This is a genomic window from Synechococcus sp. N32, assembly GCF_900473895.1.
Taxonomy (GTDB): Bacteria; Cyanobacteriota; Cyanobacteriia; order PCC-6307; family Cyanobiaceae; genus Parasynechococcus.
Genome location: NZ_UCND01000015.1, coordinates 327,106 through 437,790, shown reverse-complemented (window position 1 = coordinate 437,790; position 110,685 = coordinate 327,106). Strand labels below are relative to the sequence as shown.

At 59.9% G+C, this 110,685-nt stretch carries 121 protein-coding genes and 2 tRNA genes (2 of these 123 cut by a window edge); 66 read left to right on the top strand and 57 right to left on the bottom strand.

Features of this window, described 5'->3' with window-relative positions; translation table 11 throughout:
- The 3 genes in view from hemJ to DXY35_RS10860 are tightly spaced (at most 27 nt apart) and all read left to right on the top strand, a layout consistent with a single transcriptional unit that may run on beyond the window.
- Positions 1-149, top strand: the 3' end of a protein-coding gene (hemJ, locus tag DXY35_RS10870) for a protoporphyrinogen oxidase HemJ (RefSeq protein WP_115082295.1). It extends 424 nt beyond the left edge of the window; the window shows 149 of its 573 coding nt (coding positions 425-573); its start codon lies beyond the left edge, outside the window; the stop codon is at positions 147-149.
- A gap of 13 nt (positions 150-162) precedes the next feature.
- Positions 163-810 carry a PHP domain-containing protein gene (locus DXY35_RS10865; protein WP_115082294.1) on the top strand — a complete coding sequence of 216 codons (648 nt, stop codon included), beginning with the start codon at positions 163-165 and terminating at the stop codon, positions 808-810.
- Positions 811-837: 27 nt separating this feature from the next.
- On the top strand, positions 838-1,392 hold the full coding sequence (locus DXY35_RS10860; protein WP_115009061.1) for a hypothetical protein: 555 nt from the start codon (positions 838-840) through the stop codon (positions 1,390-1,392).
- Here the strand turns inward: DXY35_RS10860 and cobN are convergent.
- Positions 1,382-5,110 carry a cobaltochelatase subunit CobN gene (gene cobN, locus DXY35_RS10855; protein WP_115082293.1) on the bottom strand — a complete coding sequence of 1,243 codons (3,729 nt, stop codon included), beginning with the start codon at positions 5,108-5,110 and terminating at the stop codon, positions 1,382-1,384. The genes DXY35_RS10860 and cobN overlap by 11 nt on opposite strands.
- A gap of 65 nt (positions 5,111-5,175) precedes the next feature.
- Here cobN and DXY35_RS10850 point away from each other — a divergent pair, with 65 nt between their 5' ends.
- The 3 genes from DXY35_RS10850 (at position 5,176) to DXY35_RS10840 (ending at position 10,100) form a co-directional block, all read left to right on the top strand.
- Positions 5,176-6,090 (top strand): branched-chain amino acid transaminase, encoded by a 915-nt coding sequence (locus tag DXY35_RS10850; RefSeq protein WP_115082292.1) that lies wholly within the window; start codon positions 5,176-5,178, stop codon positions 6,088-6,090.
- 63 nt (positions 6,091-6,153) lie between these two features.
- Entirely contained in the window at positions 6,154-9,780 is a 3,627-nt protein-coding gene (metH, locus tag DXY35_RS10845) for a methionine synthase (protein WP_115082291.1), read from the top strand.
- Positions 9,781-9,827: 47 nt separating this feature from the next.
- Positions 9,828-10,100 carry a DUF4090 family protein gene (locus tag DXY35_RS10840; RefSeq protein WP_114989215.1) on the top strand — a complete coding sequence of 91 codons (273 nt, stop codon included), beginning with the start codon at positions 9,828-9,830 and terminating at the stop codon, positions 10,098-10,100.
- A 34-nt stretch (positions 10,101-10,134) separates the two neighbouring features.
- On the opposite strand, the gene DXY35_RS10835 is transcribed toward DXY35_RS10840, so the two are convergent.
- Positions 10,135-10,365: a hypothetical protein gene (locus tag DXY35_RS10835; RefSeq protein WP_006851429.1), complete on the bottom strand. Its 231-nt coding sequence runs from the start codon at positions 10,363-10,365 to the stop codon at positions 10,135-10,137.
- Positions 10,366-10,476: 111 nt separating this feature from the next.
- Between DXY35_RS10835 and DXY35_RS10830 the strand changes: the two genes are divergently transcribed.
- Positions 10,477-10,872: a DUF2237 family protein gene (locus tag DXY35_RS10830; RefSeq protein ID WP_115082290.1), complete on the top strand. Its 396-nt coding sequence runs from the start codon at positions 10,477-10,479 to the stop codon at positions 10,870-10,872.
- Here the strand turns inward: DXY35_RS10830 and DXY35_RS10825 are convergent.
- On the bottom strand, positions 10,854-11,582 hold the full coding sequence (locus DXY35_RS10825) for an SDR family NAD(P)-dependent oxidoreductase (protein WP_115082289.1): 729 nt from the start codon (positions 11,580-11,582) through the stop codon (positions 10,854-10,856). The genes DXY35_RS10830 and DXY35_RS10825 overlap by 19 nt on opposite strands.
- 54 nt (positions 11,583-11,636) lie before the next feature.
- Here DXY35_RS10825 and DXY35_RS10820 point away from each other — a divergent pair, with 54 nt between their 5' ends.
- The 4 genes from DXY35_RS10820 (at position 11,637) to DXY35_RS10805 (ending at position 14,057) form a co-directional block, all read left to right on the top strand.
- Positions 11,637-12,536 carry a SpoIID/LytB domain-containing protein gene (locus DXY35_RS10820; protein ID WP_244273116.1) on the top strand — a complete coding sequence of 300 codons (900 nt, stop codon included), beginning with the start codon at positions 11,637-11,639 and terminating at the stop codon, positions 12,534-12,536.
- Positions 12,526-13,371: a DUF4922 domain-containing protein gene (locus DXY35_RS10815; RefSeq protein WP_170950606.1), complete on the top strand. Its 846-nt coding sequence runs from the start codon at positions 12,526-12,528 to the stop codon at positions 13,369-13,371. The genes DXY35_RS10820 and DXY35_RS10815 overlap by 11 nt, the downstream gene beginning before the upstream one ends.
- Before the next feature lie 75 nt (positions 13,372-13,446).
- Complete coding sequence (locus DXY35_RS10810; protein WP_170950605.1) at positions 13,447-13,941, top strand: sigma factor; 495 nt, start codon at positions 13,447-13,449, stop codon at positions 13,939-13,941.
- Complete coding sequence (locus DXY35_RS10805; RefSeq protein WP_115082286.1) at positions 13,920-14,057, top strand: sigma factor-like helix-turn-helix DNA-binding protein; 138 nt, start codon at positions 13,920-13,922, stop codon at positions 14,055-14,057. Before DXY35_RS10810 ends, DXY35_RS10805 begins: the two co-directional genes overlap by 22 nt.
- Here the strand turns inward: DXY35_RS10805 and DXY35_RS10800 are convergent.
- Positions 14,054-14,266, bottom strand: coding sequence for a hypothetical protein (locus tag DXY35_RS10800; RefSeq protein WP_115082285.1), 213 nt, complete (start codon positions 14,264-14,266; stop codon positions 14,054-14,056). The genes DXY35_RS10805 and DXY35_RS10800 overlap by 4 nt on opposite strands.
- 115 nt (positions 14,267-14,381) lie before the next feature.
- On the opposite strand from DXY35_RS10800, the gene DXY35_RS10795 reads away from it, so the two are divergent.
- Both DXY35_RS10795 and DXY35_RS10790 read left to right on the top strand, forming a co-directional pair.
- Positions 14,382-15,923, top strand: coding sequence for a DUF3370 family protein (locus tag DXY35_RS10795; RefSeq protein ID WP_115082284.1), 1,542 nt, complete (start codon positions 14,382-14,384; stop codon positions 15,921-15,923).
- Positions 15,924-16,001: 78 nt separating this feature from the next.
- On the top strand, positions 16,002-16,949 hold the full coding sequence (locus tag DXY35_RS10790; RefSeq protein ID WP_170950603.1) for a molecular chaperone DnaJ: 948 nt from the start codon (positions 16,002-16,004) through the stop codon (positions 16,947-16,949).
- Positions 16,950-16,981: 32 nt separating this feature from the next.
- Here DXY35_RS10790 and DXY35_RS10785 read toward each other — a convergent pair whose 3' ends face one another.
- Both DXY35_RS10785 and DXY35_RS10780 read right to left on the bottom strand, forming a co-directional pair.
- Positions 16,982-17,545: a YqhA family protein gene (locus tag DXY35_RS10785; protein WP_115082282.1), complete on the bottom strand. Its 564-nt coding sequence runs from the start codon at positions 17,543-17,545 to the stop codon at positions 16,982-16,984.
- A gap of 756 nt (positions 17,546-18,301) precedes the next feature.
- Positions 18,302-18,796: an allophycocyanin subunit alpha-B gene (locus DXY35_RS10780; protein ID WP_114989152.1), complete on the bottom strand. Its 495-nt coding sequence runs from the start codon at positions 18,794-18,796 to the stop codon at positions 18,302-18,304.
- A gap of 100 nt (positions 18,797-18,896) precedes the next feature.
- Here DXY35_RS10780 and rlmD point away from each other — a divergent pair, with 100 nt between their 5' ends.
- The gene (gene rlmD, locus DXY35_RS10775; protein WP_115082496.1) at positions 18,897-20,294 is read left to right on the top strand and encodes a 23S rRNA (uracil(1939)-C(5))-methyltransferase RlmD; all 1,398 of its coding nucleotides are present in this window, start codon (positions 18,897-18,899) and stop codon (positions 20,292-20,294) included.
- Here the strand turns inward: rlmD and pheT are convergent.
- Positions 20,284-22,707, bottom strand: a complete 2,424-nt coding sequence (gene pheT / locus DXY35_RS10770) for a phenylalanine--tRNA ligase subunit beta (RefSeq protein WP_115082281.1) — start codon at positions 22,705-22,707, stop codon at positions 20,284-20,286. The two genes, rlmD and pheT, sit on opposite strands and share 11 nt — an antisense overlap.
- Positions 22,708-22,834: 127 nt before the next feature.
- On the opposite strand from pheT, the gene rpmG reads away from it, so the two are divergent.
- From rpmG to DXY35_RS10755, 3 genes are read left to right on the top strand one after another with little or no spacing between them, the layout of a single operon-like run.
- Positions 22,835-23,029 (top strand): 50S ribosomal protein L33, encoded by a 195-nt coding sequence (rpmG, locus tag DXY35_RS10765; protein ID WP_006851071.1) that lies wholly within the window; start codon positions 22,835-22,837, stop codon positions 23,027-23,029.
- A gap of 38 nt (positions 23,030-23,067) precedes the next feature.
- On the top strand, positions 23,068-23,289 hold the full coding sequence (gene rpsR / locus DXY35_RS10760) for a 30S ribosomal protein S18 (RefSeq protein ID WP_006041316.1): 222 nt from the start codon (positions 23,068-23,070) through the stop codon (positions 23,287-23,289).
- 10 nt (positions 23,290-23,299) lie between these two features.
- Positions 23,300-25,330, top strand: a complete 2,031-nt coding sequence (locus tag DXY35_RS10755; RefSeq protein ID WP_115082280.1) for a ribonuclease catalytic domain-containing protein — start codon at positions 23,300-23,302, stop codon at positions 25,328-25,330.
- On the opposite strand, the gene DXY35_RS10750 is transcribed toward DXY35_RS10755, so the two are convergent.
- Positions 25,318-27,105 carry an FAD-dependent oxidoreductase gene (locus DXY35_RS10750; RefSeq protein ID WP_115082279.1) on the bottom strand — a complete coding sequence of 596 codons (1,788 nt, stop codon included), beginning with the start codon at positions 27,103-27,105 and terminating at the stop codon, positions 25,318-25,320. The two genes, DXY35_RS10755 and DXY35_RS10750, sit on opposite strands and share 13 nt — an antisense overlap.
- A gap of 86 nt (positions 27,106-27,191) precedes the next feature.
- Here DXY35_RS10750 and metG point away from each other — a divergent pair, with 86 nt between their 5' ends.
- Both metG and lptC read left to right on the top strand, forming a co-directional pair.
- Entirely contained in the window at positions 27,192-28,736 is a 1,545-nt protein-coding gene (gene metG / locus DXY35_RS10745; RefSeq protein WP_115082278.1) for a methionine--tRNA ligase, read from the top strand.
- Positions 28,723-29,889, top strand: a complete 1,167-nt coding sequence (lptC, locus tag DXY35_RS10740; protein WP_115082277.1) for an LPS export ABC transporter periplasmic protein LptC — start codon at positions 28,723-28,725, stop codon at positions 29,887-29,889. Before metG ends, lptC begins: the two co-directional genes overlap by 14 nt.
- Here the strand turns inward: lptC and DXY35_RS10735 are convergent.
- Positions 29,834-30,484 (bottom strand): cofactor assembly of complex C subunit B, encoded by a 651-nt coding sequence (locus DXY35_RS10735; RefSeq protein WP_115082276.1) that lies wholly within the window; start codon positions 30,482-30,484, stop codon positions 29,834-29,836. The genes lptC and DXY35_RS10735 overlap by 56 nt on opposite strands.
- A 62-nt stretch (positions 30,485-30,546) precedes the next feature.
- Between DXY35_RS10735 and DXY35_RS10730 the strand changes: the two genes are divergently transcribed.
- From DXY35_RS10730 to DXY35_RS10705, 6 genes are all read left to right on the top strand, one after another.
- Positions 30,547-30,954: a tellurite resistance TerB family protein gene (locus DXY35_RS10730; protein ID WP_115082275.1), complete on the top strand. Its 408-nt coding sequence runs from the start codon at positions 30,547-30,549 to the stop codon at positions 30,952-30,954.
- Between the two features lie 33 nt (positions 30,955-30,987).
- Complete coding sequence (gene psb32 / locus DXY35_RS10725; protein ID WP_115082274.1) at positions 30,988-31,659, top strand: photosystem II repair protein Psb32; 672 nt, start codon at positions 30,988-30,990, stop codon at positions 31,657-31,659.
- 27 nt (positions 31,660-31,686) lie between these two features.
- Positions 31,687-32,835, top strand: a complete 1,149-nt coding sequence (gene pxcA, locus DXY35_RS10720; protein WP_115082273.1) for a proton extrusion protein PcxA — start codon at positions 31,687-31,689, stop codon at positions 32,833-32,835.
- Complete coding sequence (gene cobU / locus DXY35_RS10715) at positions 32,822-33,406, top strand: bifunctional adenosylcobinamide kinase/adenosylcobinamide-phosphate guanylyltransferase (protein WP_115082272.1); 585 nt, start codon at positions 32,822-32,824, stop codon at positions 33,404-33,406. The genes pxcA and cobU overlap by 14 nt, the downstream gene beginning before the upstream one ends.
- A complete protein-coding gene (locus DXY35_RS10710; RefSeq protein ID WP_115082271.1) occupies positions 33,403-33,894 on the top strand; it encodes a tRNA (cytidine(34)-2'-O)-methyltransferase in 492 nt (163 codons plus the stop codon). Before cobU ends, DXY35_RS10710 begins: the two co-directional genes overlap by 4 nt.
- 72 nt (positions 33,895-33,966) lie before the next feature.
- Entirely contained in the window at positions 33,967-35,016 is a 1,050-nt protein-coding gene (locus DXY35_RS10705; RefSeq protein ID WP_170950602.1) for a M23 family metallopeptidase, read from the top strand.
- A gap of 61 nt (positions 35,017-35,077) precedes the next feature.
- On the opposite strand, the gene DXY35_RS10700 is transcribed toward DXY35_RS10705, so the two are convergent.
- Positions 35,078-35,151: transfer RNA gene (locus DXY35_RS10700), tRNA-Met, on the bottom strand.
- A 47-nt stretch (positions 35,152-35,198) separates the two neighbouring features.
- Positions 35,199-35,507 (bottom strand): hypothetical protein, encoded by a 309-nt coding sequence (locus DXY35_RS10695; protein WP_115082269.1) that lies wholly within the window; start codon positions 35,505-35,507, stop codon positions 35,199-35,201.
- 121 nt (positions 35,508-35,628) lie between these two features.
- On the opposite strand from DXY35_RS10695, the gene DXY35_RS10690 reads away from it, so the two are divergent.
- Complete coding sequence (locus DXY35_RS10690) at positions 35,629-36,231, top strand: peroxiredoxin (RefSeq protein ID WP_114989138.1); 603 nt, start codon at positions 35,629-35,631, stop codon at positions 36,229-36,231.
- 43 nt (positions 36,232-36,274) lie between these two features.
- Here the strand turns inward: DXY35_RS10690 and DXY35_RS10685 are convergent, their stop codons facing one another.
- Positions 36,275-39,019, bottom strand: coding sequence for a UPF0182 family protein (locus tag DXY35_RS10685; protein WP_115082268.1), 2,745 nt, complete (start codon positions 39,017-39,019; stop codon positions 36,275-36,277).
- Complete coding sequence (ftsH, locus tag DXY35_RS10680; RefSeq protein WP_115082495.1) at positions 39,016-40,815, bottom strand: ATP-dependent zinc metalloprotease FtsH; 1,800 nt, start codon at positions 40,813-40,815, stop codon at positions 39,016-39,018. Before ftsH ends, DXY35_RS10685 begins: the two co-directional genes overlap by 4 nt.
- 87 nt (positions 40,816-40,902) lie before the next feature.
- Here ftsH and rpmF point away from each other — a divergent pair, with 87 nt between their 5' ends.
- Positions 40,903-41,079: a 50S ribosomal protein L32 gene (gene rpmF, locus DXY35_RS10675; RefSeq protein WP_006851068.1), complete on the top strand. Its 177-nt coding sequence runs from the start codon at positions 40,903-40,905 to the stop codon at positions 41,077-41,079.
- Here rpmF and DXY35_RS10670 read toward each other — a convergent pair.
- Genes DXY35_RS10670 through DXY35_RS10660 form a run of 3 tightly spaced genes read right to left on the bottom strand, consistent with a single transcriptional unit; the run spans position 41,043 to position 43,097 of the window.
- Complete coding sequence (locus DXY35_RS10670; RefSeq protein WP_115082267.1) at positions 41,043-42,020, bottom strand: phosphoribulokinase; 978 nt, start codon at positions 42,018-42,020, stop codon at positions 41,043-41,045. The genes rpmF and DXY35_RS10670 overlap by 37 nt on opposite strands.
- Complete coding sequence (locus tag DXY35_RS10665; RefSeq protein ID WP_115082266.1) at positions 42,010-42,321, bottom strand: DUF565 domain-containing protein; 312 nt, start codon at positions 42,319-42,321, stop codon at positions 42,010-42,012. Before DXY35_RS10665 ends, DXY35_RS10670 begins: the two co-directional genes overlap by 11 nt.
- A complete protein-coding gene (locus tag DXY35_RS10660) occupies positions 42,318-43,097 on the bottom strand; it encodes an HAD-IA family hydrolase (RefSeq protein WP_115082265.1) in 780 nt (259 codons plus the stop codon). Before DXY35_RS10660 ends, DXY35_RS10665 begins: the two co-directional genes overlap by 4 nt.
- Positions 43,098-43,129: 32 nt before the next feature.
- Here DXY35_RS10660 and recJ point away from each other — a divergent pair, with 32 nt between their 5' ends.
- Positions 43,130-45,028 carry a single-stranded-DNA-specific exonuclease RecJ gene (recJ, locus tag DXY35_RS10655; RefSeq protein WP_115082264.1) on the top strand — a complete coding sequence of 633 codons (1,899 nt, stop codon included), beginning with the start codon at positions 43,130-43,132 and terminating at the stop codon, positions 45,026-45,028.
- A 10-nt stretch (positions 45,029-45,038) separates the two neighbouring features.
- Here recJ and psb30 read toward each other — a convergent pair whose 3' ends face one another.
- Positions 45,039-45,146, bottom strand: coding sequence for a photosystem II reaction center protein Ycf12/Psb30 (gene psb30, locus DXY35_RS10650; RefSeq protein WP_025362280.1), 108 nt, complete (start codon positions 45,144-45,146; stop codon positions 45,039-45,041).
- A gap of 108 nt (positions 45,147-45,254) precedes the next feature.
- On the opposite strand from psb30, the gene DXY35_RS10645 reads away from it, so the two are divergent.
- The 11 genes from DXY35_RS10645 (at position 45,255) to fmt (ending at position 55,253) form a co-directional block, all read left to right on the top strand.
- The gene (locus tag DXY35_RS10645; RefSeq protein ID WP_115082263.1) at positions 45,255-45,629 is read left to right on the top strand and encodes a YkgJ family cysteine cluster protein; all 375 of its coding nucleotides are present in this window, start codon (positions 45,255-45,257) and stop codon (positions 45,627-45,629) included.
- Positions 45,619-45,951, top strand: a complete 333-nt coding sequence (locus DXY35_RS10640; RefSeq protein ID WP_244273113.1) for a TMEM165/GDT1 family protein — start codon at positions 45,619-45,621, stop codon at positions 45,949-45,951. The genes DXY35_RS10645 and DXY35_RS10640 overlap by 11 nt, the downstream gene beginning before the upstream one ends.
- Before the next feature lie 2 nt (positions 45,952-45,953).
- Positions 45,954-46,271, top strand: coding sequence for a TMEM165/GDT1 family protein (locus DXY35_RS10635; RefSeq protein WP_115082262.1), 318 nt, complete (start codon positions 45,954-45,956; stop codon positions 46,269-46,271).
- Between the two features lie 100 nt (positions 46,272-46,371).
- Positions 46,372-48,708: an RNB domain-containing ribonuclease gene (locus DXY35_RS10630; RefSeq protein ID WP_115082261.1), complete on the top strand. Its 2,337-nt coding sequence runs from the start codon at positions 46,372-46,374 to the stop codon at positions 48,706-48,708.
- Positions 48,709-48,711: 3 nt separating this feature from the next.
- Complete coding sequence (locus DXY35_RS10625) at positions 48,712-49,320, top strand: flavin prenyltransferase UbiX (protein WP_115082260.1); 609 nt, start codon at positions 48,712-48,714, stop codon at positions 49,318-49,320.
- Complete coding sequence (locus tag DXY35_RS10620; protein WP_115082259.1) at positions 49,317-49,802, top strand: hypothetical protein; 486 nt, start codon at positions 49,317-49,319, stop codon at positions 49,800-49,802. The genes DXY35_RS10625 and DXY35_RS10620 overlap by 4 nt, the downstream gene beginning before the upstream one ends.
- A 45-nt stretch (positions 49,803-49,847) precedes the next feature.
- The gene (locus DXY35_RS10615; RefSeq protein WP_115082258.1) at positions 49,848-50,285 is read left to right on the top strand and encodes a DUF2996 domain-containing protein; all 438 of its coding nucleotides are present in this window, start codon (positions 49,848-49,850) and stop codon (positions 50,283-50,285) included.
- 66 nt (positions 50,286-50,351) lie between these two features.
- On the top strand, positions 50,352-51,422 hold the full coding sequence (gene acsF, locus DXY35_RS10610; RefSeq protein WP_115082257.1) for a magnesium-protoporphyrin IX monomethyl ester (oxidative) cyclase: 1,071 nt from the start codon (positions 50,352-50,354) through the stop codon (positions 51,420-51,422).
- Between the two features lie 32 nt (positions 51,423-51,454).
- A complete protein-coding gene (locus DXY35_RS10605) occupies positions 51,455-52,864 on the top strand; it encodes a TldD/PmbA family protein (RefSeq protein WP_115082256.1) in 1,410 nt (469 codons plus the stop codon).
- Entirely contained in the window at positions 52,864-54,234 is a 1,371-nt protein-coding gene (locus DXY35_RS10600; RefSeq protein ID WP_115082255.1) for a TldD/PmbA family protein, read from the top strand. The genes DXY35_RS10605 and DXY35_RS10600 overlap by 1 nt, the downstream gene beginning before the upstream one ends.
- A gap of 2 nt (positions 54,235-54,236) precedes the next feature.
- Entirely contained in the window at positions 54,237-55,253 is a 1,017-nt protein-coding gene (gene fmt, locus DXY35_RS10595) for a methionyl-tRNA formyltransferase (RefSeq protein ID WP_115082254.1), read from the top strand.
- A 1-nt stretch (position 55,254) separates the two neighbouring features.
- Here fmt and DXY35_RS10590 read toward each other — a convergent pair whose 3' ends face one another.
- Genes DXY35_RS10590 through DXY35_RS10580 form a run of 3 tightly spaced genes read right to left on the bottom strand, consistent with a single transcriptional unit; the run spans position 55,255 to position 56,974 of the window.
- The gene (locus DXY35_RS10590) at positions 55,255-55,905 is read right to left on the bottom strand and encodes a hypothetical protein (protein ID WP_115082493.1); all 651 of its coding nucleotides are present in this window, start codon (positions 55,903-55,905) and stop codon (positions 55,255-55,257) included.
- Positions 55,906-55,908: 3 nt separating this feature from the next.
- Positions 55,909-56,247 (bottom strand): DUF6464 family protein, encoded by a 339-nt coding sequence (locus DXY35_RS10585; RefSeq protein WP_115082253.1) that lies wholly within the window; start codon positions 56,245-56,247, stop codon positions 55,909-55,911.
- Entirely contained in the window at positions 56,237-56,974 is a 738-nt protein-coding gene (locus tag DXY35_RS10580; protein ID WP_115082252.1) for a DUF475 domain-containing protein, read from the bottom strand. The genes DXY35_RS10585 and DXY35_RS10580 overlap by 11 nt, the downstream gene beginning before the upstream one ends.
- A 38-nt stretch (positions 56,975-57,012) precedes the next feature.
- On the opposite strand from DXY35_RS10580, the gene DXY35_RS10575 reads away from it, so the two are divergent.
- Positions 57,013-57,768: a hypothetical protein gene (locus DXY35_RS10575; protein ID WP_115082251.1), complete on the top strand. Its 756-nt coding sequence runs from the start codon at positions 57,013-57,015 to the stop codon at positions 57,766-57,768.
- A gap of 214 nt (positions 57,769-57,982) precedes the next feature.
- Here the strand turns inward: DXY35_RS10575 and DXY35_RS10570 are convergent, their stop codons facing one another.
- Entirely contained in the window at positions 57,983-58,177 is a 195-nt protein-coding gene (locus tag DXY35_RS10570) for a hypothetical protein (RefSeq protein WP_114989119.1), read from the bottom strand.
- 117 nt (positions 58,178-58,294) lie between these two features.
- Entirely contained in the window at positions 58,295-58,564 is a 270-nt protein-coding gene (locus DXY35_RS10565; RefSeq protein WP_115082250.1) for a hypothetical protein, read from the bottom strand.
- Positions 58,565-58,768: 204 nt separating this feature from the next.
- On the opposite strand from DXY35_RS10565, the gene DXY35_RS10560 reads away from it, so the two are divergent.
- Positions 58,769-59,275, top strand: coding sequence for a hypothetical protein (locus DXY35_RS10560; RefSeq protein ID WP_115082249.1), 507 nt, complete (start codon positions 58,769-58,771; stop codon positions 59,273-59,275).
- A 30-nt stretch (positions 59,276-59,305) separates the two neighbouring features.
- On the opposite strand, the gene DXY35_RS13215 is transcribed toward DXY35_RS10560, so the two are convergent.
- Together DXY35_RS13215 and DXY35_RS10555 are read right to left on the bottom strand one after the other, a co-directional pair.
- On the bottom strand, positions 59,306-59,440 hold the full coding sequence (locus DXY35_RS13215; protein ID WP_006851938.1) for a hypothetical protein: 135 nt from the start codon (positions 59,438-59,440) through the stop codon (positions 59,306-59,308).
- A 40-nt stretch (positions 59,441-59,480) separates the two neighbouring features.
- Entirely contained in the window at positions 59,481-59,717 is a 237-nt protein-coding gene (locus DXY35_RS10555; RefSeq protein ID WP_115082492.1) for a hypothetical protein, read from the bottom strand.
- Between the two features lie 64 nt (positions 59,718-59,781).
- Here DXY35_RS10555 and mfd point away from each other — a divergent pair, with 64 nt between their 5' ends.
- The gene (gene mfd / locus DXY35_RS10550; RefSeq protein ID WP_115082248.1) at positions 59,782-63,360 is read left to right on the top strand and encodes a transcription-repair coupling factor; all 3,579 of its coding nucleotides are present in this window, start codon (positions 59,782-59,784) and stop codon (positions 63,358-63,360) included.
- A 79-nt stretch (positions 63,361-63,439) separates the two neighbouring features.
- Positions 63,440-63,607, top strand: coding sequence for a hypothetical protein (locus DXY35_RS12835; protein WP_170950601.1), 168 nt, complete (start codon positions 63,440-63,442; stop codon positions 63,605-63,607).
- Between the two features lies 1 nt (position 63,608).
- Here the strand turns inward: DXY35_RS12835 and DXY35_RS10545 are convergent, their stop codons facing one another.
- The 4 genes from DXY35_RS10545 to DXY35_RS10530 are packed head-to-tail and all read right to left on the bottom strand — an operon-like array spanning position 63,609 to position 67,171.
- Entirely contained in the window at positions 63,609-64,958 is a 1,350-nt protein-coding gene (locus DXY35_RS10545; RefSeq protein WP_115082247.1) for a S41 family peptidase, read from the bottom strand.
- A 34-nt stretch (positions 64,959-64,992) separates the two neighbouring features.
- Positions 64,993-66,189 carry a (E)-4-hydroxy-3-methylbut-2-enyl-diphosphate synthase gene (ispG, locus tag DXY35_RS10540; protein ID WP_115082246.1) on the bottom strand — a complete coding sequence of 399 codons (1,197 nt, stop codon included), beginning with the start codon at positions 66,187-66,189 and terminating at the stop codon, positions 64,993-64,995.
- A gap of 5 nt (positions 66,190-66,194) precedes the next feature.
- Complete coding sequence (locus tag DXY35_RS10535) at positions 66,195-66,773, bottom strand: uracil-DNA glycosylase (RefSeq protein ID WP_115082245.1); 579 nt, start codon at positions 66,771-66,773, stop codon at positions 66,195-66,197.
- On the bottom strand, positions 66,770-67,171 hold the full coding sequence (locus tag DXY35_RS10530; RefSeq protein ID WP_115082244.1) for a VOC family protein: 402 nt from the start codon (positions 67,169-67,171) through the stop codon (positions 66,770-66,772). The genes DXY35_RS10535 and DXY35_RS10530 overlap by 4 nt, the downstream gene beginning before the upstream one ends.
- An 86-nt stretch (positions 67,172-67,257) precedes the next feature.
- Here DXY35_RS10530 and DXY35_RS10525 point away from each other — a divergent pair, with 86 nt between their 5' ends.
- The 6 genes from DXY35_RS10525 to DXY35_RS12830 are packed head-to-tail and all read left to right on the top strand — an operon-like array spanning position 67,258 to position 72,504.
- Positions 67,258-68,436, top strand: a complete 1,179-nt coding sequence (locus tag DXY35_RS10525) for a pyridoxal phosphate-dependent aminotransferase (RefSeq protein ID WP_115082243.1) — start codon at positions 67,258-67,260, stop codon at positions 68,434-68,436.
- Between the two features lie 27 nt (positions 68,437-68,463).
- The gene (locus DXY35_RS10520) at positions 68,464-69,387 is read left to right on the top strand and encodes a putative selenate ABC transporter substrate-binding protein (protein ID WP_115082242.1); all 924 of its coding nucleotides are present in this window, start codon (positions 68,464-68,466) and stop codon (positions 69,385-69,387) included.
- The gene (locus DXY35_RS10515) at positions 69,384-70,088 is read left to right on the top strand and encodes an ATP-binding cassette domain-containing protein (RefSeq protein ID WP_115082241.1); all 705 of its coding nucleotides are present in this window, start codon (positions 69,384-69,386) and stop codon (positions 70,086-70,088) included. Before DXY35_RS10520 ends, DXY35_RS10515 begins: the two co-directional genes overlap by 4 nt.
- Entirely contained in the window at positions 70,067-71,599 is a 1,533-nt protein-coding gene (locus DXY35_RS10510) for a phosphonate ABC transporter (RefSeq protein ID WP_115082240.1), read from the top strand. Before DXY35_RS10515 ends, DXY35_RS10510 begins: the two co-directional genes overlap by 22 nt.
- Positions 71,596-72,282, top strand: a complete 687-nt coding sequence (locus DXY35_RS10505) for a GDSL-type esterase/lipase family protein (protein ID WP_115082239.1) — start codon at positions 71,596-71,598, stop codon at positions 72,280-72,282. Before DXY35_RS10510 ends, DXY35_RS10505 begins: the two co-directional genes overlap by 4 nt.
- Before the next feature lie 54 nt (positions 72,283-72,336).
- Positions 72,337-72,504 (top strand): hypothetical protein, encoded by a 168-nt coding sequence (locus DXY35_RS12830; RefSeq protein ID WP_011364263.1) that lies wholly within the window; start codon positions 72,337-72,339, stop codon positions 72,502-72,504.
- Between the two features lie 3 nt (positions 72,505-72,507).
- On the opposite strand, the gene DXY35_RS10500 is transcribed toward DXY35_RS12830, so the two are convergent.
- Positions 72,508-72,672 (bottom strand): PCP reductase family protein, encoded by a 165-nt coding sequence (locus DXY35_RS10500; RefSeq protein ID WP_115082491.1) that lies wholly within the window; start codon positions 72,670-72,672, stop codon positions 72,508-72,510.
- Positions 72,673-72,785: 113 nt separating this feature from the next.
- Between DXY35_RS10500 and DXY35_RS10495 the strand changes: the two genes are divergently transcribed.
- Positions 72,786-73,511, top strand: a complete 726-nt coding sequence (locus DXY35_RS10495) for a sigma-70 family RNA polymerase sigma factor (RefSeq protein WP_170950600.1) — start codon at positions 72,786-72,788, stop codon at positions 73,509-73,511.
- Here the strand turns inward: DXY35_RS10495 and DXY35_RS10490 are convergent, their stop codons facing one another.
- The gene (locus DXY35_RS10490) at positions 73,512-74,231 is read right to left on the bottom strand and encodes a TIGR00297 family protein (RefSeq protein ID WP_244273111.1); all 720 of its coding nucleotides are present in this window, start codon (positions 74,229-74,231) and stop codon (positions 73,512-73,514) included.
- Positions 74,232-74,317: 86 nt separating this feature from the next.
- On the opposite strand from DXY35_RS10490, the gene DXY35_RS10485 reads away from it, so the two are divergent.
- Entirely contained in the window at positions 74,318-74,734 is a 417-nt protein-coding gene (locus DXY35_RS10485) for a hypothetical protein (protein WP_115082236.1), read from the top strand.
- On the opposite strand, the gene DXY35_RS10480 is transcribed toward DXY35_RS10485, so the two are convergent.
- Together DXY35_RS10480 and DXY35_RS10475 are read right to left on the bottom strand one after the other, a co-directional pair.
- On the bottom strand, positions 74,724-75,488 hold the full coding sequence (locus tag DXY35_RS10480) for a 16S rRNA (uracil(1498)-N(3))-methyltransferase (protein WP_244273109.1): 765 nt from the start codon (positions 75,486-75,488) through the stop codon (positions 74,724-74,726). The genes DXY35_RS10485 and DXY35_RS10480 overlap by 11 nt on opposite strands.
- Entirely contained in the window at positions 75,448-75,897 is a 450-nt protein-coding gene (locus DXY35_RS10475) for a DUF3531 family protein (RefSeq protein WP_115082235.1), read from the bottom strand. Before DXY35_RS10475 ends, DXY35_RS10480 begins: the two co-directional genes overlap by 41 nt.
- A gap of 41 nt (positions 75,898-75,938) precedes the next feature.
- On the opposite strand from DXY35_RS10475, the gene DXY35_RS10470 reads away from it, so the two are divergent.
- The gene (locus tag DXY35_RS10470; RefSeq protein WP_115082234.1) at positions 75,939-76,577 is read left to right on the top strand and encodes an ABC transporter ATP-binding protein; all 639 of its coding nucleotides are present in this window, start codon (positions 75,939-75,941) and stop codon (positions 76,575-76,577) included.
- 14 nt (positions 76,578-76,591) lie between these two features.
- Positions 76,592-77,509, top strand: coding sequence for an Hsp33 family molecular chaperone HslO (gene hslO / locus DXY35_RS10465; RefSeq protein ID WP_115082233.1), 918 nt, complete (start codon positions 76,592-76,594; stop codon positions 77,507-77,509).
- Between the two features lie 3 nt (positions 77,510-77,512).
- On the opposite strand, the gene DXY35_RS10460 is transcribed toward hslO, so the two are convergent.
- The 4 genes from DXY35_RS10460 to DXY35_RS10445 form a co-directional block, all read right to left on the bottom strand.
- Positions 77,513-78,208 carry a CPP1-like family protein gene (locus DXY35_RS10460; protein WP_115082232.1) on the bottom strand — a complete coding sequence of 232 codons (696 nt, stop codon included), beginning with the start codon at positions 78,206-78,208 and terminating at the stop codon, positions 77,513-77,515.
- Between the two features lie 42 nt (positions 78,209-78,250).
- Positions 78,251-78,472 (bottom strand): hypothetical protein, encoded by a 222-nt coding sequence (locus tag DXY35_RS10455; protein WP_025362298.1) that lies wholly within the window; start codon positions 78,470-78,472, stop codon positions 78,251-78,253.
- A gap of 69 nt (positions 78,473-78,541) precedes the next feature.
- Positions 78,542-80,188: a peptide chain release factor 3 gene (locus DXY35_RS10450; RefSeq protein WP_115008995.1), complete on the bottom strand. Its 1,647-nt coding sequence runs from the start codon at positions 80,186-80,188 to the stop codon at positions 78,542-78,544.
- Between the two features lie 6 nt (positions 80,189-80,194).
- Complete coding sequence (locus tag DXY35_RS10445) at positions 80,195-80,845, bottom strand: trans-aconitate 2-methyltransferase (protein WP_371681773.1); 651 nt, start codon at positions 80,843-80,845, stop codon at positions 80,195-80,197.
- A gap of 148 nt (positions 80,846-80,993) precedes the next feature.
- On the opposite strand from DXY35_RS10445, the gene nrdJ reads away from it, so the two are divergent.
- Positions 80,994-83,324, top strand: a complete 2,331-nt coding sequence (gene nrdJ, locus DXY35_RS10440; RefSeq protein WP_115082230.1) for a ribonucleoside-triphosphate reductase, adenosylcobalamin-dependent — start codon at positions 80,994-80,996, stop codon at positions 83,322-83,324.
- 58 nt (positions 83,325-83,382) lie between these two features.
- Positions 83,383-83,469, top strand: a tRNA-Ser gene (locus DXY35_RS10435).
- A gap of 430 nt (positions 83,470-83,899) precedes the next feature.
- Here DXY35_RS10435 and DXY35_RS10430 read toward each other — a convergent pair.
- Positions 83,900-84,349: a hypothetical protein gene (locus tag DXY35_RS10430; protein WP_115082229.1), complete on the bottom strand. Its 450-nt coding sequence runs from the start codon at positions 84,347-84,349 to the stop codon at positions 83,900-83,902.
- A 311-nt stretch (positions 84,350-84,660) separates the two neighbouring features.
- Here DXY35_RS10430 and DXY35_RS10425 point away from each other — a divergent pair, with 311 nt between their 5' ends.
- Positions 84,661-84,897, top strand: coding sequence for a hypothetical protein (locus tag DXY35_RS10425; protein WP_006850194.1), 237 nt, complete (start codon positions 84,661-84,663; stop codon positions 84,895-84,897).
- 2 nt (positions 84,898-84,899) lie between these two features.
- Complete coding sequence (locus DXY35_RS10420; RefSeq protein WP_370586287.1) at positions 84,900-85,316, top strand: hypothetical protein; 417 nt, start codon at positions 84,900-84,902, stop codon at positions 85,314-85,316.
- Here the strand turns inward: DXY35_RS10420 and DXY35_RS13305 are convergent.
- The 4 genes from DXY35_RS13305 to DXY35_RS10400 all read right to left on the bottom strand — a co-directional run bounded on the left by DXY35_RS13305 (position 85,300) and on the right by DXY35_RS10400 (position 87,358).
- Positions 85,300-85,593 carry a hypothetical protein gene (locus tag DXY35_RS13305; RefSeq protein ID WP_370586288.1) on the bottom strand — a complete coding sequence of 98 codons (294 nt, stop codon included), beginning with the start codon at positions 85,591-85,593 and terminating at the stop codon, positions 85,300-85,302. The two genes, DXY35_RS10420 and DXY35_RS13305, sit on opposite strands and share 17 nt — an antisense overlap.
- Positions 85,594-85,763: 170 nt before the next feature.
- Positions 85,764-86,051, bottom strand: a complete 288-nt coding sequence (locus tag DXY35_RS10410; protein WP_115082227.1) for a hypothetical protein — start codon at positions 86,049-86,051, stop codon at positions 85,764-85,766.
- A gap of 69 nt (positions 86,052-86,120) precedes the next feature.
- Complete coding sequence (locus DXY35_RS10405) at positions 86,121-86,816, bottom strand: SDR family NAD(P)-dependent oxidoreductase (protein ID WP_115082226.1); 696 nt, start codon at positions 86,814-86,816, stop codon at positions 86,121-86,123.
- A complete protein-coding gene (locus DXY35_RS10400; RefSeq protein WP_244273107.1) occupies positions 86,816-87,358 on the bottom strand; it encodes a TIGR00730 family Rossman fold protein in 543 nt (180 codons plus the stop codon). The genes DXY35_RS10405 and DXY35_RS10400 overlap by 1 nt, the downstream gene beginning before the upstream one ends.
- A gap of 92 nt (positions 87,359-87,450) precedes the next feature.
- Between DXY35_RS10400 and DXY35_RS10395 the strand changes: the two genes are divergently transcribed.
- Together DXY35_RS10395 and DXY35_RS10390 are read left to right on the top strand one after the other, a co-directional pair.
- Positions 87,451-88,257, top strand: a complete 807-nt coding sequence (locus DXY35_RS10395) for an SdiA-regulated domain-containing protein (protein ID WP_115082489.1) — start codon at positions 87,451-87,453, stop codon at positions 88,255-88,257.
- A complete protein-coding gene (locus tag DXY35_RS10390; protein WP_170950598.1) occupies positions 88,244-89,197 on the top strand; it encodes an SDR family NAD(P)-dependent oxidoreductase in 954 nt (317 codons plus the stop codon). The genes DXY35_RS10395 and DXY35_RS10390 overlap by 14 nt, the downstream gene beginning before the upstream one ends.
- Positions 89,198-89,225: 28 nt before the next feature.
- Here DXY35_RS10390 and DXY35_RS10385 read toward each other — a convergent pair whose 3' ends face one another.
- Complete coding sequence (locus DXY35_RS10385) at positions 89,226-90,326, bottom strand: DUF389 domain-containing protein (RefSeq protein ID WP_244273105.1); 1,101 nt, start codon at positions 90,324-90,326, stop codon at positions 89,226-89,228.
- A gap of 71 nt (positions 90,327-90,397) precedes the next feature.
- Between DXY35_RS10385 and DXY35_RS10380 the strand changes: the two genes are divergently transcribed.
- Positions 90,398-91,264, top strand: coding sequence for a DMT family transporter (locus DXY35_RS10380; protein ID WP_115082223.1), 867 nt, complete (start codon positions 90,398-90,400; stop codon positions 91,262-91,264).
- Here DXY35_RS10380 and cobW read toward each other — a convergent pair.
- Complete coding sequence (gene cobW, locus DXY35_RS10375; RefSeq protein ID WP_115082222.1) at positions 91,201-92,343, bottom strand: cobalamin biosynthesis protein CobW; 1,143 nt, start codon at positions 92,341-92,343, stop codon at positions 91,201-91,203. The genes DXY35_RS10380 and cobW overlap by 64 nt on opposite strands.
- Before the next feature lie 5 nt (positions 92,344-92,348).
- Positions 92,349-92,840, bottom strand: a complete 492-nt coding sequence (locus tag DXY35_RS10370; protein ID WP_244273103.1) for a pentapeptide repeat-containing protein — start codon at positions 92,838-92,840, stop codon at positions 92,349-92,351.
- A 73-nt stretch (positions 92,841-92,913) separates the two neighbouring features.
- Between DXY35_RS10370 and DXY35_RS10365 the strand changes: the two genes are divergently transcribed.
- Genes DXY35_RS10365 through ilvD form a run of 3 tightly spaced genes read left to right on the top strand, consistent with a single transcriptional unit; the run spans position 92,914 to position 95,552 of the window.
- Positions 92,914-93,519: a uracil phosphoribosyltransferase gene (locus tag DXY35_RS10365; protein ID WP_115082220.1), complete on the top strand. Its 606-nt coding sequence runs from the start codon at positions 92,914-92,916 to the stop codon at positions 93,517-93,519.
- Positions 93,520-93,555: 36 nt separating this feature from the next.
- The gene (locus tag DXY35_RS10360; RefSeq protein ID WP_114989086.1) at positions 93,556-93,834 is read left to right on the top strand and encodes a hypothetical protein; all 279 of its coding nucleotides are present in this window, start codon (positions 93,556-93,558) and stop codon (positions 93,832-93,834) included.
- A 44-nt stretch (positions 93,835-93,878) separates the two neighbouring features.
- Positions 93,879-95,552, top strand: coding sequence for a dihydroxy-acid dehydratase (gene ilvD, locus DXY35_RS10355; RefSeq protein ID WP_115082219.1), 1,674 nt, complete (start codon positions 93,879-93,881; stop codon positions 95,550-95,552).
- A gap of 11 nt (positions 95,553-95,563) precedes the next feature.
- Here the strand turns inward: ilvD and DXY35_RS10350 are convergent, their stop codons facing one another.
- From DXY35_RS10350 to glpX, 7 genes are all read right to left on the bottom strand, one after another.
- Positions 95,564-95,932 (bottom strand): hypothetical protein, encoded by a 369-nt coding sequence (locus tag DXY35_RS10350; RefSeq protein WP_115082218.1) that lies wholly within the window; start codon positions 95,930-95,932, stop codon positions 95,564-95,566.
- A gap of 4 nt (positions 95,933-95,936) precedes the next feature.
- A complete protein-coding gene (locus DXY35_RS10345) occupies positions 95,937-96,497 on the bottom strand; it encodes a CIA30 family protein (protein ID WP_115082217.1) in 561 nt (186 codons plus the stop codon).
- Positions 96,478-97,191, bottom strand: coding sequence for a 6-phosphogluconolactonase (gene pgl, locus DXY35_RS10340; protein ID WP_115082216.1), 714 nt, complete (start codon positions 97,189-97,191; stop codon positions 96,478-96,480). Before pgl ends, DXY35_RS10345 begins: the two co-directional genes overlap by 20 nt.
- A 10-nt stretch (positions 97,192-97,201) precedes the next feature.
- On the bottom strand, positions 97,202-98,620 hold the full coding sequence (gene gndA / locus DXY35_RS10335; protein ID WP_115082487.1) for an NADP-dependent phosphogluconate dehydrogenase: 1,419 nt from the start codon (positions 98,618-98,620) through the stop codon (positions 97,202-97,204).
- A 136-nt stretch (positions 98,621-98,756) separates the two neighbouring features.
- Positions 98,757-100,052, bottom strand: coding sequence for a glucose-1-phosphate adenylyltransferase (locus DXY35_RS10330; RefSeq protein ID WP_114989080.1), 1,296 nt, complete (start codon positions 100,050-100,052; stop codon positions 98,757-98,759).
- A 121-nt stretch (positions 100,053-100,173) separates the two neighbouring features.
- A complete protein-coding gene (locus DXY35_RS10325; protein WP_115082215.1) occupies positions 100,174-101,472 on the bottom strand; it encodes a glutamyl-tRNA reductase in 1,299 nt (432 codons plus the stop codon).
- Positions 101,473-101,503: 31 nt separating this feature from the next.
- Positions 101,504-102,508 carry a class II fructose-bisphosphatase gene (gene glpX / locus DXY35_RS10320; protein WP_006851350.1) on the bottom strand — a complete coding sequence of 335 codons (1,005 nt, stop codon included), beginning with the start codon at positions 102,506-102,508 and terminating at the stop codon, positions 101,504-101,506.
- 150 nt (positions 102,509-102,658) lie between these two features.
- Here glpX and rpe point away from each other — a divergent pair, with 150 nt between their 5' ends.
- The 3 genes from rpe (at position 102,659) to DXY35_RS13300 (ending at position 105,193) form a co-directional block, all read left to right on the top strand.
- On the top strand, positions 102,659-103,342 hold the full coding sequence (gene rpe, locus DXY35_RS10315; RefSeq protein WP_115082214.1) for a ribulose-phosphate 3-epimerase: 684 nt from the start codon (positions 102,659-102,661) through the stop codon (positions 103,340-103,342).
- A 154-nt stretch (positions 103,343-103,496) separates the two neighbouring features.
- A complete protein-coding gene (locus tag DXY35_RS13210; protein WP_256359521.1) occupies positions 103,497-103,625 on the top strand; it encodes a hypothetical protein in 129 nt (42 codons plus the stop codon).
- A gap of 1,133 nt (positions 103,626-104,758) precedes the next feature.
- Positions 104,759-105,193: a glycine zipper 2TM domain-containing protein gene (locus DXY35_RS13300; protein WP_115082212.1), complete on the top strand. Its 435-nt coding sequence runs from the start codon at positions 104,759-104,761 to the stop codon at positions 105,191-105,193.
- Positions 105,194-105,222: 29 nt separating this feature from the next.
- Here DXY35_RS13300 and ccsB read toward each other — a convergent pair whose 3' ends face one another.
- The 6 genes in view from ccsB to typA are tightly spaced (at most 50 nt apart) and all read right to left on the bottom strand, a layout consistent with a single transcriptional unit that may run on beyond the window.
- Complete coding sequence (ccsB, locus tag DXY35_RS10300) at positions 105,223-106,137, bottom strand: c-type cytochrome biogenesis protein CcsB (protein ID WP_115082211.1); 915 nt, start codon at positions 106,135-106,137, stop codon at positions 105,223-105,225.
- A gap of 38 nt (positions 106,138-106,175) precedes the next feature.
- A complete protein-coding gene (locus tag DXY35_RS10295; RefSeq protein ID WP_115082486.1) occupies positions 106,176-107,336 on the bottom strand; it encodes an LptF/LptG family permease in 1,161 nt (386 codons plus the stop codon).
- Positions 107,336-108,064, bottom strand: a complete 729-nt coding sequence (gene lptB, locus DXY35_RS10290) for an LPS export ABC transporter ATP-binding protein (RefSeq protein ID WP_115082210.1) — start codon at positions 108,062-108,064, stop codon at positions 107,336-107,338. Before lptB ends, DXY35_RS10295 begins: the two co-directional genes overlap by 1 nt.
- A complete protein-coding gene (locus DXY35_RS10285) occupies positions 108,061-108,498 on the bottom strand; it encodes an LptA/OstA family protein (RefSeq protein ID WP_115082209.1) in 438 nt (145 codons plus the stop codon). The genes lptB and DXY35_RS10285 overlap by 4 nt, the downstream gene beginning before the upstream one ends.
- Before the next feature lie 50 nt (positions 108,499-108,548).
- Entirely contained in the window at positions 108,549-108,905 is a 357-nt protein-coding gene (locus DXY35_RS10280; RefSeq protein ID WP_115082208.1) for a DUF309 domain-containing protein, read from the bottom strand.
- A protein-coding gene (typA, locus tag DXY35_RS10275) for a translational GTPase TypA (protein WP_114989070.1) crosses the window boundary here: on the bottom strand, positions 108,905-110,685 show its 3' portion. It continues 28 nt past the right edge of the window; only the last 1,781 of its 1,809 coding nucleotides appear in the window; the start codon falls outside the window, past its right edge; the stop codon is at positions 108,905-108,907. The genes DXY35_RS10280 and typA overlap by 1 nt, the downstream gene beginning before the upstream one ends.

The window sequence follows — 110,685 nt, the reverse complement described above, 5'->3', positions numbered from 1 at the left end:
TCGTGGTGATGCTGGTGGTGTTCAAAACGCAGTTCCCCACCAGCGCAGCGACCTGGTTCATCGTCGCCCTGGTGGTGTTCATGGCAGCGTCGATTCAGTTCTATGCCCGTTGGCGCCGCCTGCGGGCCGAAGCCTCCGCCAAAGCCTGAGATGAGGGTTGAGATGACCCACCCCCTCCAAGCCGTGCTCGAACAGGTGGGACCGTCGAGTTGTCCCACCACGCACAACTTCCACTGCCACACCATCTGCAGTGACGGCAGCCTCGAACCGCTCGAGCTCATCCAGCAGGCCACCGAGCGGGGGCTCAAGCACCTGGCGGTGACGGATCACCACAGCAGCCATGCCCACCGGGAGATTCAGGTCTGGCTGGATCAACAGCGTGCCAGCGGTGTTGAGGTCCCCACGGTGTGGAGCGGCATGGAAATCAGTGCACTGCTGAAGGGGTGCCTCGTTCATGTGCTCGCCCTTGGGTTCGAGCTCAACCACCCTGCGCTCCAGCCCTACAACCGTGGTGATGCCGTCGTCGGTGAACCGCTAAGGGCTGAGGCGGTGGTGAAAGCCATCCATGAAGCCGGTGGATTGGCAGTGTTGGCCCATCCCGCCCGTTACCGCCTGGGCCATGACGTGCTGATCGATGAGGCGGCCCGGCTTGGTTTCGATGGTGGTGAGGCCTGGTACGACTACGAGATGCAACCAACCTGGTCCGCCAGCCCGTTGATCTGCGAGGCCATCGATCGTCAGCTGAGCAACCTTGGCCTTTTGCGTACGTGTGGCACCGATACCCATGGAATTGACCTTTGCGGCCGCTAAGTTCATTCCATCTCAGTTCCGGTCGACATGGGCTTCTTGGATCGTCTGCTGAAAAAGGATTCCGCAGATTCCGACTCCACGATTCAGCCGCGCAAGCCGGCAAAGGAGAAGCCGGCCGAGTTCTTCCTTGATGCCGACGCTTCCTCCTCCCTCGGGGATGTGAACTACATGCGCGAGTCGAAGACGATTCGCCGCACCTTCCCCGGCACCGTCGACAGTCCCGGCACCAAGGAGCAGATCATGGAGGTGGCTGCCGAAACCGAGAAGCTTGAGAAGCGCAGCGAAGGCCTCGGTGGCGTCGTCAAGAAGGAAGAATCAATCAGTCTCAACGCGGGCATTCCCACGCCAGTGAAGAAAACCTTCGCTGAACAGGTGAGCACCGAGGAGATGAGCAAGCGCCTCAAGGGCACGGCCATCACGGGTGTGAACACCCCTGCTCCCGCCGGTGCTGCTCCCCTCGGCCGTAAGGAAGAGCTGAATCCCAAGGAGGAACCGGTGGCCAAGGCGGGTTCCGCTGCGCCGTCCTCCAAGCCTGGGTCGATCGATCCGTTCCGTCAGATGGTTCGCGACCTCAACAAATAGGGCTTCCCCGTTCAATCTGGGCTTCACTGCTGATCACCAGCTGTTGCAGGTGAAGCAGCTGGTCTTTTGTTGCTGACGTCCAAAGGCCTCGATTCGAGGCCTCCAACAGCCTCTCGGCCATGTCCCTCAACACCCAGGGGTTGCTCCCCTTGAGGAAGTCGAGGATTTTCTTCTGGCTCAGCCACTGTTCACACAGCGCGCCGTAACACCAATCGGGAACGCGATCGGTAGAGGCGTCGTAGGCAAAGAGGTAGTCAAGGCTGGCCCCCATCTCGAAGGCACCCTTGTAGCCGTGCTGCATCATTCCCTCGATCCAGCGGGGGTTGAGCATCCGGCTGCGCATCACCTTGTCCAGTTCCTTTTCAAGGCGGTGCAGACGAGGGCGTTCGGGGCGTGAATGGTCTCCGAACCACAGTTGCGGCCGTGCTCCTGACACCTCTTCCACCGCTGCACTGAGGCCCCCCTGGAACTGGTAGTAGTCGTCGGAATCGAGCAGGTCGTGCTCGCGGTTGTCCTGGTTATGGAGCACCACCTGCACCCTGCCCAGGGCTTGCTCGAGGCCGGAACGATCAAGGCTGGGGGCAGCGGCACCGTCGTACGACCATTGGCTCCAACTGAGAAAGGCCTGGCCCAGGTCGGCTCGGGAATCCCAGGCGCCACTGTCGATCAGGGCTTGCAGACCGGCTCCGTAGGCACCGGGGGCGGACCCATAAATGCGGCCCTGGGGTCCGCCTTGACGGGTGAGCTCAGCCAGAGGATTCAGTTCATTCGGTTCATCAAGGGCCGCCACCATCGACTGGGCCTGATGCACCCAGCCAACCAACTGGGGGAAGGCGTCGCGAAACAGTCCGGAGATGCGCAGCACCACATCCACCCGCGGTCGACCCAGCAAACGGGCTGGGATCACCTCCAGGTCCACCAACCTTCGGGTGGGGCCGTCCCAAACCGGTCGAACACCGATCAGGGCCAGCAGCTGAGCGATGTCTTCTCCGCCATTGCGCATTGTTGCTGTTCCCCAGACCGATAACGCCAGATGGCGCAGCGGTTCCCCCTGCTCCAGCAGATGGAGATCCAGCAACTGCTCCGCCGAGCGTCGCCCCAGATCCCAGGCGGCTTCCGTGGGCAAGCCCCGCAGATCGACGGAATAAAAATTGCGGCCGGTGGGCAAAACATCGGGGCGACCACGACTCGGTGCTCCTGAGGGTCCCGCAGCGATGCGCTGCCCCTGAATGCCCCGCAGGAAGGCCTCTTTTTCCGCTGAGGCACAACCGTTCAAGCGGGGCCAGAGGTCGTGGTGCAGGTTCTGCAGGCAGGGATCCTTTCGGCTCCAGGTCCGGAACGGTTCCGCCAGTCCGTAGCCCTGTTCCCCATGGATGATCCATCGGATCAACAACTGGGCCTGCTGTTCCAGCCAGGCGCAACCATCCCCCACCCGTCGGCAGTTCGCGCCACCCAGCAAGCTCAGTCGGGCCTGATCCGCCTCCGAGAGCTTGTCGCCTTCGTCCTGCTGCCAGGGGTCAAAGCCCAGTTCTGCCTGCAGGGCCATGGCCTGCAGCAAGCCGGGCTGACCCTGCCGGGGGGGACGAGCCAGGGCGACCAGCAGCTCATCGGCGGTTTCTGACGATGGCGCCACACCAAACCGATGCAAGCCGGTGCGGATCTGCGATTCCTTGAGCTCGCAGAGATAGGTCTCGGCCTGGTCCAGACATGTTTCCAGCAGCTCCGGTTGGCGGCGAATCTCCGCTTGGCTGGGGATTCCGGGCCAGTTGAGGGACAGCAGGCTGGAATGAACTGCCTGTTCCAGCATCCGGGCCCGCTGGCCGCCCAGTTGCCGCACTTCCACCAGTTCATCCAGCAGGCCCTCCAACCTTTGCAGTGGTCCGTGCAATCCTGCACGCCCCAAGGGAGGTGTGAGGTGGTCCAGCACCACGGCATGACCCCGTCGCTTGGCCTGAGATCCTTCGCCGGGGTCGTTGACGATGAAGGGGTAGAGGTGAGGGATCGGTCCCAGGGCCAGCTCGGGGCCGCAGGCATCGCTCAACCCCACCGACTTGCCCGGCAGCCATTCCGCACTGCCGTGCTTGCCCACATGCAGCATCACCTGGGCCTGATGCACGCAGCGCAGCCAGAGGTACTGAGCCAGATACCGGTGCGGTGGAGGCAGATCCGGTGAGTGGAGATCGGCGATCTGATCGGCGTCATAGCCGCGATCCGGCTGGATCAGCACCACCACATGGCCGAAGCGCAGGCCATGAATGGCAAACCCCTTGTTTGGATCCAGATCGCAGGCGGCTTCTGGAGGTCCCCAACGGGATTCGATCAAGCGTCGAGCCAATTCCGGAACGCTGGTCCACCACTTCTGATAGGTGGTGAGGGGCAGATGATCCAGCGCTGGGCGGTGCTGTCCTTCCGGTGCATTGGTGCGACCGGACAACAGCTGTTGCATCAGGCCATCGCCTGAATCCGGCAAGGCTCCCGAACCGAGGTCATGGCCGGCGTCAGCCAGCCAGCGGAGCATCCGCGCCGTGCTGTCTGGCGTATCAAGGCCCACACCATTGGCCACACGACCGTCGCGAACGGGATAGTTGGCCAGCACCATCGCGATGCGTCTCTGGGCACAGGGGGTCTGTCGCAGCTCCACCCAGCGACGGCTGTGCTCTGCCAGCCACGCGAGTCCAGATGGATCCGGCTGCAGGCAGGGAATGGCCGTGGCCAGGGGGCCGGTGGTCTGCAGGTGGTCACGAAAACCGCAGGGCCGCGTGGTGATCCGCGCATCCAGCTCCGGCATCACCACCTGCAACGACAGATCCATCGGATTCAGCCCCTGGCTGCTCTCCAGCCACTGGGCCCGGCTGCGGCTGCTGCTGAGCAGTTGCAACACCGGTCGATCGAGACGATCCCAGAGAGGGCTGCCAAGGCCGGCCTGTTCGGTCTGCACCGAAGCAAATGACGTGCCCGCAATCACCAGCTCAGCATTTTGCTGATTCAACAGGTCGTGGACGCCGGCCTGCACCGCCGGGTTTCTCAGGCTGCTGACCCAGAGCAGACAGGGCCGCAGTCCCTCTTTTCGTAGTGCGGCCGTGAGGGCATCCGCCAAGGCAAGGTCTCCGGCTTGAAACTGAGCCCGATAGAGAACAACTCCCACCGCAGCCCCGGCTTCGTCGCGCCAATCCCAGGGCATCGGATCTGGGCAAGGCACCACCGCAACGTTGCCGGGTGATGGGGGGGTGCCCTCCAGCAGAGCCTCGAGAGCTCTGAGGAACCGCCCCATATTGTCGATGCCCCCTTCCCGCAGCAGTGCCGACAGCTGATCGGCCAGTTCAACACTGCAGGAACCCAGCCCATGCAGCTCGTTGCTCTGATCAGCCGTTCCGGCAAGGACGATCAGTTGTCGCTGTTTCGCTTCGCTGCACCAGCGCTGCAGTTGCTCCAGGCCGTAGCTCCAGTGCCCACGGCTGCCGAGCAGGCGCACCACAATCAAGTGCGCCGCCTGGGCGGTGGTGTTGAGGTAATGGTCCAGCTGCGCTGGGTGGTCCAGGCAGCTCAGGGGCAATGCCCGAATCCGCTCGTTCCAGGCCGGGTTGCTCGGCAGGCTGGCGTCCAGGCAGCTGATGTCAGTGCCTGCGCTGGTGAGGAACAGCACATCCGCGCCCGGCTGCTCCACGAGCACCACATCTTCCGGTGGGTCCAGACCCGGACAGGTGGCAAGGCGATGCATGCCCCCATTCTCCGTGTCGCGGTGCGCGGTGGTGAGAAGATTCAGCGATCGGATCCATCACGGTGATGCATCAGTTCCTGCCCTATGCCTGGTTCCAGGGCCAGTGCGTCCCCTTCGAGGAGGCCAGGATCTCCATTGCCACCCATGCCTTGCACTACGGCACCGGTGCCTTCGGCGGCATGCGCGCAATTCCCGATCCTCAGAACAGCAACACCATGCTGCTGTTTCGTGCTGATCGGCACGCCCGGCGTCTCAGCCAGAGCGCCCGGTTGCTGCTCACGGATCTGAGTGAGGACACGATACTCTCGGCGCTCACGGCGATGCTGCAGGCCAACAAGCCTGATCAGCCGATCTATCTGCGGCCCTTTGTGTACACCAGCGATCTGGGCATCGCCCCGCGCCTGCACAACATCGAGACCGACTTCCTGATTTACGGACTCCCCCTGGGGGATTACCTGTCTCCGGAGGGGGTGAGCTGCAGGATCAGCAGCTGGACCCGCCAGGAGGACCGCTCCCTGCCGCTGCGCGGCAAGATCTCCGGCGCCTACATCACCAGTTCCCTGGCCAAGACGGAAGCCGTGCAGAGTGGTTTCGACGAAGCCTTGCTGTTGAACAGTCGCGGCAAGATCAGTGAAGCCAGCGGCATGAACCTGTTCCTGGTACGTGATGGCCAACTGATCACGCCTGGAGTTGATCAGGACATCCTTGAGGGCATCACCCGCGCCAGCGTGATTGAGCTGGCCAAAGCGATGGACATCCCTGTGATTGAACGTCCGGTGGACAAAACCGAGTTGTTCATCGCCGATGAAGTGTTCCTGTCCGGCACGGCCGCCAAGGTGACGCCGATCCGTCAGATCGAATCAACGGTGCTGAACGCCAAGCGTCCTGTGATGGATGCCCTGAAGGCCAAGCTCGTGGCAATCACCGAAGGACGGGATCCCGCCTATAAGCACTGGGTGACCCGTATTCCGATCTCCTAAATCAACAGCCTGAAGTTCGCCCTGAGCTTTTCTTAAGATCGGAGCTTCCCCAAGGGTGCATGGATGGTGGTGACGCAGGCAGATCGGCAAGCCACCACCTCTGCATTCCTTGAGTACCTGCATGGGCCACAGCGTCCTGTGCTCGTGTTCGACGGTGCCACTGGAACCAGCCTTCAGGGGCTTGGGCTTACGGCGGATGATTTCGGTGGTCCGGACCTGGAGGGTTGCAACGAGAACCTGGCGGTCACCAAACCGGATGCAGTCAAGGCAGTGCATCGCCAGTTCCTCGAGGTGGGCTGCGATGTCATCGAAACCGATACCTTCGGCGCTGCATCGATTGTGCTGGCGGAATACGGCCTGGAAGACAAGGCCTTTGAGCTGAACAAGCGGGCAGCCGAGCTGGCCAGGGAAATGGCTGATGAATTCAGCACCCCTGAGAAGCCACGTTTCGTGGCGGGCTCCATGGGGCCCACCACCAAGCTGCCCACCCTTGGCCACATCGATTTCGACACGATGCGGGATTCGTTCCGCGATCAGGCTGAGGGACTGATCGCCGGCAACGTCGACCTGTTCATCGTCGAGACCTGTCAGGACGTGCTGCAGATCAAGGCAGCACTCCAGGGCATCGAAGAGGCCTTTGCCGCCACCGGTGAGCGGCGGGCCCTGATGGTCTCCGTCACGATGGAAACCACGGGCACCATGCTCGTCGGCACCGATATCGCCGCTGTGGTGTCCATCCTTGAGCCATTCCCGATCGACATCCTCGGCCTGAACTGCGCCACCGGTCCGGAGCAGATGAAGGAGCACATTCGCTACCTCTCTGAGCATTCTCCCTTCACCGTCAGCTGCATTCCCAACGCCGGACTGCCGGAAAACGTTGGCGGGGTGGCCCATTACCGCCTCACGCCGGTGGAGCTGAAGATGCAGCTGATGCACTTCGTTGAAGACCTCGGCGTGCAGGTGATCGGTGGATGCTGCGGCACCACTCCCGCCCATATCGGCAGCCTTGCGGAACTGGCGCAGGAGCTCAAGCCGGCTGAACGCCCCTCCCGCTGGGATCGCGCCAGCGCGGAGGATGTGCGCCCCAGCCTCAATTACGAGCCCGCAGCCTCATCGATCTATGGCATCACGCCCTATCACCAGGACAACTCTTTCCTGATCATTGGTGAGCGGCTCAATGCCAGTGGCAGTCGCAAGGTGCGCGAACTTCTGGCGGAGGAAGACTGGGACGGGCTGGTGTCGGTGGCCCGCGGCCAGGTGAAGGAAAACGCCCACGTGCTCGACGTCAACGTCGACTACGTCGGTCGCGATGGCGAACGGGACATGCACGAGCTTGTCAGCCGTCTGGTCACCAACGTCAACCTGCCCCTGATGCTCGATTCCACCGAGTGGCAAAAGATGGAGGCGGGCCTGAAGGTGGCTGGGGGCAAATGCATTCTCAACTCCACCAACTACGAAGACGGTGACGAGCGCTTCTTCAAGGTTCTGGAGCTGGCACGTCGCTACGGCGCCGCTGTGGTGGTCGGCACGATCGATGAAGACGGGATGGCCAGAACAGCCGAGAAGAAGTTCGCCATCGCCCAGCGGGCCTATCGCGATGCCCTCGAGTTCGGCATCCCCGCCCACGAGATCTTCTACGACCCCCTGGCCCTTCCCATCTCCACTGGCATTGAGGAAGACCGGCTGAATGGTCGCGCCACCGTGGATGCCATCCGGATGATCCGGGAGAACCTCCCCGGCGTGCACGTGGTGCTCGGGGTCAGCAATGTGAGTTTCGGCCTGTCACCGGCGGCCCGGATCACCCTCAATTCGGTCTTCCTTCACGACTGCTGTGAAGCCGGCATGGATTCGGCCATCGTCAGCCCCGCCAAGATCCTCCCGCTGATCAAGATCAGCGATGACCACCAGAAGGTGTGTCGTGATCTGATCAATGACAACCGCCGTTTCGAGGACGGCATCTGCGTCTACGACCCGCTCACCGAACTCACCAAGCTGTTTGAGGGAGTGAGCACCAAGGAAGCCCGTGCTTCAGGCCCCTCGCTGGCGGATCTTCCGATTGAGGAACGGCTCAAGCAGCACATCATTGATGGTGAGCGCATCGGCCTGGAGCCCTCCCTGGATGAGGCGTTACAGACTTACCCCCCTCTGCAGATCATCAACACCTTCCTTCTGGACGGCATGAAGGTGGTGGGTGAATTGTTCGGCAGTGGCCAGATGCAGCTCCCCTTCGTGCTGCAAAGCGCCGAAACGATGAAATCCGCCGTGGCTCACCTCGAGCCGCATATGGAGAAAAGCGAGGGCGAGAGCACAAGCAAGGGCAAGTTCCTGATCGCCACGGTGAAGGGCGATGTCCACGACATCGGCAAGAACCTGGTGGACATCATCCTCACCAACAACGGTTATGAGGTGATCAATCTGGGCATCAAGCAGAGCTGTGAAGCCATCGTTGAGGCCCAACGTGAACATCAGGCCGATTGCATCGCCATGAGCGGTCTGCTGGTGAAGTCCACGGCCTTCATGAAGGACAACCTTCAGGCCTTCAACGATGCGGGCATTGATGTTCCTGTGATCCTCGGCGGTGCGGCACTGACCCCACGCTTCGTGCAGAAGGACTGCCGTGAGGTTTACGACGGCAAGGTGATCTACGGCCGTGATGCCTTCGCTGATCTGCGCTTCATGGATGCGTTGATGGATGCGAAGCGCAGCGACAACTGGACCAATACCAAGGGCTTTCTGGCTGATGCTCCCCAGGGGGTTGGTCTGGATGAAGAGTCGACAACCTCCGAGAGCGCTGAGGAGACATCCACCTCCGCATCGGATGCTCTGACTGCGGATCTGCCGCCGGTGAGCTCAGATCGATCCGACGCCGTCCCCGCTGAAACCGCACCGGTGCCGCCCTTCCTCGGCTCTGCGGTGATCACTGAGGCCGACATCGACATCGCCGAGGTCTTCCACTACCTCGATCGCAATGCCCTCTTCGCTGGCCAGTGGATGCTCCGCAAAACCAAGGAGCAGAGTCGGGACGACTACGAGGCGATGCTTCAGGAGAAGGCAGAGCCGGTGTTGCAGGAGTGGATGCAGCGCTGCATCAACGAGTCACTGTTGACCCCCCGGGCGGTGTACGGCTACTTCCCTGCGGGACGCGATGGCAATACCCTTCGGGTGTTCGATGCCGATGGCACGCTGGAACTCGGCTCTTTTGAGCTTCCCCGTCAACGGTCTGGCAACCGCTACTGCATTGCCGATTTCTTTAACGATCTGGACGCTGAGGGACGCCCAACCGACGTGCTACCGATGCAGGCCGTGACCATGGGCCAGAAGGCCTCTGTGGTGGCCCAGGAGCTGTTCAAGGGCGATCGCTACAGCGATTACCTGTACTTCCATGGCCTGGCGGTTCAGATGGCCGAAGCGATGGCCGAATGGGTGCACGCACGGATTCGCTCGGAACTCGGTTTCGCAGATCCAGCTGGGATGCCCCTGCGGGATGTGCTGGCGCAGCGGTACCGCGGCAGCCGTTACTCTTTCGGCTACCCCGCCTGCCCGAATGTGGCCGACTCCAGGCAGCAGCTGGACTGGCTCGGAGCTGAGCGGATCGGCTTGAGCATGGACGCCAGCGACCAGCTCGAACCGGAGCAGAGCACCACAGCATTGGTTGCGCTGCACTCCCAGGCCCGTTACTTCAGCGCCTGAGCCCTGAGGGGCGTCCCATAGCCTGAGGCGCCCTGTTTCTGTTCACCATGGCCATTGCAGGACCGGATGGTGTTGATGCCGCCATCAAAGCTGGTGTGGATCTTGATGGAAGTCCAATCCCTGAAGCGATGCTCGCCCTTTACAACCAGGTGATGGATCTGGAAAGTCAGCGCGCCCGCAGTGGTGTTCTGAAATCGATGCGCAACCGGGTGGTCAAGACCGGAGCCAAGCATTTCGACCAGGAAACGCTCAATCAAAGGCTCCTTGAGGCCGGATGGGACGGTCTGAAGGACAAGGAGATCGCTTTCTTCTACGGATGATCTCCTGCTGACGGAGAAGCACCCTCTGCCGGGCTCAGTCCTGGCAGAGCTTCTCCATCGTGTCGATCACCTCTTGCTGGAACGATTCCAGGGCACTGGACTCGCTCAGATCAAGGCCTTCGCCAGCGGCGTTCTGGGCCAGGTCCTGGAAATGAAAGGCTCCCTCTCCATTGGCAAGGAACTCGATCGCCGAGCTTTCACCGCTCTCGCGAAACGCATCGCAGAGCGCCAGAAAAGCAGCGTCTTCAGTGAACTCCCAATCCATCGAGTGGACATGACTGAATGACCTTTAACCCGCTCCCCCAGGGGTTCGTCAACCGTCTGAAGTCAAAATGTGCCAGTCCTTGGGCAGACTCCCCCTCAAACGAGCGCTCAGATGTCCAGCAGCAGCCCCGAATTTCCGCCGGCCAGGAACGTTCTTGGCGACCCACTGGAGAGTTGCAGTTGTGAACCAATGACGGGTTGGTATCGCAATGGTCTCTGCCAAACCGATCCATCAGATCTCGGCCAGCACAGCATCTGCTGCGTGATGACCGAGCAATTTCTCAGTTACAGCAAGGCCCAGGGCAATGACCTGAGCACACCGATGCCCGCGTTTCAGTTCCCGGGCTTGAAACCAGGGGATCACTGGTGCGTCTGTGCACCGCGCTGGAAACAGGCCTACGACGATGGCGTCGCACCGCTGGTGCGCTTGGAGGCCACGGAAGACACAGCCCTGACGGTTGTCAGCCTTGACCAGCTGAAGCAGCATGCTCACCAATCGATCGACTGACCGTCCCAGGCGAGAAAAGCTCCTGATTGTTCCGGGGTCTGTTGCACCAACACTTCAACCAACTGATGCGCAGCCCGTTCTGGAGTGAAAAGTTTGTCCGGAGCCACGAAGCTCTGGAACGGACGAGACAGGGCTGTGTCGGTCGTACCGGGATGCAACAGGCTCACGGTGGCCAGCGGCCAGCGGCGGGCCCATTCAATGCTCAGGCAGCGCAGCAGCTGGTTCTGAGCCGCCTTGGCCGCCCTGTAGCCGTACCACCCCCCAGTGCGGTTGTCGCCGATGCTTCCCACGCGAGCACTGAGGCTGGCGAAATGAAAGGGTTGATCCCTCTGCAGCAAGGGCTCGATCGCCTTGGCCAGCAGGATCGGTGCCATGGCGTTGATGCCGAATTGCTGCTCCAACTGAGATCGATCGATCTGTTGAAGACGTTTTTCCGGTTGAAGCCCAGGACCATGCAGACGGCCGCTGCAGTTGAACACCAAACGCAGGGGGAGCCCCTGGGCTCGCAGGCTTGAGCTCAGACCATCCAGATCACTGTCGTTTTGGAGGTCCAGTTGCAGTGAGGAGGCCGGAGGTCCATGACGTCCAGCGGTGAGCACCTTCAGATCAGGGCAGGTGCGCTTCAGTTCTGCTGCCACCGCCGCTCCGATGCCGCCGGGGCCAACCACCAGAGCCAAGCCAGCCCAAGTGGTCGGAGCTTCTTCGACCATGTGAACTTGCTGCGAAGAGAAGACCGTCTAGCGGAAATCAGGCATCATCGGCTGGTGGCTCTGACAGCAGTTCTGGTGCCGATGCGCTGTCATTTCTGGCTCCCGGCCGCGATCGGAAGTCTTTTTATGGCCGCTTTGATCGGCTGGTTGGCTCGGCCGCTCTCACAGCGGCCTGATCAGCTCAGATCAAGCTTGGCTGATCTGCTCGATCACGATTCAACCGTTGGTTCGAGTTTGGTTCCAAAGGTGCCGCCTGGTGCTGACCATGTGCCCCTGGAGATCCGCGTCGGTTTGGTCAGCCAGAGCCCTATCACCGCCTTCCGACCCGGACCCAACGTGCTCTGTCGCTACCAGCACGGCGATGTGATCCCTGCCCAAGAGCTGATGAAGAGGATCGCTTCCTCACCTCAGCATGAGATTCATTGCTCCGGTGGACCTGTTCAGATCAACCAGCAGCATTATCAAGGCGATGTATCACTGCTGAAAGGCCAAGGTGATTGGCTGCCGGTGGTCTCGCTTGATCTGGAGACCTACGTGGCCTCAGTGGTTGGCGCCGAAATGCCCAGCAGTTGGCATAGGGAAGCCCTCAAGGCGCAAGCCGTTGCAGCCCGCTCCTATGCGATGGCCCATCTCGCCCGACCGGCAACGACGGCGTATCACCTGGGGGATACAACCCGTTGGCAGGTATTTGCAGGGGAGCAAAGCACCACCCCGACCAGTCGTTCAGCAACACGGGAAACCCGCGGGATCATCCTGAGTTACAGCGGCGGCATTGTGGAAAGCCTTTATGCGTCAAATGCGCAGGTGATTGCTGAAGCCCATGGCCATCTCGGCGCCAGCATGAGTCAATCAGGGGCACAGAAACTTGCCCATCAGGGACTCCCCTTCAATGCCATTCTCGGCAGGTACTACGCAGGAGCCTCGCTGGCACGGTTGACATGGCATGACCAGTGAACTGCTTCGAACAGCGATGGAGGTCACGGTTGCATCGACCGTATCCGGAGCTCTTGTTCCGCTCGACACCTCATTGAGCCATCTTGTCGGGGAAAGAGGCTGTCGCTTTGAGTTGCGCCACCTCCTCAGCGCCACACCAAAACACCTTCGAGCATCGGGTCCAAAGCCAAATCCGTTTCTTCCCTGGGACCAACGTCTGGAGGTTGACCGGATCGGTGAATCCCACGTCGTAATCCTGAACAAATATCCCGTTCAGACCTCCCACATGTTGCTCATCACCCAGGACTGGCAACCCCAGACCGGTTGGTTATCCTTGGAGGATTGGCACTCCCTTGCCAGGATTGATGCCACGACGACGGGGCTGTGGTTCTTCAACAGCGGGCCTGATGCCGGCGCCAGTCAGCCCCATCGACATTTGCAGTTGTTACCGCGGTTAGAAGGGGAGCGGATCTGTGCACGGGACGATTGGTTCCGTTGCTGTGCGGCTGGCACAATCACGTCTGCTCAGGATCCTCTGTTGCGCAGTGCACGGGTCGCAGCGATCAGTTCAACCCTGACGGGTGAAATGCTTCAATCGTTGTATCTCGCCCTAGCTGAAGACCTCTATCTGGGGCACCCCAGCACCGATGAATGTCCTCGAGGGGCTTACAACCTGCTGATCACACGGCAGTGGATGGCCATGGTTCGCCGCAGCAGGGAGGGAATTCGCGGCTTCAGTGTCAACGCCCTCGGCTTCGCCGGATCCTTGTTGAGCACCGAAGTCTCCGATCGAGAGTGGATTCATCGTTCTGGACCGGAGGCCCTGCTTCAAGCTGTTGTTGACACGCAGGACTGAAAAGTTCGGTGATGGCACGGACGTCTTGACTTGCTTCTCTCTGCCAAAGCTGGAGATGCAACTCACAACCATCCATTGGACAAGACCTGTCTCAAGAGTCGAAACCGTGAAATTCAGGACAACCTGCATCTGGTTCAACCCATTGCCCGTCATTACGCCCAACAGACAGGCCTAGAAAGCGACGATCTCCTGCAAGTGGGATGTCTTGGCCTGATCAAGGCCTACAACCGCTACGACGGACAGTGGGGGGCTCCCTTTCCAAGCTTCGCCAAACCGCACATTCGGGGAGCGATTCTCCACTTCCTTCGCGACAGAGTCGGATTGATACGACTCCCCAGGGCCGTTGAAGAACGGGCCATGCAGATGATGCGCAGTTCGGAGGGCTCTGCTCTGAGCCCAGCCGATGCCCTCGTGGTTGACCACTACCGCAGCAAGCAGCCCTGGGTGGAATTCAACGACGAGGTTCTCGACGACACAGCGCAAGGGATGGATCTGGTCGAACGCTCAGAGGCCTGGAGCAGGGTGAACAAGCTCTATGTGCGCTGCAGATGGTCGTCATTGATGGGATGAGTCTGAGGCAGACAGCGCGACTGCTTGGGGTTTCAGCGATGACAGTTCAGAGGCGCGTGAAACGCGGCCTCAACACCATCGCGAAGCAGTTGAACGCCGCTCAGCCGGACGCCTAAGCATCGCGATCCATCTGTTCCTGAAGAGTTTTGATGGCGGCATTCAGGGCGGACAGCTGCCGTTCAGCACCATCACGCCAGAACCGCAGCATCGACAACTTCCGTTCCTGATGCTGGCGACGCAGGCTTGTGTGATCGGTGCTGGGGCTACAGCAGAACGGAGGAAGCATTTCAGCGTCGACGCTTAGCCCATGCTGACCGATTTTCATGCTTGGTGTGACTCATCAATCTGTTGGCTGTCTCAGAAGGTGGAACTACGGTGTGAATTGAGAGTATCCACATCGTGGTGTCGACGTTGCTCTGAGCACCACAACCGCAAGCCGCATGAGTCTCAGGCAAATTCCAATCTTGGTCTTGATCTGCGTCTCGCTTGCGGGTTTTGAGTGCGCGCCTCAGCGCAACGCTGAGGCCTACGTCGCGCTCATGGCAGGCCAAAAGGCACGACCTCTCAACGGCACCTTCAACAACGTTCCGGTTCTTCATTCCAATCAACCGGAAATCGTCACCGGGCCGGGAATCCTGGTGAACACGGTTGCGGGCTCAGCAATCGCTGCGGAGTCGAACCAGCCGCTTCGCAATGCCGCCCACACCTTCAACGGTGAGTTCGGCGTTCATATGCATCACAAGTACTACCCCAAAGACCAAGCCAAGTTGGGGGGCCGTCGATCCAGGGGCTTGATGACCCTGGCTCTGATCGCGACGAATCCCGGATCAAGCCCGATCACGCTCAATTTCGATCGAGGCTCCGTCAAAAACAGTTTTGAAGCGCCTTATCACCCGAATCGTTTGATGGGGGTCAAACCTCTTGGGAAGCGTCCTTGGAACACAGGACCTGGCGATGCCACCGCCGTTCAACTGCTGCGCGGTGAACTGGACCGGAAATTACCCGAACAAGTCGTGATTCCGGCAGGAGGGCAGAGGGTTGTTGTGCGCACTGTGCTCCCTGCCCGTGGCATTGCCAACGGGCTGCTGAGAGGACGCAGCAACGGTCCTTTCACGATGGCTGTCGTTGCCGCTGAGCAATCCGCACAGGATGCCGATCTGTTCGCAGTGCTGCAGTCGGGGCGACTGGCACCGGGAAGGATTTATCTCAACCGGATTCGCGAGATCCAGCTGGGTCGTGTTTTCTCCCGGGTGGCCGGCGTTGCACTGGGCGATGCCTACAAGGCTGAGATCAGCCATAACCTCAACCAGGGGCCACTGCACGTTCCCCTGACCAGCACGAAGCGGCATCACTTCGGCACGGGCGATGTTCAGGTCAATCCGTTGACCACACGGATGATTGATTCCGCTGTGAACAACGTTGGCACCTATGGGGTTCGCTACGACGTGACCCTCAATATTTCTGGTGCAGGGCCCCATCAACTTGTACTGAGTCACCCAGTCGTGTCGGGCAAGAAGACGTTCACAGCCTTCCGTGGATCGCTGCAGATTGTTCAGGATCGAACCCTGCAAGAGGTTCACGTGGGCATGCGCTCAGGGGAGAGCCTGGCTCTGGCTGATCTCAACCTGGTGCCTGGCACGCGCAAGGCGGTGAAGGTGAGCTTGGTTTATCCGGCTGATGCCACCCCAGGCCATCTCCTCAGTGTGGTTCCCGTTCACCAGTTGGCCATGCTTCATCGCCGCAAGGAACAACAGCGAGATGCCCAGGTCAAAATCGCGGACAGTAAATCCCGCATGGTGGGGCCGAAGACCGCTCCTCCGCCGCCTGAAGCCAAGCCTGTTGTTGTGAACCCTGCATCTGCGAGGCCAGCATCTGTGAGGCCGGCTCCTGTGATTCCTGCTGTGGTGCCTGTCGCCCGACCCGGTTACGGCGATGTGATTCGATCTCAGCAGCAGTGGTTGCTCCAGCTCCAGGGTCGATAACCTGCCCAAAGGTGGATTGAACTTTTGAGCGGCGAGGACTCAAAACGTCAACGCATCTCTGTGGAGATGTCAGAGCCCATGGTCGCGTTGATTGACCAGCTCAAGGGTGAATACGGAGCCCGTTCCCGGGGCCGGGTGCTCGAAATGCTCCTCCAGGATCTGCTCGACCCTGGGGATGCAGCATCGGATCCTGAGGTCGATCCTCTCAAGGACGATGCAGAACCAGAGGTCGCCACTGGGCCCGATGAGGTCACCAGTCTCGTTCTGATCTCAACGGGGAACCAACAGCAAGGGGGTGAAGACGCTCCACCCTCAGCCACTGGGCTTCCCTCTGGGGGTGGCTCCTCTGGCATCGACCTGCCGGGGTTCGTCAGCAAGCGCACCAGTCAGCTGAAAGCGACGCTTCGCTCTCCGCAGCAACGCGATTCCCCTCAGAACGACCCCCTTGTCTCAACGGTGGACCTCGCCGATCTAAGAGAGGCCAGTGCTGCCGCAGAAGAACACTGGAGGTCTCTCTATGGCCAACCACCGGGCCCAACAGTGATTGAAGCGGCCATGACCTGGCTGGCCCGAGATGTCTGGTCCAGCACCGATGCCAGTGATGGACGTCCATTCACGTGGTCGGCTGCGAATGCAGCCGTTGAGACACTCTGTGCCAGCTGGGAGTCAAGCGATCCATCGCTGGGTCGGGTGATGGTCGTGGCTGGCGCTCTTGAGGACCCCTTTGCCACGTCTTCGTTGGCGGAACGCATGCCGACCCTGATCCGCCGCTTTGTGAACCGTTTCCGCCGCAGCAGACAGGTCACCTCCTTTGAAACCCTTGAGTCGACCATGACGGTGCATGGGGCTCTCAAGCTGTTGGGTTTATCAACTCAAGCAGGGACTTCGGTCACTCTCAGCTCCATCCGGGAGGCTTACAAGCAACGGGCGCTTGAAGAACATCCTGATGCGGGTGGGTCCACCGATGCGATGCGCCGACTCAATGAGGCCTATCGGCTGCTGCGTGAGCTGTACAGAAACCGTTGACCGCTTATCTCTGCTGAGACGCAAGACAAGTCCTATCGCATGTCTTGACTGAGACGGCTGCGTTGTAAATCATGACCAGCTCCATGGCTTCGAACAATCAACCAAGCACTGGGGGCCAACATGCCCACGGAACCACACAGCCCCAATAGATCAGTGGCGTCGTTCACCTCGAAGCCGATGATCTTTTTGAACGCCGCAACAATCAGGCCCACAACAATCACATTGCACAGATTGTTCTTCAGGCTTTGGAGGCTGTTCACCGAGAGAATGTTGGTGTGCTGCTCTTCGCCACCCTCCAGGCCTGGATCAAGGTCTGAAATCACCAGTTCGTAGATGCCACAGCCAAAGATCAGCAGGGCGATGCCGATCACGAAGTAATCAACCCCTCCCACCATCTGGGCGATTGTTTTGGCCGCAATGCTCTTGGCCGTGAAGTGCAGGCGCATGATCACAAAGAAGGCGTTGAAGACCTCAACCGCACCAATGACGAAGCAGCCAACGCTTCCGAGCAGGCTCAGTACCACCGGAACGATGCTGATCAGCCGGAATTTCCAGATCAGGCGTTCAACCCGACGTTCAATCCATCGCGCCGCCATGGTCCATTCCGATAATGCGTTCGCAGCCTGATCAACAGAATCTCAGGTCTTGGATGCGACACGGTTCAGGACCCAATTAAAGTCTTATCTGCAACGAGCACTAATTCTCAAGATTCAAAAAATACTGGTTTTTATTTGCCGCGCAGCCGAGATTGTCGCAGCGCCTTTCCTTCTGCAAAAACCAATGTTTTTGATGGCTTTGCCTGTAGTCCACGGCCAGTCCAGAGGTGGACTGCTATCGGCAAAACCATTTGAAAGCCTGGGTTTTCAGACTTGCGTACCTGCTGTAGACACAGGTACGCAATAAAGGCTCACTATTTTGGACCTTGAAACCTCGAATCCGGGCCAGTGTCCGGCTGTTGATGCGGGGATCGCTCCACAGCATCAATCACGCATCTCCCATCATCATGAAGCCAGAGACAAGTATCAAGCGGCGCAGTATGGACTTGACATGAGTCTTGGTTGATGTCTCACCCGGGACGAATTGACATTACGAGGCCTCGGCCAAGGCTGTTCAAGAATGTCCACCTAGGGACTAGGCAGAGGCCTGACGCCCTCGAGCAGCTGATCGAATCATCGAGAGGATGCATTACACGACTTCAGCAGATGATTGGCAGAAAATAAAAAGCAGATTTTCATCTCTTAGGTCTCAACTGAGGCGCATTTCAGGTCTTGAAAACTGTCTCAGTTAAGACAAGTGGACAATAAAAAACCGGGCTCGAGGGCCCGGCTCTTTTGAAAACGTTCAACGTTGAATCAGGTGGACGTCTGCATGCCCTGAATCAAGAAGTCGAAATAAGGAGACGTGAGCTTCACCTGCTGTTCGGACAACAACGACAGTGACGCTTCCTTCATGCACTTCATGGCTTCAACCATTCCGGGCATCGGAACACCAAGGCTGTTGTACATCTCGCGAGCACCCACCAGGCCGATCTCCTGAATCATTTCGGTGCTGCCGGCCAGAACTCCGTAGGTGATCAGACGGAGGTACCAGCTGTAGTCGCGAAGGCACTGGGCCCGCTGGCGCTGACCGTATGCATTGCCGCCAGGGGCGACGTACTCAGGTTTGCGACCAAACAATTGCTTGGCCGATTCGTCGACGATCTTTTTTTCGTTCTCGGTCAGAACCTTGACCACAGAAACGCGCATGGCGCCTTGGTCGAGGAAATCCACCATGGTGCGGAGTTCTCCGCTGGTGGGATACCGCAGATCGTCATCGGCCTGGAGGATGAGATCCCGGACAACGCTCATGGAACTGGGCAGGCTTCGTGGAGTTTAGTGGTCTCGACCCGTTCACCTGACCCATCACCGCCCGGGTGTTACGCCATTGCAATGGCAGGGAATCGAGAGCATGACCAAAGTCGACAGCCCGAACAGCAGTGAACCGCGGCCCGGGCTCACAATCGAGCTCGAGGCTGTTGACCTGGATCGCGACGGCAAGGGTCTTGCCCGTTGGAACAACTGGGTGATCGTCGTTCCTGATCTCTTGCCGGGGGAGCGCGCCACGGTCCAGCTGCAGCAACGCCAGAAGTCGCGCTGGTTGAGCCGCCGGGTGGATCAGATCACGTTTTCCGCAGATCGGCGCCGCCCTCCCTGCATCCTTGCGGATGACTGCGGTGGTTGCACCTTGCAACGCCTGGATGACCCCGCCCAAACCCGTTGGAAAGCCCAGCAGATTCAACAGACCATGCAGCGCATCGGGGGGATTGACGTTGCCCCTGCGCCCACGCTTGTTGATGCCGAACGTTGCTTCGGTTACCGCAACAGGGCCTTGATCCCGCTGAAGCGAGACCAGAGCGGACGCTTGAAGGCCGGCTACTTCCGACCGAAGACCCACAAGATCGTCAACCTGAACCACTGCCCGGTGCTCGATCCGCGCCTGGACGCGTTGGTGGAGCCTCTCAAGCAGGACTTGGATGCAGGGGGGTGGCCGGCCGACCATGACCTGCTCGAAGCCCAGGGGTTGCGCCATCTCGGGCTTCGTCTGGCCAGTGCCACCGGAGACGTGTTGATCACGCTGATCAGCAGCCATGCGCAGCTTCGAGGCCTTGAGGCCCTCGCACAGAGCTGGGTGGAGCGTTGGCCCGTGGTGAAAGGGGTTTGCCTCAACCTTCAACCCAAGGCCAACAACCTGGTGCTCGGTCGCACCACCCATTGCCTCGCCGGTGTTCCCACCATTGAGGAACAGTTCTGCGGAATCAAGCTAGCCCTCAGCAGCACCACCTTTGTTCAGGTGAATACGCCGCAGGCGGAACGGATCGTTCAACGCCTCACAGACTGGCTTTTGACTCAGTGCGCCGGCGCACGGGTGGTTGACGCCTATTGCGGCGTCGGAACCATTGCCCTGCCCCTGGCCAAGGCCGGTTTTGATGTTCAAGGTCTGGAACTCAACCCCGACTCGGTGGAGCAGGCCCGGCTGAATGCCATGCACAACGGCCTTTCCTCCCGCTGTGCCTTTGATGCCGGCGATGTAGCCGACCTTCTCGCTGCTCAGCTGGACGACTGTCAGGCGCTGGTGTTGGATCCCCCGCGCCGGGGGCTCGATCGACGCGTGGTGGACAGCATCCTTGAGCGGCCACCTGCCGTGCTGGCTTACCTCAGCTGTGACCCCGCCACGCAAGCAAGGGATCTCAAAGCACTGCTCCCCCCATCAGGCCCCTACGAGCTGGAGATGCTCCAGCCCGTGGACTTCTTCCCCCAGACAACGCACCTCGAATCGTTGGCGCTGCTGAAACGGATCAGCTCCTGAGCTCAGCCTGAAACTGCTTGCTCAAAGCGGCACGCACCTTGTCGTGAACAGGCTGAATTTTGTCGTCTGTGAGGGTTTCGTTCTTGCCGCGGTAGCGCAGACGGAATGCCTGGCTCACTTTGTTGTCGCCCAGCTGTTCGCCCTCAAAGCGATCCACAAGTTCCACCTGCTCCAGAAGGGGTTTGCCCGCCTTGCGGATGGCTTGGATCAGATCAGCAGCTGCACTGGATCGGTCGACGATGACGGCAAGATCCCGCTCGCTGAAGGGCACGGTTGGGTAGGGCTTGAAGGCCGGCGTCCAGCGGTTGCTGCGGGTAGCGGCATCCAGCAGTCGCGCAAGGTCGAGTTCGAACAGATACGTGGCTTCTGGGAGATCCAGCTCCTCAGCCATGGCTGGATGAAGCTGACCGAAACAACCCAAGGGGCGTCCTTCCAACACCAGGGTGGCGGCACGACCCGGATGCAGTCGTGCGTCGTCCGTGAGGCGACGGTCAGACAGCTCCAGCTGCAAGGCCTCCATCACCCTGGTGAGAACGCCACGGGCCTGGAAATAGTCGGGCGCCTGCGGCTTGCCGCTGGTGGCCCAGGTGGAGAGGCGTCGATCTCCGCAGATCACGCCACCCAAAATGCCGGTCTGGCTGACGGCTTCCGGTGAACCGCTGTAAGTGTTGCCGATCTCGAAAACAGAGCAACCGCGCTGTGATGCCTTCAGATTGCGAACACAGATCTGCAGGTGCTCTTCCCAGAGGTTCGTGCGCAGATGGCTTGTATCGGCCAACAACGGATTGCTGATGGCGATGCGCTGTTCCTGCTCCGAAGCCGGGACGAGGGACAGGGTGGTGACCTCCTGCAACCCTGTGGAACAGAACAGCTGCCGCAGGCGCCGTTCCGCCTGCTGGCGCGGGGTGAGGGCACCGGGCTCCAGCGGATCCGGCAGGTGAGCCTCAAACCGATCGAAGCCCACAAGACGCGCCACCTCCTCGATCAGATCAACTTCACGCTGAAGGTCTTGCCGTCTTGAGGGCGGTGCAATCACCTGCCATCCCTGCTCATGGGCTGAGAGCTGGCAACCGAGGGCTGTCAGGCAGGTTTCGATGCTGGTGTCATCGAGATTCTCCGGGCCATCGGCAGCATCGAGGGGGCCAAGCAGTTGATGGAGGGCACTGCGCCTCAACAGCACCGGTTCCGCTTCTGCGGGACCGTTACCGCCCACCCAACGGCCGCTCTCAGAGCAGGAAAACTCCTGACTCAACAAGGCCGAGGCACGGGCCGAACAGGGCAGGGTCATTTCCACAGGCAACCCTTTTTCGAAACGGCTGCTGGCATCCGTGCGCAAGCCCAGGGATCGGGCCGACTGACGAACCCGCGGCGGAGCAAACAGAGCGGATTCGAGCCAAATGTTCCGGGTACCGGCAGTCACCCCACTCTCGAGACTCCCCATCACACCAGCAACGGCGACAGGCCGGTCATGGCAGGTGACGACCTGCACACGGCTGTCGAGGGTGCGCTTCTGGTCATCCAGACCCACGAAAATTTCCCCATCGCGAGCGGAACGGACGGCAAAACTCTTGGCGTCTACCGGTTGCCCGGTCAGTCGTTCCAGCGCATCGGCATCAAAGGCGTGGAGGGGCTGCCCCTGCTCCAGCATCACCAGATTGGTGACGTCAACCACCGCATTGACGCTGTTCACGCCACCACGCTCAAGGCGCTGCTGCAACCAGGTGGGTGAGGGCTTGGAGCCGTCCACACCCTCGATCCTGGTGATCGAGTAGAAGCAGCCATCCAGTTCTGCGTTCAGCGGAGTGGTGCTGGGATCCAGATCCAGTTCGGGCAGGCTCAAACTGCCACCGGTTAGGGCCGCCACCTCGCGGGCAATACCCACCATCGAGAGGCCGTCGGGGCGATTAGCGGTGATGGCCAGCTCCAGAACGGTGTCGTCGAGTCCCAGCAGGGGCGCCACGGGCGTCCCGTTGGCCGGCAGCGACTCTCCAAGCTCATCCAGGATGGCGATGCCGTCGGACTGCTCCGTCAGGCCCAGCTCCGTCAGGGAGCAGATCATTCCGTTGCTGGCCACACCCCGCAATTCACCGGCTTTGATCGTCAAGCCAACGGCGGGGAGGGTGGCTCCGACCATGGCCACCGGAACATGGATCCCTGCACGCACGTTGCTGGCACCACACACGATCTGGATGGGGTCCTGAGCTCCCACATCCACCGTGCAGACGCTGAGCTTGTCGGCATTGGGGTGTTTCTCCCGTTCCAGCACATGGCCAACCACCACGCCCTGGGCCCGGGCGCTGAGGTCATCAACGTCGTCCACCTCAAAGCCCGCCATCGAGAGGCGCTCGGAGAGATCGTCCACGGACTCATTCACCTGGACCAGCTGCTTCAGCCAGGAGATGGATACCCGCATCGGATCTAAGCCAGACAGCGCGCGATCTTAGGAAGTCCCCTCTGGGTGAGCTGCTCTGAACCTGTCGGGTCAGGGGGTAAGCTCGATGTTTGTCAATTCGCTTCGCACCTGCGGCGCAACGTCCTTTATGGCCAAGAACAAGGGCGTCCGGATCGTGATCACTCTCGAGTGCACCGAATGCCGGTCCAATCCCGCCAAGCGTTCACCCGGCGTGTCTCGCTACACGACGGAAAAGAACCGCCGGAACACCACCGAACGGCTGGAGATCAAAAAGTTCTGTCCCCACTGCAACAAGTCCACGCTCCACAAGGAGATCAAGTGACCTTGCAGGTCCGTCTTTCCTCCATCCGTTCCTGAGTCATGTCCAGCTCCTTCTTCAAGAAGCGTCTTTCGCCGATCAAGCCCGGTGATCCCATCGATTACAAGGATGTGGATCTTCTCAAGAAGTTCATCACCGAACGCGGCAAGATTCTTCCCCGTCGCCTCACCGGCCTCACCGCCAAGCAGCAGCGCGATCTCACCAACGCCGTCAAGCGTGCCCGCATCGTTGCCCTTCTGCCGTTTGTGAACCCCGAAGGTTGATCCTCGGGCGTTGAACAATTCAATCCAACCCGGAGACACCGTCGCGGTTGTTCTCAAGGGTTCTCCTCTCTTCGGCCGTCTTCTGTCCATCAAGGGCAGCAAGGCGGTTCTTTCTTTTGGTGGTCAACGTCGTGACCAGGGCCTGCCCCTGCGCGATCTGATTGCCATCGATCCCGAGCATCTGTTCGATGGCAGTGAACTACCTGCCCCTGAGCAGGTGCAGGACAGTGCTCCATCAGCGCGGGCCGTTGTGGAGGCCTGGCAGCTGTTGGAAACGGATCAACCGGGGGGATTGGCTCGGCTGAGCCTCTGCGAGCTGGGGGAGTTGGTGTTGACCCCGCTCAACCTCGCTGGTCTGGCAGCGCTGTGGACCTGGCTGCATGGAAACCAACAGTTGTTCCGCTGGCGTCGTGACCGTTTGATCCAGCCACTCTCCCGCGAAGAGAGGGCCAGCCTGCGCCGCCAACGCCGAGCTGAGCGGCAGGCGCAACAACATGAACAACGGCAGCTCGCATTGCTGCGGGCAGAGCGAAGCCTCAGCGACGCTGAACGCCTGGAGCTGGACCCGGTTTGGGACGAGCGCTTCAGCCACTGGATTCAGTTGCTGAAAGACAATCCCGTTGCGGTGGGTTCCGACCTAGATCTCCAGCAATGGTCGTCAGCGTTGGCGATTGGATCAGATGCCGCCGATCTTCGGCAGTGGTTGATCGTGCGTGGGCTGCTCGATCCCAATGAGCCCATTGGCCTGAGGGGCAGCGTCTGGTCCCGCTGTTTTCCCTCTGATCTGGTGGAGGAAGCGAATCGTCTTGTTGCTCTTTCGAATGAAGAGCGACCTGGGGATGAGCAACGCATCGACCTCACTCACCTGGCCACCTACAGCCTGGACGATGCGGGCACTCGAGAAATTGATGACGCGCTCTCGCTGGAGCGTCGTGATGGCGTCGGTTGGATCTGGATCCACATCGCTGATCCCAGCCGTCTGATCGACATTGACTCCCCCCTTGATCAGGAAGCCAGACGTCGAGCCACCAGTTTGTATCTGGCGGAGGGTGTGATGCCCATGCTGCCTCTGGAGCTGGCGGCCGGTCCCCTCAGTCTTCTGGCTGGACAGCGCTGTGCAGCCCTCAGTGTGGCCGTTCGCCTCGATGAGGATGGTGCTGTGGCGGAGCAACGGATTGCGCGCAGCTGGATCCGACCCCGCTATGGCCTCACCTACACCGATGGTGATGAGCTGATCGAGTTGGCACCCCCAGGGGATGAAGCCCTCTCGGATCTCTCGGGACTTCTGATGTTGCGCATGCGCTGGCGCCGTTCCAAAGGAGCCGTGATGTTTGACCGGCCTGAAGGACGCTTCCGCCGCAGCGATGGAGCCTTGACGCTGCAGGTGATTGACCCTTCACCCGCCCGCCTGATGGTGAGTGAAGCGATGCTGCTGATGGGAGCTGTTGTGGCCGGCTTTGGGCAAGAGCACAGCTTGCCGTTGCCCTTCCGCAGTCAGCCTGCGGCGGAGCTGCCCTCCAGCGATGAACTCGATCGAATCCCCGAGGGACCAGCCCGTGATGCGGCGATCAAGCGCTGCTTGAGCCGAGGCGTGCAGGGCACGCGAGCCATGCCCCATTTCAGCCTCGGGCTTGAGGCCTATGTGCAGGCAACCTCACCGATCCGACGCTACGCCGATCTCGTCGCCCACCGGCAGATCATTGCCCAGCTCTCGGCGCTTGCACCGATGGATGAAGAGCGTCTGCGGGAAGTGATCGATGACCTCGATGATCCATTGCGCCAATCCATTCAGATCAGCCGTGAGGATCAGCGCCACTGGCAGCAGGTGTGGTTCGCCGAGCATCAGAACACCGTTTGGTCGGCCGTGTTCCTGCGCTGGCTGCGCCCGCAGGATCGCTTGGCCCTGGTTCATGTGAGCGAGCTGGCCATGGATCTGGTCGGTTGTGTGTCTGCAGCAGACCCTGCTCCTGGTGATGCTCTTGAACTCAGGGTGGGGCGGGCTGACCCGGTACGCGGTGAGCTGCAGCTTCAGTTGGCTTGATTCAGAACCCCAGTGATCCGCACCCAGGGCCCCCAGGGATTCTTAATGCCGCGGAGGTTCAGGGTTCGGCCCGAATGATCCTCGTTGGATAGCCAGCGATGGATTGCCGGTTCCAGGGTGATCAGAGGCCAGATCCTCTCAGCGGTTTCCAAGTGGTAGCCCTCATGGAGGTTGCCGGTGAGCACGCCACTGAGGCCAACCTCATGGGGCTGATTTGGCGCCTGGTTCACGCCAGGGGGAAGCAGCATGCTGGCCCTTGGGCCTGAAAGGCGGCCCATGGCGTCCAGGTGTTCAGCCTGAGCCAAGCCCTGCTCCTGTGCCTTAACCCAGTGCGGATGCCAGAGCGGCCAGTCCCAGATCGGGAGAACTGCTGCAGGGGCCTGCGGCTCGTGGATCAGGGCTGACTGGATGGCCTCAACTTGCAGATCAGCAGGGTTACAGCCCTGACGAACCGCCATGGCCGCCGCCAGACCCGCCACCTGGCCCAGATTGAGGATCAAAGGCTGCAGGCGCGTGGCCCCATTGGCCATGTGGCTGACGCTGAAGCCTTTCTCGGCCATCACAAGGTTGGGGATTGAGTCTGTGATCAGGGCATCGAAGGGGATGCAGAAGGGCGTACCGCTCCAACGTCCTCCCCAACGAACACTTTTCGGGGCGAGGGGCCAGTCGTCGCCGGGGTAGTGATGGTCATTGGCATAGGTGCCCACAGCGATGCTGGTGCAGCGTCCCTGGGCATCGATGGGGAGCGGTCCCCGCAAGGCTTGTGTGGAGATCGGCAAGAGGTCGCGTTCCGTGACCGTTGTGCGACCCATCAGCCGCCGGCTTTCTCGCCAGTACGGCATCAACGCCAGGCTGGGATCGGCTCCCGGGAAGGCGTTACCGGCAGTGATCCAACCACCGCTGCATTCCTCCAGGGCCGCCAGGAAATCCTTGCTGTGCCATTGCATCTCCTGGGCCAGCTCCGCACGAACCTCGCCATCAGCACTGAGGGCTCGATCGAGGCTGTGGTGCCAGTCGTTGCCCTCAAGGGGCCAATTGAGCATGACCAGGCCGCTTGGCAGACGGCCATAGGTGATGGTTTTCTCGAGGCCGAAGCTGGCGGTGCTCCGATCGAACGGAATCCGCGGGATCGCTGCGGCCTGGCGCGGAGCGAGTTCCCCATGCAATTGGCCCATCACCACCCAGGTGGGTGACTGAATCGGTTGCTCTTGAAAGAATGCGTCGCTCTCAAGCCGGGACTGCTCGGGGGCGCTGGGTTCATCCCAGATCTCCTTGGCTTCCCACCCCCAGCGGTAGGGGGCGGACGACAGGGCAAGCAGGTCACCCAGATCGCTGCCATCCACAAACACGTCGGCGGAAAAGATTTCGACGCCATTGGCGCTGTGGATCTCCACAGACTGGAGGCGACCCTGCTGGCCGTGAACCTGTTCCAGCCTGCAGTGGGGACGCCAGTCCAGCCTGGGCTCAGCCGCCACCCAGCGTTGCAGGATCCGTTCGGCTGTTTGCGGCCTGTATCCGAAACAACTCACCCAGTTGTGGTCGAGCCCGCTCGGCTCCTCCAACTCCAACTGCCGCAGAAAGGCGCCCCAGATTCCGGTTTGCCAACAGGTGAGTTCATGGCCATCCGGGGCACAGACTCCTGCTGAACTCACCATGCCCCCCAGCCAGGGGCCGGGGGTGAACAGTGTCGTGTCTGCTCCTGATCTTGCGCTCTGCAGTGCAGCAGCAACCCCGCCGCAGCCACCACCCCAGACCACCACGTCGCGGTGCGTCATGAGGAGGGCTGTTTGGCGTGGAGCGAGATGGGCATGCTCGTTAGAGTCTGTCGTCGCTGCGGTGCAGCGGAGTTCGAACTTTTCTGATGCCTTACACCCTTACGACTCCGCTCTATTACGTCAACGATCGTCCCCATCTGGGCAGCACTTACACGACCCTGGCCTGTGATGCCTTGGCTCGCTTTGAGCGGCTGCAGCTGGAGAAGGTGACCTTCGTGACCGGTGTTGATGAGCACGGCCAGAAGATTCAGCGCACGGCAGAACGTCAGCAGCTGAGCCCCCAGGACCACTGCGACAAGGTCAGCAGCCGGTACCGCGATCTCTGGAATCAGTGGGGGATTTCTGACGATCGCTTTGTGCGCACCACCAACCCGCGCCACCTGGAATTGGTGGAACAGTTCTACGAACGGGTCAAGGCATCCGGCGACATCGTTGTCGGCAAGCAGACCGGCTGGTACTGCGTCGATTGCGAGGAATACAAGGATGATCCGGCCGAAGCGGAGTCGCCCTCCTGTTCGATCCACCGCAAGCCTCTCGAATGGCGCGATGAGGAGAACCTGTTCTTTCGGCTCTCCCGCTATCAATCCGCCATTGAGGAGTTGGTTGCGCGCGATGACTTCATCGCCCCAGCCAGCCGACGACAGGAAGTGCGCAACTTCGTCGCTCAAGGTCTGCGCGACTTCTCCATTTCGCGGGTGAATGTGTCCTGGGGACTTCCGGTCCCCGACCATCCAGGCCACACCTTCTACGTCTGGTTTGATGCCCTGCTGGGTTATCTCACAGCGCTTCTTGATGATGGAGAAGCGGTATCGCTCGATCGGCTCGCCTCCTGCGGTTGGCCCGCCTCCGTGCACGTGATCGGCAAGGACATCCTTCGCTTCCACGCTGTGTTCTGGCCTGCCATGTGCATGTCTGCAGGACTGCCGGTGCCGCAAAAGGTGTTCGGCCATGGCTTCCTCACCCGTGAGGGCCAGAAGATGGGCAAATCCCTCGGCAATGTGCTGGACCCCGAACTGTTGCTGGAGCGATGCGGCAGTGATGCCGTTCGTTGGTACCTCCTGCGCGACATCCAATTCGGAGACGACGGCGATTTCCAACAGCAACGCTTTGTTGATCTAGTCAACAACGATCTGGCCAACACCATCGGCAACCTGCTGAATCGCACCTCGTCGATGGCGCGCAAATGGTTCGATGACGGCGTGCCCCCGGCAGGAGCAGCCTCAAGTGCTGACCATCCCCTGGCCCTCAAGGCTGCGGAAACCGTCAGCACGGTGATGGAGGCGATGCCGCAGCTCGCGTTCAAGACCGCGTCCGAGTCGATCCTTCAGTTGGCCATTGCCGCGAACGGTCATCTCAATGACACGGCTCCCTGGAGTCGCATGAAGGAGCCCGGTCAAGAGCAGAGCGTGGCCGAGGATTTGTTTGCTGTGCTGGAAACCACCCGCATCGTTGGACTCCTGCTTGCCCCGCTCTTGCCCGACCTCAGCGAGCGGATCCTGTCTCAACTTGGAGAACGCTTGGATCCAGACAACTGGTCGAAACAGCTGAATTGGGGCAGGCTGTGCAGCGGTTCCGCGCTGCCGAAGCCAACACCGGTGATGCAGCGGTTGGAACTGGATGAACCGCTCTGAACAAAGCATGCTGGGTCGCTTGTCACGTTGTGGTCTGGCAGCAGCCCTTGTGGCGAGTGCATGGCTCACCGGGTGCACAACGCGGCGACCGATTGCGCTTGAACCAACGCCGTCCTTTGTCTTCCGGTCGCTGGATTTGAGCCAGCGGGCCGACGATGGCAATCGTGGCTGGGATCTCACCAGCCCCGAGGCGCGTTACGACCTGAGCAGTCGAACCATCCGTGCACGACGTCCCGAGGGCGTTCTCTATAGGAATGATCAACCGCACTACAGGATCACCGCCGATCTCGCCACGGTGTTGCGGGATGGAGAGCTCGTCGTTCTTGAAGGATCGGTGCAGCTGCAGCAGTTGAACCAACGGGGGCTGACGATTGAGGGAGACAATCTGATTTGGACGCCATCGCAGTCGCGAATGGTGATCAATCAACGGCCCAAGGCCAATGATGGCAAAGCGCAAATCCGCTCACGCGAGCTGGTGTTCCAGCAGGACACCGAGGTGCTGGAGTTCAAGGGCCCAACCCAGCTGAACCGTGTTGATGGCACCAATGCTGCTTCCACAGTGGTGCGGGGTGGACATGGAACCTGGAATCTGAAGAGTGGTTTGTTCCAGGCGCCTGGACCGGTGCAGGCCATCCGCAGCGATGGCCGCACGCTCAGTGCTTCAGGACTGGATGGCAACACCCGCCAGGGTTACCTCGACCTACAACAACCGGTCACGCTGGTGCTGGAAAGCGATCGCGGTCGGATCACTGCCGGCCGGACGCGTTGGCTGTTTTCGGCGGAGCAACTTGAATCCGATCAACCCATTCAGGCTGAGTTGAAAAACAGCAAGGTGCAGGGGAGGGGGTTCAAGCTTGATCAGCGCACTGGCACCGTGATCATTTCCAACTCATGTCGCGTTGAGCAGACGTTGGAAACATTGACGGCCCAACGATGCGCTTGGAACTGGCGGAGTGAACGGGTTGTCGCTGATGGCGATGTGGTTCTGCAGCGGACCGAACCGGAGCAGATCACGCGTGCTTCGCGCATGGAGGCCAAGATTTCGGACGATGGTGCGATCCGCTTCGGCCAAGCCGGAGCGAGGGTTGAATCGACGATCAAGCTGAGTCCGGCTGCACAGGAGAAGCCTCGCCGGCCGCAAGTGTCGTTCTGAGCCGCTGGGTCCAGCCCTCAATCCATCGCTCATCGGAGCGGGTGAAACAGCGGGGCGACCATCCCCCCACGATCACAGCCCCCTCCTTCCCCATCGGGCAAACAACGATGGCGGGAAGTGATGGCAGCATCGCGTCGAATTCCGCTCGGCCTGGAAAGAGCGTTGTGTTGACCAAGGAGATGGTTTGCTCACGCTCCATGGCCCGTTGGGTGATCGCTCCTGGTTCGAAAGCCCCCTGACTGATCAGGCCCCGACGCAGCACAACCTGATGGCGCCAGAACACGAGCACGGATGCCGCTGGCGTCGCCGTCAACAGCATGTGGCTGCCCCAGGCCAGCTCCTGTTGTTGGTTTTCGCTGAACTGATCCGCCATCAAAAGTCCCTGTTCCCCCTGCAACGGCACTTTCTCTGCTGACTTGGGGTTCGCCCGTGTCCACAGCACAGCCACCAGCATCAGGCCCACCGCTGCCATCCCCGCCAGAACTTCGGCCCGTTGAAAGTCCGGTGTCACGGTCTGCGCTACCCCTGCATTGGTCACGGTCAGACCCAGCAACAGAAGAGCACAGATCAGAACAGCTCGGGCGGGACCTGGCATCAAGAGAGGGTGCTGTCAGAACGCAATCATCCTGCTCAAATACGGACATGTGCGTCTCTGCCATGACGACCCCCGAGGCTTTTGCTGCTGTTGCCCTTGCCGCTGTTGCCTGTGATGGAAGGCTGGGGCGGGATGAGGCCCATGCCCTGCGCCGTCAGCTGGAGAACCGATCGCTGTACAGCGACAGCTCTGAAGCGGCCATGGGTGAATTGTTTGACCGCCTGCTGTTGCTGTTGCGGGAGCAGGGCGTTCAGGGCTTGATCACGTCCGCCTTGCCTCAGCTCAATCGAATTCAGCAGCAGTCCGCCCTGGCTGTGGCAGCGCATCTGGTGCATGCCGACCGCAAGATCACAGCGGAGGAAACCGATCTCCTCGACCAGCTCACCCGTCAGATGACTCTGCCCGACAACGAAGCCCGCATGATTGTTGACGCAATTGCAGCTTTGAACCGCGACATGCTGGACAGCTAACGGCAGACTGAGGCAGTAATGACGCTTGAAGGGATGCCCCGTTCCGCCCGACGCCTGTTGGCCAGCCTGCTCAGTTTCGGGGTCTGTCTTCTCCTCTGGGCCCCAGCCAGCCTGGCGATCTCACCTGCTGCCCTGGGTGAAAGCCTGCCTGATGCATTGGTGATCGACGATGCCGATGTGTTCAGCCGCGCCAGCCGTGGTGAATTGGAAACGAAATTACGCAGCTTTGAAGATCAACGGGTCGATGCCCGCCTGATCACGCTGCGGCGTTTGGATTACGGGATCACCTTGAACAGCTTCGGTGAGAAACTCCTCGAGACGTGGAGCTCACCCAGCGGCAATCCCCTGCTGCTGATGTTGATCGAAGCCTCGAACAAGCGTTCCGCTGTGGTGGCCAATCAGGAGCTTGAGGCACAGCTTCCTCCCAGCCTGCTGAAGAGCACCGCCCGTACAACGATGACTGTGCCCCTGCGAGAGGGCGATCGTTATCGCCAGGCATCCGTTGATGGACTCACCCGACTTTCAACCGTTCTCTCGGGTGGCGAGGATCCAGGCCCTCCGAAGGAGATCGAACGGGTCACCCTTCCCACCAACATTCCCACCAAGGCGGAAACCGCCGAAAGCGATGCCACCAAGTGGGTGATCATCCTATTGGTGCTTGGAACCATTATTCCGATGGCCACCTGGTGGGTGTTTTCGCGCTGATGACCCGACTGCGATGAGCTGACTGCAATGAGCCGCCGTAACTGGATCAACCTCTTCAGCAACAGCCAAGCGATCGAGCTCTCCAGTGATCTTGAGCGTGGCTACGAGGCGGCTCTGCTCATCCAAAGCCTGGAGTTGGAGTACTACGGCGATCGGCAGATTCGGCCGGAGCTCAAGCTCTCCGTGCCGCGCTCTGTTCAGGCCACGATTCTTCGCCGCTTCAAAACCGCGCTGGCCATCTGCCGCAATACAGCAGCAACTCTCTCGAAACAACGGGGCCATCTGGATTCCCAGGAGTTGCGTCAACTTCAACTGATTGAATCCGTCGTGAGCCGCTATGGATCGCGACGATCCAGCAGTTCGCCGTCGATCAGCCGCTCACCGGATGCCCTCCCCCGATCGCTTCTGGGTGTCTTCGACAGCATTCGCCTGCAGTTGGATCCCTCCACGGAAGACAGCGTCGTGGCGGGGTATCGACGCCGGCGGGACAGCACGCTGATTTCCCTGAGGGTTCTGCTTCTGCTCATTCTGGTTCCCCTACTTGTTCAGCAGATTGCTGGTACCTATCTGATCTCGCCTGCGGTCAATCAGTTTTCCCCCGAACTCCCTTTCCTGAGCTACCCCAAGCCTCAGCTGGAAGAGAAGGCGGCTGAAAAACTTCGGCTCTACAAGCAAGAACTGGAATTCGATGCCTTCCTCAAGGGCGTGCAGCCCCTTGATGATGGTGCGCTGCGCGACAAGCTCACCGAAAAGGCGACTGAGCTCAAGCACGATGCCGATGAGGAAAGTCTCAAGGCGATCAAGAATGTGTTTGCGGATCTGGCGGGCCTGATCGCTTTCGCCGTGGTGTGTTTTCTGAGCCGTGATGAACTGCGTGTTCTGCGTGGATTTGTTGATGAGGCGGTTTACGGGCTGAGTGATTCCGCCAAGGCCTTCGCCATCATCCTGTTCACCGACATTTTCGTCGGATACCACAGCCCGGAAGGTTGGCAGGTCTTGCTGGAAGGGATTGCCGAGCATTTCGGTCTTCCCTCCAGCCAAAGTTTCGTCAACCTCTTCATCGCGACATTCCCGGTGGTGTTGGCGACGATCTTCAAGTATTGGATTTTCAGGTACCTCAACCGTGTGTCTCCGTCTTCCGTCGCGACGCTGAAGGGAATGAATGGCAGTGGTTGACCCCTCCTCCACAGTGGAGCCCCCCGTTGCCGGCCCGACTAGCCGGCTGATCCTGGTGAGTGGGCCAACCCGCAGTGGGAAGAGCCGTTGGGCTGAGCACCTGTTGAAACACCACCCCGTTGTCACCTACATCGCCACGGCGGCCGCCCGGCCGGATGACCGTGATTGGCAAAAGCGTTTGGAGGCCCACCGGCAGCGTCGGCCCGACCATTGGAGCGTTTCTGAATGTGGGGCAGAGCTGGTGAGCGTGATCAACGGTCTGGCTCCCGGGCAATCTGTTCTGATTGATGCCCTCGGTGGCTTTGTTGCCCACCACCTGGACCTCACTGCCCAGGAGTGGGATCACCTCTGTGCACAGCTGATCGCCTCGATTAGGGCATCGCACTGCACGTTTGTTCTGGTGATCGAAGAGACAGGCTGGGGCGTCGTTCCCCCAACACGCATCGGAGGATTGTTCCGTGATCGTCTCGGAACCCTCGCGCAGGCACTTGACCCCGTTGCTGACGCTGCCTGGCTCGTTCTCCAGGGTCGTGCACTTGATCTTCATGCCCTTGGCCAGGTGGTGCCATGACTGAGATCGCCCCCCTGCGAATTGCCCTGTTCGAACCTCAGATCCCTCCGAACACCGGCAACATCGCCCGCACCTCGGCGGCCTTCAGGGTGCCGTTGACCCTGATTGAACCCCTCGGCTTCAATGTGGATGATCGGAGCGTTCGTCGTGCCGGACTTGATTATTGGCCCCACGTTCAGCTTTTCATCGCTTCGAACTTTGCCGAGTTTCAAGCTGAGCTTCGTCCTGAGCAGAGGTTGATCGGCTGCAGTCGTCGTGGTGGTTCGTCGCTCTCTTCGTTCACGTTTCAACGGGGAGATGTTCTGCTCTTCGGCCGGGAAGATACGGGGCTACCGGAACCGGTTCGCGAAGCCTGCGACAGCATCCTCACGATCCCCATGCCTGGAGCTGCTGATGACGCAGGCCAGGGAGGTGTTCGCAGCCTCAATCTTTCCGTGGCCTGCGCCCTGGTGACCTACATGGCTGGACAACAGTTGCGGTTGTGGTAATCCCACCACTGCTCCAAACCCCCTTGCGCGGGGATGTTCGGCTCGTTACCTTCAACGCGTCTCAGTGGTTTCATGCGCGCAACGCTTGCTCTGGCAGCTGCTGTAACCCCTGTTCTGTCCCTGGGTCTGTGGAGTTCTCTGCCCGGGATTGCCGATAACGCCACTTTTGATCTTGCCGAGCTGCCCCCTCTGCCAGCTCTCTCCCCGAACAATCCCGTTGCTGTTGTCAGCAAAGTCGATTCCAGCAGTCAGGTCTGGTTCCAAGTTGTTCGTGCCACGTCCCTGCGGCGTTATGCCGAGCTGTTGAAGCTTGATCGTGAGCAGCTGGCCTCGTTGAACAACGTGCCAAGCTCCCACGTTTTTGAAAAAGAGAGTTGGCTTTCCCTGCCGGACTCTGCACGGGTTGTTGCCGTGACGTTGTCGTCACTCAACCGCTCCAGTGAACGTGAGACGCTTCCGTTGGTTGCCCCACCTCCGCTTCGCGCAACGGCCGAAATCAAGACCGGAGATTCTCTGGCGTCATTCCTCAAACGCCACGGCGTGACGCAACAGCAGCTGTTGAGTTGGAATCCAGGCCTTCAGCTCACTGCTTTGACGATTGGCCAGGAACTGCAGATCGCTGAAGCCACTTCGGGTCAGTCGCTCCTGGCTGTACGCCCCCTCAGCAGTGGAGGTGCTGCATGGCCTGATAGCCCCCTGTCGTCTTCAGCCGATCAGCCCGACAGCCTCAAGCCGCCGATTGTTGGTTACCAGTGGCCCACCAAGGGGGTTTTCACCTCCGGTTATGGGTGGCGCTGGGGACGCATGCACAAAGGCATTGATATCGCCAACAACACTGGCACGCCCGTTGTTGCGGCCCGTGATGGGATCGTTTCATTTTCCGGCTGGAGAGGCGCCTACGGCTATCTGGTTGAAATCGCCCACAGTGATGGCGAATTCACGCGTTATGCCCACAACAGCCGTCTCCTGGTCAAAAAAGGGCAGATTGTTCCCCGTGGGTCTCGCATTTCACTGATGGGAAGCACCGGACGTAGCACCGGACCTCACCTTCACTTCGAAATCCGTCAGGCCGGTGGGGCTGCTCTCAATCCCCTGGTGAAACTACCGGCACGCAAAGCCTGAATCAGGCATGTTCGAACCCAACGAGGGTTCGAACATGCTGGTCAACAGCAAAATCAATGAATGTCAGAGGGGAGACTTGAACTCCCGACCTCAGGGTTATGAATCCTGTGCTCTAACCAGCTGAGCTACTCTGACGCAGGCCCTTCAGGCCAGTGCCCATCATACATCTCAGGGGTTCACCCTCAGCGCATGTCGATGGCATTGAGGCGATCGCGGAAGGATTTCGGTTGATCGTCCTTGGTGAGTGGGCCTGCCGTCTCAACAACAGGTGTTGGCGCTGGAGCCGGGGCCGGCTCGATGCTCCGCGGTGCCGTTGAACGTCGGATTGCGCCGCGATTCCCACCCAGACTCTTCAGCTGACCAGTGCGCTGGTCTCGATCCAGGGGTTTCTTGCGCAGATCGCCCTTCAGCTGGTTCAACAGACGGAAATGTCCGGTGGAACTGAACTTGCGCAGGAGCGCAGGATCCCAGCTCGTGAGTTGGTCAGTCATCAACTGAGTTTATGGCGACGGATGGCTAGGGTCGTGATAGGTTCAATCCTGAAACTGGAAGTCGGATCGACTACGTGTTAAGTCGTTTGCGGCCTTCAGCTCACTCATTCACCTCCCGAACATGACCGACACCGGTTGCTTGCGTGTGGGCCAGCAGGCCCCTGATTTCACAGCCACCGCTGTGGTGGACCAGGAGTTCAAGGAAGTCACCCTGTCCCAGTACCGGGGCAAGTACGTGGTGCTGTTCTTCTATCCGCTGGACTTCACCTTCGTTTGTCCTACTGAGATCACGGCCTTCAGCGACCGCTACGCCGATTTCTCCAGCAAGAACACCGAGGTTCTCGGCGTTTCCGTGGACAGCCAGTTCAGCCACCTGGCCTGGATCCAGACCCCTCGCAATCAGGGTGGCCTGGGCGATATCAACTATCCCCTCGTTGCCGACCTGAAGAAGGAAATCTCCACGGCCTACAACGTTCTCGACGAGGCTGAGGGTGTTGCCCTGCGTGGTCTGTTCATCATCGACCCCGACGGTGTGATCATGCACGCCACCATCAACAACCTGCCTGTGGGACGGAACGTTGATGAAACCCTGCGCGTTCTGCAGGCCTTCCAGTACGTGCAGTCCAACCCCGACGAGGTTTGCCCTGCCAACTGGACTCCTGGCGAAAAGACCATGAAGCCTGACCCCAAGGGTTCCAAGGAGTACTTCTCCGCCATCGGCTGATCGTTCGATCAACCCGATCCGTCATTTCGTTTTGCCCTGCCCGTCAAACGGGTGGGGCTTTTTTCATGAGTTGATCCAAAGCAAGATTGAGGTCGCGGTCCATGGCAACCAATCGGCCGTCACTCACAACAATCCTGGCCAGAGAAGGCAGCCCTACCTTCTTGGTGCGCAGATACACCGGTTCCACATAGAGAAGTCCGGAGCCCACGGGAAGCACAAGAAGATTTCCCTGCAGGAGTTCCAGATCCTCCTGATCCCATAGACCAAACTGCTCGCTCACATCTGGATCCTGATGGATCAGAGCCTGAACCTGTTCCGGCCCGGGAATATATTTGTCTTTGGGAAAGTCGATCAGTTTCAACTCACCGTAGTGATCCCCATCGTTCCGAGCCACCAACCACGCCGTGAGATTTGGCCTTGATAAGGGGGTCAGGGGTTGGAGCAGCAGAAATTCAGAGTTGTCGTTGCTTTGAAGCTGAGCCGTGATGTGATACGGAGCAACATCAACTTTGCGGCCGCCGTAGATCTCGCTTGGCACCTGCCAAACATCATCACCGTTGTAGAAAATTCTGGGATTCGAAACGTGGTATCGCTTCAATTGGTTGACCTGGGCATTGAAGAAGTCCTCAGGAACTCTGCGGTGATCAAGAAAAGGCTTTGGCATTGCCTCCATCGGCTCCATTAAGCCTGGAAAAGCGTGAGCCCAGGCCATCACGATTGGATCCTCAGGCTCCGAGATGAAAAACCGAATGCTGCCGTTATAAGCATCAACGATGGCCTTCACTGAGTTTCTTAAATAGCGATCGGGATCATCTGCTGATACCGCTGCGCTGTAGGGCAGGGTTGAACTGTGGGTGTAACCCTCGACAACCCAATACTGATGTTGGCTGCGTTGTTCTGAAGTTGCCTTGGTGGTGTTGGAGCTGTCTTGCTCAGGGTTTGGAATGGAGATCAGGTAGGGCTCACCACGAAAATCAATGAAGGGAGCGATGGCCTTAACCCGACTGCGCACATCACGCCGGATCAAAAGTTTGGAATCAGCATTGATCGTTGTGGTGATCAGCAGTCGAGGGTCACGCAGATAAACAGCCGCTGCGAATCGTTGCAGCCAGGATCCAATCGGTACTCCGCCAGAACCCTGATAGTGCGTCATCACGTTGATGTCGCCTTCGGGGTAGTCGAATTCTTCAATCTGCGTTGGAGCGATGGCATAGGGCGACGGAAGCATCCCGTAATAGATCGCTGCATCACCAACGGGGATGGCCTTCCGTACCTCCGATCGTTTAATACCCAGTTCTGGATTTCCCTCAATGACTGTTTCTGGACCAAGACCTTTAATGAAATACGAGGGAAGGCCATCACTGCTTCTGTCATTCACCGGACTGACGGTGAATCCATAGCCGTGAGTGAAGATGAAGTGACGGTTCTGCCAGGTTTTGGATTGACGCGGTAAAGCGGATTGATCCAATTCGCGGGCCGAGAGGATCACTTGCTGCGATGAATCGCTGTTTTCGTTCAGCGGGTAGCGATCAACAGCTGCATTGGAAAAGCGGTAGTACACCCTCAGTTGCTGCAGTTGCCGGTTGGCTTCCAGCAGAGGGCTGCTATCCCAGAGACGAACATTTTCGAGCGTGCTAACACCTTGCTCGCGATCAGCGGCGCTGAACCTTGTCGGGTCGACGACCTGACTCTTGATCTGATCCAACTGGAAGCCCCATTGCGTGGCCTCAATGGCATTGTTCAGATAGCGCTCTTGCAGTGCAAATTCCCTTGGCCGCACCACCAGCCAGCGCGTTAACGGAGTTGCCACCGTTTCCAACACCACAAGAGACACCAACACCAGTGCAAGGCCCTGACGGAGGCGTCGCCGGCACGGGACAAGCAGTGCACATGCGATCAGCACCAGTAGCAGTGTTGCGAAGCCGCGCAACGGAAGGGTCATGTGGGCCTGGAGCCAGCCCGCCCCTGCCACAAGGCCGTTTTGGGTCCACAGCAGCTGATGCCTCGATAACCACACCTGCCCCGCCACTCCGACCAGCAGAAGCGCCGAAAGCAACCTGAACAGTTGGATCTGTCGCGCAGAGAAGGCTGGACTGGCCCAGTCAGAAATCGATTTTGAGCTCGCCAGCACCCGCCAGAGCTCAAAGGCGAGGGTGAACGCGGCAGCCAAGAGCAGCAGGTCCAGGGCCAGATGCAATCCGGCAAAACGCCCCAAGCCGAAGCTCAGATCCGCTCCCAGCAAGGGGTCTCTCGTGGATTCATCGGGAATCCATAGCGCCAGCGACCAGATGCCCCACGTCCGGCTGACGACAGCCACCAGCGAACCCGCCATGATCCGTGCCAGCCACAGCCTCAACCGCGGCCAGGCCATCGCAAGCCCTATCGCCCCTGCCTGAACGAGTCCCACAGCTGAGCTGATGCGGTGCTGGAGCCCCGCAACTGGCTGCCATTCCCCAAGCTGAAACGGATCGCGGCTGGCCAACGCCAACAGATCCAGCGTGAGCAAGGCACTGATCAGCACAGCACCACCACTGATCAACAGCGTGAATCCAAAGGACCATCCGGTCAGGCTCATCGCCTTGGATGAACTCGAGCTGTGTTGCCTGAATTGCCTTGACCAGGCCTGGGCTGCCAGCAGCGGCAGCATCGCCACACCCGCGAAGAGAAGCTGCAGAAGCCAGCGCTTGAGGAGAACGTCGCTCCAGGCGAACTGATCGAACCAGAGCCACTCGATCTGCATCCGGGCTGCAACAACAACCAGCGGCAGCAGAAGGAGGAGGCGTCTCATGGGAGGCCAGCGATGTCTCTGAATCGATCACCGTTGATCGTTTCCTCGGCAATCAAAACGTCCACCAGTTGATCCATCAACTCACGGCGGGGCTCCAGCAGGGCGATGGCCTGCGCCAGAGCACTCTTGGCGAGCTGGCGGATTTGAGCGTCAATGGCCTGGCCAGTGGATTCGGCGTATCCCGGCCGTTGGTTGAACCAATCGCGCCCCAGAAAAACCTCCGTACCCGGGCCCTCGAGGGCCATCGGTCCGAGGCTGGAAAAGCCAAAGCGCGTCACCATCTCCCGTGCGAGTTGCGCCACCATCTGGAGATCTCCACTGGCTCCCTGGGTGATCTCGAGCGATCCGAAAACCACTTGCTCAGCTGCTCGACCCCCCAGGGCCACCACCAGATCAGCGAGGCAGGAGGAGCGGGTGATCAACCCGGAATCAAGCACCTCCTCGTCAGGCATGAAGCGGGTGTAACCACCGGCCCCTCCCCGGGGAAGAATCGTGACCTTGTCCACCGCGTTGGCCGCTGGAAGAAGACTGGCCACCAGGGCATGACCCACCTCGTGATAGGCGATGAGCCGTTTTTTGGCGCTGTCCTGCAAGGGACGGTTGCTCAGCCCCATGGTGATCCGCTCCAAGGCCCCCTCCAGCTGGAACTGACCGATGCGGAGCATGTTCTGGCGGGCCGTGAGGATGGCCGCTTCGTTGAGCAGATTGGCGAGGTCAGCCCCGGAAAAACCCGGCGTGCGGCTCGCCCAATCCGACAGCGAGACCGCGTCGTCGAGGGGGCGAGTTCTCGCATGAACGGCGAGAATTGCCTCGCGGCCTCGGCGATCGGGAAGGCCCACATCAATGCGCCGGTCAAAGCGTCCTGGACGCAACAGTGCGGCGTCGAGCACGTCGGCACGGTTTGTGGCCGCCAGCAGAATCACACCGGAGTTCTCCTCAAAGCCATCCATCTCCGTGAGGAGTTGGTTGAGGGTCTGCTCCCGTTCATCGTTGCCGCCGCCGATACCAGCACCGCGCTGGCGACCCACAGCGTCGATTTCGTCAATGAAAACGATGCAGGGGGACTTCTCCTTGGCTTGGCGGAACAGATCGCGAACCCTGCTCGCGCCAACACCCACGAACAGCTCAACAAACTCAGAGGCCGCGATGGAGAAAAACGGCACGCCCGCCTCGCCTGCAATCGCTTTGGCAAGAAGCGTTTTCCCGGTTCCAGGGGGGCCAACCAGCAACACTCCCCGCGGGATCTTGGCGCCCAGGCGGATGAAGGCCTCGGGCTGCTTGAGAAAGGTGACCACCTCCTCAAGTTCCAGCCGCGCATCGTTGATGCCGGCAACATCCTCAAAACGAAGCTGAAGGTCTTCCTGGGGTTTCAACCGAGGTTGACTGCGCCCAAACCCAAGAGCTCTGTTCGCCATTTGAGCTGAACGCTTCAACAGAAACGACAAGCCGACCACCACCAGCAGAACCAACATCAGGGTTCCCGCCAGTTCGCGTCCTGCTTGTTCGCGGCGGATGTCAACAACTGTCAGGGGCGTGCCGGAGCTTTCAGCGGCCCGAAGAATTTGGTTGTCGTTGGCGAAAACAGGAACGGTGACGCGTCGGCCATCGTTGTATTGGACTCTTACCTCCCGCCGACCGGGCACAAGGTCCAACTGTTTGATCTCTTTTGCATCGATATCTCTCAGCAGGGTGGAGTAACTCACCGTGTCCTGCTTCGTCCAAAAACCCTGAATCGAAGAAGGTTGAGCCTTCAGAGGGGCCGCGGAACCACTGGAGTCGCCCGAACCTGGTGCCACGTCTTCATTGCGCTGCACGGAGCCTAGCGATTTGACGCAAGGGGGTTCCAAACGAGACAATCTCGGTTTGGAAATTCACCAGGCGCAATGGCCGTCCCGAAGAAGAAAACATCCAAGGCCAAGCGCAACCAGCGCAGCGCCACCTGGAAGGCCAAGGCAGCCGTTGCCGCCCAGCGCGCCATGTCCATTGGCAAGTCTGTGCTGAGTGGCCGCGCCCAGGGTTTTGTTTATCCGGTGAGTGAGTCCGAAGACGGCGAATCCTGAGTCGAACTCGGGAGGTGGATCCTCCGCAGAGTTCGATCCGGATCCACCTCCACAACAACATCCGCTCGCATGGTGTGAAAACTGCTCGATGGCAGCGAGCAGAGAATCATGCGGATGAAACGATCCAAGTCGGCATTCGACAGCGACGCACCGCGTTCCGCTTCAAGGGTGGCTTCCTGTTGGCGCTTCCATCGCCAAGGCGCGTTGAAGTCGGTTGCTCGCAGTTGCCAGAGTTGATCGAAACACCTCCAGGTGGGTTCGTAGTGGGCGAGCACGGGTTGCAGCTTCAGGCGCCACTCCAACTCCTGCGCCGTTAGGGGGCTCTCGAGATGGGGCTCATCCGCAGTTGCGTCGTCATTTGGGCTGCAGCCCACAAACCAACCCTCAAAAATCAGCAGGTCGGCATCGCAACGGCGCCAACCGCTTCGATCTCCTCGGCCATGGCGTTTGGCTTTGTCGAAGCAGGGCATCAGAACGTTCTCACCCTGTCGCCATGTTTGAAGACACTCCTGCAGGAGCTCCAGGTCATGGCTGCCAGGAAGCGCACGCGGCACACCCCAGGGGTTGCCCTGCATCGCCGCATCAAGCCGTTCGGCCTCGAAATAAAAGTCATCGAGCGAAACCACCTGGATCGAGAGCTGAAGTGCCCGTGCGGCCGCTTCAATCCACTGCCCCAGGGTGGTTTTCCCGCAACCCGGCAAAGCACTGAATCCGAGCAGTCGGCGTTGTCCCTGCCATTGCTGGCCCAGGTTCAGAAGCGGCAGACCAACAGACCAGAGCCAATCCGGTGTCGCCTGAGGATGCCAGTGATCGATGGCGACCCGATGCCACCCAGAGTTGCGCTGCAGTGCAGACCAACTCGGAAGGTCGCCCAACTCGAGATGCTGCAGCAACCGCTGCTGATCCTTGCTGGGGATGAGGCGTTGGCCCTCAGGATCCAACTTTGAACGCCTCCAGAACAACGGCGTAAACGAATCCAAGCCGGAGGTTGTCCAGCCAGGGAAGACGACGGCGCCCAAGAACCATCAATTCACAGGCGATGAGGGCATAGAACGCTGTGTACGTCCTGAGTTCAACAGCATCCAGGATGTAGACGGGAAGGTTGCTGCCGATGAAAAATCCGAACAGCAGCAGCAACAACGAAGCGCTGCGACGCCACCAGGGGCCAGACCAGGACCGCCGGATCCCAGCGCCCCACGCGTTCTGAAGCCCCGCAAGACGTGTGCGCTGGATTGAGCTCATCGATCCGGCACCGACAGCAGGTACTCCAGATACTTCAGCGTTACTGCCCCCTCCTGGCAAGAGGCACCGGAAAGCACGGTTGCTGGCTGTCCAGGGTCCCCCAGGTGATTCAACACCGCAGCAGCCTCGCCACCGGACTCATGCAGAGCATCGGCATCCCAGGGGGAAGGGGTCAGCAGACAACGCAGACCTGCGGCTCTTGCCGCCGAAAGACCTGCCGCAGAATCTTCGATGGCAAGGCTGGCAGCACTGTTGGCCCCACTGCGTTCGAGAGCGAGTCGGTAGCCGTCCGGTGCTGGCTTTCCCGAAGCAACGTCATCCGATGTCACCACCCCATCGAAGCTGGGGATTTGCTTCTGGATCTGTTCCAGCAGAGCCATCACCGAGGCCGATCCGCTGGAGGTGACGATCCACTGCTGCACGCCGGCCCTGTTCAACTCCTGCAAAAGCCTCTTCACTCCGGGACGGAGATGCACATGTCCTTGGCGGACCAGTTCCAGGTAATGGACGCGTTTGCGATCACGCACCTGGTCCAGTTGGTTCTGGCTGAGATGCACCCCACAGGTTTCAGCGTGGAGTTTCACCCTGCGCAGCCCGCCAGGAATCGCCAGCAGCCTGTTGTAGAGCGCTTCATCCCAAACAAAGGGAAGATCCAGTTCCTGGAAGGCCATGTTGAAGGCCGGTCGATGACCGTCCATTTCCGTGTCGGCCAAGGTGCCATCCACATCCCAGAAGACCGCTGAAAGCCTGTTCACCTTGAGGAGCAGCAACGGCACAATGCTGGGACATCACCGCCTGTTGCGTTCCCTTGCCGGCTGTTTCGCTGCATTGGTCCTGGTCCCTTCCCGCCGTGGTGGAACCATCGCCATTGCAAGGGCTTGATTTGCCGCTGTCGCTGCGCTGTGTGCTGCGGCGCAGGGGATTCAGCTCCACATCCGAGGCCGAGAGCTTTCTCTCCCCTGGTGATCTACCGCCCACACATGATCATTTCCCCGATCTCGAGCAGGCCTGTACACGCTTGGTAAAGGCCTGCCGTTCCCGTGAACGCGTCGCCATCTGTGGTGATTACGACGCCGATGGGATGACCAGCACTGCGTTGTTACTGCGGGCATTGGCCCCGTTGGGTGCTGAGCCGGAACCCGCTATCCCATCGCGGATGGAGGAGGGATATGGCCTCAATCCCGCCATGGTGCAGCGGCTCTACGACGATGGCGTGCGATTGCTGGTCACCGTTGATAACGGTGTTGCCGCGAGGGAAGCCCTCGAACTGGCCGCAAGTTTGTCGATGCAGGTGATCGTGACCGATCACCACACGATCCCGGCGCAACGGCCGCCCATGACTGCGCTCATTCATCCGGCCACCACCCCGGAGGGCTCGCCTTACCGCGGACTCGCCGGTGTTGGGCTGGCCTATGTGCTGGCCCATGCCGTTGCCGATGTTCTGAACAAACCAGAAGCCATCCGCGTGGCCCGGGATCTGTTTTGCATCGGCACGGTGGCCGATATGGCTCCTCTGGTGGGGGCCAACCGCAGTTGGTTGCTGGAGGGGCTGAACCATCTGCATCGCTCCGAGTGCAAAGGCGTGCAAGCGCTTCAGCGCCTGGCGGGTCTCGGGGAACGTCCGCTGACGGCAGAAGACATCGGGTTTCAGCTTGCACCACGCATCAATGCAGTGGGCCGCCTTGGAGAACCGAGGCTTGTGGTGGATCTGCTCACGGCTGACGATCCCGATTCAGCCATGGCCCTCGCACGCCGTTGTGATGATTACAACCGCCAGCGACGGGATCTCTGCGACGCGATTGAAGCGGAGGCCGTGGCACTGGTGGAAGCGGAGTCCAGTGACGCTCTCCCCTCATTCCTGCTGTTAGCGCAAAGCCACTGGCACCACGGGGTGATTGGCATTGTTGCTTCGCGGCTGATGGAGCGCTATCACCGCCCCACCGCTCTTCTGGCCGGAGATGGAGATGGAAGTCTGCGGGCTTCGGTACGGGGACCCATCGGTTTCGCGGTGGATCGTGCCCTCTCCAATTGCAGTGATCTACTGACCCGCTTTGGAGGCCATCCCGCTGCCGGGGGGTTCACCGTTAAAGCGGAATTCGTGCATGCCCTGCATGAGCGCCTCTGCGCCGAAGCCGATGGCTGGTTGGTGACCCAGGCCCAGGGGCGTCCTGTGCAACCTGACGCTCTGCTGCAGTTGAAGGACGTGAACTGGGATCTTTGGCGCCACCTGCAATCCCTGGCCCCCTTCGGCATCGGTCATCCTAAACCCCTGTTCTGGTCACGGGGGGTGAGCGTTGAAGATCGGCGCGATCTAAAAGGAGGACATCTGGCCCTGACGCTGCGTCAGGGTGAAAGTGAGCGTCGCGCCATCGCCTGGCGATGGGATCCAGCGGCGCCTGTTCCCGCATGCTGTGACGTGGCTTACAGCATTTCGATCAACCGTTGGCAGGGTGAACAGCGTCTGCAGCTGGAGCTCAAGGCCATCCGTGCCCATACGGAGTTGGTGTTGATCGACCGCGGCACACGGCAATACACCGCCCAGTTGACGGAAACCTCAGGGCTGAAGCTCACCAATGGAGAGGGTGAGACGCTTCAGGCGAGCATTCAACAAGAACAATCCCTCACCAGCGACAACGATCTGGCGAGGGATCAGCGGGTGATTCAGTTGATCGAGGAAGCCTGCCTTGGGTTGGGGCTACGTCCTTGAAACGAGGCGATCAGAGTGCGCCGCGGCGGTAGAAGAGGATGAAGATGACAGCGGGACCAGCAATGGTGATCATCGCCAGGGCGGCAAAGTTGGCGATCAGGTGAATGTCAAAGCCCATGGCGATGCAGCGCTGTCCAAAATCGTTACGCCTCCCAGGCTACGGGGCTCTGTCCCAAGAGCGACGGATTGGTTCTGATCTCTGTGATGGCTTGTCACAGCTTCAATCATGAGCCAAGAGACGCCGCAATGGTCCTGCATCAAACACTGTGGAGCCTGTTGCCGACTCGCTCCCGAGGAACGGGCTGATGCCCTGGCGGCCTTGAACGAGGAGCAACAACGCACCTATCTGGCCATGGTTGGCCCTGACGGCTGGTGCATCCACTACGACACGGGCAGTCAGCGCTGCACGGTTTATGAGGAGCGTCCTGATTTCTGTCGTGTCAGTGGTCTGGGCCGTCTTTTTGACGTCCCCGATGATCAGTTCGATGCCTTCGCCATCACCTGTTGCCAACAACAGATCCGCAGCACCTATGGCGGCCGCAGTGGCGTGATGCGTAGGTTCAAGCGCGCTCAGACCGCGGGAGGTTCTGTTGACGAGTGAGCAAACAAGCCCTGAGTCGCGCAGCTTTGTTGCCGTGTTGTTCAGCACCTTCACCACAGTGTTTGTGGCTGAACTGGGCGACAAAACCCAGTTGGCAACGCTGTTGCTCTCGGCCCAGTCCGGCTCTCCTGTTCTGGTGTTCATCGGTGCCGCGCTGGCATTGATTTCATCCAGCCTTGTGGGCGTTCTCGTCGGTCAATGGTTGGCCAAAACCCTTCCGCCTGAGCGTCTTGAACTGATGGCTGGGGTGCTGATGGTGGCGCTCGGCATCTGGCTCGGTCTTCAGGCCGCCAGCTCCCTTTGGTTCAATGCAGCGAGCTGACGATGGATTTTCCCCTTCTGATCTCCACGTTCTTGACCGTGTTCCTTGCCGAACTCGGTGACAAGACCCAACTGGCCACCGTTGCCATCAGTGGCACGTCCAATCGCCCCCTGGCCGTGTTTCTCGGCTCATCATCGGCGTTGGTTCTGGCCAGTTTGCTGGGGGCCTTCGCCGGTGGTTCCGTTGCAACCGTGATTCCAAGCGACCTGCTTCAGCTGCTGGCTTCCGTGGGTTTCCTCGTGATCGGCGGCCGCTTGCTGTTTCCTCTCGTCCGTGATGGTGAAGCCAACTCGGACGGGGATCAAACTTCTGAGTCCTAAAGTGATCTTTGAAGGGCTGATTTTGCACGGCCTGCTGAAGAGCGTCGACCACCCCTTCCCTCTCTCCCGGCCCTGATGGTCGGTTTCTGCGCACGCCACGATGAAATTTACGGTTGCCGATCTGCTGGATCAGCTCTCAACGGAGCACTCCTCTGAGCCCGACCAACTGGCAAAGATCCTCAAGCTCAGCAACAAGACGGATAAAGCGGCGCTTGAGCTTGCCGTTTCATCACTGATGAAAATCGGTGTGATCGAAAAGACCAGTGAGGGTGGTCTCACACGGCCCCAGGAGAGTGATCTGATTGATGCTCGCCTGCGTTGCAGCAGCAAAGGCTTCTGCTTCGCCATTCGCGATGACGGCGGCGAGGACATCTACATCCGTGACCATCAGCTGAACCACGCCTGGAATGGCGATCGTGTGCTGGTGCGGGTGACGCGGGAGGGCGGACGCCGCCGCTCTCCTGAAGGAGGTGTGCAATGCATCCTGGAACGGGCCACGCAATCTCTCCTGGCTCAGGTGGAGCAGCAGAGCGACCAGCTGCTCGCCTCCCCCTTGGACGACAGAGTGCTTGCCGGCATTGAGCTGCCAGCTGAGGATTCCAAGCATCTGCCCGGTGATGAGGTCTCCAGCGTTGTCGAGGTACGCATCGATCGCTATCCCGTGGCTCAGCATCCTGCGGCCGGCCATGTTGTGCGATCTCTCCCGCTCAATGGAGGACCAGCAGCCGACCGGGACCTGCTGCTGACCAAGGTTGGTCTCCAGGACCGTCCAGTAGCACCTAGAAGCTCAGGCAAAACCCCTGCGTCCAAGGGCCGGGTCGATCTCACCGCACAACCATCGCTGCTGCTCAAAGGATGGAGTCAGGACGATGCACCGGGGTTGCCTGCCGTGCACGTTGAAGCGAGGGACGGCGGTTGTCGCCTCTGGGTCCACGCGCCCAGCGTGGGCGAGCGGATCGGTCTGGGCAACAGCCTCGATGCCTGCCTGCGGGACCGTGGTGAAGCCCTTTGCCTCGGCGAAGTCTGGCAACCTCTTCTCACTCCGGCCCTCCACAAGGCCACCAGCTTCTCGGCCGGGTCCGAGGCTGATGCCATCAGCGTTCGGCTCGACGTCTCTGCCAACGGTGAGGTGAGCGACTGGGAGTTCATGCTCAGCACGGTGCGCCCCGTCGCCGAAGTGAGCGCCGATCAGTTGGTCGCCCTGGCGGAACGCAAACCCAAGGCGCGCAGCGTCCCGACCGCCCTCAAGCCGATCAAAGACCAACTCGGTCAGCTGGAGACCCTGCGCTTCTGCAGCACGCTGTTGTTGGAGCAGGAGCGTGCCAACGGGGTTGTGCAGCTCGATCTCTGCCCTCCACAGCTGGAGGCCCTTGGTGACCTCTGCAGCGCAGATCCCTCCGGGTTGCGGCATCGCTGGGTTGATGCGTTCAACCCGGTCGACCCCCATGCGTTCCTTCAGCCTCTGTTGAGGGCCGCCGACCGTGCGTGGACCGCACAACGACTCGAGCTCCAACTGCCGGGCATCACCGTTGAGGCGGATGAACCCGATGGCAGCGTGCTCACCGATGTGGCAAAGACAGCCATTGCCCTGGATCTTCCCCTTGAACTGGATGACGACGGCTGTCCATCAGCTTCGGAGCTGGTTCAGGTGTTCAAAGACAGCAGTCAGCGCCGGGTGCTGGAACAACAGCTCAGTCACGCCCTGCCACCTCTCACCCTTGTGGCATCCACAGAGGCCCCCCCTGCGGCAGCAGATTCCGATGAAGACGAGGTTGCTGCGTCAAGCCGGAACAGCTCACTGACCCCATGGACCTGTGCCACCCAGCACTACGCCCACCTGGTGAATCAACAGGTGATCGTTGCGCTGCTGACCGATGCCAAGGATCGTCCAACCGTCCGTCACAAGACGCGTCTAAAGCTTGGCCTCAAGGGTGCCGGTGCTGATCTCACGTGGCCCCTGTTCACCGCATCCCAGGACGAGAAGTTGAACGGATTGGTGAACGAGCGCACCGTGCAGCGGCTCAACACGCGACGGCGCCAGGTGTTGGAATTGGAAAAGGATCTGCTTTCGATGATCCAGGCCCGTTCAGCCCAACCCCTGATCGGCGAACAGGTGGAAGGGCGCATCAGTGGTGTGCAGAGCTATGGCTTTTTCGTGGAAGTTGGTGAAAGTCGCGTTGAAGGGCTGGTGCATGTGAGCTCCCTCAACGATGACTGGTACGAATACAGATCACGCCAGAATCGCTTGGTCGGGCGCAAGAACCGTCAGACCTATCAACTTGGCGACGCCGTACAGGTGCGCGTGATCAATGTGGATGTTCTGCGCAACCAGATCGACCTTGAGGTCATCAGCCAGGGTTCCAATGGCTCCACGGAACCTGAATCCTCAGCGCCTGAATCCTCGGAGCCGCTGCCCGTTGCCCTCAGCGAGCGCTGAGTGATGCATCCCTACGTTCTGGCAGTCACCGGTGCATCCGCTCAACCTCTGGCCGAGCGTGCCCTACAGCTGCTGCTGCAGCGCGAGCGCTCGGTGCATCTTGTGCTCAGCCATGGTGCCCATGAGGTGTTTCGTGCGGAACAGGGCCTGACGATCCCTGTTGATCCCCTGAAACAACGTGCGTTCTGGCGAGAGAGGCTATCGGTGGAGAGTGGCGAGCTCACCTGTCATCGCTGGAATGATCAGGCTGCCTGCATTGCCAGTGGCAGCTACAGAACCCGGGCGATGGTCATCGTTCCCTGCAGCATGGGAACCGTCGGGCGGATCCATGCCGGTATCGCCGCAGATCTGATCGAACGTTGTGCGGATGTGCATCTCAAGGAGCGTCGGCCCCTGGTGATTGCTCCCCGGGAGATGCCTTTCAACCTGATTCACCTCCGCAACCTCACCAGCCTCGCTGAAGCTGGAGCCACCATTGCCGCTCCCATTCCGGCCTGGTATTCCCGGCCCGATTCCTTGGAGGAGATGGTGGACTTTCTGGTGGTGCGCCTGTTCGACGGCCTGGAGGAGGACCTTGCACCCCTGAAGCGCTGGCAGGGCCCCCTGGAATGAACATGTTTCAGCGGTTGCTGCTGATTCCCTGCCTGGCGCCACTGCTGGCGTTGCTGGTTCTTTCGGCCACCAATGTCGGAGACAAGACCCGGATCCGTCTGCTGGTTTGGACAACACCTCCGCTCCCCGTTGGGGCGTGGACAGCGCTGGCTGGCGTTGGTGGTGCGGCCGGAGCCGCTGTCGCAGCGGTTTTGGTCTCCCCAGTGGAGCGTCCTCTGAGTCGCCAGAGGCGATCCCCTGTTCAACCGGAGTTTGAGGAGAGGGGCTATACCGACTACGAACCGACACCCAGATCCAGCACAAACCCAGGCCCCGAACGAGATGTGAGAGAACCGGCTCCAACGGTGTCTGTGGCCTACCGCGTGATTCAACGCCCTTCGTCAGTCCCCCCGCAGTCAGACGCTTCATCAGGCACTTCAGCCGTGGGCTCTCCTTCTCAGGAGTTCAGTGATTGGGGAGATGATCCGGAGGCGAACTGGTAAGCAGCGCACCAAGCTGCTTACAGTTGCGCCAGCAATGCTGGATCGGTGAGCGAAACCCCAGTCGAGAAGCAGTCTTCAGGTCAAGAGGCCCCTGCCAAAACGGCGCCGAAAGCGAAGCCGCCCAAGCCGGAGGACAAGCCCTTCCCTGAATTCATCGACACACTGTTTTTGCCGGCCGTCGCCAAACAGTTGGCCGAACATGACATCACCGCTGATCGGCTCGAGCGCGTGGATGGGCAGCGTCCCGTTGTCGGTGGTGAATGTCCAATGGTGGTTGGTGAGCTTCCAGGGGGGCGCCGCTTCTGGGTCTGCTTCTCCAAGGCCGACATCAACAGCGCCAAAGTGATTGCCCTGGCTGATGCCGGCAGCGAGCCAACGCTGCTGGAGAGCTTTCTGATCGATGAGAAGCGGATGTCTTTGGCCCTTCTCGTTTCCCGTCTCTTGCAACGGCTCAACGGCCAAAAGTGGCTGGGAGGTAACTAACCGCCCGCATTGGCCTCGGGGGTTGGGCTGACACGCCTACATTGGCAGGATCGTGAACCGCAACTGATGGTCCCTCCCACCGCCGTGGCCGAAGGCAGCGCTGTAGCCATCAAGGATCCTGTCAAGGACACAATCCTGACCCCTCGCTTCTACACCACCGATTTCGAAGCGATGGCGACAATGGACCTTCAGCCCAATGAGGCTGAACTTGAAGCCATCTGTGAAGAGTTCAGGAAGGATTACAACCGCCACCACTTCGTTCGTAACGAGGAGTTCGAGGGTGCTGCGGACAAGCTGGATCCTGAAACCCGCAAAGTGTTTATCGAATTCCTTGAGCAGAGCTGCACATCGGAATTTTCAGGATTCCTGCTCTACAAGGAACTGAGCCGCCGCATTAAGGCGAAGAACCCTCTTCTGGCCGAGTGCTTTGCTCACATGGCTCGGGATGAAGCTCGCCACGCCGGCTTCCTCAACAAGTCGATGAGTGATTTCGGCATGCAGCTGGATCTCGGCTTCCTGACCGCGAACAAGGACTACACGTTCTTCAAGCCGAAATTCATCTTCTACGCCACCTACCTGTCTGAAAAGATCGGCTACTGGCGTTACATCGCCATTTACCGCCACCTCGAAAAGAACCCCGACAGCAAGATCTTCCCGATCTTCAATTTCTTTGAGAACTGGTGTCAGGACGAAAACCGACATGGTGATTTCTTTGATGCCCTGATGAAGGCACAACCGGACACGGTTCGTGGCCCCATCGCCAAACTCTGGTGCCGCTTCTTCCTGTTGGCGGTGTTCGCCACCATGTACGTGCGCGACGTGGCCCGCAAAGAGTTCTACGAGGCTCTCGGATTGGATGCTCGCACCTACGACAAGATGGTGATCGAGAAGACCAACGAAACGTCTGCGCGCGTTTTCCCAGTTGTTCTTGATGTGAACAACGACAAGTTCTGGACACGCCTCGAACGGCTGGTGGCCAACAACGCCGCATTGGAAAAGGCTGATGCAAGCGATGCCATCGCTCCTCTGAAAGTGCTTCGCAAGCTGCCCTTCTGGATCGGAAACGGTGCCGAGATGGCCAAGCTGTTCCTGATGCCAGCGATCGACAGCGATCGTTTCCAGCCAGCTGTGCGCTGAGGGGACTCCCCCGGCCCAATCGAGGAGATTTCTTGACCAACGCCTTTTCGAATCAGTGGCAAGGACTCTTGGAGTCCTTGCTGCACCGTGGCAGCTCGGCAGGAGCCGACCTGGTGGAAGTGTTTCTTGAGCGCACCGACCACATCGGTTTGCTTGCCGAACAGGATCGGATCACCAGTGTGAATCCGTCGTTCGCCCGTGGAGCTGGCCTCAGGGTGTTCCGTGATGGCCGTGATGGCTTCGTCAGCACCAACGATCTCAGCGAAGCCGGCCTCCAGCGCGCCCTCGATCAGGCCCTCGCCATGCTCGGTCTCGAGGCGCAACAGCTCGCGTCCCCTTCAGCATTTGAAGGGTTGAAGCAGCTGACCGACCACGGCTTGAACAAAGTCGATTGGCTGGAACGCTGCCCCTCCTTGGATCAGGCCAGCCAGTGCCTGCTCAAAGGCACAGACCATCTCAATCGTCTTGGTCAGCACTTGCAGGTGCGCCGTGGCAGTTACTCCCGCGACTGGCAGGAAGTGTTGGTGGCTGCATCCGATGGCACCTTTGCCCGCGACATCCGCCTGCATCAGTCGACCGGTCTCTCCGTTCTTGCCGCCGACGGCGATCACCGATCCAGCATTGGCCGCCGCTATGGCAGTTCCGATCGTCCGGACGATCTTCGGGACTGGGATTCCGAAGCCAGTGCAGCTGAAGTGTGCAACAGCGCTGGAACGATGTTGCGGGCCGACTACGTGGATGCCGGACAGATGCCGGCTGTTCTCGCCAACCGGTTCGGTGGCGTGATTTTCCACGAGGCCTGCGGCCACCTGCTCGAAACAACCCAGATTGAGCGGGACACCACGCCCTTCGCAGACCGGGTTGGTGAACTGATCGTTCACCCTGCAGTCACCGCCATCGATGAAGGGCTGAGTGGTGGATCCTTCGGTTCCATCTCGATGGATGACGAGGGAATGGAACCTGAGCGCACCGTGCTGATCAAAGACGGAGTGCTCCAACGCTTCATCAGTGACCGGGCCGGTGAACTGCGCACGGGCCACAAACGCACCGGAAGCGGCCGGCGTCAGAGCCATGCCTTTGCAGCTGCGAGCCGGATGCGAAACACCTTCATCGACGCCGGTCCGCATACCCCTGACCAGTTGATTGAATCCGTCGATCAAGGCCTGTACTGCAAGGCCATGGGTGGAGGAAGCGTCGGCCCGACAGGTCAGTTCAATTTCTCTGTTGAAGAGGGGTATCTGATTGAGAACGGCAAACTCACCAAACCGGTGAAAGGGGCGACGTTGATCGGTGATGCCAAGGAGGTGATGCCACGCATTTCCATGTGCGCCAACGATCTGGAACTGGCTGCCGGGTTCTGCGGATCCGTGAGTGGAAGTGTGTTCGTCACCGTGGGCCAACCCCACATCAAAGTTGATTCGATCACTGTGGGGGGCCGTTGATGATGAGCAGCAACAACAGCCTTAACGCCACGGATCTCAGGGATCGCCTTCAGACCCTCGCCTCGCGTGAAGGCATTCGTCGTTGGGATCTTGGTGCCGCCTGCAGTGACGATTGCTCCGTTCAGGTGGATCGTGGTGAAGCCAAACAACTCAAGGCTTCGCAGCGGAGCTCTATCACCATCCGGGTTTGGAACAGCGATGGCCTGGTAGGCATTACCAGCACCACCGACCTCTCCGATGGCGGCTTGGAACAAGCCCTGGTAGGAGCCCATACGGCCAGCCGTTTTGGCAATCCCGAGGACATCCCTGAGTTCTCCCCCCTGGCCACAGCTCCACTCCCCGAGCTCGATCGCCCGCTTCAACCACGCCAAGGAATCCTCCCCCTGCTGGACACCCTTCGGGATGCGGAAGCCGATCTGTTGGGTCGTCACCCCGCGATCCAGACCGTCCCCTACAACGGACTGGCGGAATCCCTGTCCCAGAGCCTCTATCTCAACAGTGATGGAGCACTGCGGCAGATGGAGCGCACCCAAGCCAGCCTGTATCTCTACGCAAGGGCGGAGGAAACAGGTCGTAAGCCCCGCAGTGGAGGTGCTGTTCGTCTGGGTCTTGGCAGCAGCGAACTGGATGTTCAAGGCTGCATCAGCGAGGCCGTTGATCGCACCGTCAGCCATCTGGACTATCGACCGATCGAAACCGGGAGCTACCGGGTGTGCTTCACCCCCGAGGCCTTTCTCTCACTGCTTGGTGCCTTCAGCAGCATGTTCAATGCGCGTTCAGTGCTCGATGGGGTGAGCTTGAGCCAGCGGGATTCGATTGGATCCGATGTGGCGGTTCCTTTCTTCAACCTCCACGATGACGGCCTCCACCCCGGACACATCAGTGCGGCAGCCTTCGATGGCGAGGGAACACCAACCCGACGTCTCTCCTTGATTGAAGGCGGAACCCTGCGTAATTTCCTTCACTCGGAAGCCACGGCCCGAGCCTTCGGTGTTCAACCCACCGGTCACGCTGGACTTGGAGCCAAGGTTTCGGTGGGTCCAGACTGGTTCGTGGTTGGTTCCAACCCGCAGGTGAGCAGCGGTAACAGCCTCAACCACCGCACCGAGTCAGGCCCCTTCGTGCTGATTGAGGATCTGTCAGCGCTTCACGCCGGTGTGAAAGCCACCCAGGGATCCTTCTCCTTGCCCTTCGATGGATGGTTGGTGAACAACGGCGAACGGGTTTCCGTGGAAGCAGCAACGGTTGCCGGTGACATCCGCTCTGTTCTCAACGGCATTGCTCATCTGGAAGCTGATTCTGAAATCACCCACCGAGGCGTTTCCCCTCATGTTTGGGTGGATGGACTCTCCATCACTGGCGAAGCCTGACGTTGAAGATTCTGTTCTGGGGGACACCGGTCTATGCGGTGCCAACCCTTAATGCACTGCATGATGCGGGCCACACCATCGTTGGGGTCGTCACGCAGCCGGATCGTCGGCGGGGTCGAGGCAAACAGCTGGTTCCATCGCCGGTGAAGGCGAGGGCAGAAGAACTCGGTCTTCCTGTGTTCACCCCTGAACGAATCCGACGGGATGACGATTGCAAAGCCAAGCTCGCTGCACTCGGTGCTGATGCCTCTGTGGTTGTTGCCTTCGGACAGATCCTTCCCAAGGATGTGTTGGAGCAGCCTCCTCTGGGCTGCTGGAACGGCCACGGATCACTGCTACCGCGTTGGCGCGGTGCTGGGCCCATCCAGTGGGCCCTACTCGAAGGGGATCAGGAAACGGGTGTGGGGATCATGGCCATGGAGGAAGGGCTCGATACTGGTCCGGTTCTGCTCGAGCAACGCACCCCGATCCAGCTGCTGGAACCTTCCATCGCCTTGGCCGAACGACTCAGTGCTCTCACTGCAGAGCTGATGGTTCAGGCCATGCCGCTGATTGAAGCGGCGGGACCGGGTCCAGAAGACGAGAGATTGGCAAGGCTCAACGTGCGGGTTCAGGCCGAGGGGTCTACCTATGCCCGCATGCTGGAAAAGCAGGATTTCCAATTGGATTGGTCTGCTCCTGCCCTCAGCATTCATCGCAAGGTGATGGGGCTTCATCCCGGAGTGTTCACCCAGTGGCAGGGCAAACGCCTGAAGGTGTTGCGCACGGAGCCGTTGATCGAACGGCTGCAGGATCAACTCAGTCCTGAGGGACGCAACCTCGTGGGCCAATGGCCCACCGGCGGGCACCCCCCAGGGACGATCCTTGCAGTGATCGAAGATCTGGGTCTTGTGGTGAGCAGTTCAGGCTGCCCCCTTCTGATCCGGGAGGCACAGCTGGAAGGAAAAGCACGCAGCACAGCCCCCGTTCTGTTGCAGCAACTCAACGCCACGCCCGGAGATCGATTGGGCGAAGGTTGATTCAGGATTCCGTGTACAACATCCGCGCTTGAGTCCAGACCCGATCGAGATCCTGCTCGGAAAGCTGAAGAGCTTCCGGGAACATCGTCGAAAGCCATTGTTGGCGCTTCAACAGGGTGTCGGCTTCAAAAAATGTTTGCTGCGACGCCAGAACTCTGAATTTGAGAAATTCCAGCAACCTTGCGCGCAGGCGAACCGTATCGATGAGTTTGATCCGTTGGCCTTGATCACGGAGATGAATGGTGCCGCCTGTTTCCACTCCGCATAATCGCGGTGCAAGCAATTCCAACGTTGTCGGCGGTTGCCAATGGCGCGACTTGGTCGCGGGGTGGGGGTAATAAATCCAGCCGTTCACAACCTCACTTTGAGGCATCTTGATCTGCACACTCCAAAACGAGAACGTTTCGGGGGGGTGGAGGTCGGTCCATTGCACCTTTTCAAACAGGTGATCTGGATCCGAAAGTGAAACCTCGAGGGGGGCAAAGTCGAGATTCAGCGTGCCGAAGTAACAGCCCGAAAGGTCCAGCCCTAAGGACTGGAACACGGGGAATTGCATTCGAATCGTGCCATCCGGATACGGTGAATCGTTGCTTGTTCCGGAGGCGACGCCATGGCCAGCACAGAGTCGCCCAGTGAGCCAGTCCGGTTTCATCAATCAGCGAAGTTCACGGTGGCTGCAGTTCTCGCAGGGGCCTTCCGGCCACACAGCACAGCGGAGCAAAGGACTACGGGCGTTGAAACGACAATTGGGATCACCAATCACCCAGCCATGTCTCCAGGGTGTTGCATCGGCGGGACGCGTCTGGGGTTTCACCAACAGGGCCACTGAGGCCATCACATAGCGACCGTTGCGAAGGGCATAACGGTGACGACGTTGCATCACAAGGAAGGATTGCTGTTCCACAACAAGCCATCGCCCCGGTTGTGGCGGATCCTCAAGATCAACGCGATGGAGCAAACGGTCTCCACTGATATGGCGAAGTTCAACCAGCATGGCCCTCGTCCTGATCAAGTTCCTTGCTGCGGATCCACATTCCCCAGGCAAACAGCAACAGCACCACCACCAAGGTGAGCCAATCGGGTTGATTCAGGCTGGGCACGACAACATGAACAATCAAGCGCAGCGCCACAAAAGCAACGGCAAGAAACCCAGCCGTTTCAAGCCGTGGATACAGATCAAGCCAGCGGATGAACAGGGCGGATGTAAAACGCAGTGCCACGATGCCGATGAAGGCGCCTGTGCTGATCAACACAATCTGATCACTGATGGCCACTGCTGCGGCAACGCTATCGATGGAGAAGGCCAGATCTGTGAAGGCCAGCAGCAAAACCGTGTTCAGAAAAGTGCGTGAGACACCGTTGGATTCATGTCCTTCGCTGGACTCGGCATCATCGCCTGATCGATTGTTGAAGTGATCAACCACCAGCCACACCAGATAGGCCGCAGCGAGGAGTTGCACCCAGGCGTTTTGCAACACCCACTGGGCCAAAACGATCAAAGCGATCCGCAAGACCAGTGCAATGCCAATGCCCAGGTTGAGGGCAAGGCCTTCCCGCTCCGGTTGGCGGCTGCTGCGGGCGATGGCCGCGAGGGCCACGGCATTGTCAGCCGACAGGATCAGCTCCAGCAGTACCAGAACAGGCAACAGGGCCAAAACCTCACCCCATTGATCGGCACCTTCGAAGAAATCCGACAGTGAGGGAAGCGAAGTGATGTCCATCGCGGCAGCCTAGAAAGTGCAAGAGCTGTTCCATTGCGATGCAGATCCGGGCCGAGCTGTGTCACGTCGACACCCTGAGATGCATCGTGCGGGTCGAGGCCTGGCTCGACGGTTCTCTGCAGGGCAGCGCCCTCGGTGAAGCCGCCACTGCTGAAGAGGCTGAGGAGAGAGCGTTGCGACGCCTGAGCTCCAGGCTGGGATCCACTGAGGCGCCACAACAGCCCCTGAATTCAGCTCGCCCAGAAGCCCCCCGGGTGGATGAGCCAAATCCGAAGCAGGTGCCCGTGGAGCGGCCGAGAAAAATTGAGCAGCCCCAACCCTCGTCTGCTCCACACCCCCCTGCCAGCCATCAGGTCCCCGTCCCCCCTGCTGACAATGCCCCCTCTGAAACACCAACGGATCCTGACGACTGGAGTGATGAGCTGACCGCCATCGATATGGAAATCAGACGCATTGGTTGGTCTCGAGAGCAGGAGCAGGAGTATTTGACCCGGGCCTTCGGTCTCGGCAGCCGCCACAAGCTCACACGCTATGCCGATCTGGTGGCCTATCTGCGTCAGTTGAAGTTGATCCAAGCCAACGACGACGCGTCCACCGCACCAGCACCCATCCGTCGTGGTGATCTGCTTCAACAAGGAGATGCCATGTTGAAGCAGCTGGGCTGGAGCTCCGATCAAGCCAGGACCTTTCTCCAACAACAACTGGGGGCGACCAGTCGTCAACAACTCAGTGATGAACAGCTGCTGCAGTTCAACATGCTGCTGGAGGAGCAGACGCTCAGCCAGGCCAAATAAGCACTAACACTCAGGAATGGTCAGGGCTAGTGGCTTACAACGGGTTTGCGGCAGGGACTGATACGGCGTCCATGCCGATTGCAGCAGGGTGAATCGTCTACACACTCTGCGCAGCCCGGTCGTTCCCTCCGCTTCTTTCCTGAAGGGGGGAATGGCCCCTATGGGGCTACAAGGAGATCAGAGCTCAGAAGTGAAGGGTTGCTGAGCTGCTAGATCAACTGCGGAAGTTGAACTCCAGCTTGGTTTTGGGTTTTTGGTACTTGATCACATTCATCACCTGAAGACCAGTATTTTCAGACTTTCTCTCCTCGGCAAGTGCTTTGAGGATCATTGAGCCTGAAGCCTGCCAGTCTTGATCAACTTCGATCAATTGCTTGGCTCGTGAGTAGTACTCCGCAGCTTTTGCCAAATAATCAGACTTCTGACTTGATGTCTTTGGAGATATTGCCGTTGTGATGGACTTCGCTTCCGCTGCGATAATTGTACAACACCCTTTTGCAATGGAAAGCTCACTTATGCGTGCACTCTAGCGGCGCGTTCTTTTGTAGAGAGCTTGATTCACCAGTGGAAAGGCATAGGGCATTTGGTTATTTTCATTCTTGATGGCTTCAAAGCAGGCAGGAGACTCATCTGTATAGCAATCTTCAAGAATGCTTGCTTTGGCCTGTTTCAGGGTTAATCCATCTCTCAATCCCGCTTCAAAATTGAATGCCGCCTCATAGCTTTGGCATGCACCGGGTCGAGCTTCCGTGCTGTGACCTAACAACAGCAGCGCTAAACCCGCAAGGCCAGCCATGGGACGCCTTACCAATGTGACTGAAGGCATAACGGGGATCGATTGGTTCACGGCGGCGATCGGGCCGATGGTCTGTCACGTATTGCCAGCCCGGTGGATCACTGCCTCGAGGATCCTATTTGGCATAAGAGTTGGCTTCCAATCTCAACGTTTTGAATCTTTAACCTGCCAAATTCACCAGCTGCACTCGCGATAGGGTCAGGCATGGATGACTCCACCCTGGTTGTACGGCAGCTGATCAATGAGCTTCGGGATGACATGTCCGAAGCGGGCCGTGAACTCAGAAATCGCAGCACTTGGGATCTCCAATGCCCCGTCGTCATCATTGATGCACGTACCGAACCCAACCGGGTAGTTCGTACCTCAGTTCGCGGCATCACTGGTGCCATCGCCACCAGCAACGTGATCGATGATCCCTTGATGCGGTCTTTTCTGGATCGCTTCCGTGAAGTTGGTGCTGATGAAGCCCTCGATGAATTTCTGCAGGGACCGGAGGCAGAACGTTTCTCCGAGCTCTGGGACATCTACAACGACGAAGCCCAACAGCAGGGTCTAGCGGTCTGGTCCCACAGTGACGCCGCCAAATTTGTGCTCAAGTCGAAAACTTGTTTTGACGATGGTCAGCTGGCCTGTGTTGCCATTACGTCGGGGGACCATCGTGATGCCCACGACGTGCTCACCTTTTCTGTGGATGCCTGCTGGTTGTCTTGAGCGCCGGTTCGGCCTTAAACGCACCGGAATTCAGGAGCGGATCAGTTGAACAACAACAAAAAGCGCTGAAGCTGCCAGGGGCCAAAGCAACCAGGTCAACTGAGGAATGGTGAGGGCGAGCACAAGCCCGATCACGAAGAAAATCAGAAAACGGCCGAGGGTCATGAAGGCACCAATACCGACGTATTGAACCGAAAACCCCGCCTTAGGCCAGTTTTTCGCGCCTTGAGCTGGGGGCTGGTTCGGGGGTTAACAAGATGGGGACCGAGGAAGCAACCAGCACGCCGCCCACAGTCAGCAACACCAGCAGCGGAATGGGCCGGACCAGGGGCTGACGCTGCAACGGTGTCGCGCAGCTGGAGCAGAGCGGAACAACCTCCTTGGGTGGATGCAACACCAAGGCCGGGCCGCAACAGCAGGAGGGGCAGCGGTAGCGCGGCATCGACCGGTGAAACGCAGCTGCAGGCACCTTATTGCGAAGATCATGGATTGCCGAGGCCTGCTCCATGCCGCTCCGTTCCCTGGTGACCAAGTTGCAGGAAACTGCACTCACCGGTGAGCTTGATGAGCGCTCAAGCCGCCCCGAACGTTTGCTGATGCGCGGGGCTGGTCGTTGCAGCCGAGCTCTGGTGGCCAGCGCGCTCTCACAGCGGCGGGGCGCACCTCTGCTCGTGGTGGTGCCAACGCTTGAGGAAGCGGGACGCTGGACAGCGCTGTTGGAATTAATGGGATGGAGCCAGGCCAGCCTGTACCCCACCAGCGAAGGCTCTCCCTATGAACCCTTCGATCCCACAAGTGAAATCACCTGGGGGCAACTTCAGGTTCTGAGTGACCTGCTGGGGGAACCCAACGCGGCGTCCTGGGCCATCGTGGCCACGGAACGTTGTTTGCAGCCCCATCTCCCCCCGCCAGATGTTCTTAAAACAAAAACGCGCACCTTGCGCAAAGGGGATGAGGTTGATCTGGAGGCACTGGGCGAGACGCTGGCCCAACTTGGCTACGAGCGGGTAACCACCATCGAGCAGGAGGGGAGCTGGAGCCGTCGCGGCGACATCGTCGACATCTTCCCGGTGAGCAGTGAGCTGCCTGTTCGACTCGAATTCTTCGGAGAGGAGCTCGACAAGCTGCGGGAATTCGATCCCGCCAGCCAACGCTCACTGGATCCCGTCGATGCGCTTCGACTCACACCAACAGGGTTTGGGCCTCTGATTGCGGACCAGCTCAGAGAGACAATGCCCGATGGACTGGAGCAACTGCTCGGTTCTGAGGGCACAGAGCAGCTTTTGAACGGCGGGACACCGGAGGGCATGCGCCGGATGATGGGTCTCGCCTGGGGGCAACCCGCTTCACTGCTCGACTACCTGCCGGACACCACAACAGTGGTGATCGATGAGCGACGCCAGGGCCTAGCCCACGGACAACAGTGGCTCAGCCATGTGGAGGAACATCACCACGACATGGCTGCTGAGGCGGGCCTGGACGAAGGAGATCGTGATCGGGTCTGGCCAGCGGTTCTGCACCGTGAGATTGAAGCCGCCTATGCCCTGACGGAGGTCTTCCATGGCTTTGACATGGCAGAACTGCTCGAAGTCGACCAGCACCCCAACAGCTTCGACCTCGCCAGCCGCACTGTTGCGGCCTACCCCAACCAATTCGGAAAACTCGGGGAACTGATCAAGGGATTTCAAACCGAACGCACGGCGGTTTGGTTGGTGTCTGCACAACCCAGCCGAGCGGTTGCTCTGCTGGAGGAGCACGACTGCATCAGTCGGTTTGTGCCGAACGCGGGAGACAGCAATGCCATTTCCCGTCTGATTGAGCAGAACACCCCCGTCGCCCTGAAGGTGAGGGGCACGGCCGAACTTGAGGGTTTGCAGCTGCCGGCTTGGCGGATTGCTCTGGTCACCGACCGTGAATTCTTTGGCCAGCAGAGCCTCAGTTCCAGTGGCTATGTGCGCCGTCGTCGCAAGGCCGCCAGCCGCACGGTGGATCCCAACAAGATGCGCCCGGGCGATTTCGTGGTGCATCGGAACCATGGCATCGGCCGCTTCAAAGCCATGGAAAAACTCGCGATGTCAGGCGACATCCGCGACTACCTCGTGGTGCAGTACGCCGATGGAATCCTTCGGGTTGCCGCCGATCAACTCGGCAGCCTTGGGCGTTATCGGGCCACGAGTGAAACACCCCCGCAGCTCAACCGCATGGGTGGCACGGCCTGGAACAAGGCCAAGGAACGGGCCAAGAAGGCGGTTCGCAAGGTTGCCCTTGATCTGGTGAAGCTGTACGCAGAACGGCAACAGGCCGCAGGCTTTGCCTTCCCCACCGATGGCCCCTGGCAGGTGGAAATGGAGGAGTCGTTCCCCTATGACCCGACGCCGGATCAACTGAAGGCCACGGCCGACGTGAAACGAGACATGGAACGGCAGGAGCCGATGGACCGACTGGTGTGCGGGGACGTTGGCTTCGGCAAGACCGAAGTTGCGATCCGCGCCATCTTCAAAGCCATCACCGCTGGAAAACAGGTGGCGATGCTGGCCCCAACCACGGTGTTGGCTCAGCAGCACTGGCGCACGCTCTCGGAACGCTTCGCGCCATATCCGATCAAGGTGGCTCTGCTGAATCGTTTCCGGACGGCGTCGGAACGCAAATCCATTCTCGATGGCCTGAAGCAGGGAACCATCGACGCCGTGGTGGGAACCCACCAGCTGCTCAGCAAAGGAGCGTCGTTCCAAGAGCTTGGTCTGTTGGTGGTGGATGAAGAACAGCGCTTCGGTGTGAACCAGAAGGAAAAGATCAAAGTGCTGCGGAAGGACGTTGACGTGCTGACCCTGTCGGCAACGCCGATTCCCAGAACGCTCTACATGAGCCTTTCGGGGGTGCGGGAGATGAGCCTGATCACCACACCACCGCCGCTGCGCCGTCCGATCAAGACGCACCTGGCTTCTCTGGATCCGGAGGCGGTGCGCAGCGCCATCCGCCAGGAACTGGATCGTGGGGGCCAGGTGTTTTATGTGGTTCCCCGGGTGGAAGGAATCGAGGAGGTGGCTGCAGGCCTCCGAGAAATGCTGCCAGGCCTGAAGCTTTTGGTGGCTCACGGTCAGATGGCCGAGGGCGAACTGGAGAACGCCATGGTGGCGTTCAACGCCGGTGAAGCAGACGTGATGCTCTGCACCACGATTGTGGAAAGCGGCCTGGACATTCCTCGCGTCAACACGATCCTGATCGAGGACGCCCACCGCTTTGGCCTGGCCCAGCTGTACCAATTGCGGGGACGAGTCGGTCGCAGTGGGATTCAGGCACATGCCTGGTTGTTCTATCCGGGCAACGCATCGCTGAGCGACACCGCCCGTCAGCGGCTGCGCGCCATTCAGGAGTTCGCCCAACTGGGCAGTGGATACCAGCTCGCCATGCGGGATATGGAGATCCGTGGAGTGGGCAATCTCCTCGGCGTGCAGCAGAGCGGCCAGATGGAAACCATCGGCTTTGACCTCTACATGGAGATGCTGCAGGAATCCCTGGCGGAAATTCAGGGTCAAGACATCCCCAGCGTTGAAGACACCCAGGTGGACCTCCCCGTCACGGCCTTCGTGCCTGCGGACTGGATCACTGATCCCGATGAAAAGATCGCGGCCTACCGAGCTGCCGCCGACTGCCTCACCGCCGAGGCCCTGGTGGAGCTGGCCGCGGGTTGGGCCGATCGCTACGGAGCGCTGCCCGCTGCCGTGGTGTCGCTCCTCCAGCTGATGGAACTCAAACTGCTGGCGAAGCGGTGCGGCTTCTCCAGGATCAAACCTGAGAAGCCCAACATCGTGCTCGAAACCCCCATGGAGGAACCAGCGTTCCGTTTGCTTCGCCAGGGGTTGCCCCAGCATCTGCATGGCCGCTTGGTATATCAGGCCGGCAGCGGCATCCAGCACAAGGTGATGGCCCGCGGTCTTGGTGTTCTCCCCATGGAGAAGCAACTGGAACAGCTGATGGAATGGCTGCGTTTGATGGCAGCCCAGATTCCCGATGCCGATGGCAAAACGGAGGCACAGCGGCAGGAGGAACTGCGTGCCAAGAATGCAGAGGTGGTTCAGGTCTGAAACCTGAACCCAATTCTGAGAAAAACGTTACCAACCACGCAATTCTTCGTTACATTGGTCTCAGCGAAATCCGTTGGACATGGGTGAATTCGTCGAGATCGGTGCTGGTGGCGTTTCTCTGGAACTGATCAGCGGCGTTTTCTGTGCCACAGCTCTCGGTGTGTATGTCCTGTTCCAGCCCGGCGCTTCAGACGATGACGACTCCAACGGTGGCGGCGGCGGCGGACTGATGCAGCCGATCTCCTGAGCTACTGCAGCGCGTAGCTGAGGTTGGCTCGGCCAGGTTGATAGGTCATCCCTGCCTGACTTTTCTTCAATTGGTTGATCAGGGTCCCCTCAGCCGTCCGGTACTGACTGTCTTTCTGGGTACCCAGGTCTTCAACCGAGAAGTTTTTGATCTCCTGCTTCGACATCGCCGCTTCGATGTCCGGTTGGATTCCGTTCTTGTGAATATCGGTTCCCTTGGGTGTCAGATACTTCGCGATGGTCACCGTCAGACCCGATCCATCGGCCAATCCGCGAACGGCCTGGACAAGCCCTTTGCCGAAGGTCTTCTGTCCAACGAGTTGGGCACGGGAATTGTCCTGAAGTGCCCCTGAAAGAATTTCGCTGGCACTGGCGGATCCCTGGTCAATCAACACCACCAGAGGTTTATCGGTGATTGCACTACCCGTGGCGCGCCTCACATCGCGGATTCCTGCGCGGGTTCGGGTGCTGACGATGGTGCCCTCGTTGAGCCATTGGCGGGCGATATCCACACTGGCCTCAAGCAAGCCGCCGGGATTGCTGCGTAGATCCAGCACGTAGCCCTCAGCAGCCTGTGATTCCAGATCCTTGATGGCCTCACGCATCTCACGCGTGGCGTTGGCATTGAATTGCTTGAGACGGATGTAGCCCACCTTGCGGCCATTGGGCGCAGTGTTGAGCATCGCCTTCACGGCATGAATCTCAATGCGCGCCCGTTTCAAGGGCACATCCAGCACCTGACCCTGGCGCCTGAGTCCCAGCACCACATCGGTGCCTTCCGGACCACGGATCAACTTGACGGCGTCCTCGGTGGTCATGCCTTTGGTCGAGGCACCATCGATGGAAATGATCACATCCTTGGGCTGAACGCCCGCACGGGACGCAGGGGTGCCCTCAATCGGAGAGACAACAATCAGCTCTTTCGTGTCTTTGTCGAGACTGAGCTGGATACCCACGCCCATCAACTCCCCGGAGGTGTCGATCTGCATCTCCTTGAACTCCTTCGGATCAAGGAAACGCGTGTAGGGGTCATCAAGGCTGGCCAGCATGCCCCGGATCGCCTCGTAGGACTCGGCGCTGCCCCCGTAGGACTTGCGCAGCAGATTTCTCCGCAACTGGCGCCACGTTCTTTCGTCGTAGGAGCCCGTGGAATCCAGGTAATCGCGATAAACGATCTGCCAGACCTGATCAATCACCTCCTTGGGGCTGTCGTGAATCGATCCGCCGGAGGCCGATGGCAGGGAAAAACCTGGCGAGCTGATGCCCAGGGCGGTGACCACACCACCAACACCCAGCATCAACAGCAACGGAGTCGATCGGACCAAAGAACGCAGGCGCTGACTCCGAACCATGGCCCTTCAGGACTGATTCTTCAGACTAACGAGATCAGGCGGGCTCCACCCAGCGACCGTCCTCTTTGATCAACTGGATCAGAGCTTCAACGCCCTCAGCTTCAGGCACCTTGCGGATTTCATCACGACCGCGATACAGAGCAATGGTCCCAGGCCCTTTGCCCACGTAGCCGTAATCAGCATCGGCCATCTCTCCGGGCCCATTGACGATGCATCCCATCACAGCAACGTCAAGACCCTGGAGATGCTTGGTGGCATCCCGCACCTTGTGCAACACCTCCTCGAGATTGAACAGGGTGCGACCGCAGCTGGGGCAGGCGACGTACTCGACCATGGTCTTGCGCAGACCCAGCGATTGAAGAATCGAGTAGCAGACGGGGATTTCCTTTTCAGGGGCCTCCGTCAGTGAGACCCGGAGGGTGTCTCCCAATCCATCGGCCAGCAGTGTGGCGATGCCTGCGGTGCTCTTGATCCGGCCGTAATCACCATCACCGGCTTCGGTCACGCCCAAGTGGAGTGGGTAATTGAAACCTTCCTTGTCCATGGTGTCCGCCATCAGGCGGTAGGCCGCGAGCATCACCGGAGCCCGCGAGGCCTTCATCGAAATCACGATGTTGTGGAAATCAAGCTCATGGCAAATGCGCACAAATTCCATCGCTGATTCGACCATCCCCTCAGGGGTGTCGCCGTAGGTGAACAGCATCCGCTCCGCCAGGGAGCCATGGTTCACACCAATTCGCAGCGCCTTGTTCTGATCCCGCAGCAGGGTGACCAAGGGCTCGAACGTCTCACGGATGCGCTGGCCGATGGCGGCAAATTCTTCTTTGCTGAACTCCTTCCGATCGGGATCGGGCTTGTCGAAAACAAATAGCCCTGGATTGATCCGAACTTTGTCGACATGCTTGGCGACTTCAAGGGCGATTTTGATGCCGTTGTGGTGGACATCCGCCACCAGGGGAACCATGCAGCCCTGCTCTCGAAGTGCAGCACGAATTTTGGCCATGGCCTTCGCATGGCCAATCGAAGGCGTCGTCACCCGAACGATTTCACAGCCAGCTTCCACAAGCCGAAGGATTCCTGCGACAGACCCATCTATATCGAGGGTGTCCTCGTTGATCATCGACTGAACAACCACAGGATGCTCACTGCCGATCGGCACATCACCCACCATCACGGTGCGGGTCACACGTCGATGGATCTTGGTGTCGTAACGCCGATCCAGGGCAGTCATGAAGCTCAGTTAGAAGCAACCCAAGGCTCGCACAGGCGCTGTTGGACTGCGGCCAGGTCCTGTTGTGTCAGATCCAGGGGCGCGCCGGCTTCTTTGGAGGGATTGCGCAGCAGATAAGAGGGGTGAAAAATCGGCATCACAGCCCGTCCATTCCAGCTCTGCCACTGCCCACGAAGCTGGGTCATCCCCCCCTTGATGCCAAGGATGGTCTCCACAGCGGTGGCTCCCGTCAGCACGATCACCTTGGGGTCAACGGCCTCCAGTTGAAGGTCAAGCCAGGCCCGGCAGGCGGCCAACTCAGCTTTTTTCGGCCGTCGGTTGTTGGGCGGCCGGCATTTGATCGCGTTGCAGATGTAGAGGTCATGCTCGGGATCCAGATCCACATCCCGCAGCAGTTGATCGAGGGCACGTCCTGAACGGCCGACAAACGGGACGCCCTGAGCATCTTCCTGAGCCCCTGGTGCTTCACCGATCAGCATCAGATCCGCTTTGGGATTGCCGCGGCTGATTACGACGTTATGGCGCGAACTGGAGAGGTCACAGGCAGTGCAAGAACTGCAGGCCTCCAGGCTGGAGAGAGTCATGACATCGGAGCAACAGATTCCAGGGGAGCCAGGAGCAACAGGGGATTGCCCTCCGGATCGTGGATCCAGGCCTCAGCACCAAAGGGCTCAAGCCGCGCCTCCTCGAGGAGCGATCCGCCACGCTGCAGGGCGTTGCTGAGCAGCCGTTGCAGTTCAGGCAGGGGCTCCTGCGATGGGGAGAGCCGCAAGCAGGGCGCCAGCGCTCGCCCTCGGGCTGGAAAAGAGCGCCGGCGTGAAGGCCTGTAGATCTCCAGCTGGGTGCCATCGCTGAATTGAACGATGCAGTGGTGCTCCGCCAGCCCAGGCTTCAACGTGGCTTGAAACAGCTCGCTGTAGAACGTCGCCAACCTGGCGCTGTCTTCCGCAGCCAAGACCCAGCTGATCTGTATCGCATTCATGGGCGCTGAGAAATCAAGGTTGTCTGCGACACCATCTGCGGCAGGATGATGACGTTTTAAACGCACCGCGGGGAGGTGCGTTACCGATGCCGCGCCCGCCAGAACTTTCCGACCGGGCTGTCGCCCTCAAACCGTCGCTGACGCTGGAGATCAGCGCCAAGGCCAAAGCACTGCGCGACAGCGGTAAGGACATCTGCAGCCTCAGTGCCGGTGAGCCGGACTTTGCGACGCCTGCATTCATCGTTGAAGCGGCCCAGCGTGCTCTGGGATCCGGCTTCACCCGCTACGGCCCCGCCGCGGGGGACCCCGATCTGCGTGCTGCTCTGGCCCACAAACTGAGCGTCGAAAACGGGATTCCAACCCAGCCCGAGCAGGTGCTGGTCACCAACGGTGGCAAGCAAGCCATCTTCAACCTGTTCCAGGTGCTGCTCAATCCCGGCGACGAAGTTCTGGTGCCGGCGCCCTATTGGCTGAGCTATCCCGAGATGGCGGCCTTGGCCGGGGCGAGCACCAGGATCATCCCCACCAAAGCGGAGGAAGGCTTCCGTCTCGACCTCGATCTGCTGGAGCAGCAGATCACCCCACGCAGCCGACTGCTGGTGATCAATTCCCCTGGCAACCCCAGCGGCCAGGTGATGACACGGGCCGAACTGGAGGCCCTGGCCGCGCTGGTGGCCCGTCACCCCCAGCTGATGGTGATGAGCGATGAGATCTATGAATATCTCCTTGCCGATGGTCAGCAGCACTGCAGCTTTGCGGCCATTGCCGAAGAGATCCGCTCGCGCTGCTTCACCGTGAACGGCTTTGCCAAAGGCTGGGCGATGACCGGCTGGCGCCTCGGTTATCTGGCTGGAGATGCTGCCGTGATCAAGGCTGCTTCAGCCCTTCAGAGCCAGAGCACCAGCAATGTGTGCAGCTTTGCTCAACGGGGCGCACTGGCGGCGATCGAAGCGCCTCGAGATTGCGTGCGCGAGATGGCCATCAGCTACAACCGCCGCCGAACTCTGCTCACTGAAGGGCTTCAGGCTCTGGAGGGCATCACCCTGATGTCTCCTCAAGGGGCCTTCTACGCCTTCCCCCGCCTGCCGGACGGCATGCCCGATTCGATGGAGTTCTGCCGGCAAGCCTTGGAACAGGAAGGCCTGGCCGTGGTTCCGGGCCTGGCCTTCGGCGATGACCGCTGCATTCGACTCTCCTGTGCCGTAGCGGATGAGACGATCAACAATGGACTGATGCGACTGAAGCGGCTGCTTCGCTCCTTCTGATCCGATCTGATCACTTCCTTTTTCTGAATGTCTGTACGAGAACGCAGGGCCGTGGTGGCCACCGGTTTGATTGCCGGACTCGCACTCACGGCCAGTGTTTCAAGTTGCAGCGCACCTCAGAACGACGCCAAAAAGGCCGTTCTGCAGATCGGTGCCATCCCCGACCAGAACCCCGAGAAACTCAATCGCCTCTACGGCACGCTCTCTGCGGAACTCAGCGAAAAGCTGGATGTTCCCGTGCGGTATGCGCCGGTGAGCAATTACGCGGCGGCGGTGAGTGCCTTCCGCACCGGCAGCCTTGATCTTGTCTGGTTCGGTGGACTCACCGGTGTGCAGGCCAGGCTGCAGACGCCTGGATCCCGGGTGCTGGCGCAACGGGACATCGATGCAGAGTTCACCAGTGTGTTCATCGCCAATGGCGCCAGTGGTTTGCGCCCCTTCACCAGTGCCGACCAACTGGTTGAGCTGAAGGGACGCCGACTGGCCTTCGGTTCGGAGAGTTCCACCTCCGGCCGCCTGATGCCCCAGTTCTTCATGGGGGAAAACGGCGTGAAACCTGAGGATCTGGCGGGGGGCGGCCCTGGCTTCAGCGGAAGCCACGACGCCACCGTTGCTGTGGTGCAGAGCGGTGCCTACGAGGTGGGCGCCTTGAATGAGCAGGTCTGGCGCAGCAATGTGGCGGACGGCCGCGTGGATCCAGGCAAAGTGTCGGTGATCTGGAGGACACCGCCCTATGTGGATTACCACTGGGTTGTACGACCCGGTCTGGATGAGCGCTTTGGCGATGGTTTCACCGACAAGCTCCGGAGAGCGTTGCTGGACCTTTCGGCAGACACAGAGAACGGCGCCACGATTCTTGAGTTGTTTGGTGCCGAACGCTTCATCCCCGCCAAGGACGAGGACTACGTGATGATCGAAACGGTGGGACGCCAACTCGGAAAGATCCGTTGACGGCGCTGCTGGAGCTGCACCAGGTCTGCCTGGGGCAACGGCTCCAACCGATCACCCTCACCCTTCGTGCGGACCAGCGTGTGGTTTTGCTCGGTGCCAGTGGCGCCGGCAAAACCACATTGCTGAAGCTCTGCAACGGGGCCTTAAGCCCCGATGCAGGATCCGTGCACTGGTGTGGTCGGCCCCATCAGCAGTTGTCCCGTCGGCAACGGCGCCAAATCGGCACGCTCTGGCAGGACCTGCGCCTGGTGGAGGAACTGAGTGTGATCCAGAACATCAACAGCGGTGCCCTGGGACGCCATGGGCTGCTCTGGGCGATTCGGAACCTGCTGGGTCCGCTCGACCCAAACACCTGCCTGGAGCTGATGCACCAGGTGAAACTGGAGGCCGATCTGCTTGAACAGCCCGTGCGTGAGCTCTCCGGAGGGCAGCGCCAACGGGTGGCTCTGGGCCGTCTGTTGCATCAGCGGCCTGAACTCGTGCTGGCGGACGAGCCCCTCTCCGCCCTTGATCCCAGCCTCGCCGAAGACGTTCTCAACACCCTGCTTCTCTTGCCGGGCTGTCTGATCAGCCTGCATCGGCCGGATCTGATACATCGGTTTGATCGGGTTCTGGGGCTCCGTGGTGGTGCCCTGGTGATCGATGCGAATCCAGACACCATTCATCGGGATCAGCTGGAATGGCTCTACGCATCGGCCTGAAACCAGCCCTGCCGCTGATCCCATTGCTGCCGGGCCTCAGCCTGCTGGGCGTTCTTGGGGTGCTGTTGCGCGATGGTCACGGCGGCGGACGTTCAGTTCTTCAACAGTTCGCGGCTGGGGCCGTGCAGCCCTGCATCGATCCCATCGTTCTGGGCAGCTTGCTCAACGGACTTCAGATCACCCTGGTGATTGCCGTGATGTCTTGGGGCATCAGCAGTGTTCTCGGCGTGGGTCTCGGCCTCCTGAGCTCAAGCACGTTCTGGGAGATCCTGGCTGGCGTGCGTTGGCCTGCCCTGATCTTGCGCCGTTGGCTGACCCCCCTGCGCGCAGTACATGAACTGATCTGGGGGCTTCTACTGCTGCAGGTGTTCGGACTAAATGGCTGGGTAGCGGTCTGCGCCATCGCGATTCCTTACACGGTTCTGATGGCACGGGTGATCGCCGATCAGGTGGACTGCCACGTTTCACCGGCCATCCCCGTCCTCAAGGGAGCCGGCGCCACGCCATGGGCCGTGATGCTCACCGGGCTGGTCCCACCACTGGCAGAGCCGATCAGCGACCACATCGGCCACCGCCTTGATTGCGCGCTTCGTTCAGCCTTGATTCTGGGCGTTTTCGGCCTCGGAGGACTGGGGACAGACCTCAGCCTCAGCCTGCGATCACTCCAATTTCAGGAGCTGTGGAGTGGCCTGTGGTTGCTGGCCATCGCCATGGTGGTGCTCGACCGATTGCTGCGAACGCTGCGCAACTGGTCACGCATGCTGATTCTGCTGGTGGCCGTAGCCGGCCCCTGGGTCGCCCTCGGCTGGGGAACACAGCTGGATCTGCAGCTGGCCTGGCCAGTGGCTGAGGGGTCGATGGTTATGGGCAACCTCATCGACGGATCCCAGGGATTCAATGCTGCCCTTGAAATCTCCTGGCCCGGTGTAATTGGTGCCACGGTGTGGATCACCCTGATCGCCGGTTGTGTTGCCACCGGCCTTCCACCACTGCTGCTGCTGGTTTGGCCCAGCCAGGCCAGCCTGCGTTTGCAGGGAGTGGTGTGGGGGGCGTTGCGACTGATCCCGGCTCCTCTCACTGCACTGCTGCTGCTGATGCTGTCCAAACCAAGCCTGGCCCTGGCGGGGCTGGCCCTGGGGCTGCACCACGGCGGTGTGATGGGTCGGGTGTTGATCGACGACATCCGCAGCACGGGGGGGCGTTCCGCCCAGACCATGAAGGCCTGCGGCGCCCCCAACCGGGTGAGCTGGCTTTACGGCCCCCTGGCGGATGTGAGTCGCGCTTACCTCACCTATGCGACTTACCGATTGGATGTGATCCTGCGCGACACCGCGATCATCGGCATGGTTGGGGGAGCCGGTTTGGGCTGGCAGCTGATGGAGGCCCTCAGCTCATTTCATTGGTGGTTGGTGCTGTGGATCGTGCTGATCTCCGCAGTGCTCACACTGCTGGGTGAGAGCCTGGGGGAACGACTTCAGGGGAGCTGGAACAGCCGGGCCATGGCCTTATGAGCGGTGCGAACGACGCCCCCCGTCAGCTGATCGTGCTCGGGGACAGTGGCGTGCATGGTTGGGGTGACCGTGAAGCGGGTGGCTGGTGCCAGCGACTGCGCCTGCGCTGGATGAACCTGCCCAGCGCACCAGTGGTGTACCCCCTGGGCATCCGCGGGGATGGCCTGGAACGCGTGGCCGCCCGCTGGCGCAGCGAATGGAGCTGCCGCGGCGAACTGCGTCGCCAAACGCCGGGCGGACTTCTGCTCAGTGTCGGGCTGAATGACACAGCCCGCGTTGGTCGAATCGACGGCAGACCCCAACTGGATGTGGAGGCCTTTTCGTTCGGCCTGGGACAACTTCTCAATGAGATGACCCAGGAGGTGCAGGTGTTTGTGCTGGGCCTCATTGCGGTGGATGAGCACGTGATGCCCTTTGCCGGCTGCCTCTGGTACAGCAACAGCCAGATCGCGGCCACGGAGGCCGTGATGGCCGAACAGTGCCGTGAGGCCGATGTGCCCTTCCTGTCCATGCATCAGGAGATGCAGGAGGAGCCCGACTGGTTGACCTGGATGGAACCCGATGGGATCCATCTCAATGCCGATGGCCACCGCTGGCTCGACCAGCGCTTAGGCCAATGGGAACCTCTGCAGGAGTGGGCCGGACTCGCTGCGCTTAACACATCAACACCTATCAGCATGTAAACGAGACCCACAGCGGCGACTAATGTGTGGCTCTCCTGACATTGGTGATCGGACTTGGGACCTGACCGCTCTGCACAACGCGCTGCCGGCCACCCCCCTGCCCAGCGCAAAACCACCCTCAAGTGGGACGAAAACGGTGAACTCACAGCCCTCGACATGGCACGCATCGTTGACCGCTTGACCCAGCCGGAACTGCAGCGCTGCGATCTCGACCCCTCCTGAGGATCAGCTCGGGGCCATGGCCTGCTTGGCGGATTTGTAGAAATCCAGGTCAATGTCGGAACGTCCGTCGGAATCCGCCATCGCCTCCACCCGTTTACGAACAGCAGGCCGCACGAAGAACGGAACATCTTTCTTGAGTGCTGCCAGTGCTTCTGGTTGCCAGTCCATCAATCCAAAACCGTTGCACCCATGATCCGGCACGAAAGTGCCGATCTGCGGCACCAAAGGGCCGACCGCTTCGGGGCTGAGGGTTGAACCGCTGGATCAGTTGCACTGATCCCTTGATTTCTCAACGTCACCTGCGGCATGAGTCCCGGCGTGGACTGCCGCCCTGCATTGCACGGCGCAATCAGCAGGCTCTCAAGCACCTGGGCCTGGCCCACTGCGCGGCCCGTCGCCAACAGCAACGCGGGCCTGAAGAGTTCGACGACCTGCTGCAGGAGTCCCGGGTTGGATTGATCCGTGGCCTTGAACGGTTTGATCAACAACGAGGCCTCCGCCCCAGCAGCTATCTGCTCTCGCGGGCCACCGGCCAAATCCTCCACTACCGCCGGGATCGATCACGCATGATTCGGATTCCCTGGCGACTGCGTGATCTTTACGCAGCCGGAATGAAGATCCAGCGCGAACGCGAACAGAACCGGCAACCGCTTCTCAGCGATCAGGACCTTGCAACCGAACTCTCGGTTCGACCAGAGCGCTGGGCCGCCGCCGTTGAGAGCCATGGAGCCAGCCAGGTCGTCGACCTGTCTGCCAGCCCTGGAGAGCCAGCAAGCTCGAGGGCGGAGGATGAACACCTGGACTGGCTGAAAAGCGTGCTGCACCAGGTGGATGGCCTGGCCGGCACCGTGCTGCAAGCCCACTTGATCGAAGGCCAGACCCTCAAGGATCTGGCTCAGGCCATGAATTGCAGCCGTTCATCCCTGCGCCTTCATCTCCATGAGGGCGTACAACTGCTGCAGCAATGGGCCCAGCGCGATGGTCTGATGCCCATCCAAACCAGCTGATCAGAGCACCATCAGCAGCATCGCCAGAACTGCGGCCAGGAGGGTCTGGAGAGCATTGACCAGCTCATTGCTCAACCAGGCCACGCGATCCTGCACCAGAGCACCGAGCAGGCTTTCGCCGAGGGTCGCCACCAGGCCAACCAGCATCACCAGCACTGCCACAGGCCATGAAGGAACCAGCTGCAGGGCCAGCATCACCAGGGTCATGGCGATGCTGCCGGCGGCACTGGCCAGGGTTCCCTCAAGGCTGATGGCTCCTTCGGTTCCTGGTGGAACAACCCGCAGGCTGGTGATCAACACCGTGGTGCGCCCGAATCGTTTGCCAATCTCACTACCGAAGGTGTCGGCCAACTTGGCGGCAAAACTCGCCGCAAAACCAACCAACATCAGCTCACGGGGCTCGACACCAGCACCGATGAGCAGTGCCAGGAAGGCTCCAACGGCCGCAGAACCCCAGACGTTTTCAGGGCCGCGCTGCCCACCGCGGGCTTCGGCAAGACCTCGGCTCTGCTTGTTCTGAAAGCCGATCTTGGTGACCAGACTTCCCATACAGAGATAGGCGACCACGGCCAACCAGCCCGACCACCCCAAACACCCCCACAGGATCGTGCCCAAGGCAGCTGCATGAACCCAACCACTGCGGGTGAGCACAGATGTCCGCTGCGCCAGGGCGATCAAAACCGTGTTCACCAGCAGGGCCTGAAACCAGAGTGCTGACATCACACCGTGTTGCAGTGCCCTAAGCATCTCCTGCCTGCGGCCATTGCAGAGGGAGAATCGGGTGCGTTCGTTCTCTGGTCGACCGGATGGTGTTCAACAGCAACAAGGGCTTTTTCCTCACCCTGGATGACGCCGCTGCTCCGGCCACCCTCGAGCTGCCTCAACAAGAGGCTCCAGCCACCGAAGAGGCACCGGTCGAGGCAGCTGTGGTCGCAGCCTCCGAGCCCTCAGAGGTTGCCCAGCCTTCAGCCCCCGAAGCTGTTGAAGAGACCGTTGCAGAAACCAGTGCTGCATCCAGCGCTCAGCCCGCAACCTCACTCACCACAGCAGAAGCGATCGCCGCTGAACTGGCTGCAGCAGAGGCATCCCGCCCGGCGGTGACCTACTCCACCTTTGCCCCCAGCAACCTCATGCCTGGTGGCGGACTGCGCCAGCGCAGCCGCCGGCCTGGAGCAGCTCTGAAATCCTTCCGGGGGATCGCTCAGGATCTGTTCAAGAGCTGATCAGCCGATCACGCCAACGAACCAATTCCACGGCACCAGCCACCGCGGCCGTCGAACTGCGCAGGATGGTTGATCCCATCTGGACAGGCTGAATCTGGGCTTGGGTGAACTGCTTCAGTTCCTCTTCGGTCCAGCCCCCTTCCGGGCCAACCATGAGCCATGTGAGCTGACCAGGATCGGCCTGATGACGCAACCATTGATCCAAGGCCGGTGGTGCCGTCTCGCGGGTCACCCCCACCAGACGCTGGCCCCGCTCATCGCCCATCCATTGGGATAGGTCTTTGAGATCGAGCAGCTGTGGCGTCCACAACCGTTCGCACTGCTCCACCGCTTCACGAATGATCGTGGCCCAGCGCTCGGGTCGGTGGTCGGCCTGGGGAACACAGCGATCGCAGCGCAGGGGCTGAATCCGGTCAATCCCGAGCTCACAGGCCATCCGGACGACCTCATCCATCCCCCGCCGCATCAAGGCCACGGCCAGACCCAGCTGAGGTTGGGCCTGGGGCTCAATCAGTTGCGCTGGCCGATCGAGCTCGAGCAGCTTGGGTTCCATCAGGGTTGCGGTCGTGAGCCGGCCGCAACCATCGATCAGATCCACCTGCTCGCCACAGCGCAGACGCAACACTCTTCGCAGGTAGTGCTGCTCTTCGGAGTTGAGCAGAACCGATCCACCCTGCTCCAGGCGATCCGACGACAGAAGCAAGCGCCGGCGTTCAGCCACCGGCAGGGAAAACACTGTCGGGATGGTCTTCAACCGGCCAATTCTCATTGACCCCACCAACGACCAGCTCTTCGATCTGAACCACGTCGGAGTCCAGTTGACGCAGGGCATTGATCAGAACATCGATGGCAACTCCATCCGACGTACCGAGATCAACCCAGCAACGTCCCCAGTCGTTCTGGTACTCGAGCTGCCCCATGTTGTGCATCAGGGCTGGCATCGCCGACTCAGCCCCATCGTTGTCGTAGGTCATCCAACTGAGATCGGAGCCCGCGTCATGCACCTGCAGGTTTTCTGCGTTGAAGCCGCCCAAACGCCCGATCACGTACCAGCTGTCGAAGACACCATCGACGTAATTCCGTTCTCCCTGACTGGGGGGTTCCGAGAAACGGATCCATAACCAGCAATTGAAGGGATCGACTTCACGAAAACGAATGTCCATGGGGCCATCGCGACACCGTCATCATCGTTCAAGCTGAACGCATGCTCGAGCTCTCAGGAATCATCTATGCACCTGCGACTGCGGGTGCCCCCATCCTCGACGGCGTCGGTTTTCAGACGCAGAAAGGACGGCCGCTGCTGATTGCAGGCACCAGTGGATCCGGAAAGACATCGCTGCTGGAAATCATCAGCGGCCTGGCATCAGCCACATCCGGCAGCATCCTCTGGAACGGCAGCGCAATGAAACGACGGCAGCTGCGCTGGCTTTGCGGCATTGTCTTCCAGTTTCCCGAGCGCCATTTCCTCGGGCTGAGCGTGGCTCAGGAACTGCGGCTGGGGCATCGGCGGCTCGGTCATGAGCGCGAACAGAGCGTGCTCGAGCGGGTTGGCCTCGACAGCATCGCCTCCACAACGGCGCCAGAACGGCTGAGCGGCGGACAGCAACGGCGGCTTGCCCTCGCCGTGCAAATGCTCCGCGGCGCTGAAGTGCTCCTCCTGGATGAACCCACAGCAGGTTTGGATTGGTCGGTGCGACGGGACGTGCTTGATCTGCTCGCCAGCCTCGCCCGTGAGCAGGTGTTGATCGTGGTCACCCATGAACCCGAGCTGTTTCAGGACTGGGACTGCCAAAGACTGCGCTTGCAGGGCGGACGGCTCGAACCGATGACTACATTGCCCTGAGCTTCCGAGGGGATATGGCCGACCGGCTGGTGCGCGCAACAGCCGCTGAGGGCGGCATCCGGTTGGTGGCGGTATCAACAACCAACATCGTGCGTGAGGCCAGGGAGCGCCATGGCCTGTCGTTCCTCACCAGCGTGATGCTTGGACGAGCCATGGCCGCTGGATTGATGCTGGCCAGTTCGATGAAGGTGCGCCACGGCCGGGTGAACCTGCGCCTCGGTTCCGACGGACCGATCAAGAACTTGATGGTGGATGCCGGCCGTAACGGAACCGTTCGTGGGTACGTGGGCGAGCCGGGCCTGGAACTCGACCCGATTCAGGATGAAGCAGGCCATTTCAGCTTCAACTTCAAGGAGGCCGCTGGCACCGGCTACCTCCACGTGATGCGTGATGACGGCAAGGGTGAGCCCTTCAACAGCACCGTTGAACTCGTCAGTGGAGGCATTGGTGAGGATGTGGCCTCCTATCTGCTCCACTCCGAACAGACTCCTTCAGCCGTGTTTGTGGGTGAGCAAGTGAACAGCGCCGGCATTCATGCCAGCGGTGGCCTCCTGGTTCAAATCCTTCCCAAAGCAGCGGAAGAGCCGGCCCTGGTGGAGCTGATTGAACAGCGTTGCCGCGAGATCACTGGATTCAGTCAGCGGCTGGCGGCAAGTGGAGACCAGCTGGAGGATCTGCTTCGGGACGTCTTCCCCGACCTTGATCCCAAACCCCTCGACGATGCTGAGGCCAGTCAAGAACTTCGTTTTTTCTGTCCCTGCAGCCGTGAACGCAGCAAAGCGGCACTGCTCCTGCTGGGCAGGGACGAACTCACCGACATGCGTGACAAGGACGGTGGCGCGGAACTGACCTGCCACTTCTGCAACAACCGTTATGACGTGAGCGCTGCGGAGCTGCAGGAGCTGATTGACGGCCTACCGACGGCTGCCTGATGCTCAGGCCAGGAACAGGGCTGCAGCCCACAGCAGCAGAGCTGCAGGCAGAGACTGGATCTGCAGAGGGCTGAGAGCCAGCTGTTCAACGGCAGTGGGGGAGAGCGCCAGGTTCAGCAAAGAGCCTGCCGCCAAGCCCAGGATGAGCACCAGCAACGTCCAGCCCAGGGATGCCAGTGGGCGGCGACCACGGCGAACCTGACTGAGAAAAACGCCGATGGTTGCCAGGGCCAGCACCAACTGAATGCTCCCGGCCGAGATCAGCAACAGAGCAACGCCGACGATCCCTGCAATCAGGCGAACGGAACGCCCCTGCCCTTCCACCAGGGCCCAGTCGGGCTTGAGGCCGGAGAGGGTCGGGGAGGGATCGGGCAGCCTGTTGCGGAGATTCGCCAACACGTTGCCCATCGGTGCCTGAGCTGGCGGAGAAGGCATGGATCCCGCCATGGCCTCCCGCTCCGATGCCGTCGCTGCAGCAGCACTCACCTGACCCTGTTGCCGGTCCCGCAGGCGAGCCATCAGGACAGCGTCGTAGGCCGCTTCGATCTTTGCTCGGGCCTGATCATCACCGGAAACCTCGGCGAGACAGCGTGCTTTGGCCGCCTGAACCTGATCGAAGCCTGCATCACGGCTCAGGCCGAGACGGGCAAATGGATCATCTGCGTTTGCATCGGGACCAGATTCACCCAGGGCTGCCATTGCGTCGATCGGGTTCCTTTTGATGAGCGTATCGGGGCCTGTTCAGAAGAGGGGCGCACCGTGACGAAAACCCTCGCTGCGTTCCAGCCTGCTCCGGCAGCTGAGGGCATCCACCCGGTTCATCCAGGAGCGGCGCTTGATCAACGGCATCTGCGGAGGAAGGTGGTAGCCCTCCAGCATTTCCACCGATTCGTCATCACCACGGAAACACACGTATTCGGTGCCGCCGTCAGCGCTGTTCCTCAGCAGCCAGAACGTACTCACGGAAGTTGAAGGCGCGGCACGATTCTGGCGAGAGAGCCGTGGAGGTGTGGATGGGGTGATCGGCGCGGTTCAGAGACTGATTGGCTCCACTCCACTCACCACCGGGGCAACACTGCTGAGTTCAAGGTCGGGGTGGTCTTCCCGAAGCTGGTTGAGATTCCACTCGTTCTTGAACAACAGCACAGGCCGATTCCAGGCATCACGCACGGTTTTGCAATTGAAAATCCGGCCCACCTTTTCGAGTTCAGCCCAACCGCCGTTGATCCAACGGGCAACCTGGAAACCCATTGGCTCAAGGCGGGTTTCCACGCCATATTCGTTTTCAAGCCGGTGCTGCACCACCTCAAGCTGGAGTTGTCCAACGGCCGCCAGAATTGGATCCCGCTTGCTCTCGTCAGTGTCATAAAGGATCTGCACAGCCCCCTCTTCCCGCAGCTCGTTCACCCCTTTGCGGAAGTTCTTGAAGGCTGAAGGGTTGGGGTTGCGCAGCCAACTGAAAATTTCCGGGCTGAAACAGGGAATGCCTTCGTATTCCACTTTCGAACCCACATAAAGGGTGTCGCCAATGGAAAACATGCCGGGGTTGTTGAGACCGATCACATCACCCGGATAGGCGTCTTCCACCACGGCTCGGTCCTGACCGAACAGCTTTTGAGGACGTGAGAGACGGATCGCTTTGCCCGTGCGGGCGTGCTTCACCGTCATGTCTTTTTCGAAGCGTCCGCTGCAGACACGGACGAAGGCAACCCGGTCGCGGTGCCTGGGGTCCATGTTGGCCTGAAGCTTGAACACGAAGCCGCTGAACCCTTCACGCAACGGGTCCACCAGACCTTCGCTGCTGGATCGGGCGATCGGCCGTTGCGCCATCTCAAGGAAGGCGTCGAGGAACGGACGGACCCCAAAGTTGGTCATGGCCGAGCCGAAGAACACCGGGGTGAGCTCACCGGCATGGACCATCTCGATGTCCAGCTCGGCGCCAGCCGCCTCAAGGAACTCCATTTCTTCAATGGCCAGATCCAGCAGGTCCTCTTCCACCAACTCGCGCAGAGCAGGGTCGTCCAGCGAGAGGCGTTGCTCACTGGCCTGCTTGCCGCGTTCAGCACGGCTGAATAGAACCACCTCCTTGCTGCGGCGATCGATCACACCTCGGAATTGCTCGCCACTGCCGATCGGCCAGTTCACCGCCCAGGGGGTGAGGCCGAGTTCCGACTCGATTTCATCGAGCAGGGTGAGCGGTTCCCGCCCTGGGCGGTCCATCTTGTTGATGAAGGTGAAGATCGGGATCTGCCGCATGCGGCAGACCTCGAACAACTTCCGGGTCTGAGGCTCCAGGCCCTTGGCGGCATCCTCCAGCATTACGGCGTTGTCCGCCGCTGCCAGAGTTCGGTAGGTGTCTTCGGAAAAATCCTGGTGACCTGGCGTGTCCAGGAGGTTGATCGTGGTGGCGTCGTAATCGAACTGCAGCACCGTGGAGGTGATTGAAATGCCCCGCTGCTTTTCAAGCTCCATCCAGTCGGAGGTCACCTTGCGCTGCTCACCCCGGGCTTTCACCGCACCGGCCTGCTGAATGGCACCGCCGTAGAGCAGCAACTTCTCGGTGAGGGTTGTTTTTCCCGCGTCCGGGTGAGAAATGATCGCAAAGTTGCGACGGCGATCCACCGCCGAGGCCAAAACCTGGGCCAGATCACCATCAGTGGTCGCTTGACTGCCGCTCATCGGATTTCAGGACTTCACCAAGCCTGACACCACCAGATAACGGTCGTCCTCCGCCGACACCGTCAACTCGTCGAGATCAAGCCGGTGGAGCTCTGCGGTCACCTCCTGAGGTTCGAAGGCCGCCGCCAGCGAGGCAGCGAAATCGTGCTGCAACACCTCTGGAGCCGATGGCAGGTGTTTGAGCAGCAGCTGTTGAATCTCAGCATCGGAAGCAGGACGCCGCAGATCCCGGTGCAAGGTGCGACAACCCGGTGCTGCCAAGTCTCTGGTGACCATCCAGAGCAGATCAGGCTGGTGCAGGTGATGCAAAAGGCTGTTGCTGACGATCAGATCAGCCTGCCCAAGCAGAGCACCTCGAAGCACCTCCTGAAGGGTCTGACAAAGGAAGGAGATCCCCAGCTGCTGCAGCTGGGCCCGCTCCCGGGCGACAGCCAGCATCGATTCGGCACCGTCAATGCCGATGATCCGAGCCTTGGGGAAGAGGCCGGCCAGCCGAAGCGTGATGTTTCCAGGGCCACAACCCAGGTCCACCACCAGTGGATCAGGCGGCAAAGGCGATGTGCGCGAGAGGAGACGCTGAATCGCTTCGATGGTGGCTTGATCGCCGGAACTGAAGTCGGCAGCGGCATAGGCCTGCACCTGCGTATCGCCGTTCATCAACTCAGGCTCCAGCCGCCGCTGCATCATTTGCTGCCGATTTAGAGCTCAGTTTGAACGGGACACTGTTGATGGTGGTGAAGAGACCTTGCTACCCCCATCTGTGGCGTTAGGGTTTCGATACTTGTCCTTCGCCCCAGCACCGCACGTGACCCTCACTCCAAATCGTGTGGAGACCTCTGCGGGAGCTGTCGCCGGGTTCGGCGACTTCCCCGCAACCGCTCCTGCTGCCAACCCGGTCTTCTATCGCACCTACAGCCGCAAAACCCCCAGCGGCCGTGAGAGCTGGAGTCAGGTGGGCGCGCGAAACCTGGAAGGTCTGCGTCAATTGGGCAACCTCAACGATGCGGAAGTTGCCCTGCTGGCTCGCATGCAGGCCGAGAAAAAAGCTCTTCCCTCAGGCCGCTGGCTTTGGATCGGTGGCACCCGCTGGATCGAGCAGCCCGAAAACTTCTCGGGTTCCTACAACTGCACATCCACCAACCTGGTGGATTGGCAAGCCTTCGGTCTGATGATGGACCTGGCGATGATGGGCTGTGGCACCGGCGCCATCATCGAGCCGCACCTGATCGACCGGCTTCCGGTGGTGCGCAACAGCTTTGAAGTTCTCAGCGTCAGCGAAATCGGCATCACTCCTGCCGCTGAGCGCCAGGACGACTGCACCCACAGCATTGATGGCAACAAGGTGACCATCAAGGTGGGTGACACCCGTCGCGGCTGGGTGGACAGCTACCAGCTGATGCTCGATCTCAGCAGCGATGAACGGTTCAACGGAGGTCCGATTCAGATCGAGGTGGACCTCAGCGATGTGCGGCCTGTTGGGGAAACGCTGAAGGGTTTCGGCGGCATGGCCAACCCCGTCAAGCTGAAGGATCTCTACGGGCGCGTTGCTCGGCTGCTGAACAAGGCCCAGGGCCGTCGGCTCACCTCAGTCGAGTGCTGCCTGTTGATCGACGAAGCCGCCGTCACGATCGTGGCTGGAAACATCCGTCGCAGCGCCGGCATGCGCCAGTTCGCTTCGGACGATCAGGCGGCTGCGTCCTCCAAGGACAACCTCTGGCAGCAAGACGAGGAGGGCAACTGGAGGATCGACCCCGAGCGTGATGCGCTGCGGATGGCCAACCATACCCGCGTCTATCACACCCGTCCCAGCAAGGACGTTGTGCACGCAGCGGTGACCAAGCAGTTCCACTCCGGCGAAGGTGCGATCCAGTTCGCTCCCGAAGCGATCGCTCGCTCCAATGCCGATCTGCTCACCACCCCTGAGCTGCGAACGGAATTCATTGAGATCTACTGCGACCAGGGTCGTGAGGAAGCGGGGCGTTGGCTGTCCGACAACCACGGCCCCATCGGCGCCGACGAGCTTGAGCACCGCCTCAGCCGTTACGGCTTGAATCCCTGCGGCGAGATCCTGGGCGCCGATTTCCATTGCAATCTGGCCGAGGTGCACCTCAACCAGATCGACCCCAGCGACGAGGAAGGACAGGCCGATGCCTTCCGTGCGGGTGCCCTGTCGGTTGCTTGTCTGCTCAACCATCGTTTCGAAGTTGAGCGCTACCGCCAGAGCCGTGAATGGGACCCGATCGTTGGCGTCAGCTTCACCGGTCTGTTCGACTTCTTCGTCCATGCCTTCGGCACGGAATGGCTGCGCTGGTGGGAGGCTGGCCGACCTGATACCGAGGAGGGTCTGCGCTTCAAGGAGCAGGAAGCTGCTTACCTGAGCCGTTGGAAGGAGATCGTCAATCAAACGGTCTGGGACTACTGCGACCGTCATGGTCTGCATCGTCCCAACCGCTGCACAACCGTGCAGCCTGCTGGCACCAAGAGCCTGCTCACCGGTGCCGCCCCCGGCTGGCATCCGCCCAAAGCTCAGCGCTTCATCCGTCGGATCACCTTCCGCAAGAACGACCCCGTGGCCATGGCCTGCATGGACTACGGCTACACCATCGTTCCCTCCCAGTCCGACAAGGATGAGGAAGGCCGTCTGCTGAATGACCCCTTCGATCCCCGCTGCACCGAATGGCTGGTGGAGATTCCCACCGAGGTGAGCTGGGCCAACCTGCCCGGTGCTGATGCCGTTGACATCAACGGCTTCAGTGCCATGGCGCAGTTCGATTTCTACATGCAGGTGCAGCGGCATTACACAGCGCACAACACCTCCGCCACCATCGAATTCCGCGAGCACGAAATCGAACCCTTGGCTGATGCTCTGCATCAAGCCATGGAGAAGGGCGAGGGCTACATCTCAGCAGCACTTCTGGCCCGCTTCGATGCGAATGCCACCTTCCCCCGCCTGCCCTTTGAGCCGATCGATGCAGCCACCTACGAGGAGCTGCAATCGGCTGTGGTGAAGCGTCGCGTCAGCAGTGATTTCTTCGAAGCACTGCAGCGTTACGACCAGGGCGAGCTGACCGAAGCGGGTCCGGCCGGATGTGATTCCGATAAGTGCCTGCTGCCTCTGGCCAAGCCGGAAAACTGAACTGGGAGCACGTCCCGATACAGTTGTCAGGTGTCCTGCGGGGCACCTGACACCCTCTGGAGAGGTGGTCGAGTGGTTTATGGCTCTGGTCTTGAAAACCAGCGTGTCTTCACGGGCACCGTGGGTTCGAATCCCACCCTCTCCGTTTTGAACGACCTGAACCAATGATCTAGACGATCGTTGATCTTGAAATGAATCAGGAAATGTTGTGTGGCCGACGGTGACGCACCACCGGAGCGATTCGACCACGTTGACACCTTGACGGGCCAATCACTGCAGATCGATTCATCACCAGGTTTCTTAAGAAACAAATGGATTTGACCCCTGCCGAAGCAGGAGTCAAACACCAAGGCGTCGGACATCGCTCTGTCCGGCATCCAAGCCCGATTAGCGACTTAGCTGAATCACTATGGGCCGAATCGTCCGCATTTTTAAAGGGGTTGTGCTCGGATTTCTGGACATCCACAAATTGCGCCCAAGACTCAATCTGATTCCTGCCTCGACGGCCTCGATCGAACTCTTGACGCTAAGGCTCGTGCGTCGATAGATGAAGTGACTGAACAATTAAAATCGGATCAGCCCATCTGGGAGGGAGCCTCAATGCTGCTGCCGTCAAAGTTGAGGATATAAGCCGATTCCTCAGCAACCAATTCACGGATCTCCTGGCGGGGGATATAAAGCAAATCAGTTTCACCAGCCATGCAGGACTCTGCATGGCGGCAGTAATAACAGGCGTAGCCAAAACAAGGCTTACGAGCTCTGGGGTCTTGTTCGATCCCATGCTCATCCATCAAAGAGCGCACAAGGCGGCAACAAAAGCGTTGCTTCTGGATTTGCATTAACGCGAAATCACGAAGCACGTCTTGCATGCTCCGGTTCAACGAAGCGCAATAGGCCTTCAACAGAGTGTGCTCCGATTCAGACATTCTGACGTTGACGACCTTGTCAGCCTGAACCGAAGTTGCACCCATCTGCTCCCAAGAATCCACGCCAACATCATATCCATGGATATGCAGATTTTGCATAAAAAAACTTCGCCTGGGTGATCAACAATCGACACCTGGAATCAGCGGGACAAGGAAAGATGGCAGCCCAGACAGGACTGAATTGACGAAATAGAGGCACAACAATTGCAGCCAGACAGCTCAGTCCTTGTGCCTCAAAGGGGTGGCCCATGAATCAGCTACGCAAGCAGCACCCTGGCGGTCACGCCAAAGGGCCGAGCAATGCCGGGGAACAACCCCGAAGCAAGCCATAAGACACCCGGCAGACACTCGTGAGTTGCTCAGCAGTGTCTCTCGAGCTACCCTGGGGACGCTCCGGCAGCAGACGGGTCATGATCAAAACCTCTACCCGAGAGACCCAGGTGAAGCTCACGGTCTCCGTTCCACCGAGCCTTCATGTGCTTCTTCGCGGCTGGGCCCTGTGCGAAGGACGTGAGCTAACCAGCGTTGTACTTCAGTGCGTGGAGCTGTCGGTGCGCCAACTCAAGAGCAATGGCTCCATTCCCAGCGCAGCCATCCGCGCCTATGAGGCTGCCTGTGATGAACGTTTGGCTGTGGGAGGGTTGTGATCGTGCAGCTTGATCAGATCGAACAAGCGCTTCAGGCTCCGGTGATGGACGCCGTGATTGCCCTGAGCGAAAGGGTGCAAACCCTCGAGAACAATCCTGAGGGGCGGATCTACACCGCCTATCGCGCTATCGATCAAACCCTCTCCTTGGGGTACTCCGAGAACATCGATGCGATCGGTGAACAGCTTCGCGAACGCGACTTCGTGCTTCTCGCGAGCCGTCGGGGTACACGCCGAGAGCAGAGGTTGCTGTTACTCACCCTCAAAGAGATCGGTATCGCCAGCAGCTACAGCGAAAACTGCTTCAGCGCATCGCCGAACACGGTGAGCCATCTCAGGCACCTGGGCTGGCCCTTGGGCAATCTCAAGCAAAACGCCAACGGCACCAAGACGCGCAAACGCTTCAACCCGGGGCGCTGATCAACGATCGACAGCGTTGCACCATCGCCGCCACAACGGCAGGATCAGCGGCGGCTCGATCGCCGCGATCCATGTCCCGGTACAAGTCGGCAACCGCCCATGCTTTGGAGGCCGGTTCATTCAGATGGCGTGGGATGAGATGCAGATGAAGGTGCTGGGCTCCCTCACCAAAGGCAATGGCATACACGCGCTCGCATCCGCTGATCTGTTTCACGAGATCACTGGCATCGCGAACAGCGCACCCCCAATCAGAAGCCTCGGCCGCCGTGAAATCCACGGGGCCGGAACAATGCCTTCGTGAATCCAAGAGAAGCCAACCTGGTAGAGGTGCTGGGTCCGGGTGATGCCGCAAAACCCAGAGTTCAGAGCGCTGAATCTCGTACCGCTCTTGCGCTGTGGGATCGAGATGCAGCTGGCAGATGGCGCAGTTTTCCAAGGGGATGATCTTCAACGACGAACAGCACCACGGCCATTACCGATCAAGCCGAAGTCGATGATCACGCCGATCAACACCACCAACAGGCCACTGAACGACGACACGCCCCCGAACGAGGCCGCAGCCCAGCAATAGCCGAGGGTTGTGGTGGGGAGAAACAACAGACCCAGGATGGGAAGCAACGGGTTGGGAACACTGGTGCCACTGAAGGGCTGCAGCACGAAACTGCTGTTGATCAACCACATCAACACCAAAACCAGGCGGGGAGCCAGCAGGCCAATCGCCGCCATAAGACACATCGCAGGGCACGGACGCTGAGTCATCCATAGCGACATCATCTGAGGGCGACATCGTCTTCACCGGAAGATTCAGGTTTCGAGCGAGCAATTCATCGCCAACTCGAACGGAACGGCGGCGTTGGGGATCGACAACAGGCTGCTCGAGAGAGACGCAAGATCCTCGGGTTGGGTCATCGCGGCAAGTTCAACGGCCGTCACCGCATGAGCCATCTCGGTGTTGACCCAACTGGGACAGATGGCGGTCACCCGAATCCCCTTGTCCCACCCTTCATTGCGCATGCTCTGACAGAGCCCCATCAAGGCGAATTTGCTCACGGGATAACCCGCCATTCGACCTTTGACGCGTTTGCCACTCATCGACACCAGCACCTGGATTCGTCCATGGCCACTGGTCGCCAGATACGGCCAAGCCGCACGGGTCAGCCACCAGGGCCCCTTCACGTTGATCGCCCACAGTTCATCAAGCTGCTGCTCTTCGCCATCCGCAAACAACAACGGGGTTCGATGCAAAATCCCCGCGCAGTGGATCACGGTGTCGATGGCACCCCAGTGACAAACGGTGCTGTCAACCCAGGCTTCAACACTGGCTGGATCACTGGCGTCATAGGCGTGATGCAACACCGTCGCAACATCCAGGTCTGTTCCCCTTAGAGCCTGCGGATCCCGCAGACCAAGGCTGAGGCGGTGACCATCCTTAAGCAACCGTCTGGCAATGGAACGTCCGATGCCACGACTGGCTCCGGTAAGCAAAACCGTGCGTTGCATCAGGACGCGTTGAGGAGTCGATAGATCAGCAATTCTGGCGTTGTTGCATCCAGGAGGAGCTGGCGATTTCGCTGCGAGAGAAAGCCCGTCGAAACGCTTTGACCCAAAAAGCTCAGCAACGCATCGAAGTAGCCATCGATATTGAGCATGCCGATCGGCTTGGCATGAAAACGAAGCTGAGCCCAGGTCAAGGCTTCAAACAACTCGTCGAGGGTTCCCAGGCCTCCGGGCATAGCAACGGCTGCATCGGCCAGATCGAGCATTCGCGCTTTGCGCTCGTGCATCGATCCCACAACCTCGAGATGGGTCAAACCGGAGTGCACCACTTCATCTTGCGTTAACGCCTCGGGGATCACCCCGATCACCTCCCCTCCAGAGGCCAAAGCGGCATCAGCAACAGCGCCCATCAAACCAATGCGAGCGCCGCCGTAAACCAGGGCCATGCCCTGAGTGGCGATCAGTGCACCCAGCTCAGTGGCAGCAAGCTTGAACAGGCTCGAGTCGCCGCTCGAGGAGCCGCAATACACAGCGATTCGATTCATGGCGCCTGGCCGTGATCCATTCATCCTCACCTGGGATGGCTGGCAAAAACGAGCCAAGTCTCGAGAATCACCAGGAACGGGTCCCGATGAGGATGACCTCGATGCGCCTTGAGCTGCTGAGCCGTCACAGGATTCGAGACCCAGGCCTCGGCCTGAATGAGCCATCCGGACTGACGCTGAACGCGGATGGATCAGCTCTGTACACCGTCAGTGATGACACCAAGGCGATTTTTCGTTTGGATCTCAAAGGCGGGGTGTCGGTGAGCGACTTGTTCTTCATCGGCCTCGAGGACTTGGAAGGCATTGCACTCCGTGGCGATGACAGCGAGCTGCTCGTGGTGCAGGAGCGGAGCAATTCTGTGGTGGTGGTGGATCTGAACAGCCGGAGCGAACGGTCTCGGCACCCCCTGTCAGCCATGACCAACTACGACACGATCGCGCACCACTTCCCAGACCCTCCGGACAACAACGGATTGGAGGGCATCACCGTGAACACCAGGAACGACCATGTGGTTGTGGTGAAAGAGCGCAAGCCCGGTCTGCTGATTGAACTGGATTCCTCGCTCACGACAATCCTCTCCACACGCGTGCTGCAGCCCAGCCAAGGGTTCATCCATCCCGAACTGAAGGCCGAGAAGCTGGATTTCTCGGGCCTGAGCTACGACAGCAGCAGCGACACCCTCTGGATCGTGAGCGACAAGGGCCGGTGCCTGTTCCAATACGAATGGACACGCGACACTGTGCTCCAGCGCCTCGATCTCACCATCAGCACGGGAGACAAGCCAAAACGGATCCGAAAACCGGAGGGTGTTGCCTTCGATCCTGATCGAAAAAGGTTGTACGTGGTGAGCGATCGTGACGGGGTTCTCTATGTGTTCAGGCTCCATGACGACGGCTGAACAGCGCCGCGTTCTGATCACCGGTGCCAGCAGCGGTATTGGCCTTGAAGCGGCAAAAATCCTGCTGGCTCGCGGTGATGCACTCACCGTTGTTTGCCGCAATGCAGAACGGGCCGAACGAACCCGCACGGCTCTGTCGGGTTCCGTTGACACCTGCATTGCCGATCTGGCTGACCTTGCGTCCGTCGCCAAAGCGATTGAAGAACTTCGCTGTGACGGAACGCCATTCGATGCACTGGTGCTGAATGCCGGGTTGCAATACGCCGGCCATGACTCCCCCCGCTGGAGCGCACAGGGCATTGAACTCACCTTTGCGGTGAACCACCTAGCCCATCAACTGTTGGCTGAAGGACTGAAAGAGCACACCCGTGCCTTGGTGATCACCTCCTCTGAGGTGCACAACCCAACCACGGGTGGAGGACGGGTTGGGAAGCCTGCCGGCCTGGGCATGCTGAAGGGACTGCGCCAGGGTCCCGGGGCCCCGATGGTGGACGGAGAAAGTTCGTTCGATGCAGACAAGGCCTACAAAGACAGCAAGCTCTGCAATTTGCTGATGGCCCTGCAGATCCACCGACAACGTCCTGAGCTGCCTGTCGTGGCCTGGAGTCCGGGGCTGGTGATTCCACGCACATCAGAGGGTTTTTTCAGAAACAGTCGCCAGGCCAATCCCCTGGGACAGGCCCTGTTTGGGTTTGTTGCCCGAGATGTTCTGAGACTGACGGAGAGTGTTGAGCGGGCTGGGGCACTGCTGGTTCAACTCATCGATGAACAGCTTCACCAGCCGCGATTCAGCTACTGGAGCAATGGGTTGCTGGGTCCAGGCCGGCATCGATTCAGCCCAACACAACCGTCCGAGGAAGCAACAGACAGCACCAAAGCAACGACGCTCTGGGCGTTATCTTCCGACCTAATCGCCGCGTCGCTAGCGACATCAAACTAACCAAATCTTGTGTGTTTGAAGTGATTTTTTAATTGTCAAACTTGTACACGTGATTTGGGATCACACTGATGTTCACATCAAGATCATCCAACCCAAAGCCTTTTGCCCGCTTCAACATCTGCTGATTCACTCGATTCATAATGGATTGATCAAAAATATCTTCCGGTGCACTCAAGACAAGATCCAGTCTTGCCTTGTTATCGACAACACTGACGTTGCTGTACAGCAGACGAACTTTTTCCCACAATCTCGGATTTCGTTGAACGATGGAAACACGTTGTAGGCGTCCGGCCTTGAAGCGACCAAATACAGCATCCATTTGGTACCTCACACTGAAGTCGTGCAATGCCGATGACAAAGGAAGACTTAGCAATCCGAGCAAGCCCAGCCAAACCAAAAGATTGCGCCAGCAGCTGCGGAGTGAGCCGTAACGCTGAAGTAAAAACACCACAAGGCTGGTGACGGTGATGCCGATCAAGTTCGCCAAAAAGAGCAGAAATGAACCCTCCGCGATCTGATTGGTGAGGCCCGCCACCGTTCCTCGCCCAAACACAGCCACCATTTCCGAGCCGAGGGTGAGGCCGATGCCACTAACGCAGAGCGGTGGAACCAGGGCGACAGCAATCGCCACCCCAGCAATCGAATTCGACAATTGTTTGCGGGTCATCGAAAACGACCCGGCAACAGCCGCCGCAATGGCGATACCCAGATCGATCAGGTTTGGAGAGGTGCGAGTGGTGATCTCCGACTCCACATGGCTGATGCCAAGTCCCCAACTGATCAAGCATGCAGTTCCAACAACCGCGAACACGCCAAAGCCAATCGTGACTGCAGAACGGCGCATCAATTTCCCGTCACTGACAGCCAAACCAAAGGCCAGGCTGAGGATTGGGTCCATGAGAGGGGCGACGATCATGGCCCCGATGACGACCGCCGTGCTGTTGGAAACCAGCCCAAGGGTGGCGATCACCGCAGAACTGATCAGCAAGATGAAGAATCCGAGCGATGGCTTAGATGAAGCGATCCGCGCTTCATAGAGCTCTGTGCGCGGAACGCGACTTCCAAGATGGATCGCCCACTGCCCCGAAAGGCGATCCAGTAACTGCCCCAGCACCTTGTTCGTCTCCAAGACTCACATTCCCGAATTGTGCACAGAGTTCTGAACAGCGCAGCAGACTGCACGACGATCACCACCACAACATGACGGGTGTACTGGCGGCCCTGGGAGCGGCCATGGCCTGGACGGGAGCCAGTGCGCTTTGGAGGTCGCTATCGGGGCGGATGTCGGCGATCCGGCTTAACGCCATGAAAAACGGCTTGGCCAGCCTGTTGTTTCTGCCGGTTCTGGTCACACTCCCGCTGCACAGCGGGTGGCAAGCCGTGGTGCTGCTGCTGCTGAGCGGCCTGATCGGGATTGCGGCCGGCGACAGCTTTTATCTCGGGGCGTTGCGGCGACTCGGCACCCGACGAACCCTCACCGTTGAAGCCAGTGGACCGGTGCTCGCCAGCATCGCTGGGGTGCTGGTGATGGGTGACAGCTTGGGAGTGAAGAACGGTCTCGGCGCGCTTTTGGTTTCAAGCGCCGTGGTGCTCATTGCCATGCAGGCGAAAGAGACGAGCCAACGGAAGCAGGGAGCCATCGCTGCTGACTTCGGCACTGGGCTGCTGTTGGCACTCACCGCCGTGATCTGTGGGCTCAGCGGAGCCTTTCTGGCCCGTCATGTGCTGATCAGCAGCGACCTCACCCCTTTGCAGACAGCATCGATACGATTGCTGGGAGGTTGGCTAGGTCTGCTTCCCTTTCTCAAGGGGATCTGGAGACAGACCAAGCTGAAGCGACGGGAGCAGTGGAAGCTTGTGATCGCCACCGTGGTCGGAACCAACGGGGGAATCCTGTTACAACAGGTGGTGCTGCAAACGATGCCCGTTGGAGAAGGGGTGACGCTGATGGCCACGGCACCGGTGATGGCTCTTTTTGTGGGCCGAATGGAAGGAGACCCGATTCACCTCTCCGGCGTGGCTGCCGCGGGGCTGGCCTTGGCCGGTGTGGCCTGCACCAGCCTCTGAAGGCCGGATTCCAGGGCCGGAGCTGCAGCCTCGTTCAAGGCCAAAACCACTAGATCAGCACCACAACCCTGGTCGGGACGCCAGGCATGGCTGGGAGCTGCTTCAAACCAGCTGTTCAACCGCGGACCCACCATCTGGATCTGGAGCGGAAGCGTTTTGCCGGGCAGCCAGACACGCCCCTTGAGTCGAACCACCTGGTGTTTGCTCACGAGGGTGGGCAACATCTGCTCGAGGGCCTCACGGTCCAAGGCCCCTTCGACGCGAACATTGCTGCCCACCATGTCGACATGGCTGTGGTCGTGATGGTCGTGATCGTGGTCGTGGCCATGACTGTGATCGTGATCGTCGTGATGATCGTGATCGTGGTGGGTATGGGCCTCTTGGGGAGTGGGCTTGTGATCAAGGCCCAACACAACGGATGTCTCCACCTGTCCCTGAGACACAGGAAGCAGAGCGGTACCCGGGCGCACTTTGTCTTTGATCCGCCCCTGCACCTCAGCCATCGCTGATGCATCCAGGCAATCAGCCCGGCTGATCAAGACCAGGTCAGCGGCCTGGAGTTGATCCTCAAACAAGTCGTCGATCGCTGTGAGGTGATCGAGGCTGGGATCCTCGGCCCGTTGCCGCTCCAGCGCTTCAGCATCAGCCACTGGGCTGCCTGCAGCCAAAGCTTCGCCATCCACCAGCGTCACCACACCATTCACATGCACGCGGCTGCGGATGGCCGGCCAATCCAGGGCCTGAAGGAGAGGCCTTGGCAAAGCGAGACCGCTGGTTTCAACAACGATCCCATCCAATTGATCCGCCCGTTCCAGCAACGTCTCCATGGTCGGCAGGAAGTCGTCCTGCACCGTGCAGCAGAGGCAGCCGTTGTTCAGCTCAACCAAACGGCCGTCCACCTCCTCCTCAGGACAAAACCCGCAGCTGCGAATCAGATCACCATCAAGCCCAACGCTGCCAAATTCGTTGACCATCACAGCCAATCGCTGACCGCCACGGGTGAGCAGATGGCGGAGCACCGTGGTCTTGCCGGCCCCAAGAAACCCGGTGATCACGGTCACCGGCAGACGCTTAGCCATGACGATTAAGGGCGGCAGCCCAGGCTCTCACGGGTGGAGACACCACTGATCGGATTGGATCCATCCGCCCGAGCGCAGAGGGCCCGCTGTTGGGGAAGGTCGATCACTGCGTTGGTGAAATCAGCACCGTCGATCTGCGCGTCCGTGAAACGGCTCTGCATCATCATCGCGTTGGTGAAATTGGCCCCCCGGAGATCGGCCCCCTCGAAGTGGCTGGCAAAGCCCACAACATCGGAGAGATCGGCATCCCGGAGATCGGCCCCCTGCAGTTGCGAGGTGTTGATCACAGCGCCGCGCAGGTCTGTGCCGCTGAGATTCACCTCGCGCAAATCGGCCTTGAGGAACTCTTTTTCTTTGAGGTCAAGACCGTGCATATCGGCGCTGATCTCCTGAACTGCGAACTGACCACGCAGCTCGGGAGCGGTGATGGCCTGCACTGATTCAGCCCAAACAACAGTGCTGAACGCCAGCGTGATCACCGCCAGCAGCGAGGCCATACATCGAAGGGCGCCCATGAGACCGGTAATTTGAGCAATCACGTTATGGCAACTGTCCGCGGAGCGAGTCGATATGGCCATGAGTTTGCGGGTGGTGGTTCCACCCCATCCCCTGATCGGCCATTGGCTGACCATGCTTCGGCATCGGGAAACCCCTGCGGCCCTCTACGCCACAGCCCTGCAGGAACTGGGTCGGTGGCTCACCTACGAAGCCCTGCGGGACTGGCTGCCCCATCGCCGGGAGATGGTGCCCGGACTCCATGGGGACACCGAAGGCACCCTCGTTGAAGCATCGGTACCGCTGATCGCCATTCCAGTGCTGCCAGCAGGCCTCGAGCTTTGGCAGGGAGGACGATCCGTCCTTCCCGATTCCTGCCTCTGCCTGGGGTCGTGCCCACAGGAGATCGAAGCCAACGCCGGGGTGATTCTGTTTGTTGATCAGATCAGTGATGGTGAGGCCACCCTCAAACTTCTGCAGGAGCTCCAGAGCAAGGGTGTGGATGGTCGGCGGCTGCGGCTGATCACTGCCCTCTGCGCCAGTCCAGGACTGAAGCTGTTGGGTGAAGCGATTCCAGACCTAACGCTGCACACCGCCTGCATTGACGAAGGCGTGGGGGAGCAGGGTGAGATTCGTCCGGGAATCGGTGACCCTGTGCGACGGCTGAACCTCAGATCTTGAGGGCATGACTAACCTTCAGGCAGGTTGAACGCACCCATGGCCCAGCAGCACGACACGGGCTCAGGCACCCTGGCAACTCTGGTCACCGGAGCAGTGCTCGGTGCTGCAGGCCTGGCCTGGTGGCTCCTCAACGAAGCCGACAGGCGCAGGCGTTACGGCGCGCAGAAGTCGATGTTGCACGCACCGCGGATGCAGGACGGTTCCGAAGTGCTGGACAGCGCAGGTAACGGACACCTCGAGGAGCGGGTGGAAAAACTCAACGCGGAGATCGCCCGCGTTCGCGCCCAACTCGAGGGACTCGGTAGCGAAGGATGAGCGCTCGGTAGGTTGGCTTGATTGCCACTGGTCCGCTCAGTTCCATGCTTCGCTCCGACGCCGTCACCAAGGGGATTCAGCGGTCTCCCAACCGCGCCATGTTGCGGGCCGTGGGCTTTGGAGACAGCGATTTCGGCAAGCCCATCCTGGGCATTGCCAACGGCTACAGCACCATCACCCCCTGCAATGTGGGGCTGAACGACCTGGCCAAACGAGCTGAGGAAGCGGCCCGGCAGGCCGGAGGCATGCCACAGATGTTCGGAACCATCACCGTGAGTGATGGAATCTCCATGGGCACTGAAGGGATGAAGTACTCCCTGGTGAGCCGTGAAGTGATCGCTGACGCCATCGAAACGGCCTGCAATGGCCAGAGCATGGATGGGGTGCTGGCCGTTGGTGGCTGCGACAAGAACATGCCCGGCGCCATGCTCGCGATGGCACGGATGAATATCCCTTCGGTGTTCGTCTACGGCGGCACGATCAAGCCGGGCAAGCTGGGCGGCTGTGATCTCACGGTGGTGAGCGCTTTTGAAGCGGTCGGCCAACTGACCAGCGGCAAGATCGACGAAGAGCAGCTCACCGCAGTTGAGAAAAATGCCTGCCCTGGGGCTGGCAGTTGCGGCGGTATGTTCACCGCCAACACCATGAGTGCCGCCATCGAAACGATGGGTCTCAGCCTCCCCTACAGCTCCACGATGGCTGCCGAGGACGAGGAAAAGGCCGACAGTGCGGCTCGCTCCGCCGAGGTGCTGGTGGAGGCCGTGAAAGCCAACATCCGCCCCCTGGATCTGCTCACCAAGGAAGCCTTTGAGAACGCCATCAGCGTGATCATGGCGGTGGGTGGCTCCACCAATGCGGTGCTGCACCTGCTGGCCATTGCCCGCACCGCCGGCGTTGCTCTGAGCATCGATGACTTCGAACGGATTCGTCAGCGGGTGCCGGTGATCTGTGATCTCAAGCCCAGCGGCCGCTACGTGACCGTTGATCTGCACAACGCCGGCGGCATTCCCCAGGTGATGAAGCTGCTGCTGGATGCAGGCTTGCTGCAAGGCGACTGCCGAACGGTGGAGGGCAAAAGCCTGAAGGAGTTGCTGGCCGATGTGCCCTCGGAGCCGCCCTCCGGGCAGGACGTGATCCGCCCCCTGAGCAATCCGCTTTACGCCAAAGGGCACCTCGCCATCCTCAAGGGCAACCTCGCCAGCGAGGGAAGCGTGGCCAAGATCAGCGGTGTGAAGACCCCTGTTCTCACCGGCCCGGCGCGGGTGTTTGAAAGCGAGGAAGACTGCCTTGCCGCCATCCTCGACAAAAAGATCCAGGCCGGGGATGTGGTGGTGGTCCGCAACGAGGGTCCAGTCGGTGGACCGGGCATGCGGGAGATGCTGGCTCCCACCTCAGCGATCGTTGGTCAGGGCCTTGGGGACAAGGTCGCCCTGATCACCGATGGCCGATTCAGCGGCGGCACCTATGGCCTGGTGGTGGGTCACGTGGCTCCTGAAGCCGCCGTTGGCGGAACGATCGGGCTGGTTCAAGAAGGCGACAGCATCACGGTTGATGCTGATCAGCTGCTGCTCCAACTCAACGTGGATGACGCGGAACTGGATCGCCGCCGGGCGGGATGGAGCAAGCCGGAACCCCGTTACCGCAACGGAATTCTCGGCAAGTACGCGCGGCTCGTCTCCAGCTCAAGCCGGGGTGCGACCACCGACCACGCCGATTGAATTCGGCGCGATCAAACAGCCGGTTGCACCAGAGCCCGTAGGCGCCGACCCAATGCTTCAAGCGGGGCGGCATCCTGCGGTGCCGCACAGCGCTGCCCCGATGCGCCATCCATCCAGACTGGATGGCGCCCGTGCCAGAGCATTGGACGTTCCGGTTGGTCCCACCAGCTCAGCATCAGATTGATTTCATCGCCACTCCGATAGATCTCCAGTTCAAGATCCTGATCGGAGCAACGCTGGCCGTCGCCATCACGGCATTCAATCCGCACGCGCAGTTCGTCGATCTGTTCTGGAGCCGAAGGATCGATCAGAACAACAGCATGGCTCCAGGGCTTGAGGCAAACGTCAGCCGCCTTGGCAATCAACACCAGAAGGTCCATGGACTCAGGGCAAGGCGCGGATTGAACGGATCAGCACCCGGATGGACCCAGCGCGAAACCCCGGATTGAGATCCCCAGCATCGCCGAATTTCGAGTGCAACACCTGAATGCGGGTGATGCCACTGGGATCGAAGCGCAGCGGTAAGCCCACGGGCTTGGCACGCACCGTGGGTCTGAGGTCGGCGAATGGCACCACAACAGGGGTCAAACCGGACGGCTTGGTCGCAACATCCACCACCCAGCGGAGACCACCGGGAATCAGTTCCGTGAGTTCCATGGCTCCATCCCGGCAACCAAGGGCAATCTTCAGGGTGCGTCCCTCACCCTCAACATCCAGCTGAAGTGCTGAATAAGGGGACAGATCGAGCGGGGGCTGAAGACGAGGGGAGCGGCAGCTCACGAAACCACCGCCGGTCTCCACCAGCTCCCCGTCCAGCACGAGTCCGTCGGGGGTCACGCGGCAACCGGCACGGGATCGGCCGCCCATGATCGTGTCGTTCAGGCTGGCCCAGTCAGCAAAGTCGCTGCCCTGGAAAAGGATCTGTTCAGAGGCCGGCGGCTGCATCCTGATCAGCAAGGATCAGCACATCACTAGCAGGTTGAACCAGCCGAGCGGGAGTGCGATCGGAGGATTCGGAGGGATCAACCAGTCTCCGGAGGGCCTCCTGTTTACCGGCCCCACTGACGAGGAAGATCACCTGACGGGCGGCACTGAGCACAGGAGCCGTCATGGTGATGCGATCCAACCCCTTGCCGCGCCCGATGGTCGTCCAGCGATCCGACACCGCTGGAGCCTCGGTGCCGGGGAACAGGGATGCGGTGTGGCCGTCATCCCCCAGGCCCAGCAGCATCAAATCGAACACCGGTGGTGCTCCTGAGCACAGCTGAGAAAGCTGGTCAGCAAAAGCCTGGGCACTGGCCTCAGGGCTCTCCAGTTCCACGGTGGGCACGGGATGAAAAGCGGCTGAAGCTCCAGGCCCGGGGGCGAGAAGGGTGCGGCGCAGCATGCCGGCGTTGCTGGACGCATCGTCGGCAGCCACCCAGCGCTCGTCACCCAGAACGACGTCCACCCTGTCCCAAGGCAACCGTTCCTGACCGAGCAGGGAGTAGGCGCTGGCGGGCGTGCTCCCACCGGAGAGAGCGATCTGGCAGCGGTCCCGTTGATCCAAGGCCAGATCAATTTGGGCGGCAACAGTTTCACAGACCTGACGGGCGAGGTCCTGAGGATCCTTCGCCCGCTCGATGCGGTAGTTGGTCATCGCTAAACGCTCAGCTGAGCCATTCGGTGTGGAACGTCCCCTCCTTGTCGACCCTTTGGTAGGTGTGGGAGCCGAAGCAATCCCGCATCGCCTGAACCAGGTTCTGAGGAAGGCGACCGGAGCGGTAGCTGTTGATGTAGTCGAGGGTGCTGCTGAAGCAGGGAACGGGAATACCGGCCTCGGCGGCACCGGCCACCACTTGAGCCAGTCCGGGAAGCCGTCGGTTGATCTGTTCAGCGAACCAGGGATCAACCATCAGGTTGGGCAGCTGAGGATCTGCGTGGAAAGCATCCTGAATGCGCTTCAGCAGACGGGCCCGAATGATGCAGCCACCCTTCCAGATCTGAGCAATCGACGGCATGTGGAGTTCATAGTCGAGGTCCTGGGAGGCGATTCGCAGAAGCTCCATGCCCTGGGCATAACTGGCGATGCAGCTGAGCACCGTGGCATCCATCAGCGGAGCCATGGCATCGTCAGGCGTTCCCAGGTCAAAGTCCTTGATGATTGGTCCTTTGAGGATCGATTCGGCCGCCACGCGTTGGCGCTTCATCGAGCTCATCACCCTTGCATTCAGAGAGGCATAGATGGTGGGAACAGAAGCACCCATCTGCAGCGCCGTCACCACGGTCCAGAGTCCCGTGCCCTTCTGGCCAGCCTGATCGGTAATTTTTTCCACCAGGTCCCTGCCATCAACGGGATCCTTGGTGCGAAGACACACCTCGGTGATTTCCACCAGATACGACGACAACTCTTCTGTGGCGTTCCATTGCCCGAGAACGTCGGCCATCTGCACACCGCTCATTCCCTTGACCCGCTTCATCAGGTCGTAGCCCTCGGCAAGGATCTGCTCGATGCCGTATTCGATCCCGTTGTGGACGGTCTTCACCAGGTGTCCTGATCCGCCTGGACCGATGTAGGTCACGCAAGGGCCGTCTTCGACCTGGGCCGCCATCTTGTTCACGAGGCCCTCGATGGCCTCGTAGGAAGTCTTGGTTCCGCCGGGCATCATGCTCGGACCCTCCAGGGCACCTTTGGCGCCACCGGACACACCCATACCGATGAAGCCAAAACTCTTGCTTTCGAGTTGCTTCACCCGACGTTCAGTGTCGTGATAATCGGAGTTGCCTCCATCAATCAGCAGATCGCCTTCCTCGAGATAGGGAGAGAGCTGATCAACAACGGCATCGACCGCGGGCCCCGCCTTCACCATCATCAAAATCCGGCGGGGGCGTTCAAGCTTGCCGACGAAATCTTCGAGGTCAGTGGCGCCCTGGATGTTCTTGTCCTTGCCACGTCCCTGGAGGAAGTCTTCGGTTTTGGCGTAGGTGCGGTTGTAGACAACGCTGGAAAAACCGTTGCGCTCCGCATTCAGGACGAGGTTCTCGCCCATCACGCCAAGACCAATGAGGCCGAAGTGAGACTTGGACATGGCCTGAAGGAACACAGACGACTGATCCAAGTGTGTTGATCTCGGCTGGTCTCGACCGCAAATCAACCAATAAATGTCAGGAATGAGCCATCGGCTGCGGAAGTCTTCGGCTCATACCTGGGAGCACTACAAGCGCTCAGATCACGGTTCCATCGGCGATGGTGGCATTTTTCTGAACCACCACAATGCCGTTGCGGATGTAGAAGCCCTGATCCGAACGGTCGGCTTCTTCCACGTTGTCCTTGTTGATGATCGAGACACCCGAACCAATGCGGGTGTTCTTATCGAGGATGGCGCGTTTCACCGTGGTGCCCTTGCCAACGCCAAGAGGAATGCCTCCACGCTCCTTCAAGACGGCACGTTCATCGGGTGATTCAAAGAAGTCGGCTCCCATCACCAGCGTGTCTTGAAGCACGCAGTCACTTTCAATGCGGCTGCGCACACCCAGGACGCAGTGGTGGATGCTGCAAGACTTCAAGATCGAGCCTTCACCAACAATCGAATTGGTGATCTGGGCGTCGACCAGCTTGCTGGGGGGCAGGTAGCGAGGACGCGTGTAGATGGGGAATTTCTCGTCGTAGAAGCTGAAAGGGGGCGTGGGTTGTTGGGTCAGCGCAAGGTTGGCTTCATAGAACGCACCGATGGTGCCGATGTCTTCCCAGTAGTCGTCGAAGACGTAGCTCTGGAGCTTGTCGCCCCTGGCGAGAGCCTCGGGAATGATTTCCTTTCCGAAATCCTTGTGCCCGGGATGCTTGTCGAGCAGATCAAAGAGTGTCTGACGGCTGAAGACGTAAATGCCCATCGAGGCCAGATAGGGCCTTTCCTTGGCGGAATCGGCACTGAGGCCGAAGCGAGAGGTGTCGACAGCCATCTCCAGCAGCGAATCACCCTTGGGCTTCTCGCGGAACTCCTTGATCGATCCGTTTTCATCGGTCCGCATCAGACCGAAAGCCTCTGCCTGCTTGGGATCAACGGGAAGGGCAGCAACGGTGAGATCAGCACCTGAGCGGCGGTGGTGCTCGATGAAGAGGCTGTAATCCATCCGGTAGAGCTGGTCGCCGGAAAGGATCAGGTATTCATCAACATCCCATTCCTGGAACAACCACTGGTATTTGCGTACAGCGTCTGCAGTGCCTTCAAACCAAGTGGGACTGTCGGGGGTTTGCTGAGCTGCGAGCACCTCAACAAAACCGCCACCAAAGGAATTACTGAGGTTGTAGGTCTGACTGAGGTGACGGTTCAGTGACGCACTGTTGAACTGCGTCATCACGTACATCTTGTTGATGTCGGAGTTAATGCAGTTGCTAATCGGAATATCAATCAGTCGATATTTGCCTGCCAGCGGGACGGCCGGCTTGGCGCGCATTTTTGTGAGCGGATACAGGCGCGTGCCTGCACCGCCGCCCAGAATGATGGCCAAGACCCGCTTCATGCCGCTGTCCCAAATCGGCGTTGCCGCAAGAACTTACCGGAGTTTTTGGCTTCGCAACCGTCTTTGGGAAGAATCAGTCGAGATTACTGGGATTCAGATCGCGACTGAATCGCTCAAGAGCTCAAGAAGCTTCCAAATCGAACAGTCGTTCGACAATTCGGAGGGCCTGTTGGCGATCCTGACGGGTCTGAGGAGCCCGCAGCTGGGTCACCGGCGTGTGGAGGATTTTATTGATAATTCCTTTGCTCAACGCTTCGACAACCTTGCGTTCCCGGGCTGAGAAATCAGGGCCCATTCGGCTGAGGGCTTTCTGGAGTTCCTCCGAACGGATCGACTCCATCGACGAGCGCAGCTGGTTGATGGTCGGCACAGCCTCAAGGCTGTCCCACCACTCGAGGAACTGCTGCGCTTCTTGCTGAAGCAACTGCTCAGCCTCGCGGGCCATGGCCTGACGGGCTTCCTGGTTACGAGCAACGACCTCTTGCAGGTCGTCCACATCGTGGGATTCAACGCCGTCCACTTCGGCAGCATCCGCAGCGATGTTGCGGGGCACACCGATATCAATCAAGCGCAGCTTGCTGCGCCGGTTCAGAGGAGCCAGACGTGCGGCATCAATGATCGGATCATCGGCGGCGGTGCTGGTGAACATCAGCGAGCAGGTACTCAGGTACTGATCCAGATCCGTCAGCGGCCGGCATTGGACAGGGAGATCAGGGAAATCAGCCGACAGCTGCTCGGCCCGTTCAACGGTGCGGTTGAGCAGAACAACACCCGAGGCACCTTTGGCCTGAAGGTGCTGGAGCAACAGACGGCTCATGCGCCCGGCACCAACAACGGCGATCTGCTCGCTTTCCAGGGTGACCAGTTGATCCAGACCTCGGGATTGACCGAGCTTGAGCTGGGCGAGCTCAACGGCAGCTGAGCTGATCGAAACAGCCCCCGTTCCGAGGTTGGTTTCACTGCGCACCCGTTTGCCGGTGGAAACAGCCTGGGTGAGCAAGCGGTTCAGGATCGGACCCAGGGATTTGTGCTCCTGGCCGAGCCGCATCATTTTTTTCACTTGGGAGAGGATTTGACCTTCCCCCAGCACAAGGCTGTCGAGACCCGCCGCCACCCGCATCAGGTGGTCGACAGCGTCTTCGTGGTGGTAACTGAACAGGTGGGGCGTCAGCTCCCCTGTCTCAAGACCGGAGTGACTGCTGAGGAAGTCGCTGACAGCAGACACGCCGAGGTCGGGATTGCGGACCAGGGTGTAAATCTCAAGGCGGTTGCAGGTGCTGAGGATCGATGCCTCGAGCACCTGCTCATTGCCGCGGAGGGATTGAAGGGACGTCTCCATGGTCTGCTCAGGGATGCTGAGCCGTTCCCGGATCTCCACCGGTGCCGTCCGATGACTGAGGCCGACGACGGAGATATGCATGAAGACGTTCCTCTCAACCAGTTGATGACGATCAGCTCAGAGCGATGCTCTGGGCGCCGTCTTTGATGTGCACGGTGTTGGTGAAGCGGCAGGTGTTGTCCAGGTTGCTGATCACCAGGCTGCTTGTGCGGGTGCAGTCCTTTTCGAACTTAACGCCATCGAAGAGCAGACCATCCGTGATGCCGCTGCCAGCGAAACAAACATGCTCACCGCAGGCCAGCTCCTCAGCTTCATAGACCTTGTCGGGATCAGCGATGCCCATCTCAGCGAGACGCGCCAGGTTGCCCTCTTTGGTCATGTCAGCCCACTCGGAGGTCTGAGCAATCGCAGGGTCATACACCAGTTGGCCCTGGAAGTGACCACCAAGAGCGCGCATGGCAGCGGCGGAGATCACACCTTCAGGGGCAGCACCGATGCCCATCAGACAGTGGGTTCCGGTACCAGCGAAACCGCAGGCGATGGCGGCCTGAACGTCTCCATCGGAGATGGGCTGGATGCGAGCGCCGGTGGCACGGATCTCAGCGATCAGGTCCTTGTGACGGGCGCGGTCCATGACCACGATGTTCAGCTCGTCGACGGGGAGACCCAGGCACTCGCTGAGGATCTTGATGTTTTCAGTGGCTGATTTGCGGATGTCCACCTTGCCCTTGGCTGCCGGAGGAGCAGCCAGCTTCTTCATGTAGAAGTCGGGAGCGTTGAACAGACCGCCACGGTCGGAAGCGGCGAGAACAGCCATGGAGCCGCGTTGGTTGAAGGCGCAAAGGTTGGTGCCTTCGCAAGGGTCAACAGCAAAGTCAACGCCGGGGCCGGTGCCGGTGCCGACCTCTTCTCCGATGTAGAGCATTGGGGCTTCATCACGTTCCCCCTCTCCGATCACGATGCGGCCCTGCATCTGGATCTGATTCATGCGCTTGCGCATGGCATCAACGGCCAATGCATCGGCTTCATCCTTCAGGCCTTTGCCGGAGAGCGAGGCGGAAGCGATGGCGGCCTGCTCGACGATCTCGAGAATTTCCTGAATGAGGGTCTGATCCACGGGACTCCGGATGAGGTGGGACGGGTTGGCGAGATCCCCTGGACGGGCAGTTGGCCGTCGCCGCAGTGGGTCTCGACGTCTGAGCGCGGCTCACTGTATCAGTGGTTGCAGGAGTCCCTAAAATCTCCCGGCACTTCGCGCCCCTCATCCATGAGCACCAAGCCCCTGGTGATCTCGCCGTCGATCCTGTCGGCTGACTTCGCACGCCTCGGCGAAGAAGTGAAAGCCGTGGACGAAGCCGGTGCGGATTGGATCCATGTGGATGTGATGGACGGCCGCTTTGTTCCAAACATCACCATTGGACCGCTGATTGTTGAGGCGCTGCGGCCGGTGACCCAGAAGCCCCTGGACGTTCACCTGATGATCGTTGAACCGGAGAAGTACGTCCCCGACTTCGCCAAAGCCGGTGCCGACATCATTTCCGTGCAGGTTGAAGCCTGCCCTCATCTGCACCGCAACCTGGCTCAGATCAAGGACCTGGGCAAAAAAGCAGGTGCAGTCCTGAACCCATCAACACCGATCGACACCCTCGAGTACTGCCTCGAGCTCTGCGATCTGGTGCTGATCATGAGCGTGAACCCCGGTTTCGGGGGGCAGAGCTTCATTGAGAACCAGGTTCAGAAAATTCGCGACCTACGCCGCATGTGCGACAAGAAGGGTCTCGATCCCTGGATCGAAGTGGATGGCGGCATCAAAGCCGGCAATGCCTGGAAGGTGATCGAAGCAGGTGCCAACGCGATTGTGTCCGGCTCCGGTGTGTTCAACCAGCCCGATTACGCTGAAGCAATCAAGGGAATCCGCAACAGCAGCAGCAAGGAAGCAGTCCTTGCCTGATCAGCAGACCGACCTCTGACAACCAAAAGCCCGGCAGCCTGTGCCGGGCTTTTTTTATGAGCACTTCAAGCAAGAAGCCAGCGCTTGAACAGTTTCAACATCTCCAAAGATTTGATGGCCACAGTGATGCGAACAGGCCTCCGATAATCAATGGATGAGTGATGAGTTCAAATTGGTTGCCGCCTTCCTGGCGCTGAATGCTGGTGTGATCGCATTGGCTTTTGCCGGATATCTCAAAGGGAGCATGAATATCGGTGCAGTCCTTCAACATCTTGCTCAATAGTTCCGTTGACTTTGCGCAACGGGCAGGCCCAGGCTCTCTTCCCTGCGGCTGAGTTGAAATACGGATGAACAAAGCAGCTCCTCGGGAGGAGACTGGGAGAGTCGAAGTCGGAGGCGTCCAATGCGTGACGACGGTCCAACTGAGCAAGATCTAGAAGCTGCCTGACTGGTCTGACAAGCCATACAGCCAGACGCTTCGTTCAGCTTCAAAGAACGCCAACAAGGTTTAGGCCATCCCTTTGCAGGGGTGGCCTTCCTTTTTGCTCGTTGGCTTGATGCATGTCCTGAGAAGCCAACAACAACTTGGAAGGGCATCACGCCAATCAGTGACGTGGATCACAAAACAAGACTGAAGATCATGGAATTATTCAGTTACGCGATGGACCACAGGTCACGGCGCGAGATTCACGCATAACTGGGAGAACAGCATGAGCAGACGAGGCATCCATCCACTGCTTCGGGGTCTTGATCGGCCTCAGCGGGTCGCACCTTCAAGACGAGCTGTCTTGCTGTCTGGTCTGGAATCGGCGCAGCGGAAGCGTTATCTGCGCTCTGAAGCAGAAGAGAGCGAAACCTCCCAACAAACGATCCAGCGTCGCTCATCTCAGTGAGAGGGATGCCCCTACAGGCGCTGATTTGTTCATTCCCAGTGCACAGGAGAGGGTTGTGATCACAACCCAGAGTTGATTGGCGTGGGGGGAGAGTCCAAGTGGACCTCGATCCCCCCTGAGTGGTGGGGAGAGTCCGTAAGGCCTCGATCCCCTGGTGGCGGCCGCTTGCGCTGCCAGACCCACATCTCCACCATGGTTTCCATCCGCAGCTGCAGGCATGCAGTTCAAGAATCTCTTCCACTGATGGTGGGCCATCTTCACAAACTGAACCCGGGCGAAACAACCCTGGAATGGGGGATCTGGACCAAAGGATCAATCCCTCATCTGGGGGATTGATTCGAAAGGGAAAAACTCATTACGATAAAACAAACAAAAAGCAATAAGTTCATGCCCAGATGCATCCTGTCATAGATCCAACTGAAGTTGACAGACCCTTTCTTATTCGGGAAGGCAGAATGAATCACAGAGCAACCCGTTCATTGTGAAAAAAGTTTTTTCCGGGCTTTTCACAGGAATCGCGTTGATGACGGTCTTGAGTGAACCAGCCCTAGCCAACAAGACATATTCAAGGGCGAAGACTTGCTACCAGAATCAATATGTTGAGACTTACCATCCCGGCACCAGAGAAAAGCCTGGGTACGTCAGCAGTCGAGAGCAGAGGGTCGAACGGCCCTGCCCCAAGACCCTGCATTTCCATAGGCGCAAAAGCCACAAGCACATGGAGGGGCATCACGCCCACAACCATTCAGCTCATCCACCGACAACGTCAGGAGGACGAAAGGTTATGGCGACTCCCGCAGCAGAGGACGACAATTCCTGTTTGGAAGGAACCCTCGCTGGCGGCGTTCTAGGTGGAGCCTTGGGAGGCGCGCTTGCCAAAAAGGACAACTGGATCTGGTCGATTCCTGCCGGGGCTGTTGGCGGTGCCCTTGTTGGATGTCAGGTCGATGGCTGTTGAGCCTCTATCGAGTTCATACAAAGTGCTGGTTAGAAAAACCAGCCGTAGCTGTGCAAACCAATGCCCAGCAGATTCACCCCGATGTAACAAACAACGATCACCACAAGGCCAACAACAGCCACAAGAGCTGGGCGTCGGCCCTGCCAACCGCGACTGAGGCGGGTATGCAGATAAGCGGCATACACCAGCCAGCAGATCAAGGCCCAGGTTTCCTTGGGATCCCAGCTCCAGTAGCTGCCCCAGGCTTCATTCGCCCAAACAGCACCACTCACGATGCCCACCGTAAGCATCAAGAACCCAACGGTGATGGTGCGATAACTGAGGCTGTCGAGTTGCTCGTTGGTGCTCAGCTGAACCGATTGCAGCTGAACAGAACCACCATTCGCGATCGAGGCCGCCTGACGATATCCACCACTGCCGATGGAACTGCTCCGCAGTTCTAGGGATTGGCCGCGATCGGTGACCAACACCGCCAAGGAGAGCAGGGATCCCACCAGCAGTGCGGCGTAACTCACCATGATCACGCTCACGTGCATGACCAACCAGCTTGAGCGCAGGGCGGGAACCAGAGGAGCCGCTGACTGCAATTGATCGGGCAAGGCAAAGCTGGCGAAGGCAATGCAACCAAGGCCCATGGGGGTGGCCGCAGCCGCCACAACGGGAGAAGGCCAGGCCCGTTCCACCAGCAGCTGGGTGAGGGTGCAAGCCCAGGCGAGAAAGCACAGGGATTCGTAAAGGTTGCTGATCGGGAAGTGGCCGGATTGCCACCAACGCAAAATCAGCTGAGCCGTGAACAGAAGGTTGGCGACGGCCACCAGCAGCCGCACCAAGCCAGCCCGGGACTGGCTGGACACCGCCCAGAAAGCCAGGGGCATGGCCACCAGCAGCAACACAAAGCCTGCGAAACCAAGACTGGTGACCAGCTCAAAGGGCGTGTTCAGCACACCATTTCCTGAAGACACGTCGATTCTGCCCCGGCCAATCAGCGACTGGCCTGTTTCAGCAACAGACCACCCGCCCCGAGAAACAACATCACAGGCAGCCAGGCCGCCAGGATCGGCGGCAGGGTTCCCTTCACCCCGAGGGAACTGAAGCTGAAACCAATCACGTAATAGACAGCGATGATGCCGAGGGTGAGCACAAACGAGAAGCTTCGGCTGCTTCGGTAACTGGGCTGAGCGCCGAGGGTGGCTCCAAACAAGCCAAACACCAGACAGGCCATCGGAACCGTGAACTTCTCCTGGATCCGCACACGGATTTTGCGGGCTTCCTTGATGCTGCCGGCCTCTTCGTAGAGCCTCTCGGCCTGCAAGGCTTCAGCAACAGTCATGTTGATGGCGTCTTTCTCAATGCGCGCCAAGCTCACCGGACCGGAACCAAGGGGATAGACGTATCGATCGAAATCGGCCTTGGTTGAGCTGCCGTTGGCGGCCAAGGTCAGAATCTGGCCATCCAGAAAGTCCCAGCTGGCTTGGACCTCATTCCAGATGGCCCGATCCGCACGCAACATCTGGGTGAAACCGGATCGGGTGAAATCCAGAACCGTCACATCCACCATTTCACCGTTCTCAAACTTGCGCGAATAGAAGAGTTGATTCAGCCCCTTACCGTCCTCTTCGCCTTCGGAATCGAAGCGGGTCCCGAAACGGGGGTAAATGATGTCGCGTCCTGTCTCACTGGCGAGGGAACGACCCAGTGATCGCTTGAGGGTGACCTCTGCATAGCGTTGGCTGCGGGGCACCACCACGTCGTTAAGAACGAAGGTGAGCAGCGTCATCACCATCGAAAGGGCTAGGGCCGCGCTGATCATCCGCACTGTGGTGATCCCAAGGCTTCGCAGGGCGGTGAGTTCACTGTTCGCCGAAAGGCGGGTGAACACGAACAGGGATGCCATCAGCGTTCCGATCGGCACAGAGAAGGCCAACCAACGCGGAATGCTGAACAGCAGCACCTGAACCGCGATCGTGATCGGCAGGTTCTTGTCGACCATCTGCCGCACCAGTTCAAACATCACGCCACCCGTGAGCAGCAACAGGGTGAACAGGGCAATGAAGAACAGAAGCGGACCAAGCAGCTCCTTGAGCAACCAACGATCCAGAAGATCCAGCCGCATCCAGGTGGCCCGTTTGAGACGATCCAAAATCACAGTTGGAATCCCTCCCCGAGGTAATAACGACGCACCTGTGGATCAGCTGCCACCTCCTCGGAACGTCCTGCGGCCAACACCGCACCATCGTTGAGGATGTAAGCCCGATCAGTGGTGGCCAGGGTTTCGCGCACGTTGTGATCGGTGATCAGAATCCCCATGCCCCGGGAGCGCAACCCCTCGATCAGCAGCTGCAGATCCGCCACCGCAAGGGGGTCGACGCCGGCAAAGGGTTCATCCAAAAGCAGATACGTCGGTCCGTTGGCACCCGATGCCAGTGCCCTGGCCACTTCGCAACGGCGACGTTCTCCCCCGGAGAGTTGGAAACCAAGACGGTTGATGAACGCGCTGAGGTGAAAGTCGTCAATCAGCTGCTGGCGCCGATCCCGACGCTGCTCGGAGCTGAGATCGGTCTGTTCAAGTGCGATATCCAGATTTTCACGCACCGTGAGATTGCGAAACACACTCGCTTCCTGGGGCAGGTAACCCACACCAAGCCGGGCTCGCTCCGGCATGGGCAGATGGGTGACCCGCTCACCGTTCACCGTCACCTCGCCCTGATCAGGGGAGAGCAAACCGATCACCAGATTGAAGGTGGTGGTTTTTCCAGCTCCATTGGGGCCGAGCAGGCCGACCACCTCGCCGGGGGCAAGCTTCAGATCCAAGCCCTTCACCAACTGGCGGCCCCCAAGGGTGATGGAGACATTCGACAGTTCCAGGGTCATGGAGTCACCGGGTTGGTCTCGGCCTGAACGTCGAGCACGGGTTGGCTGGGAGTGAGCGACCACTGACTGAACACCTGCTGGCCGGGAACAGGGCTGGCAATCGCGCGACCTTCGTCCAGGAGATAAGTAAACCGATCAGCGCGGAGCTGGTTGCCATCAGCCTGGATCACATCAACATCACCACTCAGCACAATCCGGTCTTCCTCCGTGAAGTACTGGGCTTGTCGGCTGGTGGCCACCAAACCACGACCGGCGTGCACCAAGCGAACGTTGCCACTAGCGGTGATCACACCCGTTCCATTGTCGGCCGATTGCAGGTCGGACTCAATCGTGATGACGCCTGCGTCAGCTGTTTGCTGAGCCTGGGCCGACACCAAGGGCCAAAGGGCGGCCAGAAGGGGCAGAGCTAAAAGAAGCCCCCGAGAACGGAGCATTGCTTTCACTGCCACACCACCTGCCCAAGTTCGTCGAGATTACCGGCGCTTCAGCGGATGAACTCAAGAACGGGGACAGTGCATGACTCGGGATCCCCATCCTGCTGAAGCGCCTCGAGCCGCTGTTGCGCAGCACGGCAGAGAGACGCAAGATCCAAGCCAAGATCCGGGGTTCCAGGACGTTTGAGACGACCCAGAGCTTCGCCGAAAAGAATCGTGGCACCGCGCCGGTTTCCCCGTTGCAGGTGCAACTGCGCTACCGCCACCTGCAGGATCCCCTGAAGGCTGCGCCGTTCCGGATCACTTGTTTCATGCCAGAGCTCCTCAAAGAGATCATGAGCGGCGTACCACTCACCTGCATTGAAGAGCTCCACACCCTGCTGAAAGCGAGGGTCCGCCTGAGGCATCAGCGCTTGGACTTGGCCGGCTTCTTGCCGGGAAGTTTGCGCAGACGGATCGACTCGGGCGTGACTTCGAGCATCTCATCGGGACCGATGTATTCCAGCGCTCGCTCCAGGGTCATCTGCACCGGTGCTTGCAGCGTGTCCAGTTCCTCAGCACCCGCGGAACGCATGTTGGTGAGCTGCTTGGTCTTGCAGACGTTGATCTCGAGGTCCTGAGGCCGGTTGTATTCCCCGATGATCATTCCCTTGTAGACCTTGGTGCCCGGGCTGATGAAGAACTGGCCGCGATCCTCGGCGTTCTTGAGGGCATAGAACGTTGCTGTTCCCTCTTCGAAGGCGATCAGCACACCGTTCCGGCGGGTGTCGAATTCACCCATCATCGGCCGGTATTCATAGAAGGAATGGCTCATGATTCCTTCGCCGCGGGTGGCCCGGATGAATTCACCGCGGAAACCGATCAGACCGCGGGAGGGAACGATGAACTCCAGCTGGGTGCGGCCATCAGCGCTGGTTTCCATGTTCTGCATCTCGCCCTTGCGGGTGCCCAGTTTTTCGATGCAGCTGCCCACCGCTGGTTCAGGCACATCCATCACCAGGGTTTCCACCGGCTCGCAGGGGGTGCCATCGATGGTGCGGTAAATCACCTGCGGCTGGGACACCTGGAACTCATAGCCCTCACGGCGCATGGTCTCGATCAGGATGCCGAGGTGCAGCTCACCGCGACCACTCACCGCAAACCGGTCCGGTGAATCGGTGTCTTCCACACGCAGGGCAACGTTGGTGAGCAACTCACGCTGCAGGCGGTCACGCACCTGACGGCTGGTGACGAACTTGCCTTCCTTGCCCGCAAAGGGTGAATCGTTGACGACGAAGGTCATCTGCAGAGTGGGCTCATCCACCTTGATCAGCGGCAGAGCGGTGGGCTCATCGGGGCAGGCGATGGTTTCGCCGATGTTGACGTCGTCAAAGCCAGCCACGGCCACCAGATCACCGGCAGACGCCTCTTCGATCTCGACGCGCTGCAGCCCCTCGAAACCCAGCAGCTTGCTGATGCGGCCCTTCTTGATGCTGCCGTCGTCCTTGATCAGCGCAGCGTTCTGACCCTGTTTGATTTTTCCGTTGTGAACGCGGCCAATGATGATCCGGCCGAGGAAGTCGGAATAGTCAAGGGTGGTGATTTGCAGCTGGAGGGGCTTCTCCGGATCACCAACCGGGGGCGGAACATGGCGCAGGATGGCATCGAACAGCGGACGCATGTTGTCGCTGTCGGTCTTCATGTCGGGCTTGGCGAAGCCTCCGAGACCGCTGCCGAACAGGTAAGGGAAATCGCACTGATCATCGTCAGCGCCGAGTTCGATGAAGAGGTCGAGCACCTTGTCGACGGCGGTCTCGGGATCCACCCGGGCCCGGTCGATCTTGTTGACGAACACGATCGGACGCAGGCCCTGCTCGAGGGCCTTCTTCAGCACAAAACGGGTCTGGGGCATCGGCCCCTCGTTGGCATCCACGATCAGCAGGCAACCGTCAACCATGCCCAGCACCCGCTCCACTTCTCCACCGAAATCGGCGTGACCAGGGGTGTCAACGATGTTGATCCGGGTGTCGTTGTAGGTGACCGCCGTGTTTTTCGACAGGATCGTGATGCCCCGCTCACGCTCCAGGTCGTTGGAGTCCATCACACAGGTGGGGACGGCCTCGTTGTCGCGGAAAATTCCTGACTGCGCCAACAGCGAATCGACCAGAGTCGTCTTGCCGTGGTCAACGTGGGCGATGATCGCGATGT

Bases quoted from the DNA above. Each gene is read 5' to 3' on its own strand.
- DXY35_RS10865 (WP_115082294.1), top strand. From the start codon at position 163: ATGACCCACCCCCTCCAAGCCGTGCTCGAACAGGTGGGACCGTCGAGT.
- DXY35_RS10860 (WP_115009061.1), top strand. From the start codon at position 838: ATGGGCTTCTTGGATCGTCTGCTGAAAAAGGATTCCGCAGATTCCGAC.
- cobN (WP_115082293.1), bottom strand. From the start codon at position 5,110: ATGCATCGCCTTGCCACCTGTCCGGGTCTGGACCCACCGGAAGATGTG.
- DXY35_RS10850 (WP_115082292.1), top strand. From the start codon at position 5,176: ATGCATCAGTTCCTGCCCTATGCCTGGTTCCAGGGCCAGTGCGTCCCC.
- metH (WP_115082291.1), top strand. From the start codon at position 6,154: ATGGTGGTGACGCAGGCAGATCGGCAAGCCACCACCTCTGCATTCCTT.
- DXY35_RS10840 (WP_114989215.1), top strand. From the start codon at position 9,828: ATGGCCATTGCAGGACCGGATGGTGTTGATGCCGCCATCAAAGCTGGT.
- DXY35_RS10835 (WP_006851429.1), bottom strand. From the start codon at position 10,365: ATGGATTGGGAGTTCACTGAAGACGCTGCTTTTCTGGCGCTCTGCGAT.
- DXY35_RS10830 (WP_115082290.1), top strand. From the start codon at position 10,477: ATGTCCAGCAGCAGCCCCGAATTTCCGCCGGCCAGGAACGTTCTTGGC.
- DXY35_RS10825 (WP_115082289.1), bottom strand. From the start codon at position 11,582: ATGGTCGAAGAAGCTCCGACCACTTGGGCTGGCTTGGCTCTGGTGGTT.
- DXY35_RS10815 (WP_170950606.1), top strand. From the start codon at position 12,526: ATGACCAGTGAACTGCTTCGAACAGCGATGGAGGTCACGGTTGCATCG.
- DXY35_RS10805 (WP_115082286.1), top strand. From the start codon at position 13,920: ATGGTCGTCATTGATGGGATGAGTCTGAGGCAGACAGCGCGACTGCTT.
- DXY35_RS10800 (WP_115082285.1), bottom strand. From the start codon at position 14,266: ATGAAAATCGGTCAGCATGGGCTAAGCGTCGACGCTGAAATGCTTCCT.
- DXY35_RS10795 (WP_115082284.1), top strand. From the start codon at position 14,382: ATGAGTCTCAGGCAAATTCCAATCTTGGTCTTGATCTGCGTCTCGCTT.
- DXY35_RS10790 (WP_170950603.1), top strand. From the start codon at position 16,002: ATGGTCGCGTTGATTGACCAGCTCAAGGGTGAATACGGAGCCCGTTCC.
- DXY35_RS10785 (WP_115082282.1), bottom strand. From the start codon at position 17,545: ATGGCGGCGCGATGGATTGAACGTCGGGTTGAACGCCTGATCTGGAAA.
- DXY35_RS10780 (WP_114989152.1), bottom strand. From the start codon at position 18,796: ATGAGCGTTGTCCGGGATCTCATCCTCCAGGCCGATGACGATCTGCGG.
- rlmD (WP_115082496.1), top strand. From the start codon at position 18,897: ATGACCAAAGTCGACAGCCCGAACAGCAGTGAACCGCGGCCCGGGCTC.
- pheT (WP_115082281.1), bottom strand. From the start codon at position 22,707: ATGCGGGTATCCATCTCCTGGCTGAAGCAGCTGGTCCAGGTGAATGAG.
- rpmG (WP_006851071.1), top strand. From the start codon at position 22,835: ATGGCCAAGAACAAGGGCGTCCGGATCGTGATCACTCTCGAGTGCACC.
- rpsR (WP_006041316.1), top strand. From the start codon at position 23,068: ATGTCCAGCTCCTTCTTCAAGAAGCGTCTTTCGCCGATCAAGCCCGGT.
- DXY35_RS10750 (WP_115082279.1), bottom strand. From the start codon at position 27,105: ATGACGCACCGCGACGTGGTGGTCTGGGGTGGTGGCTGCGGCGGGGTT.
- metG (WP_115082278.1), top strand. From the start codon at position 27,192: ATGCCTTACACCCTTACGACTCCGCTCTATTACGTCAACGATCGTCCC.
- lptC (WP_115082277.1), top strand. From the start codon at position 28,723: ATGAACCGCTCTGAACAAAGCATGCTGGGTCGCTTGTCACGTTGTGGT.
- DXY35_RS10735 (WP_115082276.1), bottom strand. From the start codon at position 30,484: ATGCCAGGTCCCGCCCGAGCTGTTCTGATCTGTGCTCTTCTGTTGCTG.
- DXY35_RS10730 (WP_115082275.1), top strand. From the start codon at position 30,547: ATGACGACCCCCGAGGCTTTTGCTGCTGTTGCCCTTGCCGCTGTTGCC.
- psb32 (WP_115082274.1), top strand. From the start codon at position 30,988: ATGCCCCGTTCCGCCCGACGCCTGTTGGCCAGCCTGCTCAGTTTCGGG.
- pxcA (WP_115082273.1), top strand. From the start codon at position 31,687: ATGAGCCGCCGTAACTGGATCAACCTCTTCAGCAACAGCCAAGCGATC.
- cobU (WP_115082272.1), top strand. From the start codon at position 32,822: ATGGCAGTGGTTGACCCCTCCTCCACAGTGGAGCCCCCCGTTGCCGGC.
- DXY35_RS10710 (WP_115082271.1), top strand. From the start codon at position 33,403: ATGACTGAGATCGCCCCCCTGCGAATTGCCCTGTTCGAACCTCAGATC.
- DXY35_RS10705 (WP_170950602.1), top strand. From the start codon at position 33,967: ATGCGCGCAACGCTTGCTCTGGCAGCTGCTGTAACCCCTGTTCTGTCC.
- DXY35_RS10695 (WP_115082269.1), bottom strand. From the start codon at position 35,507: ATGACTGACCAACTCACGAGCTGGGATCCTGCGCTCCTGCGCAAGTTC.
- DXY35_RS10690 (WP_114989138.1), top strand. From the start codon at position 35,629: ATGACCGACACCGGTTGCTTGCGTGTGGGCCAGCAGGCCCCTGATTTC.
- DXY35_RS10685 (WP_115082268.1), bottom strand. From the start codon at position 39,019: ATGAGACGCCTCCTCCTTCTGCTGCCGCTGGTTGTTGTTGCAGCCCGG.
- rpmF (WP_006851068.1), top strand. From the start codon at position 40,903: ATGGCCGTCCCGAAGAAGAAAACATCCAAGGCCAAGCGCAACCAGCGC.
- DXY35_RS10665 (WP_115082266.1), bottom strand. From the start codon at position 42,321: ATGAGCTCAATCCAGCGCACACGTCTTGCGGGGCTTCAGAACGCGTGG.
- psb30 (WP_025362280.1), bottom strand. From the start codon at position 45,146: ATGGGCTTTGACATTCACCTGATCGCCAACTTTGCCGCCCTGGCGATG.
- DXY35_RS10645 (WP_115082263.1), top strand. From the start codon at position 45,255: ATGAGCCAAGAGACGCCGCAATGGTCCTGCATCAAACACTGTGGAGCC.
- DXY35_RS10635 (WP_115082262.1), top strand. From the start codon at position 45,954: ATGGATTTTCCCCTTCTGATCTCCACGTTCTTGACCGTGTTCCTTGCC.
- DXY35_RS10630 (WP_115082261.1), top strand. From the start codon at position 46,372: ATGAAATTTACGGTTGCCGATCTGCTGGATCAGCTCTCAACGGAGCAC.
- DXY35_RS10625 (WP_115082260.1), top strand. From the start codon at position 48,712: ATGCATCCCTACGTTCTGGCAGTCACCGGTGCATCCGCTCAACCTCTG.
- DXY35_RS10620 (WP_115082259.1), top strand. From the start codon at position 49,317: ATGAACATGTTTCAGCGGTTGCTGCTGATTCCCTGCCTGGCGCCACTG.
- acsF (WP_115082257.1), top strand. From the start codon at position 50,352: ATGGTCCCTCCCACCGCCGTGGCCGAAGGCAGCGCTGTAGCCATCAAG.
- DXY35_RS10600 (WP_115082255.1), top strand. From the start codon at position 52,864: ATGATGAGCAGCAACAACAGCCTTAACGCCACGGATCTCAGGGATCGC.
- DXY35_RS10590 (WP_115082493.1), bottom strand. From the start codon at position 55,905: ATGAAACCGGACTGGCTCACTGGGCGACTCTGTGCTGGCCATGGCGTC.
- DXY35_RS10585 (WP_115082253.1), bottom strand. From the start codon at position 56,247: ATGCTGGTTGAACTTCGCCATATCAGTGGAGACCGTTTGCTCCATCGC.
- DXY35_RS10580 (WP_115082252.1), bottom strand. From the start codon at position 56,974: ATGGACATCACTTCGCTTCCCTCACTGTCGGATTTCTTCGAAGGTGCC.
- DXY35_RS10575 (WP_115082251.1), top strand. From the start codon at position 57,013: ATGCAGATCCGGGCCGAGCTGTGTCACGTCGACACCCTGAGATGCATC.
- DXY35_RS10565 (WP_115082250.1), bottom strand. From the start codon at position 58,564: ATGGCTGGCCTTGCGGGTTTAGCGCTGCTGTTGTTAGGTCACAGCACG.
- DXY35_RS10560 (WP_115082249.1), top strand. From the start codon at position 58,769: ATGGATGACTCCACCCTGGTTGTACGGCAGCTGATCAATGAGCTTCGG.
- DXY35_RS13215 (WP_006851938.1), bottom strand. From the start codon at position 59,440: ATGACCCTCGGCCGTTTTCTGATTTTCTTCGTGATCGGGCTTGTGCTC.
- DXY35_RS10555 (WP_115082492.1), bottom strand. From the start codon at position 59,717: ATGCCGCGCTACCGCTGCCCCTCCTGCTGTTGCGGCCCGGCCTTGGTG.
- mfd (WP_115082248.1), top strand. From the start codon at position 59,782: ATGCCGCTCCGTTCCCTGGTGACCAAGTTGCAGGAAACTGCACTCACC.
- DXY35_RS12835 (WP_170950601.1), top strand. From the start codon at position 63,440: ATGGGTGAATTCGTCGAGATCGGTGCTGGTGGCGTTTCTCTGGAACTG.
- DXY35_RS10545 (WP_115082247.1), bottom strand. From the start codon at position 64,958: ATGGTTCGGAGTCAGCGCCTGCGTTCTTTGGTCCGATCGACTCCGTTG.
- ispG (WP_115082246.1), bottom strand. From the start codon at position 66,189: ATGACTGCCCTGGATCGGCGTTACGACACCAAGATCCATCGACGTGTG.
- DXY35_RS10535 (WP_115082245.1), bottom strand. From the start codon at position 66,773: ATGACTCTCTCCAGCCTGGAGGCCTGCAGTTCTTGCACTGCCTGTGAC.
- DXY35_RS10530 (WP_115082244.1), bottom strand. From the start codon at position 67,171: ATGAATGCGATACAGATCAGCTGGGTCTTGGCTGCGGAAGACAGCGCC.
- DXY35_RS10525 (WP_115082243.1), top strand. From the start codon at position 67,258: ATGCCGCGCCCGCCAGAACTTTCCGACCGGGCTGTCGCCCTCAAACCG.
- DXY35_RS10520 (WP_115082242.1), top strand. From the start codon at position 68,464: ATGTCTGTACGAGAACGCAGGGCCGTGGTGGCCACCGGTTTGATTGCC.
- DXY35_RS10510 (WP_115082240.1), top strand. From the start codon at position 70,067: ATGGCTCTACGCATCGGCCTGAAACCAGCCCTGCCGCTGATCCCATTG.
- DXY35_RS10505 (WP_115082239.1), top strand. From the start codon at position 71,596: ATGAGCGGTGCGAACGACGCCCCCCGTCAGCTGATCGTGCTCGGGGAC.
- DXY35_RS10500 (WP_115082491.1), bottom strand. From the start codon at position 72,672: ATGGACTGGCAACCAGAAGCACTGGCAGCACTCAAGAAAGATGTTCCG.
- DXY35_RS10490 (WP_244273111.1), bottom strand. From the start codon at position 74,231: ATGTCAGCACTCTGGTTTCAGGCCCTGCTGGTGAACACGGTTTTGATC.
- DXY35_RS10485 (WP_115082236.1), top strand. From the start codon at position 74,318: ATGGTGTTCAACAGCAACAAGGGCTTTTTCCTCACCCTGGATGACGCC.
- DXY35_RS10475 (WP_115082235.1), bottom strand. From the start codon at position 75,897: ATGGACATTCGTTTTCGTGAAGTCGATCCCTTCAATTGCTGGTTATGG.
- DXY35_RS10470 (WP_115082234.1), top strand. From the start codon at position 75,939: ATGCTCGAGCTCTCAGGAATCATCTATGCACCTGCGACTGCGGGTGCC.
- hslO (WP_115082233.1), top strand. From the start codon at position 76,592: ATGGCCGACCGGCTGGTGCGCGCAACAGCCGCTGAGGGCGGCATCCGG.
- DXY35_RS10460 (WP_115082232.1), bottom strand. From the start codon at position 78,208: ATGGCAGCCCTGGGTGAATCTGGTCCCGATGCAAACGCAGATGATCCA.
- DXY35_RS10450 (WP_115008995.1), bottom strand. From the start codon at position 80,188: ATGAGCGGCAGTCAAGCGACCACTGATGGTGATCTGGCCCAGGTTTTG.
- DXY35_RS10445 (WP_371681773.1), bottom strand. From the start codon at position 80,845: ATGAACGGCGATACGCAGGTGCAGGCCTATGCCGCTGCCGACTTCAGT.
- DXY35_RS10430 (WP_115082229.1), bottom strand. From the start codon at position 84,349: ATGCAAAATCTGCATATCCATGGATATGATGTTGGCGTGGATTCTTGG.
- DXY35_RS10425 (WP_006850194.1), top strand. From the start codon at position 84,661: ATGATCAAAACCTCTACCCGAGAGACCCAGGTGAAGCTCACGGTCTCC.
- DXY35_RS10410 (WP_115082227.1), bottom strand. From the start codon at position 86,051: ATGTGTCTTATGGCGGCGATTGGCCTGCTGGCTCCCCGCCTGGTTTTG.
- DXY35_RS10405 (WP_115082226.1), bottom strand. From the start codon at position 86,816: ATGCAACGCACGGTTTTGCTTACCGGAGCCAGTCGTGGCATCGGACGT.
- DXY35_RS10400 (WP_244273107.1), bottom strand. From the start codon at position 87,358: ATGAATCGAATCGCTGTGTATTGCGGCTCCTCGAGCGGCGACTCGAGC.
- DXY35_RS10395 (WP_115082489.1), top strand. From the start codon at position 87,451: ATGACCTCGATGCGCCTTGAGCTGCTGAGCCGTCACAGGATTCGAGAC.
- DXY35_RS10390 (WP_170950598.1), top strand. From the start codon at position 88,244: ATGACGACGGCTGAACAGCGCCGCGTTCTGATCACCGGTGCCAGCAGC.
- DXY35_RS10380 (WP_115082223.1), top strand. From the start codon at position 90,398: ATGACGGGTGTACTGGCGGCCCTGGGAGCGGCCATGGCCTGGACGGGA.
- cobW (WP_115082222.1), bottom strand. From the start codon at position 92,343: ATGGCTAAGCGTCTGCCGGTGACCGTGATCACCGGGTTTCTTGGGGCC.
- DXY35_RS10370 (WP_244273103.1), bottom strand. From the start codon at position 92,840: ATGGCCTCGCTGCTGGCGGTGATCACGCTGGCGTTCAGCACTGTTGTT.
- DXY35_RS10365 (WP_115082220.1), top strand. From the start codon at position 92,914: ATGGCCATGAGTTTGCGGGTGGTGGTTCCACCCCATCCCCTGATCGGC.
- DXY35_RS10360 (WP_114989086.1), top strand. From the start codon at position 93,556: ATGGCCCAGCAGCACGACACGGGCTCAGGCACCCTGGCAACTCTGGTC.
- ilvD (WP_115082219.1), top strand. From the start codon at position 93,879: ATGCTTCGCTCCGACGCCGTCACCAAGGGGATTCAGCGGTCTCCCAAC.
- DXY35_RS10350 (WP_115082218.1), bottom strand. From the start codon at position 95,932: ATGGACCTTCTGGTGTTGATTGCCAAGGCGGCTGACGTTTGCCTCAAG.
- DXY35_RS10345 (WP_115082217.1), bottom strand. From the start codon at position 96,497: ATGCAGCCGCCGGCCTCTGAACAGATCCTTTTCCAGGGCAGCGACTTT.
- pgl (WP_115082216.1), bottom strand. From the start codon at position 97,191: ATGACCAACTACCGCATCGAGCGGGCGAAGGATCCTCAGGACCTCGCC.
- gndA (WP_115082487.1), bottom strand. From the start codon at position 98,620: ATGTCCAAGTCTCACTTCGGCCTCATTGGTCTTGGCGTGATGGGCGAG.
- DXY35_RS10330 (WP_114989080.1), bottom strand. From the start codon at position 100,052: ATGAAGCGGGTCTTGGCCATCATTCTGGGCGGCGGTGCAGGCACGCGC.
- DXY35_RS10325 (WP_115082215.1), bottom strand. From the start codon at position 101,472: ATGCATATCTCCGTCGTCGGCCTCAGTCATCGGACGGCACCGGTGGAG.
- rpe (WP_115082214.1), top strand. From the start codon at position 102,659: ATGAGCACCAAGCCCCTGGTGATCTCGCCGTCGATCCTGTCGGCTGAC.
- DXY35_RS13210 (WP_256359521.1), top strand. From the start codon at position 103,497: ATGAGTGATGAGTTCAAATTGGTTGCCGCCTTCCTGGCGCTGAATGCT.
- DXY35_RS13300 (WP_115082212.1), top strand. From the start codon at position 104,759: ATGACGGTCTTGAGTGAACCAGCCCTAGCCAACAAGACATATTCAAGG.
- lptB (WP_115082210.1), bottom strand. From the start codon at position 108,064: ATGACCCTGGAACTGTCGAATGTCTCCATCACCCTTGGGGGCCGCCAG.
- DXY35_RS10285 (WP_115082209.1), bottom strand. From the start codon at position 108,498: ATGCTCCGTTCTCGGGGGCTTCTTTTAGCTCTGCCCCTTCTGGCCGCC.
- DXY35_RS10280 (WP_115082208.1), bottom strand. From the start codon at position 108,905: ATGCCTCAGGCGGACCCTCGCTTTCAGCAGGGTGTGGAGCTCTTCAAT.